Here is a 115,343-nt window from a genome sequence, read left to right on the forward strand (position 1 = left end):
CTTTTTTTCAGCAGTCGTCATTTCAGGCACTACTTCTGCTCCTACCGGCGCTCCTGCTGCATCTGCAATTACCACTTCTTCTTCACTGCGTTTCTTCTTCTTTTTGCTCTTTACCGGTTCCTCTTCCGTAACCGCAATGCCATAGCCACTGGAATCCGTAATGATGTTAGCAGGATGTTCTGTATCGTCAAAGATTTTTTTCCTTTTCTTTTTGGCGCGTACCGGCGCTTCTTCTGTAGCGGTTACCGGCACTTCCACCACTACCGGCGCAGCAGCTTCTGTAGTGGCTGCAACAGCCGTGGGCGCTTTATCATCCTGGAATTCTATAAAGTCGGGATCTCCTTCTTTTGCTTTATGTTTCTTTGATTTCTTTTTTACCGGCTCTTCGGCAGGAGCAGCGGCCTTCTCTGCTTCATCGGCAGCGGCCTCACTGGCGGCGGTTTTACCTTCTTCTGCCAGTACACTGCTCAAAATAGCCTGTTCTTCTTCTGTTAAAGGTTCTCTTTCTCCTTTATTGCGTTTCTTCCGGGGTTTCTTCACCTCTGCTCCGGCAGCCACCGGCGTTACTTCCGCAGGAGCTGCTTCTTTTTTCACTTCCGGCTCAGGCTCCGGCTCATTCCTGTCGTCGCCGCCTACCACTACTTTATCCAGCGCAGAAGCAAAAGGATTGCCTGATTTGGCGGGAGCCACCGGCTTAGCAGGGCCGGTTACAATTGCTTTATCGGCAAAAGTAGTTTCCAGGTCTTTCTGCAGGTTGGTCATCATTTCCTTTTTGGCGGTATCCAGTTCCGGCACAATAGAGTCTGCTGCCGGAGGCGCTGCTGCCAGGGCAGTTTCGCCTGCATCTGACCTGAGTTCCCGGAAGGTTTGCAGGTTATATAAAGAATAACCGGCTTCGCCGGACTGTTTCAGCAGAAAGCCCTGATCACCTTTTGTTATTCTAAGGTTAAACTGTGCTTCTTTGGATTCTTTGTTTGCAAAACCCACTGTAATGGGCGCCGTACCTGTTTCCAACCGGGGGATAATAATATAGCCCCTTTCAGTGGAACTCAGCACTTTGCCGTTATGTTTTACATAAAACGGCTGTCCCTTCTCGCTCTGAATATACACGTAGTGGAGTTGTTCCTGCGCCCACAAACGGCCGCATAGTAACAGACATGCCCATACGAATATTAGTGTCCTGTATTTAAGATGCATACTATAAATTGGTATAAAACTGTCCTTGTGCAAATATTATTCCAGCACGATCAGCACTTCGCCTTTTTCCACTGCGGTGCGCTCTGTTACCTTGATTTCTTTTACGATAGCATCTGACCCGGCCTTGAATACGTTCTCCATTTTCATGGCTTCCAGTATCAGTACCGGGTCGCCTTTTTTGATGGCCTGTCCGGGGGTTACCAGTACTTTCAGCACCAGTCCGGGCATCGGCGCCTTGATGTCATTCACCTTTTTGGTCATCACATCTTTGATCCCCATTGACGCCAGCAGCTGGTCGATCGGCTCTTCTATCACCACTTCAAACTGCTGCTGATCTATCTGTAACACCACGGTTTTAGTATCTTTCTCTATCCTCAACACCTGCGCCTGGTAGCTGCGGCCATCCATTATAACGCTGTAGTCGCCGGTAGGCAGCTTCACTGCCGACCAATCCACTTCCTGGTTATCGCAGGTAAGCTTTGTATCGTTATTAACGGCAAATTTAGATTTACCATTCACTATTGCTTTGATCATAATGCTGTTTTATTGGCCTGTAAGCTCAACAAAAATAGCATTTTTAACCACTTACCTCATATTTGGCCCATTTGTTTAAATTTGACTCTTTTTAATTGGCGCAAGCCGATACATTTGTTTAAAACAGTCTTTTACATGAATCTACATCTGAAGCAATCCCTGATGGGGATGCTGATCGGAGGAATAGCCGGACTGGGGATGAGCACTTCCCTGATGGCCCAATCTGACAAAGCTGCCCAGGAAGACCCCGCACTAAAGATCTACCGCGCATCCGCCACCAAAGTGAACGACCTGGTACACACTAAGCTGGACGTACGTTTCGACTACGCCAAGCGGTATCTCTACGGCAAAGCCTGGATAACCCTCAGGCCGCATTTTTATGCCACCGACTCCCTCACCCTGGATGCGAAAGGCATGGACATTAAAGAAGTGGCAGTAGTAAAAGCAGGTAAAAGCACGCCGCTGAAATACAGCTACGACGATCTGCAATTGCATATCGCTTTGAATAAAAGCTACAAACCCACTGAGTCATATATCATCTATATCAGTTATACTGCAAAACCCGATGAACTCAAAGTAAAGGGAAGCGCCGCTATTTCTGAAGCCAAAGGACTTTATTTTATCAATCCCGATGGCAAAGATCCTAAAAAGCCCACCCAGATATGGACACAGGGCGAAACGGAAGCCTCTTCTGCCTGGTTTCCCACTATCGATAAAACCAACCAGAAATGCACCGAGGAAATCAGCATGACCGTGGAAAAGAAATATGTAACCCTTTCCAACGGTAAGCTGGTAAGCCAGAAAAACAATGCCGACGGCACCCGTACAGATACCTGGAAGATGGATCTCCCCCACTCTCCTTACCTGTTTATGATGGCCGTAGGCGAGTATGCCATTGTAAAAGATACCTGGCGCGGCAAAGAAGTAAATTACTACGTAGAAAAGCCTTTTGAGAAATATGCCAAAAACATTTTTGGCAACACACCCGAAATGCTCACCTTCTATTCCAAAATACTGGGATATGATTATCCCTGGGTGAAGTATTCCCAGATCACCGGCCGCGACTACGTTTCCGGCGCTATGGAAAATACCACCGCCACCCTTCACGGGGAGTTTATACAGAAAACAGACCGGGAACTGCTCGACAACAACAATTTCAATGAAAGCGTAATTGCGCATGAACTGTTCCACCACTGGTTCGGCGACCTGGCCACTGCGGAGTCCTGGAGCAATCTTACCGTAAATGAATCCTTTGCAGACTACAGCGAATACCTGTGGCTGGAGCATAAATATGGTAAGGATGCTGCTGATGAACACAGCCTGGAAGCGGCACAGTCGTACATGTCGATGGTGCAATACGCCGGCGATAAAGACCTGGTGCGCTTCCATTATCACGACAAAGAAGATATGTTTGACCAGATCACCTATCAGAAAGGTGGCCGTATCCTGCATATGCTCCGCAATGCTATTGGAGATTCTGCCTTCTTCAAATCCCTGAACCTTTACCTGAAAACAAATGCCTTTAAAGCTACAGAAGCTCACCAGCTGCGTTTGGCGGTAGAAGAAGTAACCGGCAGGGATATGAACTGGTTCTTCAATGAGTGGTATTTTGGTAAGGGCTTCCCCCAGCTGGACATCAGCTATAAGTATAACGATGCCGCCAACACGGTGACCGTTATTTTACAGCAGATCCAGAAAGATAGTAAAGTATGGCACATCCCGATGGCCATTGATGTATATGCAGGCGGCAAAGCAAACAGGCATAACATCTTCATGGAAAACAGGGTAGATTCCTTTACCTTCTCTTATACGACTAAACCTGACCTGGTAAATGTAGATGCGGATAAGATAGTTTTAGCCAAGATAGATGATCACCGGGCGTTTAGCACTTATGCCTATCAATACGCCCATGCGCCTAATTACATGGACCGCCATATTGCAATAGATGAAGCAGCAGATGCACAGGCCACCAATCCGGAAGCGGTGAAACTGTTGGTGCTGGCTTTGAAAGATAAATACCACGGCTTGAGAACCTATACCATCGGAAAGCTGAACCTGGGCAATGAAGCTGTAAAAACTGCTGCGCTGCCCGTTTTGATGGATCTTGCCAAACAAGACCCCAGCTCCCTGGTACGTGCTGCTGCGTTGCAGCAACTGGGTGAATTGAAAGATCCGCAGTATGCCGCTTTATTTGAAGCAGCAACAAAAGATAAATCCTATGCTGTAGAAGCCGCCGGCCTGGAAGGCTTAGCCACCCTGGATTTAGACAAAGCATATAACATTGCCAAACAACTGGAAAGTGACACCAAAGGTAAACTGGTGAATGCTATTGCCGGTGTATATGCCCGGAAAGGCAATGCTTCCGATGTTACTTTTGTGGCAACGAAGTTTGACGAAACCTCCGGTCAGGACAAGCTGAATGCGGCTTTCGATTACCTGGGTTTCTTATCAAAGATCAATAATACCCCTGCTGTGATCAAAGGTGTGGACCAGGTAAAAGCCATGACCGCACAATTTAACAACTCACAGGTAAGCACTTACATCAGCAACTGGATGCAGGAAATCAGCAAAAGCAAATCGCAGGAAGCTACGGCCGTTACCGGCGCCAACCGCGACGAGCTGCTGAAACAGGCAGACTATATGCTTAAAGCATCAGAGGAGATCAGGAAGAGTATTAAATAGCGCGTAGGTTGTCTTTCTCAGGATTAAACTGATTAGACTGATTACCTTGATTTTACTTTTTGGATTTTACAAATGATTTTAACTGATTAGGGGAGATATAAGCGAATACCGCTTATATCTCCCCTAATCAGTTAAAATCAAAAGTGATCAAATCCCTAAATCAGTTTAATCAGTTTAATCCTGAGAAAGACAACCTACGCGACAATCTCCACCAGGGCATTGATCTTAGGGTCCCACCGCCAGGGAGTATTGGCGAGTTTTACGCCACCTAGCCAGCGATGTTCGAGTGATACATAGTCGAGATAATTTTCTTCTTCTTCCAGTATTTCCCTTCCCAGGCTGGTAATTTTCAACATCTGGTCGTGTTCTTCAATTACGCCGGCATTAGCCATGCGATGGATAAGGATATCGAGCTGGAAGTTGGTGAAGCCGTATATTTCCAGTTCATTCCAGAAAAGCATGTAGAGGTCGTACCAGCGGTAACTGCCGAGTACCAGGCGAAGCAGGAAATAGTTTTCGATGGCGCTCAGGCCGGTATTAACATCGGGGAAACGTTTCAGGTGCGCGTTGATGGCTGCGGGCAGGTATTTCAGATTGCCGGCAGAGAGTTTACTGACTGTTTCCAGCACTTGTGGGGTACTCAGGCACCAGGCGTCCCATACATCAACGGCCCAGGTGATATCGTTTGGATGAAGCAGTGTACGTTGTTCAAAGATTTGCGGGAAGTCTTCCGCAGTGGGGTGATGGTGCAGATCGACCAGGCTGATGGGAGGAAGGGTAGTGACCCGGCTACTGAGGTAATAAAGGATGAAGAGCATATTAACCTGGCAGAACAGGTCATATTCAAACCACAACACAATTTCGTCTGTACCGGAGCCGGAGAGAGCTAATTTCTCCAGCTCCTGTACTACATTGGTATAGTAAGTTTGTTTATCGATTCCGTAGTGGAATTCGAGGTGTTTGGCGCGGCTTTCAAAGAATTCAGTGAGGTCTTTTGTATATTTTACTTTGCCTTCGCACATCATTTCCCGGCATACCACTATTTCTCCCGGCACCTTGCTTTCCCGGAACAAGGCAAGGGTAGCATCTCCATTTAACACATGCAAATATGACATAAAATAGTTTTCCTGCTTTACCAGCTGCCACTTGCGCCACCGCCGCCGCCTGAGCCTCCTCCGAAGCCGCCGAAGCCTCCTCCACCACCGGACCATCCACCGCCGCCGCTGCCGCTGCCAAAGCCTCCCATGCCGCCTATTACCGGCCATATCCATCCACCGCGTCTGTTGTAGGTGGTTCCGCCGCCTCTGCCGCCGCCACCGCCACGACCAATGATGGAAACGATAATCACGATGACCATGATGATCAGGAATATGACTCCCGGGCTGATGCCGGGTTTGCTTTGCCGCGGATCTGCGCGGTATTCGCCGGCAGCTGCTTTCTCAATGGCTTCTACGGCGCCATCCAGGCCCTGATAGTAGTGTCCTTCACGGAAAGCTGGCTTTATGATTTGTGAAATGATCTGGTTGGCGACCGCGTCGGGTACTACGCCTTCCATGCCATAGCCCGTTTCAATCCTGATCTTCCTGTCTTCCACTGAAACAAGAATAAGGATACCATTGTTCTTGCCTTTGGTACCTATTCCCCAATCGCGCAATATTTTTAATGATACCTGACTGATATCGTAGTCGCCGATGGACTTGAGTGTAACAATTGCTATCTGCGTGGAGGTGCTGTCGAAGTAGGCCACTACTTTTTGTTCGAGGGCATCATCTTCTGTTTTCAGCAATACGCCTGCAAAGTCATTAACTAAAGTGGGAGGATTAGGCCGGGGCGGTATATTCTGTGCATTTGCCAGCAAACCCGCCATCATTAATAATCCCGGTAAAAACCAGCGTAGTATCCTCATTGTATCAAAGCTAAAATCGTTTAAAAAGAGTGGCTTTTATTTGCCGAAGACGATATCGTCGGGCAGTTCATTAGCATCATTACCGGCTTCGTGCGGGAAAAAAGCGCGGAGTGAGGCGCCTATTTCCGCTATACATGCTTCAATGCCATCGATAATACGATTGTTCTGAAAGTAGTCGATTAATAATCCTGCTTCTTTCACCCAGAATTCATCACCTACTTTCTCATGTATGCCCTGGTCGCCCAGGATGGCAAACTGCCGGTCTTTAATGGCCACATATACCAATACGCCGTTGCGCAATTTTGTTTTTCCCATATCGAGTGATACGAAAGCTTCTTTCGCTCTATCCATAGGGTCCACGTAGCTGCAATGGCTTTCTACAAACAACCTGATTTCTCCGGAAGTAAGCCGTTCTGCTACCCGGATAGCCTGCACGAGTCTTTCTTTCTCCGTTTCTGAAAAAATCTCTTTTCGTTTAAAAGGGAAAATGCGCATGCTGTATATAATTTTTTTGATTTCCGGTCCGGGATGCTAGTATTACGCCAGCACCCCGGAGGCGGCCTATCTTTTAAAGGTTGTTTTAGAATTTAACCTGTGGAGCATTTTCGGAACCCGCGGCTGCTTCGAAATAACCTTTTTGTTTAAAGCCAGTGATACTGGCTACAATGTTGTTTGGGAAAGTACGAACGGAGCTGTTGTAAGCATTTACGGCTTCGTTGAAGTCGTTACGGGCTACGTTAATCCTGTTTTCCGTTCCTTCCAGTTGTGCCTGGAGGTTCTGGAAGTTAGCATTTGCTTTCAGGTCGGGGTAGGCTTCCGATACGGCGAGTAAGCGGCCCAGTGCCTGGCTTAACTGACCTTGTGCAGCCTGGTATTGCTGAATTTTTTCAGGGCTGAGATCATTCACATCAACTTTGATCTGGGTAGCGCTGGCGCGTGCCTGGATCACTTTTTCGAGGGTTTCAGTTTCGAAATTAGCGGCGCCTTTCACTGTGGCCACCAGGTTAGGGATCAGATCAGCACGGCGTTGATAGCTACTTTGTACCACTCCCCATTTATTTTTCACGTTTTCTTCTTTAGTCACGAGGCTGTTGTATTTACCACAACCTAACATGACCAGCAATGCGAGTACTACGATAACAATAATTCCTGTTTTCATCTGAATTTAAATTTAAGTTTTAAGTGCCGGCAAATGTGCAAAAGGTATTCCCGATTTTACACTTGCCGGTGTAAGTAGTTTTTTCACCGGTGAACGCTATAAAAAAAGCGGTTAACGCGCGCTTTTCATAACTACACGAAAATATGGAAACTCCCCCACTAAATCGCTATTGGATAAGGAAACCGCTATTTTTTAAAAAAGTTCATTCATCCTTGAAATATTCATCATAAAACAGTATGTTTATATGTACCTTTGTTGCGTGTAAAACGTTGACCGTTTTACTATATGATTTAAGATGAATGGGGCAGAATGGACACAAAATCGATATCGAAAGTTTCATTGTTTCTAACTCATTTATTATCAATAACTTGGAACTAAGTCTGCTTAAATGAGTGCACAACACATCCATATACTCTATATTGATGATGAGATACACAATCTGAATGCTTTCAAAGCTTCATTCAGGAGGTTGTACAACGTAGTTACAGCCACTTCTGCAGAAGAAGCAGAAAAGCTGCTGGCAGAACAGGAATTTCACATCATTATCTCGGACCAGCGGATGCCCAAAACAACCGGGATAGAGTTTTTTGAATCAATACTGGAAAAGTACCCCGAGCCTATACGTATGCTGCTGACCGGCTATGCTGATATCAACGCGGTAGTAGATGCTATTAACAAAGGACAGGTCTATAAATATTTCTCCAAACCCTGGAATGAAGAGGAGTTGAAACACAATATCGAGAAGGCATATGAAGTGTATGCCCTCCGCAAAGAGAACAAAGAGTTAACCGCCAAATTGCTTGATGTAAACCAGAAACTGGAGTTCCTGGTAAGACAGAAACTAATTTCCTGATCATTATTGGAGGCAGTGAAAATAAGGAGGAGTTCCTGTGAAGTGGGGACGGGCCTACTTATGCCTTACTGTTGCGTTGCACGCAAGGTGGACTTGATCAGGATAACATATGCTCATTCCCGTTGGTGTAACAGCACTGTGTGAGGTGTACACAAAGTAACATTATACTTCTTCCCGCGCGCGTCTTTGTAATGCGGCACCTTCTTTACATCCGGTATTACGGTTACCCGTTGTTTTATAACTGCCGGCGCCACCACTGCGAGTATATCTGCCGCTACCAACCGGCGGTTTGCCGTTGCCAGCGAATCATTGAAACTTCTTACCTGTACTATTACCAGCAACATTCCTTTTCCCGGCAGCGCCACATCCAGCTCAATATCACTGAAGCGTGTATCCATACCGATCATAACAGTAGCAGTACGACTACCTGTTATACGCCGTTCCAGGAAACTAACGCGGACAGCAATGGCCTTCACCTCCAGGTGAGTAGCTGTGCCCTCCGGCCGCAATGTTTGCGCGGGTATGGTTACTACTCCGGCAGGTGACATCACCGGCTGCTGACAGAAGAAATTCTCCACGCCGGCGTGCCTGTTGAACCGGAAGCCCTTTAACATTTGCAACTGACCTTTCCCTGCGGAGATCAACGTTTTGTTCAGACGGTTCACCAATGAGCCATCGCGGGAGATATCCAGGTGGGGCACAACAGCCTGCCTGACCAGTTTTCCTTTCCTGCTGGCGATACCGAAATCCCGCGATGCATGCCGGGTAGCGGCGGTTTGCCGCACTGTTTCGGGCATGGTACGGACAAAATATTGCCCGTTCCTCCGGTAACCGATCAGGTTACCCAGCTTGCCCGTAAAGCTGATTATTCCTGTTTGTTTTGCCATAAGCGTTAACTTTTTTACTGAAAATAAGATAAAACCACGGGAGGGTTTCCGGGCCGGATTTAGAGATTGGCAAAAGGGAGAGTATCGTGTATTGGATATTATTCAAACGGGAATGGATTACCGCTCCGCTTTCTCCAAGGCGTCATGAACTACCATTCGAAACTATCTAAATCTGTAAATGTTGATTTTCCTTTAACTTGCACCACATTGTGAACTTAATTTCCTAGAATCATGCAAGTTTGGAAAGATTACCAGGCAGAGAACAAAGATCGTTTCCTGGATGAATTACTGGCGCTGTTACGCATTCCTTCTGTGAGTGCGGATTCCCGTCACAATAAAGATACCCGGCAATGTGCAGAGGCGGTAAAAGTACGTTTGGAAGAAGCCGGCGCAGATAAAGTAGAAGTGTGTCAGACTGCTGGTCACCCGATCGTTTATGGCGAAAAGATCATAGATCCATCCTTACCCACCGTACTGGTATACGGTCACTATGATGTACAGCCTGCAGATCCGCTGGAGCTGTGGCATAGCGGTCCGTTTGAACCGGTGATCAAAGATGGTAATATATATGCCCGTGGCAGTGCAGACGACAAAGGCCAGTTTTACATGCATGTAAAGGCTTTTGAAACCATGAACAAAACCAACACCATTCCCTGCAATATCAAATTTATGATTGAAGGGGAAGAAGAAGTGGGTTCTGCTAACCTCGGCATCTTCCTGAAAGAAAACAAGGAGCGCCTGAAAGCAGATGTGGTGCTGATTTCAGATACCTCCATGATCAGCCTGGAAAACCCATCCATTGATACCGGCCTGCGTGGACTGGCTTATATGGAAGTGGAAGTAACCGGCCCTAACCGCGACCTGCACAGCGGTGTGTATGGTGGCGCCGTGGCTAACCCGGCTACTATTCTGGCCAAAATGATTGCTTCCCTGCATGATGAAAATAATCACATCACCATTCCCGGCTTCTACGATAAAGTACAGGAACTGAGCACAGAAGAAAGAGCTGCCCTGAACGCCGCTCCTTTTGATGAAGAAGAATACAAAAAAGACCTGGGTGTAGATGATGTTTGGGGAGAGAAAGGATTTACCACTATCGAAAGAACCGGTATCCGGCCAACACTGGAAGTAAACGGTATCTGGGGTGGTTATACCGGCGAAGGTTCCAAAACCGTATTGCCATCAAAAGCATTTGCCAAGATTTCCATGCGCCTTGTTCCTAACCAGGACTGGCACGAAATATCGGACCTGTTCACCAAACATATTGAAGCCATTGCGCCAAAGAGTGTGAAGGTGAAAGTAACCAAGCATCATGGCGGCAGCCCGTATGTTACGCCAATCGACTCAGTGGCATTTAAGGCAGCGCACAAAGCCATCAACGCTACTTTTGGCAAAGATCCTATCCCGGTGCGCGGAGGTGGTAGTATTCCTATCGTAGCACTGTTTGAAAAGGAACTGGGGCTGAAAACAGTACTGATGGGCTTTGGACTGGACAGCGACAATCTCCACTCTCCCAACGAGAAGTATGGTTTAGCCAATTATTACAAAGGCATTGAAACCATTCCTTATTTCCACAAATTTTTTGCGGAAATGAGTAAATAGCCAAACCGGCGGCAGCCACGGTTGCCGCCGGCTTAAAGTTTTGAATATGAGTAATACCGAAAAAGTACGCGTTGATAAATATCTCTGGTCCATCAGGGTGTTTAAAACCCGCAGCCAGGCTGCAGATGCCTGCGACGGCGGTAAAGTAAAGATGAACGGCTCCTCTGTAAAAGCCGCTAAACCCGTGAATCCAGGGGATAAATTTGAGATCAGGAGCGAAGCCCGTAAATGGGTGATTGAAGTGGTAAGCGTGATCTCCAACCGGGTTCCGTATAGTGAAGCTATTAAACATTATATAGATACTACCCCTGATGAGGATAAACTGGCGCCAGCCTTTGTTGCGTCTGTATTCCAGACTGGTAAGCGTCAGAGTAAGATTGGCCGGCCAACGAAGAAGGATCGGCGGAGTATTGAAGGGTTTATGGAAGGGGATGAGGAGGAGTGATGTATTTAATGCAGCATATCTTTAAAAGGTTCCTCTTTGTACTTCAGAGGAGCCTTTTGTTTTTTCATAGCCGGTCTTTCAGCTCCTGCTGTACTTCCCAGGCAAGGTCTTTTATTTTTTCCATTTCGGCGATGCTGAAAACCGCTGCATGATGGCGTGTTTCGCGCGCCTTTTTGTAAAAGGTGCTTTCACTCCATCCGCATTCTTCACAAACTTTTTCGCGGAATTTAACTGCGTTACCGGCAAAGCCTTCGAGGAGAGAACGGAGGGGATTGGTTTGTACAGTTTTTGTTGGTTGCATGATATGTATGGTTTTGGTTAACAAAGTTTGGAATTACAACAAGTAATTAAGACTTTTTAGCTTGTCAAGCTAATTCAAAGATAATGCTTTTTATATTATTGTGTGCTTATTCGCACACATATTTTCTATTCATTTTGTTCATATTCGACTTGAATATGGATATCAATAAGCAAGAGGAACTAAAACAGTTTGGCAATAAATTACGCCAATTGCGGGAGCAAAAGGGATGGAGTTTGCGCCAGATGGCAACAAATTGCAGTATTGATTTTTCCAATCTGGGGCAAATGGAAAAGGGTAGAGTGGATGTGAGATTTTCTACTATTATTGAATTAGCTAAGGTATTAGAAGTTACCCCGTGTGATTTATTTGATTGTTAGATCAACATCTTTGCCCTCTGTATAAGTTTCATGTATATCGTAAACTTTATTTAAAGATGGTTAAATTTCATGTATATCGTAAACAGATCAATTTCTAGCTTCTAACTTATCAATATCATCCAAATCTTTATGGCGACCTGCGGCTTTCTTTGCCTGTATAAGATTATTTAAATGCAGGTACTTTATCTCCAAATCACCGTCAATAAATATTTGAACTAAAGCAGCAGCTTCCTTAAAATCCACTCCTTTCAACTTCGTCAGGATATCTATTCCTACAGGAGAGCGTCCAAATGAGAATACATCTGCCTTCTCTACATCTAAAAATTTGCTTTCAGTCATATCAAAGATTGGTAGCCCGAATTCAGCAAACGCCCTGGTCAATTTTAAATAATTTTCTTTGGTCCGGTTTACCCAAATATCCATATCACCTGTTACTCTTCTATAACCATGAAGAATAACTGCATAGCCCCCTACCAGAATATATTCAACCTGATTATTATTTAAAGCCCTGATGAAATCCCTAAAATCGTCATTGAATATAGATCCCATTATTATTTTTGTTTTCTACATGAAAAAACAGTCTTATCCATCCGCGGTGGGTTGCTCAGATCAAACCCATAGGCTTTTGAAATGAGATACCACGATTGGCGAACCCGTTCTGCCAATGAAAGGCTTAAATCAACATTATCAGCATCTGCCTCTGCAAATGTCTTGATTTTGAAGGCTGTTCTGTCAAATCTGTATGGTTCCATAAATATGTGAATTTACTAATAACAAAGATACTTATCCCACCACAACTGACATTCTCCCTTTTTTCTACAATTTCTCACTTTTGCGTAGTAATTTTGCATCCTCATTCTTAAACTAAGGATTTTCAATGCCTAAACAAAGCGACGTACTTACTGCCGATTTCCTGGTGAAAGTAGCAGAAGAATTTGGTACCCCGGTATATATATACCATGCAGAAAAGATTAAAACCCAGTATGAAAAGCTGCAGAAGGCATTTCATAAGTCTGACACCCGCTTTTTCTACGCCTGTAAGGCATTGACCAACATCAATATCCTTAAGTACATCAATTCTATTGGTTGCGGACTGGACACGGTGTCGATCCAGGAAGTGCAGCTGGGCCTGAAGGCTGGCTTTGATCCTAAGAATATCATCTTTACTCCCAACTGTGTGGACCTGCAGGAAATTATTGCAGCGAAAGACCTGGGCGTAATCATTAATATAGACAACCTCTCCATCCTGGAGCAGTTTGGTAATAAGTTCGGTGGCAGCTACCCGATCTGTATCCGTTTGAACCCGCATATTATGGCGGGCGGAAACTTCAAGATCTCTACCGGGCATATCGACAGCAAGTTTGGTATCTCCATTCACCAGATGCGGCATATCGAACGTATTATCAATTCTACTAAACTGAAAGTAACCGGCCTGCACATGCATACAGGCTCTGAAATCAAGGATGTAGACGTGTTCCTACGTGGCGTGGAAGTAATGTTTGAAATGGTACAGCACTTCCCTGACCTGGAATCTATTGACCTGGGCAGCGGCTTTAAGGTAGCTTACCAGCAGGGAGATCCTGAAACGGATATTGACCTGCTTGGCAAAAAACTGAGCGAAGCGTTCAATAACTTTGCTAAATCATACGTACGTCCGCTGCAGCTGTGGTTTGAACCAGGAAAGTTCCTGGTAAGCCAGAGCGGTTACTTTGTAGTGAAGGCCAATGTGATCAAGCAAACTACTGCCAACGTATTTGTAGGTGTGAATTCCGGCTTCAATCACCTGATCCGGCCCATGTTTTATGAGGCGTTCCACCTGATCCGCAACATTTCCAACCCGAAGGGTACCGAAAGGATCTATACCGTAGTAGGTAATATCTGCGAAACAGACACCTTTGGCTGGGACCGTAAGATCAATGAGGTAAGGGAAGGCGATTACCTGGTGTTTTATAACGCCGGCGCTTATGGCTTTGAAATGTCATCCAACTTTAACTCCCGCCTGAAACCGGCGGAAGTACTGGTAAGAGACGGCAAGCCGCACCTGATCCGTAAACGTGATACATTGGACGATTTGCTTAAAAACCAGATCGAATTGCAATAAATCTTCCGGATTTCCGTGGATTCAGGTATTTGATTATCAGGTGCATAGCACTTATGACAAATACCTGAATCCCGGAATTCAAAATTGATACAATATTTCCCCTACCTTTGCGTCTACAATAGTACCCTCCTCTGTTATTCCTGCAATGTTTTACTGTAAATTGTAATAAGAATTTATTACTGGCACTAAAAGGACAGCCTTTGGTTATAATTGTACCATAATATGAAAGTTTTAACTGCACACCCCGGTATATTTAACGATGATAAAGTAATTGACTCTAATATATCATTCGTACCCTTCCTCAATTATCTGAAGGAAAAGGTAACACATGAAGGAGAATCCCGTTCGTCTTTCTATAAACTGATCATTGATAAATTTGAAAGTAACCCGGAGATACTCAAACCCATTCCCGGCACTGCTGATCTCAGTGCCTATAAGGAATACCTGGATCTGCTGATAGCCGCTATTTTCCCGGTGACCACGGATTCCAGCAAAGACATCTATGGGATAGGCGTTCCGTTTAAGTTCTCCATCTTCCATTATTCTGATCTCTTTAAACAGCTATTTGCAGAAAACGGTTCCGAGCTTTCGGCCGTTCCTGATGGCATTTCCATTGCACAGGTAAAAAAAGACAAGATCACCTGGCTGTATAAACTGATCCTGGAAAAGGTATTCCACTTTCCCATGAACTATAAGAACGATATCATCCATACGCTGGAAACGCCCGATGGTGGTAAACGTTATGTGAAAGTAAATATAGATCCCAGGTTTGTGGATGTAAAAGTAAACGGTGAACTGCCGCACCTGAGCTATGATATGTTCTGCTCCAAGCAGATTACACCGGATGCCCTGCAACAGCTGTTACCTACCAGTATGTTTTCACTGGAAGGCTTTGTTATCTGGACAGTGAAAGATGTGACCCAATCGGAAACGCTCAATAATATTAAGAGCCTGGTGATGAACATGCGCACCAGCAACGAAGTGGAGAGCTACCGGACCCTGGAAAAAATGATCCCGGTTATTTTGGGTATCCCCGATGTAACCGCCCACCTGGTGCCGTTTCCAAAAGTAAACGGCAAAAATGTAATGGAAGAACAATTTTCCAATACCGATCCGATCCTGGGAGTGGGCAACAAAAAACAACAGCAACACTTTTTCCAGCTGCTGCTGGAGCATGCGCAGCAAAACCCGGCGCCGCTAATAGTTCCTGATGTAAATGAAACGTCTATTGCGCCGCATGCGTTCCTGAAATATCTGCCGATCAAGAATATCCGGAGTTTCGTGATATTCCCGATCACGCATAAAAAGGAAATACTGGGTGTGCTGGAACTGGCCTCTTCCACACCCAACCGGTTGTCGTCTGACCCGCTGTGGAAGCTGCAAAACACTTATCCCCTGCTGGTGCTGATGCTGAACCGCAGTATGAACATTCTCGAAAGCCGGCTGAATGAAGTGATCAAAGACCAGTTTACTGCCTTACAGCCTTCCGTAGAATGGAAATTTGTGGACGCCGCCTGGAATTACCTGCTGACGCCCGAAGAAGAAAGAAAAGATATTGAAAGCATCAGCTTTGATGAAGTATACCCGCTTTATGGCGCGGTGGATATCCGCAACTCGTCTGTACAGCAAGGCACTGCTATCCGGGAAGATCTGCAGGAACAGCTGGAACTGATCCGCGATACCCTCGAAACCATCGGCAAAACTATTCACCTGCCTTTACTGGAAGAACTGCAGTTTAAAACAAATGACCTGCTGGGCAACCTCAGTAACAGCCTGCAGGCGGGCGAAGACCTGAAGGTGAATGAGTTCATGGACCAGGAAATACAGCCTGTACTGGAACATCTCTGTGAAGACAATGAAGAACTGAAACCATTACTGGCCAGCTATTTTGCGAAGATGGACAAAACAGAAGGGCATGTTTATCATCACCGCAGAGAGTACGAAGAAAGCTTATCCAACATCAACATGGCCATCAGCCAGTACCTGGAGAAAGAACGCCAGTACATCCAGCATTCTTTCCCCTGCTACTTTGAAAAGTACCGTACCGATGGCGTGGAGTATACCATTTATATTGGCCAGTCGATTGCCCAGGAAAAGAAATTTGACCAGTTGTACCTGCGCAACCTGCGCCTGTGGCAGCTTTCCTCTATGGCGCATATCGCAAGGCTTACGCATAAACTGGGACCTAAATTAAAGGTGCCACTGCAAACCACCCAGATGATCCTCATGCACAGCGCTCCTATCACCATCAGCTTCCGCAGCGACGAACGCCGGTTTGATGTGGAAGGCGCTTACAATGTGCGTTATGAGATCATCAAAAAACGTATTGATAAAGTACATGTAAAAGATACCGGCGAACGGTTAACGCAACCCGGTACCATTGCAATGGTATACTCTTATGTGAGAGAAATGGAGGAACTGAAAAAGTATATCACTTTCCTGCAAAGCAAAAAAATACTGCTGCCGGAAATTGAAATGCTGGACCTGGAAGAGCTACAGGGCGTGAGCGGATTGAAAGCGCTCCGTGTGAAAGTAAATATGGAAGCTATCGTATAAAAAAAGGGAAGGCCATCCGCCTTCCCTTTTTTATTTAGAATTTAAACCCGAAGGTTACGTAAGGTATTGTTTCTTCTTTGGAATGCCCTACCACTGCGGTGATGATCAGGGCGTTGATCGGCGCAATATAAACGCCGCCACCGTATCCGTCGTGCCATACATGGGAGGTTTCATTTTCTCTCCATATGCGGCCTACATCATTAAAGGCGATGAGTCCTACGCCGGCAGGCAGGATATATGTTTTCAGATCAAATAATTTCACGCGTATTTCCGTATTGTTATATACCCTGGCGTCGCCGGCAAAGCGGTAGTTGCGGTAACCGCGCAGGTTTTGAACGCCGCCTACTGTAAGTGCCTGGAAGTATTCGTAGTTCCCCCATAATTTTCCACCACCAAAACGGCTAACGATAACAAAATTAGCCGGGATGCGGAAACTCATGTATAAGCTCAGATCCGATTGCAGCGAAGTAGTGTTATGACTGTTATCGTTTACTCCGAAACTACCGGCGTAGGTGGTTGTCCACAGGATACCGCGGGTAGGAATGATCTTGCTGTTGCGGGTATCGATAGTGGCCACTATTTTACCACCGGCATATGCTTTATTGGCATAGATACCGGCAGAATCGAGTCCATTGTCTTTGAAATCGGTGATAAAGCGGTTATGGTTTTCATCCTTATCAAAGGCGTAGTTATTGAAGGCAGGACCGTACGCAATGGTCATATGATTTCCTATGCTGGTACGCAGCAATGCTTCTGCAGTATAGAAGTTATACCGTGCGCGATAGTAGGAAATAGTTTTATTATCAGACTTATCGAATATAGTTTCATTTCCATATCCGAAGAAGTTGATGGTATTGTTGGGCGCTTTTGCGCTGGCAAACAGCAGCAGGTCTGTTTTCCCGATAACGTCGGTATATTCTCCTTCATAGCGGAAGTTCCAGGCGCGGGTGGCCAGTGCATGCGTAGCGGTGAACAGGTGTTTGGTGGAGAACGGCTCCCGGCGCCATGCGTGGCGGGTAACGGACAAGCCTAAACCGAGCAGTACACCATCGTCACGATTGTAGCCTCCTGCCACTAATGGCATTGCTTTTTCATACCGGAAGGCGCTGCGGTTATATTTGATATTCGCCGGATCATTGGACAGGCGGCGTTGTTCATTGCCGGTGAGGGCGAAAGTATCTTTGCCGGTTCTCTGATCGTATATGCGTACCCGTTTGCCAGCCCGTGCAGTGGTGCTGTCGATATAGGAATCGGCATCCTTGCCGCCCACGAGGCGTATGCGTATGGGTGTTGCGTTATCTCCTTTTATTACAAAGCGATCGTTGCCACCCATGCCATATACGTTTACTTCTTTGGTTACGGAAGGATCGAAGGTGCGGGAGTAGATATTTTGCTGAACGGCTCCTTTCTTGCTGATCTTGAATATATCGAGGGCTACTTTGCCACCGGGTTGTTTTTCTACCGAGATGAGTTCATTCTTTTCGGTGGCCGGCACATCCACGCCTTTAGCGAGGAAGCGGTAATATTTCAGCATGTTCTTTTCCAGGATGTTGCGGCGGGCAGATAATTTTTCGATCATCATAGGGCCTACCAGCGACCGGATAGTATCAGGAAAAGCATTTACGGCAGCAGTGATCACGCTGTCGGTCATCTTCTTTAAAAGCTTATCTGTTTGTTTCTTCCAATCCACTTCATCCATTTCATTGAGGAAAGAGCGATCGAAGTAGCGGGTACTGAAGTTGAAGCCGTTGATATCCGGGATATCTTTCCGGAAGCCTTGTATGGCCGGCATAAGCCAGGGGCGGGCCGCCATGCGGGGAATAAATCCTCCGTTCAGGAAAAACGCCTGGTCGCGGTCGCGGGGCACCGGGTAATAGTATTCTTCTCCTTTATGTTTTTCTTTATACCAGCGCCACTGGTCATCATGGCGATCGAAGTCCATGATGTACATATCGAAGATACGGGCGCGGAGTACGGATTTCTGGTCGATATGTTCATCATTATCGCCGAGCACTTTTGCCAGCACCTTTGGCGTGTTGTATGTTTTATCATTGCTGCCGGTAGCGGGTTCTCTTTCTTCAAAGAGGAATACTTCGTTCCCGTAGTCGTTTGCATAGATGCCGAGCGAGCTATCGGCAGGCAGGTATACAAATGTGGGGTTGGTATGCGGTACGCCGGCGGCTTCGGCCAACACGCTTACCGCCAGCGGGGCGTAAGGGTTAGCTGCGGAGATCTGGTCCTGTACTACTTCGCGGGCAATGGTTTCGCGGAGCAGTTCAGGAATAGCTGCCAGCGGGAATTTTTTCAGGGAGCGCATGGCCCATTCGGTGCCGGTGCTGTCTTCCAGGCGGAGTGAGTGTGTTTGTTTTCCACCGCCTCGTTGCAGGATCTTCAGTCCGCCTTTGGCAGTTTTGAGGTCCAGTACCGGGAAGTTGAGCGGGGTGGCCCATACCTGCCGGTAATTTTCTCCCAGCAACTTTTTATGAAAATTGGAGACATGTACATATTGTGTATCGGCAGCTATCTTGATAAATGGCGGCAGTGATGCCGGCGGTGTGTAGGCGAGCGACTGTTGCGGAATGTCCTGCAGGCGGAACAGGTTATTGCTGAAAACGGGTTGTGTGCCGTTATCTGCAATATAATACTGTACGCGTACGGTACTGTCGGACATTAATTCGATGGTGCTGAAACCGTTATCTGTGCTGGCGAACAGCGATTTCGGCCCTTTCTTTACGCGATTGTTTTTTGCGCCGCTGCCACTTACAACATAGGCGTTCTGCTGATCTTTTATGAGCTGGAGGGTATGATCGTGACCAGACACAAATACTACGGGGCCATGAGGTTTCAGGGCAGCTTCCACTCCTTTGATCATTTGCTGATACTTCGGATTGGGAATATCTTCCGGGGTACCAAAAACGCCGCGGGCAATGGGATAGATAGAGCCTATCACCGGCAAAGGCACATACAGTGCGGGGCGCAGGTCTGTTAACGGGAAAATATGTTGCTTGATGGTATAATATCCTCCGTGGATGCCGTAGCTGCGGAAGGGATGATGGGTAGCAAAAATGATCAGCTTGTTGCGGTTGTTGGCTACTATTTCCGACAGGCTGGTAAGGATTTCGTCGTTGTCTTTACAATCGCAGGAGGATTCTATTCCCGGCTTCTGATAAGGGAACACCCACCATTCACTATCCATGATGATAAGGGTAATATTATCAGAGATCTTTACTTCTATGGGGCCGGGGCAACCTTCTTTTGGTTCAAACTGAACGTTATCGAGATGTTGGGAATCCACATACCGTTGCTGGTTGCGGATAATATCCCATCCATCGGGTTTGCTTTTGTCCCAGTCGTGGTTACCGGGAATGATATACCCCTGAGCTTTGGTGCCGCGTACCAGGTTAATCTGGTAGTCGATGATTTCTTTGGCCACCTGGAATTTGTTGCTGGAGGAATCGGGTAACCCGTGTGGATATACGTTATCGCCCAGGAAGAGGATAGTATTCCGGCTATCCTGGAGATCGAAGGTATTGCGTACAGCATCCACTACGGAGTTTTTGCCGTTATCGTGCAGTTCTCCGGCGTCGCCGATAAGGATCACACGTTTCACTACCTGCGGCGACTGGGCATAGGCGGCAGTACAGGTAACAATTAGTAAGGCAATATAGATGATGGCTGATCTGATCATTTGGACTTGTAGGTAAATTTAAGAATATTGGCAGTCCCGTCGTATCCGCCTTCATTGGAAATATACATATCGCCGTTGGGAGCGAATGCCAGTCCTTCCGGCTGAAGGAACAGGCGGTGTTTCAGGTTGTAAGCTTCCTGTACGTGGCCCTGCAGGTCGGCGATCACGAGCAATCCATTCACCGAGGCGATGATGTACAACCGCTTTTCGATGGGATGAATAGCTGCTGCGGAAGGTTTGAAGAACCGCATATCAGAACCGGCCAGGCGGGCAATTTCCTGGTTGTTGAACTTGTAGAGGGCGGTGGTATCAAATGTTCTGGAAGCCAGATCAAAGCGGTAGGCACTGGTAACGCCGAGGCGTTTATCATCTTCACAGTTCTTACAGATCATCACAATACTGTTACGGGAGGGATCGTAATAAGTGGCTTCAAATTCCTTCTTTCCCGTTTTGGGCATTTTGTGATGATCGCTGTAAACGCTGTCGGAGAACAGGCCGTGGACTTCAAACAGGGAGCCATTGCTTTTCAACACAAACCAGCCGCTATCTGTGTGACAGATATCTTCATAATCCCCATTTTTTGCAAATTTAAAATGCGGGTAAGGTTCTTTTGCCAATACATCCAGTTGGTAGATGTGGCCTTCCTCATCGTTAATGGCCAAAATCCTGTGTTCATCAGGAAACAATTCTATGCCTGAAATTTCCTGCATAGATTCCCTGACCCGGTAGCGTACCGGCTCTTTTAAATCGTAACCACGTGGGGAAGCGTATACTTTTTGTTCCCTGTCGCTCAGATTACATGACAGCAAGAAAAGGAGAAATATTAACCCGATCCGGACATCCATAGTGTAACTTTATAGCATAAATTTAACTCAAAAATGCAGTAACTTAGGTTCAATTTGCGATTTGTAATACGCGAAGTAACGAACATACCGTTATTAGTACAATAAAATGTACAAAGTATACAACGTATTTCGCAGTTCCTTATCTTAATTTTCGTCTTCCTTATGCAAAAGAATGCTATTATAGATGCAGCCCGGGACTATGTTATAGCCCAGTATCAGCAACACCCGCGCCCTAACCTGGTTTATCATAATCTCGTACATACACAACAGGTAGTACAGGCCGCCGGACAAATTGCGGCCCATTACCGCCTTCAGGACGACGAATTAGCAGCAGTATACGTAGCTGCCTGGTTTCATGATGCCGGATACCTGTTGGGCGAAGGCAGTGCCCATGAAGAAAATGGCGCCAGAGAGGCCCTGCAGTTCTTACAGCAACAACAGGCGCCGGAAAATATTCAGTTAATGGTGCAGGGCGCTATCCTGGCCACCAAAATGCCACAGTCGCCCCACAACCTGGTGGAACAGATTGTTTGTGACGCCGATCTTTCGCACCTGGGATCCAAAGAGTTCCCCGACCGGAACAAGCTGCTCCGGCATGAAATGGAGCTTACTTACCAGAAGGATATTCCTGCTATCAAATGGCTGAATACAAATATCACGTTTTTAACGGACCATCACTACTGGACCGACTACGCGCAAACCCTGTTTAAACAACAGAAAGAAGAGAACCTGGAAAAGCTGAAAAAGAAGTTGGAGAAAAAAACAAAAGAAGCGGCTGAAGATAATCTCATCCCTATCACCTCCACTCCCGGCACAGATGCTTCCGGCGCCCCGCCGGCAACCTTCACCGAAAAAAAGAAAAAAGACAAGGATAAAGAGAAGGCAGGTAAATCCGAACGTGGTGTGGAAACCATGTTCAGAACCACTTCCACCAATCATATCAGGCTGAGTTCTATGGCCGACAGCAAAGCGCATATTATGATTTCGGTGAATTCCATTATCATCTCCGTGATATTGAGCGTACTGGTAAGGCGACTGGAAGATTATCCCAATATGGTGATCCCTTCTATCATTTTCCTTTTCACGGCCGTACTCACTGTGATCTTCTCAGTGCTGGCCACCCGCCCGAATGTCACCAGCGGTACCTTCACCAAAGCGGATATTGAAAAGAAAGACGCCAATCTGCTGTTCTTTGGTAACTTTTATAAGATGCACCTGGAAGAATACCAGTGGGGGATCAAGCAGATGATGGATGATTCCGAATTCCTGTATAGCAGCATGACAAGAGACATTTATTACCTGGGCGTAGTGCTGGGTCATAAATACAAACTGCTGCGTATTTCCTATAATATTTTCATGTTTGGTCTTATCATTTCTGTATTCGCTTTCCTGATTGCAGCAATTTTCTTCCCGGCAAAAGCATAATGATTCATGGGCGTTCCTTTATATAACCGCGATCTCAGCTGGTTATCCTTTAATTACCGGGTGTTGTTAATGGCGGCAGACCAACAGGTACCACTATACGAAAGGATTAAATTTCTTTCCATTTTCTCTTCTAACCTCGATGAGTTTTTCCGGGTGAGAATGCCAGCCATACTTACCATTAACCGGGTGCTGGAAAATGATCCGGCAGCCGGGGAAAATGAATCCATCAGCAGTGATACGTTGCAACAGGTACTACAGGAAATAAACCGGCAGCAACAGGAATACGGGCAGATCTTCACCGGCAGCGTATTGCCTGGTCTGCGGAAACAAGGCGTACAATTGTATTACAACCAGCCACTGCAACCCGCCCATCTTGCCTTTACAAAATATTATTTCCTTACTACTGTACTGGCTTATCTGCAACCGGTATGGCTTAACGGGAAACACAAAAAATTATTTCTTGAAAACAACCAGCTGTACCTGGCGGTAACGCTGATTCCTGAAAACGATACCAGCATTCAGGAATTTGTGATTGTGAATATCCCTGCCGACCTGCCGCGTTTTCAGCAGCTGCCGTCGCTGGAGGGCATTCATTACATTGCTTTTCTCGACGATATTATCCGTGCGCATCTCTCTTATCTTTTCCCCGGCTATACAGTGGAAAGCTGCCATAGTGTGAAGCTTACCCGTAATGCGGAAATGGATATGGACGAAATGAAAGGCGATATCCTGGAAGAAGTAGAAACGTTGATCCGTAAACGTGAGTTGGGCGTGCCCACCCGTTTCCTGTATGATGCCGCCATTTCCCGGTCACTGCTCCATTTCCTCGCCATCCAGTTTGATGTACAGGACGATGAACAGGTAATGGGCGGACGCTATCATAACCTGAAAGACCTGGCTACCCTGCCCGCACCGGCAGGGTTATTACACGTAGATTATCCCAAAGTAATACCGGCCGAAAATAAGGCCATTGCGGCTACCGACCGGTTACTGGACCTGGTATTACAGCAGGATCTGCTGGTGCATCTCCCCTATCAGCGCTATGATTATATCCTCCGCTTTTTTAACGAAGCCGCCGCTGATCCGGATGTTGCTGAAATATATGTAACGCTGTACCGCATTGCTTCCGGTTCACAGATAGCACAGGCACTGATCAGCGCTGCCAAGAACGGGAAAAAGGTGACGGTGTTTGTAGAGCTGAAAGCCCGCTTTGACGAAGCCAATAATATCCGCTGGGCCAAGAAAATGAAGGATGCCGGCGTGAAACTTATTTATAGTATTCCGGGTATGAAGGTGCATGCCAAAACAGCACTGGTAAAGCGTAACCGCGGCTACCAGTGGGATTATTGCGGCCTCATTGCTACCGGTAATTTCAATGAAAGCACTGCCCGTTTTTACACCGATCATGTTTTGTTTACCGGGCATAAGGATATTACCCGGGAGATGGAACTGCTGTTCCTGTACCTTCAAAGCAGGGAACAACCAGTGGGTTACCAGTTTTTACAGTTCCGGCATTTGCTGGTAGCGCAGTTTAACATGACGGAACGTTTTACCGGCTTGATAGACCGGGAAATTGTTCACGTAAAAGAAGGAAAGCCCGGCAGGATCATCATCAAAATAAATAACCTGCAGGAAAGGGGGATGATCAATAAACTGTATGAAGCCAGCCAGGCAGGCGTACAGGTAGACCTGATTGTGCGCAGCATCAATTGCCTGGCGCCGGATATCCCGGAAAGTAAAAACATCCGTATTATACGGATTGTAGACCGGTACCTGGAACATGCGCGTGTATTCATCTTCCATAATAATAACCAGGAAGAAGTATATATGGGTTCGGCAGACTGGATGAATCGTAACCTCCATCGCAGGATAGAGGTATGTGTGCCGGTATATGATCCGGCGCTGCAGCAACAGCTGAAAGATATTGTCCGGTTACAGCTGCAGGACCCTGCCAAAGCCCAGCTGGCCATCCAGCAGTATGTGCAAAATATAGTGTAAATTAGAGATCCCGATTAATTGTTTTTTTATGAAGAAGTTTGTTTGGACGTTGTTGTTGAGTATGGCTTTTGCAATTCCTGCCACGCAGGCGCAAACACATGACCTGGAACACATTTACAATCCTGCTGCCGATGCAAAGGCGGATATAGCAGCTGCAGAGCAAAAAGCAGCGAAGGAGCAGAAACATGTGTTGCTTCAAATTGGCGGTAACTGGTGTATCTGGTGTAAGCGGCTGTATAAATTTATAGAAGATGATGCCGAACTGAAAGCGGCATTGAATGATAATTATGTAGTGTATCATCTTAACTACAGCAAAGAAAACAAAAACCTGCCTGTTCTGAAAGAGCTGGGTTATCCGCAGCGTTTTGGTTTCCCGGTGCTGGTAATACTGGATGCGAAAGGTAACCGGCTGCATACGCAGAATTCCGGTTTGCTGGAATCGGCAGATTCCTATGATAAAAAGAAAGTGCAGGAGTTCCTGAAACAATGGTCACCCGCTGCATTGCAGCCTTCCCATTATATCAACGAATAACATCGTCATGGATAACGGCATTACCACTTTCGATACGGATGCTGTGCAATCTTTTCAGAAGTTTGCACAGCATCCGTTTAAGTTTTCGGCCTACCTGTTCTGGAAGCTTCCGGCAGCGTGGCTTTCAGGAGTGCGGTTAAAGTCGCTGGAAGCCGATACCTGTGTAACCACTGTTCCTTTCCGCTGGTTGTCGCAAAACCCTTTCCGGTCTACTTACTTTGCCTGTTTAGCGATGGCTGCAGAACTCAGCACCGGTTTACCGGCAATGATGTATGTACGCAGCGCTCCACGGCGTGTATCCATGCTCGTTACCGGCATGGAATCCACTTTTGTAAAAAAAGCCACCGGCCTTACCACGTTTACCTGTTCTGAACTACCGTTGCTGAGAGCCACTATAGAACGGGCGCTAAATGATAACTCCGCGGAAACCGTTACCCTCCGCAGTGAAGGCCGGGATAAAGACGGCATATTAATTGCCTCCTTCGCCATCACCTGGTCGTTTAAATGTAAATCGTAAAATGGTGAACGCCGTTCACTCTAAATATCTGATATGAAAATTGCATTTCATGGCGCTGCGCGCACTGTTACCGGATCAAAACACCTGATCACACTTAAGAATGGCAAAAAGATTTTATTGGATTGTGGCATGTTCCAGGGCATGGGTCATGAAACAGATTCCCTTAACAGGGACTTTGGATTTGACCCGCAGGAAGTAACGTACATGGTGCTGTCGCATGCACATATTGACCATTCCGGCCTTATACCGCGACTCGTGAAACTTGGATACAGAGGCGATATTTTCTGCACGCCTGCTACCCGCGATCTGGCGGAAATACTGTTGCTCGACTCCGCCGAAATACAACGTGATGATGCGAAATACACCAATAAAAGAATGGCGAAAGAAGGGCTTCCTTTTATTGAGCCGTTGTATAGTGTAGACGATGCGAAACTGTCCATCGACCGGTTGAAACCTATGGGGTACAATACATGGACGCCTATTGACAAGGATATACAACTGATGTTCACCGATGCCGGCCATATTGTGGGCGCCGCAGCTGTACACCTGCGTATTACAGAAAATGGTAAAACAGAACAGCTCTCTTTCAGCGGCGATATTGGCCGCTATAATGATGCGATACTGAAATCGCCGGAGGTGTTTCCACAGGCAGATTATATCCTGATAGAATCTACTTACGGCAGCACGTTACATGCAGATGCCGCTCCCGCTGATGATGAGCTGCTGCGGCATATCAAGGAAACCTGTGTGGAAAAAAGAGGGAAGCTGATCATTCCTGCTTTCAGTGTTGGGCGTACACAAGAGTTGTTGTATGCGTTAAACAATGCGCAGTTGAAGGGTAAGCTGCCGAGGGTTGACATTTTTGTGGACAGCCCGCTTTCCACAGAAGCTACTGTTGTTACCAAAGCGCATCCCGAAGTGTTTAACAGGGAGGTAGCTAATATCCTGAAAAAGGACGATGATCCGTTCGACTTCCCCGGTCTTCATTATATCAAAACGGTAGATGAATCCAAAGCGCTGAATTTCCGCCGGGAGCCTTGTGTGATCATCTCAGCATCGGGCATGGCAGAAGCGGGGCGTGTGAAGCATCATATTGCCAATAACATCGACAATGCCCGTAATACCATTCTTATTGTTGGTTATTGCGAGCCGCAGTCGCTGGGTGGTAAGCTGATGCGTGGCGCCAAAGAGGTATCTATTTATGGTACCCGTTTCAAAGTAAATGCGGCGGTTGGCGTGATCCGTTCTATGAGTGCGCATGGCGACTATGAAGATCTGAGCCAGTGGCTGGCTTGCCAGCATCCGAAAGAGGTGAAAAAACTTTTCCTGGTACATGGGGAGTATGATGTGCAACAAATCTTCAGGGCATGGCTGATTAAAAAAGGCTTCCTGGATATTGAAATACCGGAGCGGCATTATGAAACCGGCCTCGCATAAAAATATTCAGCCAATGGGAAAGCGGATCGTTTTCCCATTGGCTATTCTTCCACAAACGGGAACCACAGGTTCACCCTTGTTCCCAGTGCTTTCCCTTCTTCATCTGCCAGGTCTTCGATATCAAAACTGGCATCCACATTAAAGCGGCTGTTATACAGTGAGAGGCGGTCGCGCGTAATTTGGAGTCCGCGGGATTGATGACGGGGTTTGCTCAGGCGCTTCATTGCTGCAGATTTTTCTCTTCCGATACCGTTATCTTCTATGGTACATAAAATGCGGTCATCCACCTTTTTGAAGGTGATGGTTACTTTACCTTTTCCTTTATCGTGCAGTAAACCGTGCCAGATGGCGTTTTCCACAAATGGCTGGATGATCATGGTGGGCACGTCCACCATGTTGGCGTCGAGTGCAGGATCGACAATGATCTCGTATTCAAATTCGTCGCTGAAGCGGAGTTTTTCCAGTTCCATGTAGTTTTCCAGTACGCTGATTTCCTGGGCTACCGTAGTGTTATTGAGTTGTGAATTATCGAGTACGTTGCGGATCAGTTTTGCAAAGCGGCTCAGGTAGGCCAGGGCCTGTTCTGTTTCGCTTTTCATCATGAAGGTTTGGATAGAATTCAGTGCATTAAAAATAAAGTGCGGGTTCATTTGGGCGCGCAGCGCTTTCATTTCCAGTTGGGCAATTTGTTGTTGGATGGCTTCCCGTTGTTTTGCTTCTTTTTTTATACCTGCAATGCGCAACCTGTAATAGAGATAAACCAATGAAACGGCCAGCAGCAGGCACAATAGCCGGAACCAGGAGGTTTGCCAGAAGGCCGGTTTAATCAAGATCTGCAGTGTGCTGATATGCTCCGAGAAGGTACCGGCGGTATTTACGGCACGCACGCGGAACGTATAGTTGCCGGGAGGCAGGTTAGTATATTTTGCTACCAGGATATTATCTGTAAGCACCCAGTTTTCGTCTACTCCTTCCAGCTGATAGTAGTAGCGGATCTTTTCTTCGTGGTATTGCAGGCTTTTGAACTCTATGCTGATAAAGTTTTGTTTATAGCTGAGGGTAACCGGTAGACTGTCTTGCAGGGCGGCATGGATCAGCACAATACTATCGAGTGCTTTCAGGGTTACGATGGTAACATCCGGCGGCGGTGGTGCTACGCGCAGGCTGGCGGGATCAAAAGCCACGATATGATCCGATGCGCCTACGAGGAGATCGCCGTCATTCAGTTTCACGATGCGGCGTCTTACCTTGCGGGTGTTATCGATGATATCGTCGCCCTGGATGAATGTTTCCAGCCGGTCGGCCACCACGTGGTAGCGATAGAATCCGTATTGGGTGGTGAACCATATTTTGCCGGGGCCATCTTCTTCCATGCTCAGTATCCATTGATCGAACAGATTAGTGTTGATGAGGAGCGGCTTATAGGTATGCCGCAGTGTGTTATAAATCCAAAGGCCATGATCGGTGCCGGCCAGTAATGTGGTATCGTTAAAACGGCGCAGGCTTGTGATATTGTTGTATTTCTTTGCATCCAGTTCAAAGGTTTGGCGGTGTGTGATGCGGCGTGAGCGGGTGTTGAACTGTATGAGACCTGCGCTGCTGGAGCCGAGCCACAGGAGGGAGTCGCCTTCCGGAACGATATTCATTACAGAAACGGGGCGTTTTAAAGAATCTACTATTTCATGATAATGTTGAAAAGTATTTTGCTGCGGGTTCCAGCTGGCAAGTCCGCGTTTGTATAGTCCGATCCAAACGGTGGTGTCGTGTTGTGGTTTCAGGTTGAGTATTGTTTGTTCGTAAAGTACCGGGGAAGTGAGATGTTTTGTGAATTTCCCGGTAGCGGGATTAAACAGGGAGAGGAATGCGTTTTCCTGTCCGACGAGGATGGTGCCGTCTTTCAGTTCGGCAAAGGTCCATACCAGTCCGCGTTCTTCCGGCAGGGTGTATGCGGGTTCCCCGTCGTTGTGCACATAGTTGCGGATCAGCTCCAGGTTGGCGTTTAAGCGGCTGAAGCCTTTACCCCAGTATCCTACGTATACATCCCCGTTGGAAGCCTGAAAAATGCCTGTTACTTCTGTTGCAGGCAGGTGTTGGGTGGTATTGGGGAAAGTGGTTCTGTTATCGAGGATACGGAATGTTTTGTTGTGGAGGCTGAGGATATTTACTCCCAGATCGGTGCCTATCCACAGGTGGCCTTCGCGGTCGCTGAGAAAGCAATTGGCTTCGTAGGTGTAGTGAAATCCTTTGGGGGCTGAATTGCTGGCGATGATGTTCAGATCAAAGCGTTTCAGTTCGCGGTTATAGCGGAGTATGCCGCCTTTTTCGGTGGCAATCCAGAGGTTATTATCGCTGTCGGTTACCAGGTCGAAGATGGCATCATAATCTTCATTATCCTTTTTACCACCGGGCGCCTCGAAGGTATAGTGTGTGAGTTGACGGGAGGTGGGATCGTAGTTATATAAGAGTCCGTGCCTGCCGGCGAGCCATACCTGGTGATAGGGATCGGTGAATATTTTCTTGAAGGTATTATCGATATTGAGTACCGGCAGTTGCTGCGGGTTGTTGGTGGAGCTGTATAAATTTTTCCGTTGGCGGTCCAGGATGTACAGGCCGTGTTTTCCGCTGATCCACAGGTTGCCGCTTTCATCTTCCATGATGGCGTCCATCATCTGGATGCGGTCTGCTTCGGGGATGATGGCAGCTTTCTGGAAATTAAGCGCTTTTTCATTGAAGCGTAGTAGTCCGTCGTGGGTGGTGGCCCATATTACGCCATCGTGATCTTCGAGGATCTGGCTGCATTGCAGTCCTTCCGGGCGAACGTCCCTGTCGGCTACCAGCATGGCTTTTACCTTGTCTGTAACGGGGTCGTATACACGAATATTATCGGGTGTTCCCATCCAGATGCGGCCTTTTTTATCTTCGCAGAGGCAGATATCATCATAATAGATGGAGCCGGGCACCCGGTCGAAACTGGCTACAGTTACAAGGTTGCTACCATCATAGCGTTGCAGTGCGGTGCTGGCAATCCATATAAACCCTTTCCGGTCTTGCATAATGGCGGATACGTGGTTGCTGGCGAGGCCGTTGCTGATATCGAGGTGGGTGAAGTTGTAGCTGGCGGGTTCCCGTTTCTGGGCATTGGCGGCGGTGAGGGACAATAGCATCCATAGCAGGTAAAAACTATACCTGACTATTTTTTGCCATTGTTGGGCGTGCGCCTTTATATGACCGTTAATCATTTCAGTTTCAGGGAAAGGAGTGCTGTTGGAATAAATGTACAAAATGTTGTTGTGAATTTGTTGCAGGAGGCTATCCTATAGCAAAACTTTCACCGCGGCAAGAGAATAAAATGGCTGAAATAAAAAAGGACCTCTTTGCAGAAGTCCTTTTTCTAGTACCACGTACGGGATTCGAACCCGTGATTCCTCCGTGAAAGGGAGGCGTCTTAACCCCTTGACCAACGCGGCATTTTTCGTTTGGGATTGCAAAGATAGGAAAATGTTTTACAAACCAAAACTTTTTTCCCGATTCTTTATCAAAGGTAAGAAGATTATGAAGAATAACACGGTAATCAGGCGGCACTTATTGCTTCAATCCTGCAATTAAATTTATCGTTAATGCTACCACAAACGTGTTCAGCAAAAAGGAAAGTAAGCCATGTGCCAGCGCTGTGCGGCGGATCAATCTGCCGGTGATATCCACATCTGATACCTGGAAGGTCATACCGATCACGAAGGCAAAATAGGCGAAGTCGATATAGTCCGGCTTTTTTTCTTTAGGAAACTCCAGCCCTTCCGCCTGTTTCGTATTGTCGTCTTCTGCATCGTCGTAATACAGATGGGCATAATGAAAAGTGAGGGTGGTATGTACCATTGTCCAGGAAGCCAGCATACCGGAAACGGCTACCGGGAGATACAGGATCTTTGAAAGACCCGTTAGCTCTTTTGATAACATCATTAACAACACCAGCACCAGGCTCGCCACAGATGCGAGCAGCACGGTTAAAGTAACATAGGTGCTGCTACCGTCGTCGATCCTAGCCCATGTACGGATCTCCTCTATGGTACGGTTAAAAAAAACGATCCAGCCGGTGGAGATATAGGAAATGGCAAAGATGTTCCATAAGAGGGCAGACAATACCAGCGGATGTACTTCTATCTTCAGTAATAAAAAAATAATAAACACCACAAAGGTGAACCCTAAACTCACCAGCACCCGTTGTAGCGGATGCATGCTTACCAGCAATGAAGCAACTTTCTTTTTTCTCATACCCGGAGACTTATTACTTAAAGATAGCTAAAGGAAGGTTAAAAATAAGAACATCTCACCTGTCGCAGAGAAGTCCGTTTTGCATTATCCATTCTCTTAAAATAATATCCAACAGATATTTCGTGTGTGCCGTTGTTGTAGGTGCGGTATTTATTTAAAGCATAATCAAAGGCATATCCTATTCTTAATTCCGGCAGCACAAATACTTCCGTCATTGCTATTACCGCCCCCGGTTTAGCAAGGCCCTGCTGCAAAGCCGGCTTGTTATACAGCTCCACTGCTGTACGATATCCGCCACCCAGCCAAACCAGTTCCTTCAGTAATACAAACATATTCAGATCAAGACTGGTAGGTCCTGCCCTGTCGTCTTTCAACAGGAAAGATGGTTTCAGGAATACGTCGTCATTCATCCTGAGCAGCGCACCGCCGGTGAAATAAAAGTGTGGTTTGGGCGCCGGGATAAAATGACCCAATGGTTTATTTTTTGCCTGGTACTGCGCCGTAAGATTATCTGCCGAAAAACCAACAAACCAGTTTTCCGTACTGTAATATGTACCCGCCCGGATATCGAATAACAGCATGTGTTGTATGGCTCCGCCAGGATTTGGTTCGTTGGGATTGGTAAACTCCAGCTCATGGGGATTGAGCCCTTGTTGCACGATACCTGCGCCAATACCAAATGCCAGCCGGCCGGTTTCACCTCCCAGTGGAATACGGTATGCATAATTGCCATATGCCGCTAACTGGCTCTGGGCGCCTATTTTGTCGTGCGACACCTGCAGGGCAAGCCCTACACGCTCGTTATTTAAACTACCATCAATTGCCAGCGACATGGTTTCCGGCGCACCTGGAACCCCCACCCACTGATTCCTGTAAAACGCATGCGCATTCAGTTCCTGCCGGTATCCCGCATAAGCCGGATTTATATAGATGCCATTAAAGATATACTGGCTGAACTGCGCATCCTGTTGCGCCTGCACCTGCTGCCAGCTGCAAAACATGCTTACCAGGAAAACAAAATATCTCTTCATACACATAGTAAATGTTTATGGCTTCAGTAAACTGATATATCCTTTAAATTCCTGCCAGTGGCCGTTTTCATCCTTCACCCGCAGCAAGTAGAAATAAGTGCCTGCGTTTAATGCTTTCCCGTTCCAGTTTTGTGTATATCCTTTTTGTTCAAATACATGATTGCCCCAGCGGTTGAGGATAGTGAGTTCATTTTCCGGATATCTTTCCAGACCGCCGATGATAAACACTTCGTTCACGCCATCGCCGTTGGGGGTAATAGCGTTGGGGATATGCAATGCCAATACTTTCAGCTGATGCGTACTGGAGTTATTCTGCAATACGTTATCATTTTCAGTGGCAACAACAGTGGCCGTATTGTTGACCAGTCCGGGTTCCAGGACCTTTACCTTAATGGATAAAGAAGCGGTCATGCCTTTTTGCAGGTCATTCATTTTCCACAGTACAGTATGATCGTTTGCTTCATAGGTCGCTGAACCTATTGTGGGCACTGATAGCAGGTCCATTGCCAGGTAACGGGGCAGTTTATCTGTTACCACTATGCCGGTAGCATTTGCCGGGCCGTTATTCACCACTGTTAAGTAGTAGTTGAAAGTGCTGCTCACGCGGATGTTTCCCTTATCGGCAGTTTTGGTGATCTGCAGATCTGCATCCGGTCCTCTGCCGGTTATTTCGGCGATAATAACTGCTTCTGACGGTTCCGACATACAGTCGTTACCGTTATATGCCTCTACGGTATACCTGCCCGGTGTAGCGGTAATATATTCCGCCAGTGTTGCGCCGGTAATGGACACACCATCGCGGTACCACTGGTAGTATTGCGCGTTGGTAGCAGTAGCGGTAAGCTTTACCTGCTGACCGGGCATGATATACCTGACCGGTGGCGACTGTGCCAATGCGGAAGTCATCCACCAGCCGAGGATTAAAAAGATAACAGTTATTTTTTTACCCATACAGATTACTGGATAGTAATAACCGGTTGACCTGGTTTAGGCGTAACAGTGATCACAGCTGGCTGGCCGCCGGATTGCGCAGTAGCGGTATAGTCGCCGCATGCTCTCACCGTGTAAACCACTTTTATGCTGTAGTTATATTTTTTCTCGGTACCGGGTGTGGACACTGCCGGTTCCACGATGGTGTAATCGGCACCTGTGCCTACATCTGTTTTAGAAGCGGGCACGCCTACTTCTTCTTTAGACCATACATATTTCAATTCGAAATCGCTTATTGTATAGTCTTTCAGCCCGGTAATTTTGCGGGGCGGAGTGGTAAACGTTACGGTACTTTTAAGATTGATTGCTTTCGGGCCGGTGGGCGCACCATTGGCCGCGCAATAGGTAAGGTTTGGGCTATTCGCCGGATCTACTTCTGCAGCGATGGTTAGGTTTGGCAACACATACACCGTGAAAATTACCGGATCGGCCGGACACTCTGAGGCGCCCGTAGCGGCAGTTACCTGGTAGGTGTGCCAGCCGGGTGTGGCGGATGCTACATTCAGTTTTTCATTGACAGGTACGGCTGTTGCGGGCAGCGGGCCGGGGTTCCCATTTACATCAATCTCCTGCCATACCCAGCTGGTATAGGGTACGGGAGTTCCTGCAGCAGCGGGATCGGTTAAACTGGAGGTAAGTGTAAACGCTGATTGATCTGTACAAAACAAGGTGGTGCCTGTGGAGGTAGAAGTACCTTTTGATGCATCGTTGTTATCCGACAGATCTGCCGGTGTTTTGATAAGTGTAGTTGTTTGTGCGTGGACACCGATGGTACACAGCACTAAAAATATTGCCAACAGGTACTTAACGGCAGGACGGCGTAAAACAGGGATCATTAAAACCGGATGGAAAGACCGGCGCATTCCGGATGCAGCAATTTTCATATGTCAAGGGTTTAATTGAATGGTGAGTAATGGTTTTCCGGGACGGGGATCCACTGTAACGTGAACGGGCACACGATTACTGACAACAGTAGTACATCCGTTCCGTATGGCTTCCACATACCAGGTAAAATTTCCCGGGCTGGTAATTACCGGCGTATAGTCGTTACCGGTAGATAGCAATGTATTGTCCGTGCTGTACCATTTATACACTGCACAGGGGTCTGCATTGGTGATATTGAATTTCAGTTTATCTGCGTCTTTAATACATATTGGGCCGGGGGTGAGATTACCATCGATGGTGAGTGAATACACCGGCGCCGGCGATACTACTTTTACATCATAGATGCGCAGGGAAGAGAGGGCGCCTACGAGGCCGCCTATTTGTATGTCTACCCGGTCGAAGGCCGCAGGGATAGCGGCAGCCAGCACATACTTTTGCCCCGGGCCGCTCAACAGGCGGAGACTCAGCAAGCTGCTGCTGTTGGTGATGGGGCTTCCTGCCGGTGTTGTTCCCTGGTAGGGTTGTATGGTGAAACCAGTGAGAAGGCTGAGGTCGAGCAGCCCTCCGCCGGGGTCCTGTAATACGAGGTATACCGAGTCACCCGCTTTCGCGGGCGTATTAAATACAATAGTTTCAAACACCTGGCTCAGCACCTGCACGCCGGTGTTCAGTTGCGCGTAAGTGGTAAGGGAAGGATCATTGTCGATCGCATTCCATTTATTCACTACGCCGCCGGTAGCGGAAAGCAGATTTACGCCGCCTCCGCGGATGCCTGCCAGTATATCGATGGGTTGATTGCAACTGATGTTACCGGGAGGGTCCTGCATGATCCAGGCATCATAGACGCCCATATTCATTGCCAGTCCGGCTATGCCGGAGAGTTTTATCCATACGCCATCATAGGCTACCGGGTTACCGGCGGCGTCTTTCGGCGTGAAGGTAAGTTCCATATCACCGGCGCCGTTCAGGAGGGATAACAGGTTGCCCACGGATGAGGATACGCCTGCTGCTGTTTCTGTGCCATTGTTGTATATAAAGGGCTGTACAGCAGCTGACGCCCCTGCACCCAGGAGGTTAGTAGGGTAAATAATTTTTACGCTGAGGGGCGTGCCGGCGGCCACTTGTGAATTGAAGCGAAGATATTGAGTGGCGAAGGTGAGTCCCAGCAGCGGGATGGGTGCATTCAGTGTAGAGAAGGTAACGGGATCGGCATCGGCGGCCAGTGTTTCATTGTCCACCCAACCTAAAAGAGAGGCCGTTCTCTGGCCGGAGACGTACTTTCTCACTTTAGGTACAGGGCAACCGGTTTGAGCGTGTATCTGAAGCGGGAAATAGATGATGCATACCAGTGCAGCATACCATATCCGCCCGGGAGATCCAGGTAACAGGGAATTGATAATTGCATTCACGGCACGCAAAGGGATACGCATAAGGATACTTAGTCGCTTAATATATCGGGATATCGGTTCGGTATGGCTAAAGTATTGTAATAATCAATGTTGTAGCGGGTTGCGGGAATGAATGAATAAAATGAATAAATGGTTAAGATGGTTAAAAATGCACAAAATGAACAACACGGGATAAATATCTTACATAAAATAATATATATATTATTATGAATTTATATTAAATATTACCGGGAGAAATGGGGGAAACTGGCATTAAAAACCGGATGAACAGATATTTTGACGTTTCCTGCAACCTTTTTCTACTTCCCGCGTCTGATACATACGATGTACTCAGAACGCCCGCCTATTCTTTCTGATAAGGACATGATAAAAAAGATCATGGAGGGTGACCGTCATGCCGCTACGTTATTGATCCGCGGTACCGAAAAACTGGTGGTGAGTATTGTCTTTAAGATGATTAGTAACTATGCAGACAGAAAGGACTTGATGCAGGATATTTACCTGAAAATCTTCAGGTATCTTCCGAAATTCCGTTTTCAATCCAAACTATCTACCTGGGTGGCGCATATCAGCTACACCACTTGCCTGGATCATTTACAAAAATACAGACCGGAACTGATCGACATTCCAGATGATGATGATGAATGGCTTTTACGCGAAATTGCCTGGCAGCAGATCAACAGGGAGCCGCTGGATGCCAGCCAGCTACTCTCTGTAAAAGAAAGATCGGAGATCCTGGAAAAGCTCAGTGCTACATTGCCACCTGTCTATCGGACACTTATTACTTTATTTCATAAAGAAGAACTCAGCATCGATGAGATCATGAACATTACCCGACTCCCTGCCGGAACAGTCAAAAATTATTTGTTCCGGGCAAGAAAGATACTGAAGGAACGATTGCTTGATTATTATTCAAAAGAACATTTATGAGCAAGATACATTTAAGCGAAGAACAGCTCCAGCGCTATGCGCTTGATGGGTTTGCAGACCCGGTGCCTGTGGAGCATGTGGCAGATTGTATCCATTGCCAAATGCAGATCAGGGCTTATCAAACACTCTACAGCCACATCAGGGAAGCGGAAGCGCCGCTGCCGGATTTCAACACGGAGTTGCTCATTCCTGATCTAATGTCTGCAATTAATGCATCTGATAGAAAGGAGGCCTGGTATTTATTTAGTTTGCTGTTCGGAGCCATTGGCCTGCCCGTTGCCGGACTAATGATGTACTGGAATACAATCAGCTGGATTTTTTCGGGCATAGCTACTATGGGCCTGCTGCTATCCGTCGTATTGACGATGCAACTGATGGAACTATATGGCGCTTACCGGAAAAAGATCAAAGCATTAAATCTTGAATAAAGTTGCAACCTGGTAACTGCATTAAGGTCTAATTATTACAAGTGGACTCATCACCACTCAAAAACAATTTATGCAGATGAAGAAAATAATTTTAGTCAGCTTATTAAGTGCCTGTCCTGCTTCCGTTCGTGCTGATGACGGCGGTTTTATGCTCGCGGATGGCGCCTATATTCCCGATGTGATTATCCGTACGGTCATCGTTATCCTGTTATTTTATGTAGCGACGAGTTTTTTGTTAACGCTGATCCGCATGCTGCTTAATCATCGTCTTAAAAGCAAAATGATCGGCAGGGGGATGGATGCAGCTGAAGCAGAAAAGATGCTGCGGATTGGTGCGGAAAGCAAAGATTATGCAATGAAATGGTTTTTGCTCCTGCTCGGTGCCAGTATTGGCTTTACGGTGATCGGCAACTTCCCGTTCGGATGGCTTTCAGTTGCCACGGTGGCCTTCAGTTTGTCGCTGGGTTTCGCCGGGTATTATTATTATCTGAAAAAAAGAAAAGAAATATTATAAATCCATTATGAAAAAAGATCCGGTATTTGTTCTGTCATTTATGCTTTTGTTGCCCGTTATCCAGGCATGTAACCACAAACCGCCAAAGGCTGCGGTGTTGCAGCCACGGAAAAGCAGCTACGTTTTCTCCCTTTTAACAGAAGTTCCGGCATTGCCGGTTGTCAGCCAGAACGCCTCGGGTACCTGCTGGAGTTTTGCCACAACTTCCTTCCTGGAATCGGAGATCATCCGGTTGAAGGGAGAAAAAATTGACCTTTCGGAAATGTATTTTGTAAGATGTGCGTATTTGCTGAAAGCCCGGAATTTTATCCTGCGGCAAGGCACTGCGCGCTTTACGGAAGGCGGCCTTAATCATGATCCCATTATCAGCTCAACTGAATTCGGGTTATTGCCGCAAACAGCATATACCGGACTGATAAACGGAAATAAGGAGCACAATCATTTCAACATGTTCAAAGACCTGGAAAGCACCGTAAAAAAATATGCCGATCCCGCCAATAAGCTGGGTGCCGGATGGAAAAAAGAGGTGCCGTCCAAACTGGATAGTTTTTTAGGGAAAGTGCCGGATGAATTTCTATATGAAGGAAAGACTTATACTCCTGTGAGCTTCCTTGCGTACACACAGTTAAATCCCGATAATTATCTGACCATTACTTCTTTCACACATGTTCCTTTCTATAAACCCTTCGTATTGAGTATACCGGCAAACTGGGCGAATGAACGGTTTTATAACCTTCCCCTTAATGAATTTATGGAAAACATAGACCATGCAATCGACGCTGGGTTCTCCCTGGCCCTTGACCTGGATGGTACCGAGCCTACATTTACTGCAGGATTAGCTGTATTGCCCGAAAAGCAGGAAGACAATGAGCTTATACTTACTGAAGCCAGGCCGGAGAAAAAAGTTTCCCAGGAAATGCGCCAATCTTCCTTTGAGGATTTCAGTACCACAGACGATCACCTTGTGCATATTACCGGCAAACTGAAAGACCAGTACGGCAACATCTATTATAAAGCAAAAAATTCATGGGGCCCCGAAGCCGGAAACCACGGGTTTATCTACCTGAGCGTTCCTTATATGAAAATGAAAGGGCTCTCGGTGTTGCTGCATAAAGACGGGTTGACGGATTCAACGAGGAGTAAGCTTCTTTAGGGGGTAAGAAAGACTAAAAATAAAAAAAGGTTCTTCAAAACAGAAGAACCCTTTTTTGTACCACGTACGGGAATCGAACCCGTGACTCCTCCGTGAAAGGGAGGCGTCTTAACCCCTTGACCAACGCGGCGCATCATTTTCGGATTGCAAATGTAGGACGTTATTTTAAAATTCCAAAAAATATTTTCATAACCTAAAATTATATTGATTAATAAGGGTATTGATTGTAAATTCGCTCTCGATTTTTTCATACTCAAATCACGATGTAAAATGGGAACTACTCTCAAAATTGGTATTAATGGTTTCGGTCGTATCGGCCGTTTGGTATACCGCCAGATTTACAAAATGCCCGGCATTGATGTGGTAGCTATCAATGACCTCACCAGCCCCAACGTGCTGGCGCATTTGCTGAAATACGATTCAGCACAGGGTAGATTCGATGCAGACGTTAAGCATTCCGAAAGCGCAATCAATGTGAACGGTGAAGATGTGAAGATATATGCACAGAGAGATCCGTCTCAAATTCCCTGGAAAGAGCATAACATCGATGTAGTGATCGAATGTACCGGTTTCTTTGCTGACAGGGATAAAGCTGCCGCTCACATTACTGCCGGCGCTAAACGTGTTGTTATTTCTGCTCCTGCTACAGGTGATCTGAAAACGATCGTTTTCAACGTAAACCACGAAATCCTGGACGGCAGCGAAACAGTTATTTCCTGCGCATCCTGCACTACCAACTGTCTCGCTCCTATGGCGAAAGTTCTGCAGGATACTTACGGTATTGCTACCGGTTTAATGACCACTGTTCACGCTTACACCAACGACCAGAACACCCTGGATGCCCCACATCCAAAAGGTGACCTGCGCCGTGCACGTGCTGCTGCTGCCAACATCGTACCTAACAGTACCGGTGCTGCAAAGGCTATCGGCCTGGTATTACCTGAACTGAAAGGCAAACTGGACGGTAGCGCACAGCGTGTTCCTACCATTACCGGTTCTTTAACTGAGCTGACTACCATCCTCAATAAAAAAGTAACTGTTGACGAAGTAAATGCCGCCATGAAGGCCGCTTCCAACGAATCTTTCGGTTATACTGAAGATGAAATTGTAAGCTCCGACATCATCGGTATTAACTTCGGTTCCCTGTTTGATGCTACACAAACCAAAGTACTCACTGTTGGCGAGCACCAGATGGTTAAAACCGTTTCCTGGTATGATAACGAAATGAGCTATGTATCTCAGCTGGTTCGTACTGTAAAGTACTTCGCCGGTCTGATCAGCAAATAATAAATTATGACAGGTACTCCCGGTGTAAGCCGGGAGTCTTTAAATTCCGCGGAACTACACCATAGCAGCAACTGACCAGATTCATCTGGTTATATACTAGCTTTGCGCTGTTGGTACCGCGGTTTTTTAATTTACCCCTTCTCGTTATCTTAAATTGACACATTATGAGCAAATTTTCTGATTATAACTTCAATGGCCGCAAAGCCTTGATCCGCGTGGATTTCAACGTACCCTTGAATGATAAGTTCGAGATCACGGATGACACCCGTATGCGTGCAGCAGTTCCTACCATCCAGAAAATCCTGAAAGATGGCGGCGCCGTTATCCTGATGTCTCACCTGGGTCGCCCGAAAGATGGTCCTACTGATAAATACTCCTTAAAACACCTGGTATACCACCTCATTTCTTTACTGGGCGACGTAACCGTGAAATTCGCTGAAGACTGCACCGGTCCTGTGGCTGAAAAAGCTGCAGCCGACCTGCAGATGGGCGAAGTACTGCTCCTGGAAAACCTGCGTTTCCACAAGGCAGAAGAAAAAGGCGATGCCGCATTTGCTGAACAGCTCTCTAAACTGGGCGATGTTTATGTAAATGATGCATTTGGTACAGCTCACCGTGCCCATGCTTCCACCGCAGTAATCGCACAATACTTTGCACCTGAAAACCGTATGTTCGGTTTACTGATGGAAGCAGAAGTAAACAGCGCACAAAAAGTACTCAACGATGCAGCATCCCCCTTTACTGCAATACTGGGCGGCGCTAAAGTAAGCGATAAGATCCTCATCATCGAAACCCTGATGGACCGCGCTAACAACCTGATCATCGGTGGTGGTATGGCCTACACTTTCCTGAAAGCCCAGGGCAAGGAAATTGGCAGTTCCCTCTGCGAAAATGATAAACTGGACCTGGCAAATGAACTGGTGGCCAAAGCAAAGGAAAAAGGCGTGCAACTGTTACTGCCGGTTGATTCTATTGCAGCGGATAAATTTGCAGCAGATGCGAATACCCAGGAAGTTTCCAACGACAACATCCCTGCCGGATGGATGGGCCTCGACATAGGACCTAAGTCTGTAGCCCTTTTCAGCAAAACCATTGCTGCCTCCAATACCATTTTATGGAACGGACCAATGGGCGTATTTGAAATGGCGGCTTTCCAGGCTGGTACCAAAGGCGTGGCGGAAGCTATTGTAAGCGCTACCGCCAGAGGAGCCTTCTCCCTGGTAGGCGGCGGCGACTCAGTGGCAGCAGTAAACCAGTTCGGTATTGCAGATAAAGTAAGCTATGTTTCTACCGGTGGTGGCGCATTGCTGGAGTTCTTTGAAGGAAAGGAACTGCCAGGTATTGCCGCTATCAGCTAAGCACCCGGCCGATATATCCCATAAATAAGCTATTACAGCGATAACCGTATGCAGAGATTTAATCTACTGCAACGGCCCACTCTGTAATAGCTTTTTGCTTTTTTATATCTTGCAGTTAACCATTAATATTTCCTGTCATGAATAAACGGTTTCTCTGGTACCCGGTGATTATTGGCATTTTTGCGACGCTGATCTGGGTGATCCTTCAGAAGGGACAATCTTTACCGATGAATCCGCACACCGTTATTCCTCCTGCTCCGGCAGCGGCAGCTACGGCCACCGGCAGTTGGTGGCGTTACCTGGAAAATCTGAAACATCCGCTGGGACTGTTGCTGTTGCAAATCATCCTGATCATGCTGGCCGCACGGGTATTCGGGATAGTCGCCAATAAACTGAGGCAGCCTGCTGTGGTGGGCGAGATTATTGCCGGTGTATTGCTGGGTCCTTCCCTGCTGGGTTGGGTGGCTCCGTCGTTTTCCGGTTTTTTATTTCCTGCAGATTCATTGAAAAACCTCCAGTTCCTTAGCCAGATAGGGCTTGCCTTCTTTATGTTTATTGTAGGGATGGAGCTGGACATCAGTAAAATCAGGAACAAAGCGCACGATGCGGTGATGATCAGTCATGCCAGTATTATTATCCCTTTCTTCCTCGGCGTTTGGCTGGCATATTTCCTCTTTACTCGGTTTGCTCCTGCCAATGTCAGCTTTTTATCTTTTGCGCTGTTTATGGGCATCGCTATGAGCATTACCGCTTTCCCGGTGCTGGCCCGTATTGTACAGGAACGGAAGTTAACCAATACACCGTTGGGCATTATGGCGATTACCTGTGCTGCAGCCGATGACGTTACTGCCTGGTGTATCCTGGCAGTAGTAGTGGCTATTGTGAACGCCGGAGGGATTGTGAGTGCGCTGGCGACCATTCTGCTGGCGATTGTATTTGTAGCGGTAATGTTGCTGGTGGTACGGCCCTGGCTAAACAGATTCATGCAGGCGCAGATGGCGAAAGGCCATCAGAAAGCAGCAGTATCCCTGATATTTTTCATGCTGCTGATATCTGCATGGATAGCGGAAGTGATCGGGATTCATGCCTTGTTTGGTGCGTTCCTGGCGGGCGTGATCATGCCTCATGGCACCAATATCAAACAATTGCTGACAGATAAACTGGAAGATGTGAGCATACTATTGCTGCTCCCTATCTTCTTTGTATATACCGGTTTAAGAACACATATCGGTTTATTGAACCAGGGCGATCTGTGGGTCGTATTCGGAATGATCATGCTGGTGGCCGTGGCGGGAAAATTTGGCGGCAGCACTGTTACTGCGCGCTTAATGGGGCAAAGCTGGCGGCAGTCGGTTTCCATTGGCGCATTAATGAATACCCGCGGATTGATGGAGCTGGTGGTATTGAATATCGGGTTCGACCTGGGGATCTTATCGCCGGAGATATTTGCCATGATGGTGCTGATGGCGCTGTCCACCACTCTTATGACCGGCCCTTTGCTGGACCTGGTAGCTTTCAGTGAAAAACGCAAAGGGCTGCTCACTACCTGATACGGAGCCATTATAAATAAAAAGAGACCACTGATAATCAGCGGTCTCCTTTTTTATTTCATATACCCTTGCGGGTGATTATTTCTTTGTGGTAGTTTTCTTTTTAGCAGTTGTCTTCTTTTTAGCGGTATAATGATGCTTTTTGGAAGAATAATGCTTTTTGCTGCTGGTAGTGGTGGTCGCCTTTTTTGCAGATGTATTCTTTTCTGCCATTCTCACCGGCGGCGGGAATTTGGATTTATCCACTCCTACTGCTTTATCGTCCAGGGTCATCTGAACAGATTCTTTCAGCATTTCATTTTTTTCTGCCATGAACTGCTTCATCTTTTCTTTCGGGATGCGCAGGTCGTAGTTATTTTCGGCGCTGGCCATTGCTTTGGAGAAGCCTGGGTTGAAGCGGTCTAATTGGGCCAGGTTCATGTCCAGTTTCTTTGCAATTGCTTCCAGGCGGTATTTGCCGGTTACATTGATTTCAACGGTACTGAAGATTTCATCTTCTGTTAAAGGGCCTCTTGCAACGGGAGCAGACAGGTTATCTGCTACTGGTACATTTACGGTGATGGTGTTATCTTCACTTACACCGAAGAAGTTATTGAACTTATCGAGGATATAACCGGTAGCGATGAATTTGTAAACGTGGTTACGTGATTCGGCTGGCAGGAAATACTGCATGCCCCAGAAATCGGTACGTCCGCTGGCCTTGATAGCACGTTGAACGCCACCTGCACCGCAGTTGTAAGCGGCAACTACCAGTAACCAGTCGTCGAACTGTGCATACAGCTGATTGAGGAACTGGGCGGCGGCCAGGGTAGATTTATAGAAATCTTTTCTTTCGTCTATTTTCTTACCTACACTTAAACCAAAAATGCGGGCGGTTCCGGCCATAAACTGCCAGGCGCCTACTGCACCTACTCTTGAGCGGGCATTGGTATTAAAGCTGGATTCGATTACTGCGAGGTATTTCATTTCCTCGGGGATACCATTATCACGGAACACCTTTTCAATCATATTGAAATAGGGTTGTCCTTTATCGATCATGATTTGCAGATGCTGACTATACCGGGTGGCATAGTTACTCACGTAACCGGCAACCAGGTTATTGTTGATCTGTTCATACACTTTCGCGCTGCGAATGGTGTTAGGCAGGCTTTGAGCGGCTTTCTTCACTGCCACGGACGTTGGCGATGGTAATAAAGCGGTATCTTTTGGTAAACGTACCTTGTGATTCAGCTTTACTACAGAGGTATCAGGTGAAAATACCGGATACGCCATCTCTTTAGGATTGCTATTGCCCCCCATTGCACTCACACTCATTAAACTTGTTGCTGGCAACAGCAGTAGTAAAAAGATTTTTCTCATACAATTTATTTTAAACAACAGTAACCTGTTCCTTAGCCATCAATTGATGCGCTATATGTAACAAGTTTGCTTCGCTAAACTTCTTTGTGATGATCTGTACACCGTATGGCATCCCGTTTGAATGCCGGTACAAAGGAACGGATATAGCCGGAACCCCTGCCAGATTTGCCAGTACCGTATAAATATCAGCCAGGTACATAGCTATAGGGTCATCAGTTTTCTCCCCTAATTTAAATGCTGTGGATGGCACAGTTGGCATTAAAATGGCGTCGTATTCTTCTAATATATCGTTGAGTTTTTCTGTTACAAGACGCCTAACCTGTTGTGCCTTAGTATAATATGCGTCATAATAGCCTGCACTCAGCACAAAAGTCCCCAGTAATATACGACGTTTTACCTCTTTCCCGAACCCTTCGGATCTACTTTTTTTGTAAAATTCTGTCAGGTCCAGGTTCTTTTCAGGGGTTCTGTGTCCATATTTTACCCCATCAAACCGGGATAAGTTGGAGGAAGCTTCTGCTGTAGTGAGTACATAATACGCCGGAACTACATGGTCGAGGTATTCAAAACTCTTTCCTGATACCGTATGACCTAAAGACTGCAAACTTTCAAAGAAATCAATATAGCCGTTCTTCATTTCTGCGTCCAGTCCATCGTGGTACTGTGCATCTCTTAAATACGCAAATTTGAATGTTTTATTGTTTTCCAGGTCTGCTTTATAATCTGGTACTTCTTTTTGGGAAGCAGTGCTATCAAACTCATCCGGCCCAGCAATCACCTGTAGAACCGACGCCACATCGGCAATATTCTTGCCAAAAATGCCTATTTGATCAAATGAAGAAGCATAAGCGATGAGCCCGTAGCGGGAAATACGTCCATAGGTGGGTTTCAGGCCAACTATGCCGCAGAAGTCGGCCGGTTGCCTGACAGATCCACCGGTATCGCTGCCAAGGCTTACCTGGCACAAATCTGCCTGTACTGCTACGGCAGAGCCCCCGGAGGAGCCGCCTGGTACCCGGGTATTATCCAGTGCATTCAGGGTGGGGCCATAGGCGGAGTTTTCATTGGTAGACCCCATTGCGAATTCGTCGCAGTTGAGATTACCGATGATAATAGCATCTGCTGCCAGCAATCTTTCGACGGCGGTGGCAGAGAACAGGGAAGTGAACCCTTCCAGTATACGGGAAGCGGCGCTTACATTATGGCCTTTATAGCAGATCACATCTTTAATACCTACCACCACGCCTGCAAGTGCGCCCAGCTTTTCCCCGTTTTTGAGGCGGGTATCGAGCTCGCGTGCTTTCTCCAGGGCTTCCTCTTCATATACTTCCAGGAAGGCATTCAAGTGTTCTAACTGAGCTATACGGTCGAGGTAATAACGTACCTTCTCCGTACAGCTTGTGCTGCCGGCGTATAATGCTTTATGGAAAGTGATTATACTGCTGAATTCAGACAAGACTAAACCAGTTAAAATTAAATTAACAGAAAATACTCCTTTAGGGGGAGTTGGCTACAATTTATTATGCTTTGGGCAGTGGAGCATCTTCAGTGCTGGTATGTGGTGCATCTGTAGTAGCCGGTGCTGCAGCCTGAACGGGCTTTTCCCTCATTCCTTCCTCGATTTCCTGGCGCACATTGTTCTTTGCGTCATTAAACTCACGGATACCTTTACCGAGGCCACGCATTAATTCGGGAATTTTTTTACCTCCGAAGAGCAGCAATACTACCACAGCAATCAACAGCAGCTCGGACATCCCAATATCCTGAAGGATCAAAAATGATGAATTTAAAAAAACAGCAGTCATCTTCTCAAATGTTTAAAAGTTCAGTCAGCAAAGATAGCAGATATAATCGGCTTTTTCACCGTTATGAGCTACCCTGCTCTAGTTTTAATACCATTTTAAGCACACGAAAAAAGCGGCACCGGTAATGGTCCCGCTTTTAACAAATTTCCCTGTATTTATACTAAACCCTTTTTTCTTTGATACGGGCTTTCTTACCAGCACGTTCGCGCAGATAATAAAGCTTAGCTCTTCTTACTTTACCTACCTTGTTCAACACGATACCATCGATATGAGGAGAGTAAAGCGGAAACAGTCTTTCCACACCAATGCCATCAGAAATTTTTCTAACAGTGAAAGACATTGTTGATCCCGTACCCTGGATTTTCAACACATCACCTTTAAAGGACTGAATCCTTTCTTTATTACCTTCCACGATTTTATAGTTGACAGTGACGTTGTCGCCTGCTTTAAACTTCGGGTACTGTTTGTTAGCTGTCAGTTGTTCGTGAACAAACGAAATTGCGTTCATCTTTCAAATATTTATGGGAGTGCAAAAGTAAGTCAAGAAATAGCATTTACCAAATTAAAAATCAAGAAATTATCCCTTTCAAATGGCAAAGCGCTCTATATGACCTATGTATCATTAAGTTATAACAGGTCGGGCCTGCGTTGTTTTGTTCTTTCTACCGATTCCTGGTGTCTCCACTCATCGATTTTTTTATGATCTCCACTCAGGAGGATTTCCGGTACTTTCCAGCCACGGAACTCTTCCGGGCGGGTGTATACCGGGGGCGCCAGCAGATTGTCCTGGAAGGAGTCTGTAAGGGCGCTGGTTTCATTATTCAGCACGCCGGGCAGGAGACGTCCGATGGCATCCACCAGCACCGCGGCCCCTAATTCTCCCCCGCTCAGCACGTAATCGCCGATGGAGATCTCTTTGGTGATAAAGTGATCCCGGATACGCTGATCGATGCCTTTATAGTGTCCGCAAAGCATAAGCAGGTTGCCTTTGAGCGATAGCTGATTAGCCATTTTCTGGTTCAGCGTTTCGCCATCGGGTGTGAGGTAAATCACCTCATCGTACTGTACTTTTGCCTGGAGCGACTCAATAGCGTTTACAATGGGCTCCAGCATCATCACCATTCCTGCGCCACCCCCAAACTGGTAGTCGTCTACCTGGCTGTGTTTCAGGTTGGAATACTGCCTGAGCGGATGTACATGTATTTCCAGCAGGCCTTTGGCCTGTGCCCTCTTCATAATAGAGTGAGACAGCGGGCTTTCGAGCAATTCCGGTAATACGGTGATTATATCTATTCGCATGATTGTGTGCCCTTTATAACGGTTGTATCCGGCAGATCAACCGGTGTATAATTCAATCAAACCATCCGGCAGGTTGAGGTGTACCGTCTGGTTCTTCTTGTCTACTTTCACCAGCGACTGCTCATTGACCGGCAGCAGGGCTTCTTTGCCCCTGATGAATACTTTTACGAGTACCTGCATAGGCATCTCAATGACTTCCTCAATAGTGCCCAGCGGGCCGTATTGCTGGTCTTCCACGGCAAATCCCAGTAAAGCGAGGGGCGCAGAGGAAGCGGTTTGTTGTTTGAAGTCTTCTTCCTGCAGGTATACCTGTGCCGGCATCAGTTTGTGTGCGGCTTCCTTGGTATCTATTCCTTCCAGTTTGATGTATACGCTTTCGGTATCCTTTACGGTTACCTGTTGTATAAAGTAGGGAATAAAGCTGTTTTTGCGTTCTTCCAGGAATATAACGGTTACCCCTTTCAGCGCGGATCTTTTGCCCAGGCTGTGTCTTAAAACCAGGTCGCCCTGTAAACCATGCGCTGAAGCAAGTTTACCTATACTGAAATAATTACTCATAATTTTTTGCTGTCGGACTTTAGCGGATCAGGTAACTGATTGCTGGTGAGGCTATTAACAAAAATTAAAAAAGGAAACATTTGCGGTTGCAAATATTTCCTTTTTCAGGTATTGTTAAAACGTTGCCGTTTTATGCTTCGTTACCTTCTTCTGCTGCTGGTGTTTCAGTCGCTGGAGCAGCCGGAGTGTCTTCTACCTTTCTTACGATTGGAGCAGCAATCCTTGCTTTCTTGTGACCGTCACGGCGGGCAGAAACTTTTTGTTCGTGTTCAGCTTGCCATTGTGCAAACTTCTGGTAAGCAGTAGGCTCGTCGAACAGGTTCAAAGTAACACCTCTTAACAGGTGTTTCAAATACAATACACCTTTGAATGACAAGATTCTTCTAACAGTATCGGTAGGTTGAGCACCTTTCTGCAACCAACGCAATGCCTTTTCGGTATCGATGTTGATGGAAGCCGGAACTGTTAAAGGATTGTAAGTACCAATTTTCTGGATGAATTTACCATCTCTTGGTGCGCGGGCGTCGGCTACTACGATAAAATAGAAAGGCCTTTTTTTCGCGCCATGTCTCTGCAGTCTGATTTTTACTGGCATAAATAAGTCGAGTTATTTTTTGCGAGTTAGGAAATATTGTTTAATTAGGGATGCAAATGTAATCAGTAAGTTGGTATTTGCAAAAAATATTTATATCAATCTGATCCGTTTATCTCACCATTCCTTTCAAACCCTTACCACCACCGCCAAATTTATTCATCATTTTCATCATCTGGCGCATCTGTTCAAACTGTTTCATGAACTGGTTAACGTCCTGGATGTTTTTTCCGGCGCCTTTTGCGATGCGTTTGCGGCGGCTTCCGTCGATCATATCCGGGTCGGCACGTTCTGCCTTCGTCATGGAGTTGATCATGGCTTCAATGCCCTTAAAAGCGTCATCGCTGATATCCAGGTCCTTTACTGCCTTCCCGACGCCGGGGATCATGCCCATCAGATCTTTCAGGTTACCCATTTTTTTAATCTGTTGGAGTTGTTCCTTGAAGTCGTCGAAATCGAATTGGTTCTGGCGGATCTTTTTCTCGAGTTTCTTGGCCTGTTCTTCGTTGAACTGTTCCTGGGCGCGTTCCACGAGGGTGGTGATATCACCCATTCCTAGAATACGCTGCGCCATACGTTCGGGGTAGAAAACGTCGAGGGTATCGAGTTTTTCACCCATGCTCACGAACTTGATGGGCTTTTCCACCGTGTATTTGATGGTAAGCGCCGCACCACCGCGGGTATCGCCATCCAGTTTGGTGAGGACTACGCCGGTAAAGTCGAGGCGCTCATTGAACGCTTTGGCAGTGTTCACCGCATCCTGGCCGGTCATGGAATCCACCACGAACAGTATTTCCTGCGGTTTCACCGCTGCTTTTACGGCGGCAACTTCGTTCATCATCGCCTCGTCTACCGCCAAGCGGCCGGCGGTATCGATGATAATAACGTTGAAGTTATTGGCTTTTGCGTGTTTGATGGCGTTTTCAGCGATCTGAACGGCGTTTTTATTTTCCGGTTCGCTGTACACTTCCACGCCTATTTGTTCGCCCAGTACCTTCAGCTGGTCTATCGCAGCGGGGCGGTAGATATCGGCAGCTACCAGTAAGGGTTTCTTGTTTTTCTTTGTTTTGAGGAAGTTACCCAGTTTACCGGAGAAGGTGGTTTTACCCGAACCCTGCAAACCTGCGATCAGTACAACGGTAGGATTGGATTTGAGATCGAATTCGGCTTCAGTGCCGCCCATGAGTTCGGCCAGTTCATCCTTTACGATCTTCACCATGAGCTGACCGGGGGAAATAGATGTTAACACCTTTTCGCCCAATGCTTTATCCTTTACTTTATCTGTAAATTCCTTGGCAATTTTATAGTTCACATCCGCATCCACCAATGCACGACGGATCTCTTTAACGGTAGAGGCGATATTTATTTCTGAAATCCGGCCTTCCCCTTTAAGCTGTTTAAACGCGGAATCGAGTCTCTCTGATAATGATTCAAACATTGTTGGTATTTTAAACGGATTGCAAAAGTATATTTTTTTGGGGATTTTGTCTCGCGGATTTTGTCTTACTCAGGATTACGCTGATTATGCTGATTACCCGGATCTGATCATTTGGGATTAAAAAAGATTAGCGAAGACCGTTGCGGGTATTACCGCAGCCATCTTCGCTAATCTTTAAAAATCTTTACAAAATCAACTATAAACTCAGGTTAATCAGCATAATCAGCGTAATCCTGAGTAAGACAACATCCGCCTATCCGAGGTAGTTGCGCAGCAACTTGCTCCTGGAAGTGGTTCTTAATTTGGTAATGGCTTTGTCTTTGATCTGGCGTACGCGTTCGCGGGTCAGGCCAAATTTTTCGCCGATATCTTCGAGTGACATGGGGTGTTCAACGGCGATGCCGAAGTACAGCATGATCACATCTTTCTGACGATCTGTTAAAGTAGAGAGGGAGCGCTCGATTTCGCGGCGGAGGGAATCATGATGATCCAGTTCCTCGTCTGCGCTAACCGCATTTGGGTTTTCGAGTACATCCAGCAGGGAGTTATCTTCCCCGTCGATAAAAGGCGCGTCCATTGATACGTGACGGGCAGCAACGCCGAGGGTTGCTTCCACTTCTTCCGTATTGATTTCAAGGATGGTAGCCAGTTCATCGGGAGATGGTTCTCTTTCATATTCCTGTTCCAGCTGGGAGTACGCCTTGCTGATCTTGTTGCTCAGGCCCACTTTGTTAAGCGGAAGGCGAACAATCCTGGATTGTTCTGCCAGTGCCTGCAGGATAGACTGACGGATCCACCAAACGGCGTAGGAAATGAATTTAAAACCGCGCGTTTCATCAAAACGTTGAGCAGCTTTAATTAACCCGAGGTTCCCCTCGTTGATCAGGTCACTGAGTGACAGGCCCTGGTTCTGGTACTGTTTCGCAACGGATACCACAAAGCGGAGGTTTGCTTTTGTAAGCTTCTCCAACGCTCTCTGATCGCCCTGCTTGATCCGGATAGCCAGGTTTACCTCTTCTTCCGGCGTAATTAAATCCACTTTCCCAATCTCCTGCAGATACTTCTCCAGGGATTGTGATTCCCTGTTGGTAATGGATTTAGTGATTTTAAGTTGGCGCATTGACATAGAGTCGGAACAGTTACAGGTTAATAAAAAGTTAAGATTTGATGAATGCCTGACAAAAATAACTTTTTTTAGATAGCCACCAAAAAAAATCTATTGTTTTTAAATCATTTCCAAATAAAATCGATTGATCATTAAGGGCTTGCAATTGTCGTGGAAATTCGCCACTATAGAGGCGAAGCAGTCAGCGCTATCACATGTCTGTATTTTATATTTATTATAGATGTAATATATATAGTTTTATTAAGGCGTGTAAAGTTTTTATGTATTCTATAAAAAAAAACCGTAAATTATTTTGACAGAGTAAAATATTTTCTATAATTGCAACTGGATGATATTGATTTACTAATTATTTGAGAGATGTCTAAGAAAGTGCTTTATGAGTTAGAATTTCCGGTAAGGTGCTCACCCGGTATCCTGTATGAATTCTTATCGACCCCTGCTGGTTTACAGGAGTGGTTTGCCGATAGGGTTGATTTCAGGGATAATGTTTTTTCCTTTTCATGGAACGGTACGGCCGAAGAAGCGGAAGTACTGGAACAGGAGGAAGATGAGTACATCCGGCTGCACTGGACGCATGCTCCCAAAGAAGAATATTTTGAGTTCCGTATACAAATTTCTGAAGTAACGAATGAAACTATCCTGGTAGTAAAAGATTTCGCAGAGAAGAAAGAAGTGAAGGACCAAAGTCAGCTATGGGAATACCAGGTGAAAGATCTCTTCCACCGCATCGGCAGCTAAGCCCCTTTATTTTCAAGTATATTGAGTAGCGCAGCATAGGCCTCCACTACATCAGTAATTATTTTGCCCCAATGACCGATCACGAAAGGTTTAGCCACTTTGATAAAATCGTTCCGGCTAATCAGCGTCTTCCACTCATCTAAACTTAAGGTGTCTATGAAACAATAATTTCCGTTTTCGAAATCATGCTCCCAGGGATCTTCCTGAACATACACCTGAAATCCGGCCTCCGCCAGTTTTGTGTAACTGCTTTCAAGAACAGCACCGTAATAGCGCTTTACGTTACCCGCCAGGTGCAGGGTAGCGCTAAAATAATGCCCCCACCAGAACATGGTGCGGAACGCAAATGCTTCCGTTTTACTGAAATAACGCGGGTAGTCCAGCATTACCCAGGGCAGCCCTTTATACTGTTCACCCTTTGAAATTTTACCTCCCTGCAGCAGCCACTCCGGCTTAAAGGGAAAATTACTGTTACGGTCGTACGCCGCCAGTGCTTCCTGCAGCTTTCCCATCAACGCCATTACCTTCTCTATTGCGCTGTTTTTCAGGAGAATAAAATGAGTGCTTTCTATAACAGCCGCTTCTTCCGGCGTTAGTTCAAAACTTTCCATATAAATTTTAACGGTATTTTCAGGTTCTCCTTAACACTCCTTTGTGAATTCGTGCTAACTTTACCGTTTAGGAGTATCCTGACCAGTAGAATACGAAGATCGGGATTCCATCTTTTTAATACCGCATTATCAGTGAAAAAACTCGACAAACTAATTATAAAAACCTTTCTGGGTCCCTTTGTAGCTACCTTCTTTGTTACCTTATTTGTACTGGTAATGCAGTTCCTCTGGAAGTATGTGGACGACCTGGTGGGTAAAGGTCTGGATACGGGTGTGATTATACAGCTCATTGCCTATACCAGCGCCACACTGGTAACCCTGGCCCTTCCCCTTGCGGTGTTGCTCTCTTCCATTATGACCTTTGGTAACCTGGGAGAAAGTTTTGAACTGGTAGCGTTAAAATCTTCAGGCATTTCCCTGTTGCGTTTTATCCGCCCGCTGCTGCTGGTGTGTTCTGTTATCGCTTTCCTGGCCTTTTTGTTTGCCAACTATGTAATCCCGGTGGCCAACCTCCAGGCCAAATCACTGCTTTATGATATTACCAACTCCAAACCTGCCTTTAACATCAAGGCAGGTGTATTCTATAAAGATATTCCGGGCTATACCATTAAAGTAGCCCAAAAGGATAAAGACAACCAGACCATCCACCAGGTAATGATCTTCGATCACCAGAGTGGTGGCGGCGACCGGATCATCCTGGCCGAAAAGGGACAGATGGTACTTACCGCCAACAAACGTTTCCTGTATTTTATCCTGGATAACGGGTGGCGTTATGAAGAGCGGAACAACCGCGGATACACAGTTCCGGGCGACATGATCAGGCTGGGTTTTAAAAAATACAGCAAGGCATTTGACCTGAGCTCATTTGCCTTTAACCGCCTGAACATGGATCTTTTTGCCTCCAACCAGCAAATGCTGAATGTAAGACAGCTGGATGTGGCAATAGATTCCCTGCAGAAAATAGAAAACCAGTACAGCAAAACAGTAAATTCGTATGTTACTGTACGTTATCCTTTCTTCAAATGGAAGGATTCTGCCTGGGCAGCCAGCGCCCCCCCGCTGAAAGCAAAGGAATTTGAAGATATTATACCCGAGAAGAGCCTTCGTACCGTGCTGGAAAGGGCAGAGCAAAATGTTCGTGAAACACAGAGCGCCCTTGAACAGCCTACCCAGGAGTTTGAAGATAAGCATGGCGTAATCCTGATGCACAAAGTTGAATGGCAACGTAAATTTACGCTGGCTGCCGCCTGTATCGTGATGTTCCTGATAGGCGCCCCCCTGGGTTCTATTATCAGAAAAGGAGGATTGGGCACACCGCTGGTGTTTGCTGTGATCTTTTTTGTGATTTTTAATGTATTTTTCATGATAGGCGAAAAGATGGCCAGGAATGGCGTGATGTTCACCTGGTCGGGCATGTGGTTATCCAATATGGTGTTACTCCCCATTGCAGGTTTCCTTATTGTTAAGGCTATGAATGATTCGCAGCTTTTTAACAAAGAGTATTATTTTCGCGTTATTCAACAAATAAAAAAGTTCTTACAAAGATTTAGAAAGAAAGAAGTGCTTAAAGAGATTTAAAGCAAACAACCTACAATTTAAAACCTACAGACTTGAAAACGCTGTTTACACTGTTCAGAAAGAACTCCTGGTTCTTTCTGCCCTTCTTACTATGGCTGGTAGTGGGGGGAGTAATGTTGGCCACTTACAGTCAACGGGACCTGTTTCTCAGTATTAACAGAGAACATTCCGACTGGGGCGATGTTATTGTTACCGGGCTTACCTACCTCGGTGATGGAATTATGTTTGGAATAGTGCTGTTCCTGATGCTGGTAACACAGCGGTTCAGGTTATTCTTTATCGGGCTGGCAGTGCTGCTGCTGGTCACCATCGTAGTACAGATGGCCAAACATTATTATAATGCACCGCGCCCCATCTCCTATTTCGGAGATGAAACCGCCACATTGGTGCACACCGTAAAATGGGTAAATGTGCACAGCAGTTGCAGTTTCCCATCTGGTCATTCCGCAGCCGCCTTTGGCATGTTCAGCTTTCTGACTGTCATTGTGCGCAATAAAAAGCTGGGATTACTGTTATTAATGATGGCACTTTGCGCCGGTTATTCCCGCATTTACCTGGCACAACATTTTTTTGTGGATGTATATGTGGGTAGCATTGTGGGTACCTTAAGTACCGTTATCGTGTATGGACTTTTTAAGTTCCGGGATACCACGTCGTCGCCGGAAGTATGTGCAGAGGCGCTTTTACAGGCCAATGCCACCACATAGCAATGCATAATTACGAACGGTCAGCCAGTGACCGTTCGTAATCCAATTTTTTAAATACTTTCAATGAAATACCTATTGATTGCCCTGGTGGCCGCTTTACTATTTATACCTTTTCTGGGGGCCGTACATTTATTTGACTGGGATGAAATCAACTTTGCAGAAGCAGCCCGGGAAATGATAGTAAGCCACAACTACAGCCAGGTGCAGATCGATTTCCGTCCTTTCTGGGAAAAACCACCTTTGTTTATATGGATGCAGGCAGGCAGTATGCAGCTTTTTGGCATAAATGATTTTGCCGCCCGTTTCCCCAATGCCATCATCGGTATTGCTACATTGATCAGTTTATTTGCCATCGGCAGAAAAACAGTGGATGAAAGATTTGGTTTCTGGTGGGCATTGGTATATGCAGGCTCCTGGTTACCGCATTTTTATTTTAAATCAGGTATTATAGATCCTACGTTTAATTTCTTCATCTTTCTTTCTATCTACTTTGCCTATCGCATCGGGTATAACAGTAAGCCTTTCCGCATGGCTATTCTCAGTGGTTTCTTCCTGGGGCTGGCGGTATTAACCAAAGGACCCGTAGCTATACTGGTGGCTTTGCTGTGCCTGTTGATATACTGGATCTGGAATAAAGGAAAGATCAGTATCCGGTTTTCCCATATCGGCTTAATTGCCCTGTTTGCCTGTGTCACCACGCTGTTGTGGTTTGGGTATGAAATTGTAGCACATGGCTGGTGGTTTGTCAATGAATTTGTGGCTTACCAGATCCGCCTGCTTACTACGGAAGATGCCGGTCATGGCGGTCCTTTCTTTTACCACTGGATTGTGTTGCTGATAGGCTGTTTTCCGGCGAGCACCTTTCTTTTCACCTATTTGCAGAGTAGAAAAAAAACGATCTACTCCACTCCCGCCGCCATTGAGCTAAAGGATTTCAAGGTATGGATGTGGGTATTATTCTGGGTAGTGCTGATCCTCTTCTCTATTGTGAAAACAAAGATTGTACATTATTCTTCGCTGTGCTATTTCCCGCTGTCTTTTCTTGCAGCCTGGCAGGTGTACCTGCTCTCCGAAGGGAAGCAGCGGCTGCGGGGCTGGAATATTGCTCTCATACTTTTTATAGGTATTGTGCTGGGATTAGCGATTGCGGTATTACCACTGGTAGGTGTTTATAAAGACATGCTGATTCCTTACATCGGTGATAAATTTGCCGTTGCCAACCTGCAGGCAGATGTGCCCTGGTCGATAGCGGAAGCCGGGTATGGTGCAGGGTATATAATCCTGGTAATTGTGAGCAGCGTATTACTGATACGCCGTAAGATCAGCAAAGGGTTGTTGTGTTTGTTTATCAGTTCCATCTTGGTGATACAGGTAACGGTGGTACACTTTGTACCCAAGATAGAAGCCTACTCACAGCGTGCTGCCATAGATTATTTCATTTCCCTGCAGGGTAAAGACGTATATGTGAAGGCGTTAGGTTACCACAGTTATGCACAGCACTACTATTCAAGAGAGCTGCCACATTCCAATAAAAATTATTACAATGAAGACTGGCTGCTGAATGGCAGGATAGATAAGCCCGCCTATTTCATTTGCCGTATTACGGACAGTGAGCCGTACCGGCATCATCCTAACCTGGAAGTGATTGGCGAGAAGAACGGGTTTGTGTTCCTGAAGCGGAAGTGATCGCCTTCGGCGATTTTAAATTGTCTTGGAGCAGGATTACGCTGATTATACTGATTAGCTGGATTTTTATTTTTGGATTTTATAAAGGATTAAGGGAGATATAAGCGGATATATTCGCTTTTATCTCCCTTAATCATTATTAATCTAAAAAATCAAAATCCAGCTAATCAGTATAATCAGCGTAATCCTGCTCCAAGACAATTTAAAATCGCCGAAGGCGATTATACCGCGGCATTATACCGTTTCTCTACTTCATCCCAGTTCACAGCGTTCCAGAAAGCATCGATATATTCCGGGCGTTTGTTCTGATGTTTCAGATAGTAGGCATGTTCCCATACGTCGAGTGCCAGGATGGGTGTGCCTTTATCTTTCACGATATTATGCATCAGCGGATTGTCCTGGTTAGGGGTATTGATGATAGCCAGTTTTTTATCCGGGGTAACGATGAGCCATGCCCAACCGGAACCGAAAACAGTTTTTGCGGCATCATTGAATTTTGTCCGGAAAGCTTCCCAGCTACCGAAAGCGCCGGTGATGGCTGATTTCAGCTTATCAGAAGGTGTTTTCTTTGTAGGAGATAATAACGTCCAGAAGAGGGAGTGATTATAATGTCCGCCGCCATTATTGCGAACGGCTTTGTCTTTATCCGTTACCTTGTTCAGGATTTCTTCCAGCGATAGTGTTGCAAAGGCAGTACCGGCGAGGTTATCGTTCAGATTTTTCACATAGGCAGCATGGTGCTTGTCATGGTGAATTTCCATAGTGAGCTTATCGATATGAGGCTCCAGGGCATCATAAGCATAAGGCAACGCAGGAAGAACAAAGGGTGCTTTAGGATCGGCAAAGGCCGGCTGTCCGGATACAGAAGAAGTGGCCAGGCTGCTCAATGGCCCACTCAGGATGGCGGCGCCGGCAAGACTGGTAAGCTTGAGAAATTCTCTCTTATCCATGTTTTATTATTTAAATATATTATTGAGTAATAAAGATCGAGTCAGGCGGGGAAAGCCGCAAATATTAAACCAAATCTCTTTGGTGGGGAGAGATGAAAAGTAATATTAAAACTAAGGTAAAAGTATAAAAACGAGGATTTAATATCAAAATAAAGGGAAACTTTTACTTTGTTTTCATATTAAATTACTATTTTACCATACATTCATATCATGATTGCAATGGTGAATTGTAGTTAATTGTATGATTGCCAGATATATTTATCCCGGGCCTGGCAGGCAAACAAAGAAACCTGTTCATTAACCCGCCAATACGCCAACGTAATAACCGATCACATATATAATTAATATTTTAAGCGAATACTAAGAGCAACAGGAATTGCTTTACACAACGATAATATAGCATAATCCAGTGCAAGCAATCCTGGTCCAACCTCGATAAAGCAGGAAACATGATACAAGAGTACCTCAGGAAACAACAGGTTGAAAACAATGAATATAAGCCTGTTTTTTATGAATTGAAGCGCGCACAAGACCTTCAGTCCTTCGAAACCCTTCTGAAAACCCGTCCGCACCTACGTATTAACGACCATATCGACTCTCAGTTAAAGGAGCTGATGAAAATCAGGAATCCTACTAAACGCTTGACTGCCGCGGAGTACGAGGAAAAAGTACAGGCACATCTTGCCGGAGTTTCTCCGGAAAAATATGGGGTATGGGTATATTATCCCTGGAGTGATCACGTAGTGCACCTGGTAAATGAAGCGGAGTTTATTGAGTTACGTACCAGCAGGAACCAGCATAAAATTACCGCGGAAGAAATTGCGGTATTATCCAAAAAGAAGATCGGCATTGTGGGGTTGTCGGTTGGTCAATCGATCGCATTAACCCTGGTGATGGAGCGTATTTGCGGCGAGTTACGACTGGCGGACTTCGACCGGCTGGAGCTGACCAATATGAACAGGATCCGTTGTGGGGTACATAATATCCAGTTGCCGAAAGTGGTAATAGCCGCCCGTGAAATTGCGGAGCTGGACCCGTTTATCAAGGTGAGCATTTACCAGGATGGCATGACTGAAGCCAACATGGATGACTTCTTTACCGGTGACGGTGTGCTGGATATTTTTGTGGAAGAGTGTGATGGCGTGGATATAAAGATATTAAGCAGAATAAAGGCAAAAGCGCTGAAGATACCGGTTGTTATGGAAATGAACGACAGGGGTATGATAGATATTGAGCGGTTTGATCTTGAGCCGGACAGGCCGCTTATGCACGGTCTTATACCGGAGGTGGATATTGACACCTTAAAGGGTTTGACAGATGCGGAGAAACTCCCTATTTTCAGCCCCATGCTGGCGCTGGACAAGGCATCCTCCAGGATGAAATTTTCCCTGGGTGAGATTGGTAAAACTATTACCACCTGGCCCCAGCTGGCCTCTTCAGTTGTACTGGGAGGAGCACTGGTGGCCGACACATGCCGTCGCATAGCCCTGGATCAGTTAAAGAGTTCAGGCAGGTATTACATAGATTTTGAGCAGTTGATTGTTTAACATACTTATGCCTTGTATAAGCGCTATTCCGCAATGTCATGATTAATGTAAGGGTATTTAGGGCTCCGGATGATCCTGAGGCTTGCATGAGATTTTATACTGGTCACCTCAAGTTGCTGGAAATCTATTTTGGCATTGCCCAGGTAACATCTGGCAGCGCTGACTGGATGCAACATGAAAATACAATAGTGATCATAGTGGAGGACGATACTCGTACCAAAACATATGGTGGGGCACGCGTGCAGATTGCTGACGGCGTGCTGCCACTGCCTATTGAAACGGCAATAGGCAAATACGATCCCAAAATATATTCGTACGTAAAAAAAGGGAGTGCTGAGATCTGTGGAATGTGGAATTCCAAAGAAGTGGCCGGAATGGGAATCGGCAGCCAGGTACTGGCAAGAGTGGGTGTTGTATTGGGCGCACAGCTACCGATAGACACCTATCATGTATTGTGTGCTCCTATCACCACCCGGGTCGGAAAACGCGTAGGTTTTGTTATAGATGAATCACTGGGGAACAAGGGCACGTTCTTTTATCCGAAAGACGACTTCCTGGCTACTGCTATGGTGATCAACGATTGCTACAACCTGCCGCATGCCGACCCAAAGGAGAAATTACTGATTTCAGACCTGCGTGAAAATCCAATGCAGTCTAAAATAGAAGTGGGCCCAAAGGGTTCCTACGAGGTAAACTATAGCCTCCGGATCCCTACACACGCACACTTTACCCCATAAACAATTAATCGGGGCCGGTATTTCTGAAAAAACATATAAATTCAAGCCTGATACTTAATCTATTTTCGTGATGCTGTCCAAGATTGTTGGTTTATGGTCAATCTTTACCCTGTTAGTCCTGTTTCATGTAACGGCACAACCTGTTGTGTTTAAAAACAGTAAATCGCTGCTGCAGATAGGTGGTTATCTTGAGCTGTATACCGACAAGGCAGACACCCTCACTATCGCCTCCGCTCCCATGCAGGCGTTTAAAGCTTCCGGACAGGAGGTACCCAACCTGCAGATCACACCCTACACGCAATGGGCAAGGTTTTCCATCAACAACCAGTCGAATGCCGGGAAGTTATTACTGGAGGTGGAATACCCCATTATTGATGATATCACACTATACGAATTGCTGCCGGACGGCACTATCAGGCAAACGCACCTGGGGGAGTTTACCGCTTACAAAAACCGGGGATATGATCATCAGAACTATCATTTCCCTATACGGATGCTGCCCAATGAAACGCGGCAGTTCTATCTGAAAGTAAAGGCAGGAGAACAGTTACAGCTACCGATTTACCTGGGCACCCCGGAAAGTATCTTTGAAAAGAACAACAAACGCGAGCTGATTTTTGGTATATATGTGGGCGTTATCCTGGCGATGGCCTTTTATAATCTATTCATTTATATATCCACCCGCGACAACAGCTATCTCATTTACGTGAGTTACATTATTTGCGTGGGTCTTACCCAGGTAACGCTGCAGGGCTACTCCTTCCGTTTCCTGTATCCCAACAGTCCGTGGCTGGCCATGCATGCCACGGTACTGGTGCCGGTATTCAATGGTCTTACAGCGCTGGTGTTTATTCAGCAGTTCCTGTCTACCAAAGTGAATTACCCGCTGGGGCATAAGCTGATGAATGCAGTGATTGTATTATACCTTCTTTGCTTTATACCTACTTTCCTGGACATGTATAATTATGCGCAGATACTGGTGCAGCTGGATGCCTTCCTGGCTGCGGTGATGGCCTTTGTTGTTGCCTACCGTATCAGCCTGAAGGGGGTGAACGCCGCGCGTTTTTTCCTGTTGGCATGGTCAATATTCCTGATCAGTATTTTCGTTTTCGTACTGCGCAATTTCAATGTCCTGCCATATAACAACTTCACCTATTACGCGCTGCAGATCGGTTCCGGTGTGGAAGTACTGTTACTGTCGTTTGCACTGGCACATAAGATCAACGTGTTTAAGGCGGAAAAAGAAGCATCGCAGCAAATGGCACTGGCTATTTCTCAGGAAAATGAAAGACTGGTAAGGGAACAAAACATCATACTGGAAAGTAAGGTAAAAGACAGAACAGAAGACCTGCAGGCCACCAACCTGGAACTGAACAATGCGTTAACAAACCTGAAAGACGCACAAACCCGGCTGGTAGAAAAAGAGAAGATGGCATCGCTTGGTCAGCTTACTGCTGGTATTGCGCATGAAATCAATAACCCGATCAACTTCGTTACTTCCAATATCAAACCGCTGAAACTGGATATTGCAGATCTGAGAGAGCTGTTAAACCGCTATGATGAATTGCCCGTGAGTACCGATATCTCAAAATCGCTGGCTGATATTGCCCTGTTCAAGAAAGAAATTGATATTGATTATATCCACGAAGAAATTTCTTCGCTTATCAAGGGTATAGAAGACGGCGCTTCACGCACCGCCGAAATTGTGAAGGGATTACGCACTTTCAGCCGGCTGGATGAAAGCGAGGTAAAATCCATTGACATCCACGAGGGACTAGACTCCACGCTGGTACTGCTTCGTAATGCCATACCACCTTATGTGAACATTATAAAGGATTATGCGGGTTTGCCGAAGATAGAATGTTACGCCGGTAAAATAAACCAGGTATTCATGAACATTTTCAGCAATGCGCTGAACGCTATCAAAAGCAAGAAAGAACATCATAATGAATTCATCTCCATCACTACCAGGCAGGAGAACAATTTCATTGTTATTACCATCAGGGATACCGGTATTGGTATGTCGGAAGCCGTGCGGGAAAAGATCTTTGATCCTTTTTTCACCACCAAAGATGTAGGGGAAGGTACCGGGCTGGGATTATCTATCGTATTCAGTATCATTGAGAAGCATAAAGGGAAGATAGTTGTGAATTCGGCGCCTGGTGAGGGAGCGGAATTTATTATATATTTACCTCTCAGTATCGCAAATCATTTATCGTAATTAACCATAAGGTCTTTTTAATGAAAGAAAACCGCATAAGAATATTATACATAGATGATGAGATTCATAATCTGAATGCGTTTAAAGCAAGCTTTCGCAGGAGTTATGAAATTTACACGGCTACTTCAGCGCAGGAGGGCAAACTGCTGCTGAAGGAGATCATGGTGCATATTATCATCGCCGATCAGAAAATGCCAGTATCTACGGGTGTGGAATTCTTCAATGAAATTAAAGATACCCTGCCCGACCCGATGCGTATTTTGCTGACCGGTTATACCGATGTGGAAGATATTATCGATGCCATTAACAAGGGGCACATCTATTCCTATATCAAGAAGCCCTGGGATGAACATGAGCTGCATAAAACCATTAATAACGCTTACGAAATATACCGTACACGGAAGCAGCTCCGGGAAAAAATAGAGGAGCTGGAGAAAACGAACGATGAATTGAACCGGTTTATTTATTCCACCTCGCATGATCTCCGTTCTCCGCTAATGTCTGTGTTGGGCATTATCAATCTGTCCAGGCTGGATAATTCTGTGGTGGATCCCAATGGTTATATAAACATGGTAGAAACCTGTGTATTAAAACTGGATGATTTTATCCAGAAGATCATTGAGTATTACCGCAATTCCCGGCTGGAGATAGAATATGAGAGAATTGATTTCAACACCCTGCTGAACGACTGCATCACTGCGTTTAAACCGCAGAATACCCAGATCCGTTTTCAAACCAACGTGGAGCAGGCAGTAGATTTCAGGGGAGATACCTTCCGGATCAGTGTTATTTTAAACAATCTTATTTCAAACGCTGTTAAATACCAGAAGCCGGAGGAAACAAATCCAATGGTCAACCTGGCGGTTAAAGTGGAACCACACAAAGCAACTATCTGTATACGTGATAACGGGATCGGAATTTTAAGCGAGCATCTGAACAATATTTTCAAGATGTTCTTCCGGTCCAAAAATAACAATAAACCGGGTAGTGGTATTGGCTTGTATATTGTTAAGGAAGCGCTGAGTAAAATAGGCGGTACTATCAATGTAGAGTCCAAGTACGGAGAGGGCACCCAATTTGAAATTACCATCCCTAACAGAAATGAATTCGATACCTGACCTGCGCGTCATATTGATTGATGACAATGAAATTGATTTGTTGCTGCATGAGAAGTTGATCGGATTTCAACAAATCAGCAGAACGGTGATTTCCTTTGTAAATGCCAATAAGGCACTGGAATTCCTATCTTCCAATATTGCCCTTCCCAAAATTCCGCCTACGGTGATCCTGCTGGACATCCAGATGCCGGAGATGGATGGCTTTGAATTTCTGCAGGCATTTGATTCTTACCCCAGTAAGATTAAGTCGCAATGTCACATCGTAATGGTGTCTTCCTCCCTGGATTATGGGGATATTACCCGTACCAACGCTAATCCTATGGTAATTAAATTGCTCCGGAAACCTTTACTGTTAAAGGATTTAAAGGAAACAGTGGAAGGAATTTTCAAAGATTTCCTATAAAATGTTGGTGTTTACAGGAAAAAATATATTTTTGCATCCCGAAGAAAGCAATAAACGGGGGATTAGCTCATCTGGTAGAGCGCAAGCATGGCATGTTTGAGGTGAACGGTTCGAGCCCGTTATCCTCCACAGAGATTAAGTTTTTTCTTAATGCGTACTTTTTACATAAAAGTGCGCATTTTTTTTGCCTTCTATTTTTTTATTGTCAGAGTACCTATTGAGCATCAAGGCACTCATTACGCAGCCCGTCAAAAGTCTGAATTCAAGAATGATTCATCACGGGTAAACTACCATTTAGATTCTCTTCATAAAGTACAGCACAGAGTAGGCAGTTATGGTACCCGTTCATACTTCGAACCCTTAGTGAACGTTGTCGAACCAGCCTGAATTGCACACCGGCTCTGCATAGAGTTGAACCAAATTTGATGCAGAACGAACCGTGACCATTTGCAACCACAAACACCAGTCAGGATCGCCATCCGACTTTAGTTAGCAAATGGAATACTATACGTTGCTACATTATCTGCATCGGATCAATTTTCTCTCTATGTAAAAATACATAAGGCTTACTGACGAAACAATCACCTGATAGATAATGATAGTTTTATCCCGGAAGAAACTGGCTGAAGAGTACGATTCTTCTGAAGTAAGTTGTAATTTCCAACACCTGCCGCAGTGTAATGCCGCCAATATCGTGCAATATGTTCCTGATATGTTCCTTTACAAAAAGTGATTCTTGAAGTTGGTCAACGTTCGAACGATCATCTACAGTGCGTAAGGGAAGCGTCGATAGATGCTGATGCGGAGAGTCTTTATCATAGACAATTTGTAGTGCCGGCGTTATTACACCGATCGAGAAGTAGCCAAGGCTATATGGGGTGCCAAAAGGAAATAAAAGGCCGGCCAACTCTCGCTTATATTTGGGTTCCAGTTTCTGAAATAGCTGATCCAGATGGCAGATGTACTCTTTCTTCTTATAAATATCCATTGTCCTGGATTCAATGATCCTGGACTTATTCAAAATCGTCTCCTGCAGCACGGAGATCTTATGCTCGCAGCTTTCCTTTAATAGTTTGTATTCCTGAATATCGATCCCGTCTGATAGCAGGTACTGCCTGGCCTTGTCGATTCTTAATTCCAGCTCATCAAGTTGTGATTGTAATTTTAGCTTACGATTAATATCTTCATTGAGTCCGCTGGTAACCTGATGATCGAATATTGCATTGTAGATATTCAAAAAGTAAGGGCCGGGAACAAGTTCGCCTATAAAGGACAGGAATTCTTCATGAATACTGGCGGTGGTGTAACGTACACCACAAATGCTCCGGCAATGGTAGTAATAATAGATTTGATGCCGGCCTTTAGATCCACTACCTGTCAATAATTTATTGCAACGTTTGCAAATGAGTAGGCCGCGCAATGGGAACATGATATCACAAACAGCCTTACGTGTATGTACTCTATTTTTACTAAGTTCCTTTTGTACTTTGCCGAATATTTCTTCGGAAACAATAGCCGTGTGTTGTCCTTGTGTCCATTGTTGCTTGTTGCCTGGTGCCGGAGAGCGAACATTCCCGCAATACACTGGATTACGTAATGCCTCCCGTAGACAACTAATTGTCCTATCGAAACCGCGGGTTATAAGATACCTATACACCGTCGCAGTCGAATGAACACCTTTCGCCAGTTCCTCAAATGCCAGGCGGATTAAGTCTGCGTAAGGCTGCAACGGCTCAATGTATTTAAAACCAAGGGAGTTGATCTTATTTGCATAGCCGATTGGTGCCTTACCCATATACCGGCCTTCTCTTAGTCCACGTTGTAAGCCTTGCCGTATGTTAAGGCTACGACGTGCGTTTTCCACTTCAGGGGCGGCAAGATAAAAGGCCATCATAATCTTGGTTTCCGGAATCGACAAATCCAGCGGCTGTTCGATAGCGCGTACTTCAATTTGTAACAGGGACAACTGATAAATCATGTAGTAAGCGTCGCCCGTATTGCGGCTAAATCGGTCCCATTTAGTAAAGAGCAATAATCTTGGGCCACAGAGCTTTTTTTCGTGGTAGAGGTGAAACAGTTTTTTCCAGGCGGGACGGTCGAAGGTTTTCGCCGAACAATCTTCAAAAACAACTTCCCCCACTTCAATTAAAAGAGAACTGCAATAAGATTTCAGTGCCTGTTCCTGGTAACGTTGGGAGAAACCAAACTTCTTCTGCTCCTCCGTACTGACCCGGATATATAAATCTGCTTGCATGGTAACAGATTGATTTCACAAAGCTATGACAGCATAAAAGCGAGTTGTGTTAATTGGTAAATTAAAATTATGACCTGCAGTAAAGAATTGAAGGAATCAACATTAATGTTGTGGTAACAAGGAGCAGGGTTAAAAGTATCCTTACAAGTAGCCCAACACTCAACGGCACGTGACCTCAGTCCACTGGATCACCATTAATGCCTCCTTAGCAGGTAGAAGCCTGTGACATTCACTAGCAGGCAGATCGAGGGTTAATATAAGATCAAGTTATAAGGCAAATTTACATGTTCTTAAAAAACAACTTATTGATAATGAATTATATAATATATAGAACATTCTCCGGGCGACGTAATCCGAACATCGTAGCGATGGTCACGATGATAGGTTATATAAGCATGATTATGTTACAGATGAACTTCTAACGCGAAAAAATATTTGCTCTTCGTGTTCATTAGGAAAAATGGGAAAGTAAGGTATATAACGTTTTCTGGAGGCGCTGGTAGCTTGCGGCTCCTATGGTGTCTGAAAATCCTTGCGAAGTTTAGGCCGTTAAGCGATTCTGATGATCCTGTGTGCCATAGGTTCGTTGCCAACAAAGATGATTTCAATGTCAAAGGAAGCCAGCTTTCCAACGGCATCTGTCTTTTCCTGTTCACTGGCAAACAGGTCCACGGTCGTTCTGTACACATCCTGCCCAGCATCAATGGCTCCCAGCTGCTCAACGGCGCGACTGATCAGCTCATTGACATCGCAGTTCAGATCCATTACGGCGAGTTCCCTGTTTAATTGACGTAGTGTACCGATCAGTGTATCGAATACCGGCGGCTTCCCGTATAACATTTCTTCGAGCATTACTTTGTAATCATCCTGGAATGCCTTCAGGAGGGGATAGGGAGGTAGAAAATGCAGCTGATGCAGCTTCATGGTAGTATAATCCACCCTTCTGTGTGCAATATAAACACTGCGGTGTTCAATCAGCATGGCATACAGGTCCCTGTCCTCTTTGACCATCTCTGCTATGCCCCGATGAGTCATGGCGCCTAGGTCCGACAGGTGACGGGACTGGCGTTCCACGTTGAGGTCCTGAACCATATCGGTCTGGAATTTTTCGTGCAGCAGGATCATCTTTTCCATAAAGGTCTTCCTGGGTTCTACAGCTGTCACGGTAAAAGGCTCCTCCTGATAACCTGGAAAATTGCCTTCCCTGCCCAGTATGGAAGCAATGACCACCGGTGCGAAGGGTTCCCGCAGTGCCCGCACACCAAATTCAATTTTTACCCGTGGCAGCATGTACTGGCTCGGCTCGTAGAGCGGACGGTAATGAACATAGATGGTTTGTGGGTCTTTATCGCGCATGGTGGGTAGTACTTCTTCCACCTCTATGGTGATCATGTTATCCGGCACGCCCATGGCTTTGAGTTGGGCCAAGAGAGCCTGGAAAATGTTCGTACTGGTGTAGGCGCAGCCGAGGCGTTTGAGATTCTTCACATAACTTTTAGAGGCTGTCTGTTCATACTTTTTGCCGAAGGCCTGGGGATCAAGGGCAATATCGATGTCTTCTGAAAAACGTTCTATCAGCCCCCAGCCTTTGCTCAGGGAAGTCCCTCCCTTAAAAATAAAATGCTCCTGCATAGGCAGCGAGAACAGGGCTTTGAGGATCACTGTTACCCACCAGTCTTTCTCGATGGCGTTCTGGGTCAGACCGGTTTCAATGTTGATCTGGTCGATCAATTGACGACGTATTTCTTCGGGAAATGCTAAGAACTCAATCATTGTGGGCAAGCTCACTAGCCAGGTTAAACAGTAGTCTGGCAATAAACTGTGGCGCAAATTTCGCGGATTCCCGGATAACTAACAAGGGCACCGGTCGCAGGACCTCTTTGAGGCGTTCCAGCACTTTAGGGCTGATCTGGTCCGGGCCGAGTTCCTGCAGGGCCTGAATCACCAGAAAGACGGTTTCATCTTTGGCTGCTAACTTTTTGGGGGTAGTCGGTTTAAATTTGATAGTTGCCCGTCCGATCTTGATGGTACGGGCACTTCCATTTGTCAAAAAGACCACTTTGGTGGGGACCTGAGTGGACAAACCCAGTTTATTTAAAGCGTACTGGCCGGTTGGCCGGATGATGACCTGTTCCTTTCGGGCAATAGTTCTGGCTATTTTTTCCAGCGACGGGCGAACCAGGCCCACTACAGAGTCCATTTTGGGTTTCAGATAGATGCCCTTGCCCAATCGCATCAGTTCCTTATGGGACGTAAGCCTGGACAAAGCCGTATGTACGGCCTCCGGGCTGCCAAATTCCAGGAAGTCGCTGGGAAACACCAGGTCTCCAGGTTCGGTTTGCTCCAAAAGGCGCTCGATTTGACTTTGAACAGAGTTTATCACCGTTATTTTGTAAGGTTTTTTCAAATATTCCTTACAAATTTAGGATTTTCCTCGCCGAGTTGTAAGGTTTTTTCGGATTTTCCTTACAAAACACTCTTCGCATAGCTCTTTAAATAGCCCACGGGAACGTTTTGGGAGCCTGATAATGGGGGATTATGATAAGTACATTGTGGAAAGTGTAAATTGTAAATTATTGCCCTAAAATTGCATATCCCAACCAGTGATGACTTTGGTAGTAGTAAGGTAGTTTAACCTGGGCTCGAAGATTAAACCCAAAGGCAGGAAACAAGCCCATTGCCTGATACTTTATAACATTGTTCATATAATTCTGCATCTGGTTCATACTTCAACCTTATCGAATCCGGAAACCAGTCAATAGCTTTAACCTTCTCAGCAGCTTGTTCTATACGGCCATATTTAAAATAATCACCGGCTACCGTCAAAGCAGGCACAGGTGAATTATATTCAAGATATTTATAAGGAAAATCCGCTGAATGTTGCTTCCACTTTATTATTCCATCTTCAATAAAGATCACCATCACAGGATAATTGCCGTGATTTACGAATCGAAGAAAGCATGCCAGTATTGATACTCCGAAAAAGGCACTCATTTCTTGAATAAAACCAAGGCTTAAACGTTTTCCAACAGTTTTCATTTTGAATAACGAAGCAGGCATCAATAATTCAGCAGCAAAACGGTTGGCTTCTTTTTCATGTGGTCCAGTAGCATACCATTCCGTCAATGTTTTGTGTGTATCAGAGAAAAGGTACGACAGGTGTTTGTGGCATTGGAAGTGCCCGATCTCATGGGCAATCACAAAATTTTTCCTTCCAGGATGTGTAATATTATCGCGGATAGATATAACCCCCGAATTGCCTTTCATCAGTATGCGCCCGTCCGCCCCCTTCATAGGAACTTCTTTTACGATCAACCCAAGTGAGTTAGCTATTTCCTCCACGGAAAAGTCAGATGGCCGAGCCCAACCAATGTCGGTATGGAGGTTACTTGCGGCGTACTCAGGGCTGATCGTCGTGTTTGTCATCAAGCCGGTCTTTTAAAATTTCCATTAGCTGTAGTATTTCCTGATCTTCTAAGATTGCAGCTTCATCTTCTATCGTTAATTCAGTAAACCTATTGAACAAGGGGCGAAGCTGTAATTGTTCGTTAGGTGATAAAAGCTTTTTTATTTCGTCGATGCCTCTTTCTTTTATGATCCTTATCTGTTCTACCGCCTTCTCAAACCTTAATTTATTTGCCTGCGCTCGCAGCCTAGCGCTAAGTTGCTTTATCCGCAGCAAATGTCGATCGATCTGTTCATCTGGAGTTACCCGTAGTTCTTCCAGAACATCGGCGTCTTCTCGATGTAAATTTATCTCCATCATCAACCCGTACAGATTGAGCATTAACTGCTTGGTATTTACGGTATCCATAGTCCTCCTAAAATATTTGATCAGCGATCCTTCTTTTAATTTTTTCCCTAAGTTTATCTAATTGCCGCGGCGTTATATCCAATAATTCGGCTATTTCTGCTCTTTTCTTTCCTTCCTTTAACGCTTCAACAATAAACTGAAGCTGTTCATCTCCCTCAACAGCTTTTTCAATGGCCTGCAGTTGTGCGTCCATCATAATTTCATCGTGGGGAATAAGAAAAGGGGCCGCAACATCATAGAAACCTATTTCCATGTCCATGTATACCACCTGATGTTCGTGCGCCTTCTTTGTTTGAGCTTTTTCAACTTGTTTACTGATCTGGCTGTCAATGATCCTGATCAATTGTTCGGCAAGACCATATTCATTCTTCCATTCCCAGTCTCCTGCTAACAGTTTCTCATACGCCATGCCAAGATAATGATCTACAGGGTCACCACCTAAAACGGGGGCAGAATGTGCGCCCGACCAGGTTTTGGCCTTCAACCGCAACTCTACATGAGTTTTGCACTTCTTGAGCGCCACTTTCCACTCCAGGTTTGTGACCTGGGCAAGCTTTCTTTCGTTTTGGCTGTAGTATTTACCAACTTCCATAATAATAATAACCGGATAATTTTTTTTTACACCATGGTGAATTTTCACTGGCTCCCGGTTATATAATAGTTAGAGAATGTGCCCCATGGGTACTTAGCAATTTAATAATTTTTAATCAATTGATACCAAAGAAAATATGCTCGCTATTCAGCTTCATGTTAGCAAAACATTAAAATAAACAATAATGAGTGAGGGGACAACAAAAAAGTTTAGGATTTTATCAATTGATGGTGGGGGTATAAGGGGACTTATTCCAGCCAAGGTATTAGCAGACCTGGAACAAGAAATACAACGGGAGTCGCCGGATGCAAAGCTGTATGAATATTTTGACCTGATCTGCGGGACTTCAACCGGAGCTATCCTGGCGATTGCCATTGCACTGGGTGTTCCTGCAGCCAACCTGGTGGACTTCTATCATGCTCACGCACGGGTTATCTTTCCCAAATGGTATCTGAAGGTCCTGCCACGGAAAAGCCGTGCGTTATTTAACTCAATCTATAGTAGTAAGGAACTCCGCAAATTGTTGGCAAAAACCTATGCGGGTGCAAACAATGGGGAAATTCCGTTACTTAACGACTGTAAGACAAAGGTTTGTATCCCTACGTTTAATGGGAATGATGGTAAAATAAATGTGCTGAAAACCAAACATCATATTGAATATTCCCGTGATTATAAAATACCAGCTCATGATGCCGCACTATCGAGTGCCTCAGCTCCAATATATTTTCCTCCACACTCCTTTACTTTTTCGAACGAACATGGAAGTGGGGCCAATGTCAACATGATCGACGGGGGAATATTCGCAAACGATCCTGCCCTGATCGGTCTGCTGGAAGCTTCCGATAAGTTGAACCAGGAAATCGAGCAGATATCAATACTGTCACTGGGGACAGGTCGAGGAAGACATATTATAAAAAAACGTTGGCGCCCGAAGGATTTGCTTTACTGGTTACTGCCTAAGCCTCGTTTATTGGACATGATATTAGATAGCCAGGCTCAGATTACAGAACAGTACATAGCCTTTATACAGAGGGTATTTGCTACTAGTGGAAAGGAGTTTGGATACCTGCGTGTTCAACATGATATGGGCGGAGACACCATCGACCTCAATGCTTCCAGCAAAAAAGATCTTTTGCGTCTTGAAGCCATCGGTGGTGAGCTATCCAAAAATAATTTACACAAAATCATAAAATTCATAAAACAATAGATATATGGCAAATTGTGACCACCTGTTTACCAGGTACAACGATGAGATCCGCATTGGAAGCAAAAAGAGCGGCAGGATGATGGATTCAAAAAATGCGCTGCGTAAACGTATCCGCAAGTGGTTTAAAGAAAACCATCCAGACTACGATCCTAAGTTCTTTATCCAGGGTTCTTATAAAATGAAATCGGGGATACGCACCAAGGACGATATATGCGACCTGGATGATGGTATTTACTTTTTCCGTGAGCCAGACGTAACTGGAACTACACTCCAGGAATGGGTGTGGGAAGCAGTAAATGGTTATACAGAAACCGATCCTGAGCACAGAAAAAAATGTGTGCGTTCTATCTTCGCTGGTGACTACGAAATTGATCACCCTGTTTATTATAAGGTTGATGGAATGCCATACCGTATTGCTGTTAAAGATGCCCAATTTGAAAACAGTGATCCGAAGGAAATGGTGGATTGGTTTAATAAGAAAAAAGACAAAGATGGACGCCTCATCGCGCAGGTGATGTATCTCAAAGGATGGTGCGACCATAAGCGTAATAAGATGCCCAGCGGGCTGACAATGACCATCCTCGCGTCTAATGCCAAAAGTAAGATAGTGCTTAACGAGCGCGCAGATATCACCCTACGTGATATTCTTAAGGAAATTAAGAAGGCCCTGGATATTAAGTTTGAGTGTATAGTACCGGCTGTGCCTGGGGATGACCTTTTTGCAGGTTATGACCAAACGCGCAAGAAAAATTACATGGATGCACTAAGCGATTTTATATCGGATGCTGATAAAGCACTGCAGGAGGAGAACGAGCAAACTGCAAGCAAACTCTGGCGTAAACACTTAGGAGATCGATTCCCACTGGGGGAGGATAAGAAACAACATCAATCGCAATCACGCGTAACTCCAGCAATCATTACCGGCGCAGCAACCTCAAATCCATGGGGAAAATGAGTGCCGATCTACTTTTGTTTAACCAGGAGGCTGCACTTTTAACGAAAATGTATCCGGAACTGCAGCCCGTCCTGACGCACGGCAAAACGCCCTATGTGCACGGTCAATTACTTCTCAAAGATGAATTGGGAAGCGTCATTACCAAGTACAGTATTCGCATTGAGCCCGGGCCTGCCTATCCAATGCGGTTCCCGTGGGTATTTGAAATCGGAGGCAGAATCCCAGTTAACATCGATTGGCATGTTTTCGAGGAAAACGGCAATTGCTGTATTGCTTCGGGGCCGGAAGAAGCCTTAATCTGTCGCAAAGGGATAACTTTAATGTCGTTTGTACGCCTTCAGGTAATCCCCTATTTTTTTAACCAACTCCACAGGGAGCGAAAGGGTTTCTTCTTAAATGAGCGGTCTCATGGGAGTTTGGGGCATCTAGAGTTTTTTATGGATACGTTTGGAACGAAAAATCTTTCTACCATCGGAAAGCTATTGAAAGAAGTGCGGTCACGAAAGGAAGCGAAAAGCAATAGTCGATGTATGTGTGGTAGTAAGCGTAAATATCGTAAGTGCCACCGCCGGGCCGTCAGGAAAATTGCTGCATTGACCAACGCAGAGTTGGACCATTATTTGCAAATGGCGAACGAACTTCAACACGCTATCGAATAAGCTTATATGCCAGAGAAAGCTCACTAAAGGGCAGATAAAGTATTTAAACAAATCTGTCAGCTTTACACAGCAGACAATTGGGCGGTTAAAACACTTTGAAGATCAGTTATATTATATACATTATGACCGACTTTCAGAAGTTTGTGTCCCCATCGCTTTAAAAAGCATCATTATCACTTACCTGATTGTTTTGTAAGTCCCTGCCTTCTACTTTTACCGAGCAATATGAGCAGTTCTTCTCGCCGAAACCTAAGTCGCCGTGGGTTTAGCCGGAAATGCGTCTGTGAAGCCTACCTATTAGGTTAAGTTGCTTGTCGCCAACAACAATGAGCTAATCGGGAAAGCTTACCAATATAGCATGCCTGGGGCAATCCCCTTTTCCAATTTTCTTGATCGGCTGCAATGGTCTATCGGAAACCACAGTTACGCTTGACAGGCCAGTAGCCTAAAATACCGGTTGCCCCAGGGTAATCCAGTACAGTCTATGAGGTCGCTCGCTCTTTGAAATACAGAGTTAATCGTTTGCCCTATTGCATGCGGATAAGCGATATACAACAACATTGATCCATCGCTTTTACATAAAATAAGTAGGGCCGAAAGGCAAAAAACACTCCAAAGGAATGCGTAGTTATTTTCCATCTGATTTTAGGTCTAACGTGCTGAAAAACCGTAACAAAGGAATTAGGGGTTCGATTGAATTCGGTTCATCTCCACCCGTAAAGCCTGGCACAATGTGTCGGGCTTTTTTTATGTATGTACCCGGCGATCAGGCAAATGCGTCGCTCAAACTGGTGGCTACGGGCCTGGTTTGTTTCAGGGGCAATACGATGATGAAGGTAGCGCCCTCTCCTTCCCTGCTCCTGGCGGTGATAAGCCCGCCGTGTTTATCAATTACCTTTTTGGCGATAGCCAGCCCGATGCCGGTACCTTCATAGAGGTCGGAAGTGTGGAGACGCTGGAAGATGGTAAATATTTTAGAGAGATATTTTTCATTGAACCCGATTCCGTTGTCGCGGATAACGATGCGGCAGTGGTGACCTCCAGCAAAAGCAGCGCTGTCGGGGTTTAGATCCGTTACAATATCTGCGGTAATATCTATCTGAGGGGGTATGTCTTTCCGCGAAAACTTTAGTGCATTGCTGATGATGTTTTGAAACACCTGGCGTATTTGCCCCGGAACCGCTTCAATCTGAGGCATTTTTTCCACAGTGATAACCGCATCCCGTTCAAGAATCATCAACTCCAGGTCCACCAGGATCTCCTGGATAATTTTATTGAAGTCGGTAACTTCGTTTATGCTTACCCCGGATAAACGGGAATAGTTCAGCAGGTCGTTGATGAGCCTTGCCATGCGTTCTGACGACCCCACAATCCTTTCCATATAGGCAAGAGCGTTAGGGTCCGTATGCAGAAACTTATCTCTTAAAATAGCGCCGAAAAGCTGAATTTTCCGCAAGGGTTCTTTCAGATCATGAGAAGCAACAGATGCAAACTGTTGCAGGTCGTGGTTGCTGGCTTCCAGCGATTTATTAATCTCTCTCAGTTCCTCTGTTCTTTCCCTTACTTTTTGCTCCAGCATTTCATTTACCTGTTGCTGATGTGCAATCAGTGCTTCCTGCGCAAGTTTTCTTACTTCTACTTCTTCTTTGAGCGACTGATGCATTTGCTTCAGCTCCTGTGATTGCTGATAAAGACGGGAGAATGTTTTTACTTTCATGAGGAGGATGTCCGGATCTACCGGCTTGGTGATGTAGTCGATCCCCCCGGAGTCATATCCTTTTACAATAAACCGTTTGTCTTTATTTACGGCAGACAGGAATATAATCGGAATGTCTTTCGCCTTACTGTGTCCGGACAGTGCTTCTGCCACTTCAAAGCCATCCATGCTGGGCATTTGCACATCCAGGATGATAAGGGTATAGCTATGCTTAAGTATTTTCTTCAGCGCTTCCTCACCAGACAGCGCGGTATCCACTTCGAACTGGTATAGTTCAAGGGTTTTCCTGATAGACAGTATATTTTCCGGCTTATCATCTACAATTAAGATCATACGACATACTCGTTATAACAAGAGGGCGACGGGTGGAAAACGCCCAATGTATTCTTCTAAACATTGATTGCTCAATAATCATACCTCTGCCATTCGGTTTATGAAGGCGGCCATTTCCTGTGGCTTCAGTATAATATCAACGGGAGCGTGCAGGATGGCCTGTCTTGGCATATAATCCGCATCTGCAGTGGCCGGGTCCTGCACGGCGGTGGTACCGCCGGCATCGTGTACATCTGTCAGTCCTTCCGTACCATCGCTATTGGCGCCCGAAAGCAGTAAGGCGGTCATCCTGCTGCCATAGGCCAGCGCTGCGGATGTAAAGGTAACATCAATACTCGGGCGGCTGAAATTCACCTTCTCCGAATCATCCAGGGAAAAGGTGTGATCTGTTTCTATCAGTAAATGGTAGTCCGCCGGCGCAAGGTAAATAGTAGCCGGCAACAGCGGTTCTTTTTCTGAAGCTTCTTTGACCGGCAAAGTGGATTTAGCCGACAGCAGGTCCGTTAGTACAGATTCATAGTGGCTTTGGCGGTGCAAAACAATTAAAATGGCTGCAGGAAGCGCCGCAACAAGTCCTGGCAATAAAGTCAGGATAGGATGCAATCCACCGGCGGAACCGCCTATTACAATTAAATATGGTGCCGTGGTCATATCGCCTTTTGTTTTGTTATTACAGTTACAGCTGCACCTTTCGCCAGATCTTCTCCCGGTTTTCCAGTTGTTTGAATTTGCCGGTTACACTGGTGAAGTTAAGTGTTTCCTTACTTCCCAGGGCGAGGAAGCCCAGCTGTTCCAAACTGTCACTGAATAGCGTTAATACCCTGTCCTGTAATTTCTTATTAAAGTAGATCAATACATTGCGGCAGATGATCAACTGGAATTCATTAAATGAGCCGTCTGTTACCAGGTTATGCGGCGAAAAAATGATTTTCTCCCCGAGGTCTTCCCGGAACTTGGCATATTCATAATTGGCGGTGTAATAGGAGGAGAAATCTTCGCGGCCGCCGGCCTCCATATAGTTGCGGGAGTATTGCTGCATTTGTGAAAGCCGGAACATTCCTTTGCGGCCCTTTTCCAATACGCCCGCATTGATATCGGTAGCATAGATCACCGCTTTGTGCAGCAGTTTCGCCTCTTTGAGCAGGATAGCAAATGAATATACTTCCTCTCCTGTGGAACAGCCGGCATGCCATACCCGGATAAACGGATAGGTGGCCAGCACCGGCAATACCTGGGTACGCAATGCCTGGTAGAAAGAAGGGTCCCTGAACATTTCTGTTACATTTACCGTTATTTCTTCCACAAAACGTAACGCGTATGCCGGATCCGAAATAATACGATAGCGGTATTCCGCAAAACTCGGAAAGCGGTCTGCCTGGTACAGATGATTTACCCGCCGGTTAATAGAAGCGGGGGCATATGCTGTAAAATCATAGCCATATCTTTCCAGTATATCATTCAGCAACAGGGATACTTCCTGTTCGCTTATCGGGTTCCTGCTCACGTTTTCCCGGATAAATATTGTTGTAGCTGCAACAGTAACTCATCTACATCAATCGGTTTGGAAATATAGTTATCGGCGCCTGCTTCCAGGCATTTTTCCCGATCGCCTACCATTGCTTTTGCTGTTACTGCAATCAGTGGCAGCCGGGTGTTCCAGGGCATGGCACGGATGGCAGAAATAGTTTCATAACCATCCATATCGGGCATCATTATATCCATCAATACAGCTCCTATTGCATGCTCTGCTGATAGCACCTGTAATGCTTCCGCACCGGTACTCACAGATACGCATGAAATATTCCTGGATCGCAATACTGCCTTTAACGCAAAGATGTTGCGTGCATCATCATCTACAATTAATACCTGTTTGTGTTCCATAAAAATTATTTCATGGCTTTATCGTATAACCATACCCGTAGTAATGATAGCAACTGATCTACATCCACTGGTTTGGAAATATAATCCGAAGCACCCGCCTGCAGGCATTTTTCCCGGTCGCCCATCATGGCTTTTGCAGTCACTGCAATCACCGGCAACCCTTTCAGTTCCGGTAGTTTCCGGATAGCAGCAATAGCATCGTAACCGTCCATTTCAGGCATCATCATATCCATCAGCACGATGTCTACCGGGTGTTCTTTCAGCTGCTGCAGCGCTTCTTTACCATCAATGGCAGACAATACCTTCATCTGGTGTTTCTCCAATGCTTTTGTTAAAGAGAAGATATTGCGCACATCATCATCCGCCACCAACACGGTTTTATCTTTCAACACTTCATTCAATACGCCCATCTTTCCATTCCCTCCCTGTGCTGCCGGCGCATTTTCAGATACCAGGTGCAGGAACAGGGATACTTCGTCCAGCATACGCTGATAGGAATGCGCCGTTTTTACCACGATAGAATCAGCATACTGGCGGATCCTTTGTTCTTCTGCCTTTGATAAACTTTTACCGGTGAAAATGATAATAGGAAGATTTTCAAGTCCCTTTATTTCTTTCACCATTTCCAGCGCTTCATAAGCCTGCTGATCAGGAATTCCCATATCGAGGATCACACAATCCACATCATGCTGTTGCAGCAGGGATACGCCCTCTTCCAGGTTATTGCTGATTTCCGAACTTACCTGGTAGTTACTGAGGAAATAGGCCAGTGCTTTGGCGTGTTTCGCATTTTCTTCCAGGATCAGTACTTTTTTGGTGGACCGCTGCAGCACAAACTCCATTTTCTCAAAGATCAGTTGCATGCTTTCCGGATCTACCGGCTTGCTGATAAAGTCGACAGCGCCTTTCAGGAGGCTTTCTTTTTTTGCTTCCATAGAAGACATGATATGCACGGGTATCGGTCTGGTGGCTGGATCACTTTTCAGTTCTTCCATTACCTGCCAGCCATCTTTTATAGGCAGCTGGATATCCAGCAGGATACCGACAGGCTTGTAGATACGCGCCAGTTCGGCAGCTTCATCGCCGCGTACGGATACAATTCCCTTATATCCCCGTGTATGCGTAAAGTCGAGCAATGCCTTTGCAAAATGCGTATCATCTTCCACGATGAGTATCACGGAGTCGCTGGTTTCAATAAGGCCACGGTCATCGTAAACATCTTCCGGAACGGTAGGTGCCAGGAATCTTTTCTTTTGCCCGTCGTTTGTTCCTTCCACCACCGGTGACGGCAGTACGAAAGGTTGATTCACGGATGCTGCTGGTTTGCGGACCACCGGGATGGTAATAATGAATTCGCTTCCCTCGTTGTTGTTACTGTTCACGGTAATTTGTGCGCCAAGCAGTTTCGCCAGTTCCCGGCTGATAGACAGTCCCAGGCCGGTACCGCCGTATTTCCGCCGGGTAGATCCGTCTGCCTGCTGAAACGCTTCAAAGATCACCTGTTGCTTTTCCGCCGGGATACCGATGCCGGTATCTTTTACTGCAAAGCGGATCGTTTGCGGCACTTCTCCCTCCTGAACTTCCATCCGGACAAATCCCCTCGCAGTAAATTTCAGTGCGTTGGACAACAGGTTTTTGAGGATCTGTTCCAGTCGTACCTGGTCTGTTTCAATGCTGGCGGACACGGCGGCGTCCTGATGTATTTGCAGTTGCAGTCCTTTTTCTTTGGCTATCGGTTCAAACAATGCCTGCATATTGGAACAGATATCGGCGATGGATACCTGGTTAAATTCCAGTTCCATTTTGCCGGATTCGATTTTTGAGAGGTCTAGTATTTCGTCTATCAGCGTCAGCAGCCCTTTACCGGAGCTATTGATCACCTGTGCATATTCAACCTGGTCGCCGTTGAGATTGGCATCGTGATTTTCAGAAAGAAGTCTTGATAACAATAAAATCGAATTCAACGGGGTACGCAGTTCATGCGACATATTGGCCAGGAACTCTGATTTGTAGCGGGTGCTGAGTGCCAGCTCTTCCGCTTTTTTATGTATATCCAGGTTCCGTTCCACGATGATCTGATTTTTCTCTTCGAGGAGACGGCTTCTTTCTTCCAGTTCTGCATTTGACTGCATCAGTTCTTCCTGTTGTACTTTCAGTTCTTCTTCTGATACCTGGAGCTTTTGTGTTTGGGCTTCCAGTTCCACGTTCAGGCTTTCCAGTTCACTATGTTGTGTTTGCAGCTCTTCTGCCTGGGCCTGGGTTTCTTCCAGCAGTTCCTGCAGGCGGGTACGGCTCCGGGTGCTTTGCAGGGCGATGGCGATATTGACGGCGGCCTGTTTGGCGAAGTCGATTACATTCTCTTTAAAAGGGAACAGGGAGCCTATTTCTATCACGCCTTCCGTGATCCCTGCATGGATCAGGGGAATGATGAGCACATGACCGGGTTGTGCGGAGGCTGCGGCGCCGGCAATATGCAGGAAATCGTCTGGTGCTTCGCGGAGGTATAGTGGTTCCTTTTGTAATACGCTTTGGCCGAGCAGGGTTTTTCCTACTTCAATTACCCGGGGCGCCGGATGAGCCGGCGACAGTGCAAATTCAGCGGATAAGCGCAGTTCACCGGAATGCCGGATGTACAATACGCCTGTTTGTGCGCCGGTGTACTGTACCATATCTGTTAATGCGTCTTTACTGAGCGCATCCATGTCCTTTTCACCGAGCAGTGTTTCGCTGATGCGGTTAAGCCCTGTCTGGATCCATATTTTCTGGTTGGCATGATAGCGGAATGTTTTCAGATCTGCGGCCATCTGCACTACTGCGTGGCCGAGTACATCCCCTTCGCTGCGGGGCTTTACATCAATATTAAAATCGCCTTTACCGATACTGTCGGCGGCAGTGGCCAATTCCTGGCTGGTTTGGTCGATAACGGCGAATGATCGCGCCAGGCTGCCGATGGCATCTTTGGCGTGTACTTCGGGTGCTGATCCGGGTACTCCTTTTGCGATATTTACCGCCGCTGCACGCAGCAGTTCCAGGCTGTCGGTGATGCCTTTAATCGTATAGGAAATAAATACGACCACGAGCACTACGATGCCTACCAATATCAGCAGGTAGCGGGTTTTCAGATCATTTTCCTTCTTGGAGATAATTTTTGCATCCCGGCCCACTTTATCCATCACGGAGCGCTGCAATTGTTTCAGCTGATCTACCGCTAAGGAAGAGTTATCCCACCAGGAGTCTGCATTGAACAGGGTATCAATTTTACGGGAGGTGATGGTGCTTTTGATAAAATCATCGGTGATGGTCATTTCATTGGAGGATTCCATTTTTAGATAATCCTTTGAAACGGTGGGAGATGCTTTATCTACCAGCTCTGCGCGCAAAGCGGCATACATGTCGGCATTATTTTCTACGCGGGCAAAATCTTCCGGCCACACTTCTTTTTTCAGCATGAAATAATAAATATCCATGCGGATCATTCCCTGGTAGGCTATCATCTGCGCCAGCAGGTATTGCGCATTCATATCCTGCTGAACGGCTTTTAATACCGGGATATCCGGGGTATTGGTATTGGCCAGGTTGTTCAGGCGGAAAATAAGGTTGGAATAATAGTCGAGCACTTCCCGTTGCGGCATGCTTTTATTATCGATGTCCTTTCTTTTTTTAGGAAGCGTGTTTAGCAGCGAATATTGGAAGAAGCGGCTGTCATTGGCCAGCAGTCGGCCTTTTACGGCATCGATGGCAAGATCGGTTTGGGCGCGTTGTGTGAGCAGGTCATTCAGGCTTCCGGTCAGCATCACATAGTTCACACTGTTCCTGCGTTCCATATGGATTTCATCAGCTACTTTCATGATAGTGGTGGCAGCGGTAATTTTCTGCACCAGGTTATCGATGGCATCTATATCTTCATTCTGCTTATTGAATACCGCTATACCAAAAAATACGAGACATGCCAATGGTATTACAGCAACTAACATCAGCTTCCTTGGAAGAGGGAGCTGCATAAAGTATTTCTTCATTTGCCTGAGCTTGTTTAATTTTTACGGAGGTACTATCCTGTAAACTATGCTACGACTGGTTTTAGCACATTTCATTCCAAACAATACCTCTAAAACGAACTATGTGATAATAAAATAACAACAAAATCTTAGATTTGTCTCTATTCCAAAACGATATGCCCGATAGTTGTAAATATACCTCAGTACTTTTAATTGACGATGATATAGATGACAGAATGATATTTGGTGAAGTATTAAAAGAGCTGGCGCCGGATATTATTTACCATGAAGCTATAAACGGGGAAGACGCACTCTTTAAGCTAAATAACAACCTGGCGCCTGACCTCATCTTCCTTGACCTGAATATGCCCAGAATAGACGGGAAACAGTTCCTTGCAGAAATACAGCAGCAGGATCATTTAAAACATATACCTGTGATTATCTATACCACTTCTTCACATGAATCTGATAAGAAGGAAACCCGGGAGCTGGGAGCCTCTTATTTCCTCACGAAACCTAACAGTCTTCATGAGCTTACACATATACTGGTAAATCTTTTACAGCAAAAATTGTTTTAATAAAAAAGCCTCACAAAGAATTGTGAGGCAGTTTTTCTACCATTGTTACTATTTTTAAACCCTATATATGCGTGAACATATACTTGCATCTCAAAGATGGGTTTTAAATGATGTTCAAGTGTTAACCGGATCTTAACGACTCCTGCATTAAAATTGTTTCATTACTTCCTCCAGCCATCCGGCCGAATGGAAATTCACTTTCACCACAGGTTGAATACCCTTATTATCAATGCCTTGTCCTGCAGCAACCCTCCGGTAGCGGGTAACGGGATAGTCTATTGAAAAATCGGGGGCAGTAAACCGTACCCTGGCTACATTGGAATAATCCAGCGCTCCTGCTGTGGGTGCGCCAATGAGTTTTACTTTCTGGCTTTGTGCCGCTTCCAGTAAAAACTGTTCTGCGGTATTACTGCATTTACCATTAATGAGTATCGCTACTTTGGCAGGAGCCGGCAGCGGAGATGGCAGGATCATGTTTTCATCTGGCCCCATACTCACCAGCCGGCCCTGTAATCCGCTACCCTGTTCGATCGTAGCGCGAATCTGCTCTACGTATTCTTCCGGTAGTTTTCCGGTTTGTTCATCCAGCACATGACGCCATGCGGCAATATTATCGGGGGTGGCATAAAAATCTGCCCCGGTGATTCTCACGGGTTGGGTATACAGTAAAGGCCGCAGGCGTTCAATCAGTTTATCGGCGCCCACGCCGTTGTTGCGTACATCAATTATCAGGTGGGGATTTCTGCGCAGGTATTCGTCGTTGGCATTCATTACAGAATCTGCCAGTGGATAGAAAGCAGCGTCAAAGCTGCCTATGCGCAGGTAGCCGGTGCTGTCGTTTACCTGCCGGAAAAAGAAAGGCGCCGCCGCCATATCGGCGAAGGCGGGTATTTCCGCCGGTGCGTTGCCGGTTTTCTGCAACGATGCCGCAGCCGGTTTCTGCCAACCCAATGCAGAGAGGCCATCGCGCTGCTTCCCGATGGTGAGGGTATCAAAGCTCACTTCCCGCGCTACATAGCTGATCATGTCAAATTTATCCGGACCGGTAGCGGCCAGTTCAAACAACACATCCCCGGGTTTCCAGTCCGGCGAGGCAGATTCCATAATCACGGCAGCGTAAGTACGCAGCCCCCGCAGGTTCTTTACCAGGGCTACTTTATAAAGGGAATCGGCCTGGTAGATACCGGCCACGCCGCTTACCGGCTGTTTTTGCAGCAGATCCAGCTGCTGCGGGGTGAGGGCGATTTTTTCTTTTAAGGGCGTGTAGGCAATGTGCAGGGCGAGGTGCTGGTCTTTGAAGAAGCGCAGGTAGCGGTTTACCAACAGGAGGCAATGAGCAGCGCCTTTGATGGTAGCGGCTTGTAGCCGTAGCTTTGTCAGCATGGCAGTATAGGCCTGCTGCGTAACCGGGGTTACTTTGTCGATAAACCCTACATAATTCTTTTTCAGATACACCTGTACGCTGTCAAATTTCTTCCTGCAATCGCACTCCTGCGCGTTTACAACTGTATTACACAGGAGTAATAACAATACTGCTATTGCTTTCATGGCAAAGGATTTGAATGTTTCTGGCTGATAATAAATGGTCTTTAAATATATATATTCGGGAGGAAACTACCAGAAAATATTTATCATCGTCCACCAATATTAATAAATTACATGTCCTAATAAAGCGCATATGCATTTTGACGAACTGGAAAGGCTGTATAATGAACAGGCATATACTGAAGCAATTACCAAACTGGAAACATACCTGCAGGATAACCCCGGCGAAGCCCGGGGCTGGCAACTACTGGGCTTGTCCCAGCTGGAAAACGCCAAAGCCACTGACAACAGGGACCTGGCCACCGCTATGTACAACGAGGCTTACGAGGCATTCAGCCAGGTACTGATCATTGATCCCGCGCATGTGCAGGCCCGTGTACACCGCGCCTATATGGGCGCCAACATCATGGCCGACAAAGGAGATGAAACGATCGGCGATTGTGATATCCTCATTGCGGGCGGCGATGAAGAACTGACTACCAAAGCATTACTGTACCGTTTCCAGGTATGGGTGCTAAAAAATGAAACCGGGAAAGCACTGGCTGATATGCACCGCAACCTCCAGGTGTATGAATCACTTTACGCAGATGATCTGCCGCAGCTGAATGTTGCACGGTTCCAGTGCTTTACCCGTATCGGCGATGTATACTATCATACGGAAAACAGACCCGCCGCACTGGAATATTATAAACAAGCCTTTGAATGTACGGTGTTTAACAACCGCCTGCTGTCTACCACCTGGTTTGCGCTGGATATGGCGGATTATGACTTTGCCGCCAGCATGCTGCAGATCATGATCACTGCAGGAGAAAATACAAAGGACGATATGCTGCGTTTGCTCCGGCACATCCAGCAGCTGCTGGCGGATGGCGTACGGAATGCTGCGTTGGCAAGGGAATTCTGCAAAGGCACCACCGAATTCTGGCAACAGTTTTTTGGGGATGATGATGATGAAGGCACCCTGGAACAGATTTCCACCGGCAAACGTTTTATTGCGGAGTATCCCGACGAAGCTTATTTCTATCATTATACCGCTACCGCGTTCTTCAACATCGGCAGTTACCAGGAGGCATTGCCGTGGTATGAAAAGTCGCTGGCCATTCAGCCTTATCCATTCAGCATGGTGAGGTGGTATTTCACAAGCTATAAAGTAAACGGGCAATTCCCCGAGAGCTGGCCGGATGTGGAGCATAATATTCCGTACGACTGGTACGCAGCGGGGGTTATCTTCAGTGAAATTATTCAACAGGAAAAAGACAACGGCGTAAAACAGGCATCTACCGCCCTGAAGCGGTTCCTGTATAAAAAAGCATTTGATATTTACCATGCCTACTGGTATGAAAATTCGGACAATTCCTATGCGGGTCACCCGCATCACTTTGCAATGTGCTGCAACAACTATGGTATTGCTTTGTATGAAGGCGGCATCTTTGTGGAAGCAGCGCATGTACATACCGTCGGGTACAATATGTCGCCTTTCTGGGAGCAGCTGGAATCCAGGGCAGATGCGTATCACAGCATGGGTAAGCTGGCCGAGGCTATCGCCGACCGTCATACTATCCTGGAAAATTTCACGGAAGTATTACCACTGATGTACTATGTGTCTATTCATGAACGAATGATCGACGACCTGTGTACATTAGAGAAACATGCCGAAGCATTGGATCTCTATGAAAAAATACTGGGAGAATATAACACCTGGATTGCAAAGGATATGCAGGAACTGGAAGACTACGACCGGGAAACCATTACGTATAACATTGACCGTATTAAAACCGGCCGGGCCTTTATCCGTACCAATAGCGCCGATGATTTGTCAGAACGTATACTGGCACTGGAAGCACACCTGGTGGAAAAGCCCGACGACAGTGATGCCTACTTCAACCTGATGTACCTGTATTTCGATAATGCGCAGTACGAACATTGTATAGGCGCTATCAACAACCGTATTTCCATTGGCGGCATCACTAAACTGCCGGTGATTTCACAAATGAAAATCTATTACTTCCGGGGAAAGGCAGCGTTAAAACTGGGTCGCTATAAAGCGGCGATTACAGACCTGCTGCATACGCTGCAGATTATGTCCAATGGTGATGCGGCAGACAATGCACCCAACTACCGGTTTGGCGTATACGCTTTTCTTGCAGAAGCGTACCTCGGTGAAAAAGAATACGATGAATGCCTCGCATATGCCACACAGTGTTTGAACATTTATGCGAGCAATAACTGGGCGTGGGACACAGAGGCCTCTGCGGTGAGATATACGATGGCACTGGCTTACGAGGCAAAAGAAGATCCGGGCACCTGCAAAAAAATCATTGACCTGATTGTGGCGAATGATCCGGAATTCCGTCCTGCGGCAGAGAAGAAAAATGAACTGAGAGGAGGAGGATTATTTTCTTTTTTCAGGAAGAAGAAATAAATAATTCAGCTGTTTACTTTCTTCATAATATAAAGAAAGTAAACAGCTGAAAAAATTTTTACATGGGCTTGTTAAAGCTCACCATCCAGAGAAAACCATATTTATCGGTTAACATGCCAAAGCGGTGCGCCCAGAAAGTTTCCGCCAGTGGCATGGTTACTTTTCCTCCGGCAGATAACGCATTGAACAATTTTTCTGCTTCTTCGTTTGATTCGGCGCCCACTGCCAGTGAAATGGTGTCACCACTTTTTGGCGCCGGCCCCATCACGGCATCGGAGGCCATGAGTTCAAAAGAAGGTGTTTTCAAAAAGGCATGCATCACAAGGTCTTTCGATGCAGCAGGTACGTTTTCGCTTTCAGGCGCTTCACCCATTGTCATAATAAACAGCTCCCCCCCGAAGATGCCCTTGTAGAAGTTCATGGCTTCGCGGCAGTTGGTTCCAAACGTGAGATAAGGTGTTAATGTGGTGGACATAACAATCTTTTTTTAGGGTAAGAAAATGGAATTCAGGTAGATGATAAAGTTAGGCAAAAACTAACTTATCAGCACCTTATTTCTTACCAGCAGGCAGGCTCCGATAATACCGGCGCTTTCACCGAGCCGAGACATTTTCAGTTTGGAATCATTACTTACCAGGCTGAGGGAATATTTTTTCATAGCGCTTTTTATGGGCAGGCGGATGTGATCCTGTGTAGCGGCCAGTGCGCCGCCGAGTATCACCAGTTCGGGATTGAAGATGTTCATGAGCAGGGCAACGCCGCGGCCCAGGTTCTCTCCTACTTTGGCGATAAGTTCAATGGCCAGCATATCATCGTTGTTAGCGGCATCTATAATATCGTGCAGGTGGATATCTTCCGGGGATTGATGGGTGCGGCTGAGCATAGAGGAAGAACCTGCAGCCAGCTTTTGCCGGAACATGTTTACCAGCGCCCATCCGGAGGCTTCCGTTTCCAGGCATCCTTTTTTCCCGCAGTGGCAGATGATTTCGTTGTCGAACAGCGGGATATGCCCTACTTCGCCGCTGTAGCCGGATTTACCGTAGTACAGTTCTCCGTTGATGAGTACGCCCATACCTATGCCATAGTCGAGGTTGAGGAACAGCACGTTGCGTTCGCCGTTTACCAGGTCGGAACAAAATTCTCCGTAGGCCATTGCCCGTGAGTCGTTTTCCAGGAAAACGCGGATGCCTACTTTGGCGGCAATAACTTTGCTGAGTGGTTCGTCGTCGAAATAGAAGAGGCTGTAGTTATAGCCGGTGGCGTAGTTGATGCGTCCCTGGATATTGATACCAATGCCCAGGATCTTTTCTTTGAGAACGGTGAGGCCATCGATAAAGTTGTTGATCAGGAGGCACAATTGTTCCAGCGAGGCTTTGGTATTGTCCAGTTCATAGGGCAGTCCTTCCACGGTGGTGACCAGGTTTTTGTGGAGATCCGACAGGCCCAGGTTGAGGTGGTCGTGTTTTACATCCACCCCGATGAAGAAGGCCGAATCCGGTACCAGCCCGTACAGGTTGGGTTTACGGCCGCCTGTGGATTCTATTTTGCCATAGTCCATGACCAGACCATCGGTAATGAGGTCATTCACCAGGTTGGTTACTTTGGGTGTGCTGAGGTTCAGCTCTTTGCACAGATCAGCGATAGTGGCATTGCCGGAATTGGCAAAGTAGGCCAGTGCGGCCTTTTTCAGGTTGATATTCTTATAGGCTACACCGGTAGCATTTGCGTTGTTTAATTCTTCAAAAAAGGTTTTAGCCATAGCCATCAGATAGACTTTTACAGTAATTGCTCACCAATTTAACAGCTTAATTCTGATTTTTTTAAAATTAGGGGCAGAAAGACGTGGAATGTTTCCTATATAAATGATTTTGTTAATTCACAGAAAATAATACCTTTGCAATCCTTTTTGAGCTAAAAAAGGGCTCTTGTTATGTATAACCGGATGGGTTTTCCGGGACGATACATGGAGCGTAGGTTCTTTTATTTATTGCGGATGTGATGAAATTGGTAGACATGCCAGACTTAGGATCTGGTGCCGCGAGGCATGGGGGTTCGAGTCCCTTCATCCGCACATATAATATTATGTGGCAATGCGTCAATATGGCAATGTGATAATGCTATGCTCTCCCTCACTTTCATTGTCACTCCTGTCTTATTCAGACACAGTTTCACCTGATTTTATTCAAAAATAGTTTCCTGCCATTCCTACTTGCCGTTGTGACTTCATGGCAGAAAAATAAACAAGGAATCATTATTGCTTCTTAAAGAACACTTTATACAATTCAATTATGGCAACCGTTACGAGAGAAAACATTGGTTTATTGAACGATAAGATCACTGTGAAAGTGAACCAGGAAGACTACCTTCCTAATTTTGACAAAGCAGTAAAGCAATTCAGCAAAAATGCGAACATACCAGGCTTCCGTAAAGGAATGGTACCTGCAGGTATGGTTAAGAAGATGCACGGTCAGGCTATCTTTGGCGACGAAATTCTGAAAACTGTTGAGAGAGAATTAATGGGTTATGTGCAGACAGAGAAACTGGAAATCTTCGGTCAGCCATTGTCCCTGGATAAGCAGGCAAAAGACCTGGATTTCAACAAACCTGCTGATTATGCCTTCGAATTTGAAGTGGGTCTGAAACCCAGCTTCAGCGTTACTCCCCTGGAAGATAACAAAACCACCCTTACAAAATATAAAGTAACCGTTACCGATGAAATGGTAAACGATGAAGTACAGCGTTTACAGCTGAAAGGTGGAAAAACAACAGAACCTGAAACAATTACTTCAGAAGATAACGTGATTAACGTTAAATTCGAAGAGTCTGACAAGAAAGGTAATGTAGCAGAAGGCGGTATCGTAAAAGAAAACGCCTTACTGGTAAAATACTTTGCACCAGCTATCCAGGCTGAGCTGCAGGGTAAGAAGAATGAAGACAGCATTGTATTCCAACTGGCTACTTCCTTTGATGAGCAGCGTTTGGGCTGGATCCTGAAAGATCTGGGCTTTGAAGCAGGCGACAAGGAAGCGGCAAAGAAATATTTCAAACTGACCATCACCAAAGTTGGTTTGATTGAGAAGAGAGAACTGAATGAAGATTTCTTCAAAGAAGTTTATCCGGGAGAAGAAATCACTACTGAAGAAGCTTTCCGCGCTAAATTGAAAGAAGAGATCGGCAAATATTGGGATTCTGAAAGCCGTAACCACCTTCACAACGACCTGTTTGAAGTACTGGTACACGAAACGCCGATTGAATTGCCAAAGGATTTCCTCAAACGCTGGCTGCAGGTAGGCGGTGAAAAGCCAAAAACTGCGGAAGAAGCGGAAACAGAATTCCCTGGTTTTGACCATCAATTACGTTGGACACTCATCAGCGATAAACTGGTTAAAGAAAATAAACTGGAAGTTTCTTTCGAAGATCTGAAGGAAAATGCCAAACAAAAAGTATTAGGCTACTATGGCGGCGCCGCTGCTGATGGAGCAGAATGGTTAGACAGCTACCTGGATCGCCTGTTACAGGATGAGAAATTTGTAGACCAGACTTACCGTGAAATGATCACTGCCAAGTTATTTGACTGGGCTGAGGCTAAGGTGAACGTGAAAGAAGAGGAAATCAAAGCAGAAGATTTTGTTAATTTACCTCATAAACATCACCATCATGAACATTAATAATGAATTCAGAAAATATGCCATCCAGCATCGGGGAATCAGCAGCCTGGTAGTAGACAGTTACACCAAAAGCCACCAGATTAACAGTCTGACTCCTTATATCCTTGAAGAACGCCAGATGAATATGACCCAGATGGACGTTTTCTCCAGGTTGATGGCTGATCGTATTATTTTCCTGGGAGATCCCGTGAACGACTACGTAGCAAACGTAATTACTGCGCAGCTCTTGTTCCTCGAGTCTTCCGACCGTAACCGTGATATACAGATGTACATCAATAGCCCCGGTGGAAGCGTTTACGCCGGCCTGGGTATTTATGATACTATGCAGATCATTTCTCCCGATGTAGCTACTATCTGTACCGGTATGGCGGCCTCTTTCGGCGCTGTATTGCTGGTAGCAGGTACAAAAGGAAAACGTACCGCACTGAAACATGCACGTGTAATGATTCACCAGCCTCATGGCGGTGCAGAAGGCCAGACTTCAGATATCGAAATCACTGCGCGTGAGTTCGTGAAACTGAAAAAGGAACTCAACGAAATCATTGCCGGCCACTGCGGACAACCGGTTAAAAAAGTGGAAAAAGATTCTGACCGTGACTACTGGATGACTGCGGATGAAGCAAAAGAATACGGCATCATTGATGACGTACTTCAGAAGAATCCAAAGAAAAACCTGGAAACACCTCAGTAAAAGCTTAAAGCTCAAGGCATAAATAAGCTATTGTAGCGAAGATTACAGCGATACATATTAAAAAACGCTACTATCTTCACTACAATAGCTTTTATTTTGTGAGATGATAAGCTTTACCGTATTAAGACTTACGCTTTCGGCTATTTAGTGTAAATTTGTAACCCTGCAATACCAATGCAGGCAATGATAGTTTCGTAGAAAAATAATCTATTCCGAAATGAAAGAATCTAAAATCCGATGCTCCTTTTGCAGCCGCTCTAAAGAAGAAGTGCAGATACTGATTGCAGGCGCTGAAGGACACATCTGTGAAAACTGTGTAGCCAACGCACAGGAGATAATTGACCAGGAGTTATTCACCCCCGGCAAGAAAGCAGCTGCAGCCGCAGCGCCCAACTTTGCACCCAAAGTGTCTAAACCAATTGACATGAAGAAATTCCTGGACGAATACGTGATCGGTCAGGATGATGCGAAGAAAATACTGGCAGTAGCTGTATACAACCACTATAAAAGACTCAACCAGCAAATTGGTGATGACGAGGTAGAGATTGAAAAATCCAACATCATCATGGTGGGTGAAACCGGTACGGGTAAAACCCTGCTGGCCAAATCCATTGCCAAACAACTGAACGTCCCCTTCGCTATCGTGGATGCTACCGTATTTACAGAAGCAGGCTATGTGGGCGAAGACGTGGAAAGTATCCTCAGCCGCCTGTTACAGGTTTGTAACTACGATGTGGAAGCTGCTGAACGCGGCATTGTTTATATCGACGAAATCGATAAAATTGCCCGTAAAAATGATAACCCTTCCATCACCCGTGATGTAAGCGGTGAAGGCGTTCAACAGGGTCTCCTGAAATTACTGGAAGGCACCGAAGTACTGGTACCTCCACAGGGCGGCCGTAAACATCCTGAACAAAAACTGATCAAGCTGAATACGCAAAATATCCTCTTCATCTGCGGTGGCGCATTTGATGGAGTGGAAAGAATTATCAGCAGAAGAGTTCAGACCCACTCTATCGGTTTTACCGTTAACAAGGAAAAAGAAGAAGAAAACAGGAAACAGATCCTGCGTTATATCAACTCACAGGACCTGAAATCCTTTGGTCTGATTCCCGAATTACTGGGCCGTTTACCAGTGGTTACCTATCTCAACTCGCTCGACAGAGATACCCTGAAATTGATCCTTACCGAGCCTAAAAACGCGCTGGTAAAGCAATACAAGAAACTTTTCAAGGTTGAAAATATCGATTTACAGATAGAAGAAGAAGCAATAGACTATATCGTAGACAAAGCAATGGAATACAAACTGGGTGCGCGTGGATTACGCTCCATCTGTGAGGTAGTGCTGAGTGATGCAATGTATGAACTGCCGTCTGCCAACGAAACACACTTTCATCTTACCAGGGAATATGCACAGGCAAAACTGGAGCAGTCTACCCTCATTAAACTGAAAGTGGCATAACTGTTCCGGTGATCCGTTAACAGCAACACTATCTCTAACCATAAAACGCTATTTATGCAGGAACTCATTCAGCAATTACAGGAAAAAGCCGGACTTACAGCCGAACAGGCTGCACAGTCCATTGATGTAATCAAAGAATATGTGAAGGGCAAATTACCTCCTTTTATTGCAGGTACAGTGGATAACTGGTTTGCAGGCATGTCAGATAAAGCTGAAGGAAAAAAGGCCGGTCTGATGGATCAGGCAGGTGATTTTCTGGATAACGTGAAAGATAAAGCAGAGGATTGGGCAGAAGAAGCAAAGGATAAAGTGTCCGACTTCTTCAACAAGGATAAAAAGTAGTTTTAAATACAGTGAAGAAGGGCTTTTCGGAAAATATATCTCCGGAAAGCCCTTCTTCTTTTTTTAGAGGCTTCTGAGATAAAGATACAAAGCGGTTAATTCTTCATCCGTGTACTGGGCAGTCATGTTCCACGGCATATCTTTTACCTGCAACTGTTTTCCTTCCGGCGTTTTACCGGTACGCAGCGTAGTAATAAAGTCGTTCTGGCTCCATTTTCCCAGATGTCCGGTGGAGGTGATATTGGCTACCGGCACAGCGCCCGGAACCGGGTTATCCCCACCGGTCAATGCAGGCTTGTGACAACCGGTACAGGATACCGCCAGGTATTGGCCGTATTCTTTTGTAGCCGCTTTTGCTACCTGGTTGGGTTGATCCCGGTGATGATCAATTTTCTCTACGGGAAACAGCGGTATTTTGCCCATTACAGACAGGATTTTCCCCATCGGCCCCATCTCTATGGGAATAGAAGGCGCATCTATTTTGGGCTGTGCCCTGCAAAACGCAATTATAGCCGCAATATCGTGATCATCCATCCGGGTGAACTCCTCTGAAGGCATAAGCAATAACGGCTTATTTGCGGTATTTAAACCGTGCCGCAATGCCTTTAGCCAGTCGGTGTTGCCATAACTTTCCGGCAACCCTCCTGTTCCATAGGTGATATTGCTGCCGGCAATGCGGCCAATGGCCGGATCATCCACCACCATCTTCCCGCGCAGATCTGCACCGTGGCATTCGCCGCAACCCTTTATTTCATAAAGGTGCCGGCCCTCCGCAATAGTGGCTGAATCGCTGGGGATGGGGATGTCTCTTACGGTAACTGTATATTTTTTGCTGGCATGCTGACGGAAGAGAAAATTAAAAATGCCGTATACCGTCAATACAATCAATACCAGGCCCAGCACAATACGTGTGGCCCATTTTAGAATTCTGGAGAACATAACAATAAGGAATAATTTCAGCTGTAAAAGTAATAGGGATAAATATTACAGGTATCAGTAGAACTACTGAATTAAAGAAGAATCATAACGTGGATTACAGGCTTCACATTTTTACTAAGCATCTTTATACGGGATAAACCAGTTCAGACCCGGTATAGAAAAGCACCCGTATTACAGGGTGCTTTTCATTGCGTAAAAGTGTTTCAAATCTTTCTTGATTTTGTGTGTTAAGGTTGATAAACGGTAAAGAGTGATGAATTAACCCAAATTTAACGTTCCTTTTGCAATATTCAATAACACTAAAGGGGTAATATTAAATTATTTTGAAAAAATGATGAGCGGCTTATAAATGCTCTTTTCATAAATTATAAAAATCCTGCTATCTCAATAGAATCAGTATCAATTGCAAAATCGTTATTCTATCTCAGTGCTTCGCGGGCAATTACGATCTTTTGGATCTCGGAAGTTCCTTCCCCGATAGTGCATAATTTTGCATCACGATAAAATTTTTCGACCGGAAAGTCCTTTGTATAGCCATAACCTCCAAAAATCTGTACGGCATCGTTGGCTACCCTCACCGCTACTTCCGACGCATAATATTTAGCCATCGCTGCCTGCTGGGTCATTTTTACCTTGCGGTTTTTCATGTCTGCCGCCTGCATGGTGAGTAATTCCGCGGCTGCTATTTCAGTAGCCATATCTGCCAGCTTAAAGGAAACGCCCTGGAAGTTGGAAATGGGCTGGTCGAACTGGTGCCGTTCTTTTGAGTATTTCAGTGCGGCGTCCATAGCGCCTTTGGCAATACCGAGCGATAATGCAGCAATGGAAATCCTGCCTCCGTCCAATACTTTCATAGACTGGATAAAGCCATCGCCTTCTGCGCCAAGCATATTTTCCGCGGGAATGCGGCAATTGTCGAATATCATTTCTGCGGTTTCAGAGGCCCGCATACCAAGTTTATTTTCCTTCTTGCCTCCGCTGAAGCCGGGAGTGCCCTTTTCCACGAGGAAGGCGCTCATACCATGACTGTCGCGCACATCCCCGGTACGGGCTATTACTACCGCCACATCACAGCTTTTGCCGTGGGTGATCCAGCATTTGGCGCCGTTCAGGACCCAGTCGTTGCCGTCTTTCTTAGCCACGCATTTCATATTCATGGCATCGGAACCGGTGTTGGGTTCTGTTAATCCCCAGGCGCCGATCCATTCGCCGGTGGCCAGTTTGGGCAGGTAACGCTGCTTTTGCGCTTCATTGGCGAACTGCATCGTATGACCGGTACACAATGAGTTATGGGCCGCCACGCTTAATCCGATTGCCCCGCAAATGCGTGAAATTTCACTCACTACGGTTACATATTCCAGGTATCCCAACCCGCTGCCACCGTACTCCTGGGGTACCAGTACACCCATCAGTCCCAGCTCTCCGAGTTGTTTGAATATATGTACCGGAAACTCCTGTTGCTCATCCCATTCCATCACGTGAGGCTGAATATGTGTTTTTCCAAAATCCCGGATCATTTGTGCAATCTGTTGTTGCATTTCCGTAGGCGCAAAGTTCATAAACGTGTGGCTTTAATATTTGATCTCAATGTAATGTTCAATTTTACGATAAATAATCTCATCCACCAACGGCAGGCTGCGGAGCTCGGATACTGCCCTGAAACCCGCGTGGCTACTGCGATACTGTACAATAAGACGGGCCAGTTTATAGCGTATGTATGGGTGAGCTGCCAAAGATTTTTCATCTGTGAGGTTGAGGTCTAGTTTTTTTAGAGAACTGCTACCGATCTGCAAGAACGGTTGAATTTTTTGAAATGTGGAGTCAGGTAAGCCATAACATTCCGCCACCTGTTCCACCGCATAAAAACCTCCCAGCCGGTCGCGGAAGGCAATAATCCGTCGCGCGAAGCCTGCTCCGATGCCGGGCAGCGACTGCCAGGCCACACTGTCTGCCGTATTAATATCGATGGGCGCAGCCGGGGGTTTCTTACGATAATGGGTAAATGAAGCATCGTCGCGGACATAAACAGCTGCGCTATCCCGATAATAGTGCCCTTTGCTTTTACTTCTCCCATGCAGCACATTACTGTCCCCATGATAATACGATCCCCTCCTCCAACCACCGCTATAGTCTTTATTTCCAGGTCCATTGCGCGGTCCATATCTCCCGGAAAACCTGTTGCCGCCTTTATCTGCAATGCGCACATAAGGTATTAACCGCGCGCACAGCACGGGAGGCAAACCATATATCTTTCCCAGATCAGCCGGTACCCGGAAATGCCCACCCCTAGCCAGGTATTTACCAATGGTGACAGCTGTGCGTTCGCTTACACCCAACTGCTGCCAGCCCGTTACCGGTAAAGTATTGGGATCAAAATAAAATAGGGTGGCGCTCCCCGGATCTGTGCCGGTATGCACATAACGCCCTCCTGTTAAAGCCGGTTCTTTTTTAGCGGCGGCCAGCCCGGCCTCAAAGGCGGCTACCGCCGCTTTCAGGTTATCACTACCGGTAACGGGCCTACGCTGAAAATAAAAGATCATGTCGGGCAAGTAGCTGGTGAGTATCATGAGTAACGCCAGCGTTAATATACCGTGTCGTTCTTTCCGGGAAAACCGCAGATATTCGCGGGCAAATGATTTCCACATGGGTCAACAACAATTTTGACCCTAAGCTAAGTTTATCTGTGCGGTGTTCTGTTAACAGAAATAAAACACTCCTTAAATTTCGAGAGAGAGGCCGTCGTAGGCCAGGTGGGTACCCGGAGGCAGTTCCGCGGATACCGTTTCATGCAATCCGAGCTGGTGGCTGATATGTGTGAGGTATACTTCCGGCACATCCAGTTCCTTTCCCAGCGCAATGGCTTCTTCCAGGGTAAAATGAGAGATATGTTTTTCGCGGCGCAGGGCGTTCAGTACCAGGATCTTTGAACCACGGATCTTCTCCTTTTCCTCCGGCGCAATATAGTTGGCGTCGGTGATGTAGGTGAAATCGTGGATGCGGAAGCCCAGTACGGGCATTTGATGATGCATAACATGTACCGGCGTAATGGTTAGCCCGTTTACATCGAAAGGATCATCAGCGATAGTTTTCAGATTTATTTCCGGGATGCCGGGGTATTTGAAATCAGAAAAGGCGTAGGCAAACTCACGTTTGATCACACTTTGCGAAAATTCGGTGGCATATATATTAATAGCGCTTTTCTGAAAATAGTTAAAGGCGCGGATATCGTCCATGCCGGCAATATGATCTTTATGGGAGTGGGTGATGAGTACAGCTTCCAGGTGCCCCACCTTTTCGCGCAGCATCTGATAACGGAAATCCGGTGTGGTATCCACTACGATATTGCCGGCGGGCGCCGAAATCATAATACTGCTGCGTAAGCGTTTATCTTTTTTATCGGCCGAGGAGCAAACTTCGCAACCACAAGCTATAACCGGAACTCCCTGCGATGTGCCTGTACCTAAGAATGTAACTTTCATCCCAACATCATTTGTCTGTTTTTGCCTATTCTGCTGCGTGTTCTTCCGGGGCCCCGCCTTCTTCTTCCCCCGCTTCCGGGATCGGTTTGCTGGCCTGTATCTGTTTATACAGCTTATGCGACTCCGCCGTCAGCGCTTCCTCGTCCAGCGGCAGGGTCGTTAAAATATCGATCAGCGTATTGATACGCCCTTCGAGGTTCAGGAATTTATTGATCACTACCACCTTCTTATGTTCCAGGATGCAGTAACCGGACAGGAAACTACCTTTTTCGAAGCGCAGCACATATTTGGCCTCATCGAAGATCTTTTCTAGCTTAGTCAGGTTATTAGGTGTGATTTTGATATTCATGTCGCAAAAATAGCAAAAAGCTGTTGTTACTTTGTTACCATCCTGGCAAAAGGTACAATCATTTCTTCCAGGGAAATACCGCCGTGCTGGAAGGTATTCCGGTAATAATTTACAAAATAGTTATAGTTGTTGGGATAACAGAGATACCCGTCTCCTTTTGCAAAGATGTAGGAAGAGTTGACGTTTGGCTTTGGCAGCCCGGCATCACGGGGATCACGGAAGGCCAGTACTTCTTTCGGGTCATAGTTCAGATTGCGGCCGTGTTTATAGCGCAGGTTGGTGGTAGTTTGTTTATCGCCGATCACTTTCACAGGCGTTTTCACCCTTACGCTGCCATGATCGGTGGCGATGATCAGGTTTATTTTTTTATCGCTGATACGTTTCAGGGCCTGGTGCAGCGGACTGTGTTCAAACCAGCTGGCGGTGATAGAGCGGTAAGAGGCTTCATCGCCGGCCAGTTCCTTCAGTACTTCCATTTCCGTGCGGGCATGGCTGAGCATATCCACGAAGTTATATACGATCACGCTCAGCGGATAGTCCAGCATATTGTGGATATTATTGAGCATGGTTTGGGCGTCAGCATGATTGGTCACCTTTGTGTAGGAGAACCGGGGATCCATCTTCATCTGCTTCAGCTGGGCAGCAAAAAAGTGCTCTTCATACAGGTTTTTCCCGCCTTCTTCATCATCGTTCTTCCATTCCTGGGGAAACCGGTGTTCGATATCTATGGGCAGCATGCCGGCAAAAATGGCATTACGGCTGTATTGTGTGCTGGTAGGTAATATACTGTAGAAAGATTCTTCCTCCACAAGCCGGAACGATTCCTGGAAAATGGGCTGGATCGCCTTCCACTGGTCGTACCGCAGGTTGTCGATAAGCAGGAATACATTAGGGACGTTGGGGTCCAGGTTAGGCACTACCTTATCACGGAACAGGGTGTGCGACATCACCGGGGCTTCTTTTGTTTTTGGATGAAGCCAGTCGCTGTAATTACGGCTGATGAACTTGGAAAACTCGTTATTGGCCTCGGTTTTCTGGGCATTAAACACTTCCAGCATTTCCGGGCTGTTGGTTTTGGTCATTTCCATTTCCCAATACACCAGTTTCTTGTAGATGTCCATCCACTCGTTGAAGTCGGGGTTGGAACTAAGGGCCATAAACAGGCTGCGGAATTCCTACTGGTAGGCGGTGGTGGTTTTTTCGGCCACCAGTCTTTTGTTATCAATTATTTTTTTGAGAGATAATAATACCTGGTTTGGATTTACCGGTTTGATGAGATAGTCGGTGATCTGGGACCCGATAGCGTCGTCCATAACGTTTTCCGCTTCGTTTTTGGTGATCATGACCACGGGTATCTGCTGATCAATTTCCTTGATCTTACCGAGGGTTTCCAGGCCGGTGATGCCGGGCATGGATTCGTCCAGTAACACTACATCTACCACCTGTTCTTTCAAAAATTCGAGTGCGTCATATCCGTTGGTAAGGGCCGAAACTTTGTAGCCTTTGCTTTCCAGGAAGATAATCTGCGATTTCAGGGACTCTATTTCATCATCTACCCATAGTATATTTATCTGACTCATAATAAGATTTAAGGTGCCGGTAAAAAAAGGAAATTACCCCTAATTTTTTGCAAATATCATTCCCCGTCTATCATTTGCCGGTAATTATATGTTAAAAAGGGCGGAACACGGTAAAATGGTAGCAGGAAAAAGTGAACAGGCTGATAAAGTTATTTACCTTCGCATCCATAACATTAATTACCTGTAACCTACCAATTGTTTTGAACTGTCATAGGGGTATCGTGGATGCAGCGCGTCATTATAAGTAAAAAAATTACATATAATTAATTTCGGGTGTAGTTTTGCATACAGGCACCAGGGATTCAGACGTGGACGCCTCCGTCTGAAATCGTATAATTAAATGCAATGACCGAACGCAAGCGAAAAATTGTTAATGATCCGGTGTATGGCTTTATTACCATAGATCACCCGTTGATTCTTAACCTCATTTCACATCCATATTACCAGCGGCTTCGCCGCATACACCAGATGGCGCTGGCGCACCTGGTGTATCCTGGTGCTATGCATACGCGGTTTCACCATAGCATGGGTGCTTATCACCTTATCAGTATGGCCCTGCAGGAGCTTCGCAGCAAGGGGGCAGACATTACCCCGGAAGAGGAAGTGGCTGCAAAGATGGCCATTTTACTGCATGACATAGGGCATGGGCCTTATTCCCATGCATTAGAGAACGGCATTATTGAGGGAGTATCTCACGAAGAGATTTCCCAGTGGCTGATGGAGGCATTGAACAGGGAGATGAACGGCGCCCTGTCGCTTACGCTGGATATTTTTAACGGACGTTATCATAAGAAATTCCTGCATCAGCTGGTGTCGAGCCAGCTGGATGTGGACAGAATGGACTACCTGAACCGCGACAGCTTCTTTACAGGAGTGGCGGAGGGCACTATCGGGTACGACCGCATCATCAAAATGCTGATTGTACATAAGGGAGAGCTGATGGTGGAGGAAAAGGGAATTTATTCTATTGAAAAGTTTATCATAGCCCGGCGGCTGATGTACTGGCAGGTATACCTGCATAAAACGGTACTCAGTGCCGAAAACATGCTGGTAAAAATCCTGACCAGGGCGAAATTGCTGGCACAGGAGGGAAAGGAGCTGTTCTCCTCCCCCGCCCTGGCATATTTCCTGTATAATACCGTTACAAAAAACAATTTTGAGTGCGGGCCCGAATGCCTGGAGTTATTTTGCCAACTGGACGACTATGATATAATGGGAGCTATTAAAGTTTGGACCACGCACGAGGACAAGGTTTTGTCGCTTTTGTGCAAATGGCTGATAGACAGGAACTTATTCAAAGTTGTGTTAAGCAATCAGGCGTTCGACGGAAGTGCAGCACTATTATTGAAGGAACAGGTGAAGCAAAAATGGGGGATTGAAGGTGCTGACCTGGATTACTTTGTTTTTTCCGGGGCAGCCTCGCTGAGGGCGTATAACGTTAACGACGAGAAGATTAATATCCTATTTAAGGATGGAACTGTAAAAGACATTTCCTCCATCGACAATGCACTGATTAGCCATACACTGGCGATACCGGTAAAAAAATTCTACATTTGTCATCCAAAAATTCAGGCTAACAACGTTTTATAAGGAATAAAATGTTAAATAAATAAGTTCATACTATCCGGTGTAGCCTGGAAAACATTACAATTTTAAACTATGCAGTTTAGCGCATTACAATTAGCTACCATGTTAGATGGTAAGCTGGAGGGAAATCCGGACGTAAAGGTGAGCAACATCGCCAAGATTGAGGAAGCTGGCGAGGGTATGCTCAGTTTCATTGCCAATCCTAAATATGAAGAATTCATATATACTACCAATGCCTCCATTCTGATTGTGAATGAGAGCCTGGTGATTGAGCGTCCGATCAAATCGACCCTGATCCGGGTAAAAGATGCCTATAGCAGCTTTGCGTTGTTATTGGAGCAGTACAGGTACCTGACCGGCAATAAGTCTGGTATTCAGCAACCTTCTTACATTCCTGCATCTGTGAAGATGGGGGAAAACGTGTTTGTGGGTGCTTTTGCGTACCTGGGTGAAAACGTGGTGCTCGGCAACAACGTGAAAATATACCCCGGCGTATACCTGGGTGATAATGTGATCGTTAATAACGATTCTATCCTGTATCCGGGCGTAAAAGTATACGATAACTGTATTGTGGGCAGCCGCGTAATGCTGCATGCCGGTTGTGTGATCGGCGGCGATGGCTTTGGCTTTGCCCCCCAGCCGGATGGCTCCTATAAAAAGGTACCCCAGATTGGCAACGTGGTGATCCATGACGACGTGGAAATTGGCGCCAATACTACTATCGACCGGGCTACAATGGGTAGTACGGTAATCCGCAAGGGCGTGAAACTAGATAACCTGATCCAGGTGGCACATAACGTAGACATCGGCATCAACACGGTGATTGCGGCGCAAACCGGGGTTTCCGGCAGTACCAAAATCGGCCAGAACTGCGTAATTGGCGGCCAGGTTGGGATGGTAGGTCATATCCACATTGCCGACAACACCAAAATTAATGCGCAGAGCGGCTTATCCAAGTCGATAACCGTGCCCAACACCTCTCTGACAGGCTCTCCGGCGTATGATTATAAAAGTTCGCTGAAAAGTCAGGCAATTTTTAGAAATTTGCCGGACCTTGAAAAGCGCGTAAAAGAGCTGGAAGAGATGGTTAAACAACTGCTGCAAGAACGAGCGGGTGTATAAATGATTACTGGTTAAATAGTTACATATTAGTTAGCTTATTATGGAAAATCAACAGTTGCAATACCAGCATACCCTGAAAGGAGAGATCACCTTGTCGGGTATTGGTTTGCATACAGGCGCCTATGTTAATATGACCCTTAAACCGGCAACGCCGGGTCATGGGATTAAATTTCAACGTATAGACCTGCCGGGACACCCCATCGTGAAAGCAGATGTGGATTATGTGGTAGAAACAACCCGCAGCACTACGCTCGAACACAACGGCGCCAGGGTGAGTACCGTAGAACACATTATGGCTGCTTTGGCAGGAACCGGTGTGGACAACGTGCTGGTGGAACTGGATGGTGGAGAAATTCCTATCATGGACGGAAGCGCCTATGCTTTTATTGAAGCAATAGAAAAAATTGGTCTGCAGAACCAGGATGCCAAAAAAGTATACTATACTATTGATACCAACATCAGCTACTATGATGAGAAGAAAAAGGTAGAAATGGTGGCGATGCCGGCACTGGACTACCGCATTACCTGTCTGATCGACTTTAACTCACCGGTATTGGGTACCCAGCACGCCAAAATGAAGGGTATCGAAGAGTTCAAAACAGAAATTGCACCCTGCCGTACCTTCTGCTTCCTGCATGAACTGGAATACCAGCTGTCGCTTAACCTGATCAAAGGCGGTGATATCAACAACGCGATTGTGGTGGTAGATAAGCCCGTAACGGAAGATGAACTGACCCGTTTAGCCAAGGTATTTAACCGGGAAACCATTTCTGTACAGAAAGAAGGTATCCTGAACAATATAGAATTACGTTTCCCGAACGAACCGGCACGTCACAAACTGCTGGATGTGGTAGGTGATCTGGCCCTGATCGGTTGCCCGATCAATGCGCATATCATTGCCAACCGTCCCGGACATGCATCGAACGTGGAGTTTGCCCGTGCGATCAAAGCATACATCAAAAAGAACAAACATAATAAAGACGTACCAGTTTACGATCCCAATCAGCCACCTGTATTTGATACGCCACGTATTGAAAGAACATTGCCGCATCGTTACCCGATGCTCCTGGTAGATAAGATCATTGAACTGGGAGAAGAGAAAGTAGTAGGTATCAAGAACGTTACCTTCAATGAACATTTCTTTCAGGGTCACTTCCCTTCAAACCCTGTAATGCCGGGCGTTCTGCAACTGGAAGCGCTGGCGCAGGTAGGCGGTATCCTTGCATTGAACCGTGTACCTGATCCTGAAAACTATGATACCTATTTCCTCAAGATAGATAATTGTAAATTCAAACAGAAAGTAGTTCCGGGCGACACCATGATCCTGAAAATGGAGTTGCTGAGTCCTATCAGAAGAGGGCTTGTGGAAATGCGGGGGACAGTATTCATCGGCAACAAAGTAGCTACTGAGGCCGATATGATAGCACAAATTATAAAAACAAGAGAAGGCAAATAATAGCAATGATCCACCCGCTTACATACATACATCCGGACGCCAAAGTTGCGCCTAATGTAAAAATTGATCCATTCACCGTTATACATAAAAACGTAGAAATCGGTGATGGTACCTGGATAGGTTCCAACGTAACTATTATGGAAGGAGCCCGCATCGGCAAAAACTGCCGTATTTTTCCGGGCGCTGTTATTTCTGCCATCCCCCAGGATTTGAAATTTGCGGGCGAAGAAACTACCGTTGAAATCGGCGACAACACCACTATCCGTGAATATGTGACGATCAACCGCGGTACCAAAGACAAATGGAAAACCAAAATCGGGAATAACTGCCTGATCATGGCATACAGCCACATTGCACACGATTGCGAAGTAGGCAACTACTGCGTTTTTTCAAATAATACTACCCTCGCCGGTCATATTACCGTAGGCGACCACGTAGTACTGGCTGGAATGGTAGCCATTCAACAATTCTGTAAAGTAGGCGATCACGCATTTGTAACCGGTGGTTCTATGGTGCGTAAAGATGTGCCTCCTTTCGTAAAAGCAGCACGCGAACCACTTTCTTATGTGGGCGTAAATTCCGTTGGACTGAAGAGAAGAGGCTTTTCCCTGGAAAAGATCAACTCTATCCTGGACATTTACCGTGTCATCTTTGTAAAAGGTTATAAATTATCAAAAGCCGTGAACATCATCGAAGCAGAATTTCCTGCTACCGATGAAAGAGATGAAATCCTGTCGTTCATCCGTGAATCAGGACGTGGTATCATGAGAGGCTATACTTCCAGAACCAATGACGATATCTCTTAACCAGACAGGTAAGCGTTTTAACTACGACTGGATCTTCCGTCGGGTAACCCTCACCTTTAGTGAAGGACAACGTTATGCCATACTGGGTCCCAATGGTTCCGGGAAATCCACTTTATTACAGGTAATCAGCGGCGCCATTCAACACAATGAAGGTGCCGTTACCTATAGCACGCCGGAAAAACCCATCGCTCCCGATGTGTTTTTCCAGTATTGCGCCATCGCTGCTCCTTACCTGGAACTCATCGAAGAGTTTACCCTCACAGAAATCATCCAGTTCCATCAACAGTTCAAAAGCTTCCTGCCGGGGATCACACCCGCCATTGCCATGCAGCTGGTAGGACTGGAAAAAGCCGCCAACAAACAACTCCGCAACTTTTCTTCCGGGATGAAACAGCGTATCAAGCTGGCCCTCGCCATCCTGTCTGATGTTCCCGTTCTCCTGCTGGATGAACCCTGCACCAACCTTGATGCAGCCGGTATCGCCGTATACCAGCAGCTCATCAATGACTATGGCGGTAACCGCCTTATTATTGTAAGCTCCAACGATGAACAGGAATACTTCATGTGCCGTGAGCATATCCATATCATGGATTATAAATAAGATAAAATCAACGGGAATATTATCTTCGTGAAAAGCTAAAAGCTATATGAAGACTGCCAGTAAGAAAGTGATTAATGGCTGGGCAATGTACGATTGGGCCAATTCCGTGTACAACCTCGTTATCACTACTACTTTTTTCCCTATCTATTTTTTAGCGGTTACAGGTGAACATGTTTCCTTTCTGGGGATGAACTTTGTAAACTCCGCACTGTACAACTATTCTATGGCAGCCGCCTACCTGCTGGTAGCCTTTGCCTCTCCTATCCTGTCGTCTATTGCGGATACGAGGGGTAATAAAAAGAATTTCCTGCGCTTCTTTACCATAGTGGGTTCGCTCTCCTGCTGCGCACTTTACTTTTTTGACGGGGATCATCTCCTGCTGGGCGTGACCTGCTTTATACTTTCTACTATCGGGTATTGCGGCGGACTGGTATTTTACAATTCCTACCTGCCTGAAATTGCGGCGCCGGAAGACAGGGACCGTATCAGTGCCCGTGGTTTCAGTATGGGTTATGTAGGCAGCGTGATTTTACAACTGTTAGGTTTTGGCCTGGTGGTGCTGGGCCCCAAACTGGGCATGGGTAAAAGTCAGCCGGTGCAGCTTACCTTCCTGCTGGTAGGGATCTGGTGGTTTGGCTTTGCACAGATCACGTTTGCCCGCCTTCCCAAAAGCATCGCTACCGCCACCAAACATACCGGCAACGCGTTTACAGAAGGGTTTACAGAATTGCGGAAAGTATATGCCCAGGTAAAACAACTGCCTGTACTAAAGAGATTCCTGCGGGGATTTTTCTTTTACAGTATGGGTGTACAAACCGTGATGATGGCGGCTACCATTTTTGGTGGGAAAGTATTAAAGCTCCCTGATGAAATGCTGATTGTTACCGTGGTGATTATCCAGATTGTAGCTGTTGCCGGCGCCTGGAGCATGGCCAGGCTTTCTACCCGGTTTGGTAATCTACGTGTATTGATTGCCGTTGTAATATTCTGGATAGGCATCTGCATTGCCGGGTACAAAATGCAAACGGCTATGCATTTTTATTTACTGGCCACTGCGGTGGGATTGGTAATGGGCGGCATCCAATCTCTCAGCCGTTCTACCTATGCCAAGCTGATGCCCGAAACAGAGGATACGACCTCCTTCTTCAGTTATTATGATGTGACCGAAAAACTGTCCATTGTAATTGGGATGTTTTCGTTTGCCTATATAGATGATCTTACCGAAGACATGCGGAATTCTGTGCTGGCGCTGGTGGTGTTTTTTGTGATCGGGCTGATATGGATCATTTCTGCCCTGCGCAAACAAAAGCAGCTGGCGTAAGAGTGGTTGTGCAGAATTCGGTATCTTTCAAAACAGAACTACCCGATAAAATTCAAGGATAATGAAATTATACACCATTGAAACAGGATTCTTTAAACTGGACGGCGGCGCTATGTTTGGCGTAGTGCCCAAAACCATCTGGAATAAACTGAATCCCGCAGATGAAAACAATTTATGCAGCTGGGCCATGCGTTGCCTGCTGATTGAAGACGGCAACCGCCTTATCCTGGTAGACAATGGCATTGGCGATAAACAGGATGCGAAATTCTTTAGTCACTATTACCTGCATGGAGATGCTACCCTGGATAAATCACTGGCAGCACACGGTTTCCACCGGGACGATATCACCGATATGTTCCTCACCCACCTGCACTTTGATCATTGTGGTGGCAGCATTATCCGCCAGGGCGACCAACTGGCGCCCGCCTTTAAAAATGCTACCTACTGGAGCAATGAAGATCACTGGAAATGGGCCACACAACCCAACGACCGGGAGAAGGCATCTTTTCTGAAAGAAAATATCCTGCCTATCCGGGAAAGCGGTCAGCTGAAATATATTAATCACCTGGAAGGCGTAAACTTTACAGATAATATTTCCATCCGGTTTGCCAACGGGCATACCGATGCCATGATGCTGCCACAGATCAGCTATAAGGGTAAAACCATTTTATACATGGCCGACCTGCTGCCTTCCACCGGTCATATACCGCTGCCCTATATAATGGCGTACGATATGTTTCCGCTGAAAACATTGCAGGAAAAGAAAAGCTTTTTACAGGAAGCAGTGGACAAAGAATACATTCTTTATTTCGAGCACGACCCGGTAAATGAATGTTGTGTACTGCAACAAACCGAAAAAGGCATCCGGGCGGGTGAAACTTTTTCACTCAGCAGTATTTAAATCACTGTCAGTCTGTCACTATTATCGCTGCTGCATTATATTTGATAGATACCCTGCATGGCTATACACATAACAACAGATAATAAATTGAAAAAACTGATCGTTGTGGGCGACCGCGTGCTGATAAAGCCAGCTACTCCCCACGAGCGCACCAACAGTGGACTATACCTGCCTCCCGGGGTTCAGGAAAAGGAAAAGGTTCAACGTGGCTATGTTATTAAAACGGGGCCGGGGTATGCTATACCTGTACCAGTCGACAGTGACGATGCCTGGAAGCCGGAAGAAGAGAAAGTAAAATATATTCCGTTACAGGTGAAAGAAGGCGACCTGGCTATTTTCCTGCTCAGTGGTTCTACTGCAGTAGTGTACGAAGAAGAAACCTATTATATCGTACCACAGGCCGCTATCCTGATGCTGGAAAGAGAAGAAGATCTGTAGGTCATCTTCTGTTATCTTATAAATAAAAAAATCTGCTAACAAATAGCAGATTTTTTTTTGTCTATCATGTATGAAAAAGCAATCTATTCTTTGTATTCCAGTATGTCGCCCGGCTGACATTCCAGTACCCTGCAGATTTCTTCCAGTGTGGAAAACCGGATGGCTTTTGCTTTACCACTTTTTAGTATACTGAGATTTGCCATCGTAATACCCACCTGTACACTCAGCTCCGTCAGCGACATCTTCCTTTTTGCCAGCATCACGTCCAGATTGACGATTATCCCCATTGCATATTGTTATTTAGATCATTAAATGGTCAACGCCTGTTCTTCCTTCAGGCTTACTGCCCTTTCAAAAACGATGGCCAGCGCCAGGATCACCATAAAGGCCATCAGCAATTCCCAGGTGGCGCCCAGTACGCTCAGCAGCCGGAAATAAAGCCGGTTGTTATACACCTTTATGCTATCACCCGATATCCAGGCAAAAACAATTTTGGTGAGCAGCAGTCCCGATAACACAAGCAGGATACCTTTTACCGCACTGAGATTTTTCCGGGAGATAATATCTTCACTCCCCGCGCCGATTAATAGCCGGAAAAGATACCAGGTCATTACCAGGTACAGTAAACCCAGTATAGTATTTTGAAGAACGGCCGCTTTTAAACCCGGCGTATCAGGATTGAAACGTGATTGAAAAAAAGCAACACCATTAAAGATCGTGATGTAAACACTGATCAATACAGAAATGAGCAGCACGATTTTCAACGGGAGAAGATACTTACTGATTTTCATATTACACCCTGTTTAATACACCAAAGGTATTTTGATTTTATCGAAAAGCAAAATAAATTTATCGTTTATCAATAATTAATGATCGATAAACAGTACATAACCGCCGGTAATAATTTGAAGCTCAACCGCTTGTTGCTTTTTATTATCTTCATAAAAAAAATTACGTCATGGCCAATCAGGATGCATTTCTGGAATATATCAAAAGCGGCTATACTTTTAAAGGCGAGCATTTCAAGCTGGGTTGTGCCATGCTGAACGGTGAAGTAGTAACCGGGGCGGATGTTTTTCTGCCGCTCAAAACGCTTAACCGGCATGGTTTGATCGCCGGCGCCACCGGTACCGGTAAAACCAAAACCCTGCAGGTGATCGCCGAAGGACTCAGCGATGCCAGCGTACCGGTATTATTGATGGACATTAAAGGGGACCTTAGTGGCATTGCTGCTGCGGGCAGCGACAACCCAAAGATTGCAGAACGTTACCAGAAAATAGGCGGCAGCTGGAGTTCCGCAGCCTATCCATCGGAACTGTTATCCCTCAGCCAGGAAAAGGGCGTGCGCCTGCGGGCTACCGTCAGCGAGTTTGGTCCCATCCTCCTGTCGAAAATCCTGGAACTGAATGATACACAGGCCGGCCTCGTAGCCATGCTCTTCAAGTATTGCGACGATAACAAACTGCCCTTACTGGATCTGAAAGACTTTAAAAAAGTATTGCAGTTTGCCGGTGATGAAGGCAAAGCGGAGCTGGAAAAAGATTATGGAAAGATCTCCACCACCTCTACCGGCACCATACTGCGTAAAGTAATTGAACTGGAACAACAGGGCGCTGCGCTGTTTTTTGGAGAGAAATCTTTTGAAGTAGATGACCTGATGCGGATCAGCGACGATGGCCGCGGTATCATATCCATACTGCGTGTAAACGATATACAGGATCGTCCGAAACTGTTTTCCACCTTCATGCTCAGCCTGCTGGCAGAATTATACGCCACGCTTCCGGAGGAAGGCGACCTGGATAAACCAAAGCTGGTAATGTTCATTGATGAGGCGCATCTTATTTTTAATGAGGCCAGCGACGCTTTGCTGAAACAGATAGATACCATCATAAAACTGATCCGTTCAAAAGGCGTAGGCATTTTCTTCTGTACCCAAAACCCGATGGATGTACCCCCTTCCGTGCTGGGACAGCTGGGTCTTAAAGTACAGCACGCCCTGCGTGCCTTTACTGCCAACGACCGTAAAACAATCAAGCAAACTGCGGAGAATTACCCGTTATCAGATTTCTATAAAACAGATGAGCTGCTTACCCAGATAGGTATTGGCGAAGCGCTCGTTACCTGCTTAAATGAAAAAGGTGTTCCTACCCCGCTTGCCGCTACCATGCTGGTATCGCCACGGTCACGTATGGATGTATTAACACCGGCGGAAATTGACGGACTGGTAAACAATTCCAAGCTGGTGAAGAAATACGGCGAGGAAATTGACAGCGAGAGCGCCTATGAAATCCTCACGGCCAAGCTGCAGGAAGCTGCCGAAAAAACTGCCGCTACTGAGGCTGTACCCAAATCTTCCGGGAAACAAAAACAGGAAAAGGGCGTTCTTGAGCAGGTGATGGATAGCTCTGTAGCCCGGCAGGTAGGCCGTACCGCCGCCAACATCATTACCCGCAGCTTACTGGGCGCGCTGGGTTTGGGTGGAAAAAGCAGTAAAAGTAAAAGCTGGTTTTAATTATGCAACGATAGCAATACGCTGTCAGTTTACATCAATATATCAAAAGTATGAGTAGAATTATTAAAACGGGCGTATGCTCGTACGGCATGTCTGGACAGATATTTCATGCCCCGTTCCTGCACGTAAACCCGGGATTTGAATTTACAGCGGTAGTAGAAAGAAGTAAAAACCTGGCGCAGCAACGCTACCCTGACGTTAAAGTATACACGAGCGTGGAAGATATGCTGGCAGACAAAGACCTGGAACTGATCGTAGTAAACACACCCAACTACACACACTTCGATTTTGTGAAAGCGGCACTGGAAGCAGGAAAGAATGTAATTGTGGAAAAGCCTTTCACTGTACACGCTAAAGAAGGTGAAACACTTGCAGTCCTGGCTGCTGAGAAAGGTTTACTACTCAGCGTTTACCACAACCGGCGTTACGACAGCGACTATAAAATTGTAAAAGAAGTGCTTCAGTCCGGCCAGCTGGGCGATGTACTGGAAGCAGAAATACATTACGACCGTTTCAAGGAAGAGCTGAGTTATAAAAAACACAAAGAGCTGGGAGGCCCCGGTACCGGTGCCTTGTACGACCTGGGTTCCCACCTGATTGACCAGGCCATTACCCTGTTTGGCATGCCAAAACGCGTATGGGCCGACATCCGTGTGATCCGCCGTGATTCTGTTGTAGATGACTATTTTGAACTGGTGCTTTACTATGATCACCTGCGGGCGCGTGTAAAATGCAACTACCTGGTGCGTGAAGCCCTGCCTGCTTACCAGCTGCATGGCCGCATTGGCTCCTTCATCAAAACAAAATCCGATATACAGGAAGCGCAGCTGCAAAGAGGTCTTTTTCCCAACAGCCCCGACTGGGGAGCAGAACAGCCACATGAATGGGGTTTACTGCACACAGAGATTGATGGTAAAGTAGTAAAGAAATATGTTCCCGGTACTAACGGCAACTACATGGATTACTACCAGGGTATCTACGAAGCATTGGTAAATAAAGCTGCTAACCCGGTACCGGCGCAGGATGCCATTAAAGTGATCAAGGTGATTGAAGCTGCTTTTGAAAGCAGTAAAGAAGGTAAAGTGGTTGATCTTTAACGCGGAGGTTGTCTTACTCAGAATTACGCTGATTTTATTGATTTTAGGGATTTGATCACTTTTGATTTTAAATGATTAGGGGAGATATAAGCGGGTATATTCGCTTATATCTCCCCTAATCATTTAAAATCCTTATAAAATCCCAAAAGTAAAATCAGGCAAATCAGTATAATCAGCGTAATCCTGAGTAAGACAAAATACGTTTTCAGCGCGTGCAGGAAAGCCTTCCGGCCTCATCCCGCGCAACGATGCCTTCCTCATTCAGGAACTGCAGCACTTCCATCAGGTCGCTTCTTTTTACATCGGGCAGTTTGCTTTGCAGCATATTGAACAGCAGCGGTTCTTCTTTCAGCATGGTAATAACGTAGTCGGATATACGCTTAAACCCTGCCGCATCCATTGGCTGTGATTTCTTTTTCAAACAAATATCGCATACACCGCATGGTGTGGAGTCTTTCTCCCCGAAATAGGCCACCAGTTGCTGCGTACGGCATATATCACGGTTACGCACATACGCAAACATGGCGGCGAGCCTGTCGGCATAAACCTTTTTACGCACTTCCACCCTGGCCATATTGATGCGCAGGTTTTGCGCGGACACCCGCTCCTGCAGGAAGCATAGCTGGGGTTCATCGCGGCGTGGCTGATAGCGCAGGATACCGTATTGGTGCAGCTGGTGCAGCTGTGCAGCAATGTCATCATCTTCCATCAGCATGATGCGGCCTATCTGCCGTTCATAAATTGGTACGGCGTTATCGAAGATCCCTTCGTAGGTACGCAGTAATGTTTTGATAATTTCTTCCAATGCCGGGTACGCGTTTTCAAACTCGTACAGGGATTCTTTATTGGTAACAAATTCCGCCCGGGAAGGGAGGAATACGCTTTCGCTGAGCTGTAGCACGCCTTCCTGTTCCAGCAGGCGTACGGCGCTATAGGCAATGGTGAGGTTCAACTGAAAGGTGCGGGCAAAATCGTTGATATCAAAATCGAAATACATGCCTTCCGCGCTGCCCACCGGCACCTGGAGGTAGTTAACGATGCCCTGGTATACTTCACGGATCTGCTCCAGTGTTGGGAACTGCAACGCAATTCGTTCGTGCATATCCGTTAGTTCCTCCTCATTATAGAGCAACACGGCATATGCTTTTTGCTCGTCCCTGCCGGCGCGGCCAGCCTCCTGGTAGTAGGCTTCCAGGCCGTCGGGCATATCGTAGTGTACTACTATGCGTACATCCGGTTTATCGATCCCCATGCCAAAGGCATTGGTACAAACCATGATGCGTGTTTCATTATTGATCCAGGCTTCCTGCCGGGCGGCCCTTTCCGCCTGTGGTAAACCGGCATGGTAATAACTGGCGGGGATACCCTGTAATTCCAGCAGGGAAGCAATTTCTTTGGTACGTTTACGGTTACGGCAATAAACGATGCCGCAGCCGGGTACGCGGTCCAGTATATGTTTTACCTTATCAATTTTAGTGGATTCTTCCAGTACGCTGTAAGAAAGGTTGGAGCGGGCAAAGCTTTTGGTAAAAACTTTGGCATCCTTCATCAGCAGTTTTTCACAGATATCCGTTTGTACCCGTGGCGTGGCCGAAGCCGTGAGCGCCAGTACTGACGCTTCCGGAAAGAAGCTGCGGATATCTGCGATCTGCAGGTATGCAGGGCGGAAATCGTATCCCCACTGGGAGATACAATGCGCCTCATCAACAGCCAGCAGGTTTACCGGGAGGCCATCACAATAGGTTTGAAAAAGTTTGCTTTGTAATCTTTCGGGAGATACATATAAAAACTTGCATCCACCGCGGCGGGCGGCTTCCAGGACTCTTTCCACTTCCTGGTAGTGCATACCGGAATAGATAGCATAAGCGGTGATCCCTCTTTTTTTGAGGTTAGCCACCTGGTCTTTCATCAATGCAATGAGCGGGGTAATCACCAGGCATAGCCCTGGCTTCATCATGGCCGGTACCTGGAAACAAATGGACTTGCCGCCACCTGTGGGCAGCAGGGCCAGTGTATCCTGTCCTTCCAGTACAGCATTCACGATATCTTCCTGTAACGGGCGAAACTGTTCGTATCCCCAGTATTGCTGTAATATGGCTACGGGCGTACTCAAATAGAAATTTAATGGTTACTGCGAAGATACGCGATTAGAGCGGATGTTGTCTTACTCAGGATTACGCTGATTTAACTGATTATATTTTTTTAAATGATTTTGGGAGATATAAGCGGGTATATTCACCTATATCTCCCTAAATCATTTAAAATCCAAAAAGTCAAATCCCTAAATCAATAAAATCAGCGTAATCCTGAGTAAGACAAAATACGCTTAGATCACATTTTTATACCGCAACCGGATGGAATTCACTGCCAGCACTACATCGGAGAGGCCCATCACACCGGCGCCCACAATGGGATTCAGGAACCCGAGGGCGGCTACCGGTATCGCCACTACGTTATAAATAAATGCCCAGAAAAGGTTTTGTTTGATGGTGAGATAGGTATGTTTTCCCAGTCCCAGCGCCAGCGGCAACGAGCCGAGGTTGTTATTGAGCAATACAACGTTGGCGCTTTGCATAGCCACCTGGGTGGCGTCGCTGAGGGAGATCCCGATGGTAGCTTTAGCCAATGCAGGCGCATCATTGATACCATCTCCCACCATAGCGGTAGGTGCGGTTTTCATAAGGGCGTCTATCTTCTGTAGTTTTTGTTCGGGCGATTGTTCCGCATATACTTCAGTAATACCCAGTTTGGCGGCCAGTTCCCGGCACTTGCGGATAGTGTCGCCACTCAGTAAAATGGATTTGATACCGGATTGCTGCAGTTGTATAATCACCTGGGCGGCTTCGGGCCGTATCTCATCTGTAAAATCAATCCAGCCAGCCAGCAGCCCGTTCTTTAAGAGATACAGGTTATGGCTGTCATCTTCCGTAACACCATCTGCCATACGGTAAGAACCTAACTGCCACTGGTTGCCTGCTTTATCGCTGGCGCGCATACCAAGACCTTTATGTTCGCGTACCTGCTGCAGCGGCACTTCTCCGGCAGATTTCCAGAGTGTGGCAATAGAGCGGGCAATAGGATGGGAAGAATATTTTTCGAGACTGTAAACTACCTGTTTAAAATCTTCTTCCGGCATATCAAAAAAGCGGTATTCGCCCAGTTGTAATTTCCCGGTAGTGAGGGTACCTGTCTTATCAAATACTACCTGCCGGATATCTTTAAACATTTCCAGCGTATGACCTCCTTTGATCAGGATACTGTTGCGCGCGGCGCGGCCCAGTCCTACCATCACAGCGGCCGGTGTGGCCAGTCCCATTGCACAGGGGCAGGAAATAACCAATACGGCTACACTACGCATCATGGCAGTGGCCAATGTGGTATGGCCGATAAAATACCATCCGAGGAAGGTAACCAGGGCAATGCCGAGTACCAGTGGCACAAATATGGCGCTGATACGGTCGGCCAGTTTCTGCATGGGTGGCTTATCGGACTGCGCCTGTTTTACCAGTTCTATGATGTAGGACAGCACGGTATCTTTACCGGTGGCAGTGATATATACTTTGATGCTGCCGTCTTCCAGTATGGTACCGCCGATTACTTTGTCCTTTTCTTTTTTGCTGACAGGGGCGCTTTCGCCGGTGATCATGGATTCGTTGGCATGGCCGCTGCCCCAGTAGATGGTACCGTCCATTGGTATTTTATCACCGGTGTTTACCAGTACACAGTCGCCGGTGCGCAGGGTGCGGTTGTCCACTTCGTGAATGTGTTCGTGACCGTGGTCCGTGTTAATGAGCCTGGCAGTGGTGATTTGTAAATGGGCCAGTTCTGCGATAGCGGAAGTAGTTTGTTTTACGGACCTTTCCTCCAGCATATTTCCCAGGAATACCAGGGTGATAATAGCTGCCGTGGTTTCGTAGAACATATAATCCGGGTTGCCGTATACTACGGTTCCTACAAAACTGTATACAAAGGCTGCGGAGGCGCCCAGCGATACCAGCACGTCCATATTGGCCATGCGGTTGATGATAGAGCGTACCGCGCTGCGACCGAAATGCCACATTCCCACGAGGTATACCGGCAGGGTAAGCCAGAACTGTACCCAGGGATGGTGTAACCAGGCCCAGCTAACCCACATATGCAGCAGCAGCGGCAGCGTAAATATGAGACAAAAAATAAATTTGAATGTAAGGGTGGTATATATTTTCTTCTCTGCGGGTTTATCTTCCGGCATTACCACACGATATCCCATCTGGGTAATACCGTTGAGTACTTCCGTTGAGTTGGCGCCTTCCGGTGCGGTGAAACTCACTTCTTCTGTGGCAAAGCTGACGTTAACGTCCTGCATTCCTTTTTTCTCCAGGTATTTGGAAACGCCGAGTGCACAACTGGTGCAATGCATTCCTTCCACCTTGCAATTAATGGCTGTCATCTGACATCTTTCCTCCTTCATACAAAGTTAGCAGCGGATGAAATATACAGGTAAAATATTAATGCAACGAAGCGGCAGAAGTACCATAACAGTACCCGGAAACAGGCCGGACAAGGGCTTTACCCGGTTTTTGACGCACTGCTGCAACTTTTGCAAAATCTGGTGACAATCGCTTTTGCTTTCCGCTTTCTCCTTATTTTTGGGGATGCAATGGACATTTACGCTGGATCAACTGCCGGAAACCGCCCGGGAGTTTTGGGATTATTTCGCCGATAAACAGGTTTTCACCCTTGAAGGCCCGATGGGGGCAGGAAAAACCACCCTGGTAAAGGCTTTGTGCGCCGCCAAAGGAGTACAGGACGCTACTGCCAGCCCCACGTTTTCGATTATTAATGAATATGCTTACACCAACGCACAGGGGGCGCCCCGCCGCATTTTCCACCTGGACCTGTACCGGCTCCGGGATGAAGACGACGCCATCAGCGCCGGCGTGGAAGACACCCTTTACCAGGACGCCATTTGTTTTGTGGAGTGGCCGGAAATAGTAGCGCATATGCTGCCGCCGGGTACCATTCACCTCCAGCTGGAGGTACAGCCGGATCAAAAAAGGGTCCTGCGCGAAACCGCTTCATCTCTCAAATGATGTATCTTTGAATACTTCGATTTAAAAAAACTGAACACGCATATGGAGCAGAGGCAAAAACCTGTAGTAAGTGCTGGGTTTACCTATTCACCACTGGAAGAAACGTTGGATATTCCGCAGAAAAATTCCCGTTTGTTTATAGGTATCCCGAAAGAAACATCTTTCCAGGAAAACCGGATTGCCCTTACGCCCGATGCAGTCAGCATTCTAGCGGCACACGGACATCATATAGTAGTAGAACATAAAGCCGGCGACGGGTCGCATTATTATGATACCGACTATTCAGAAGCCGGGGCGGAAATTGTATACGACAAAAAGGAAGTCTTTAAAGCAGAGATCATTGTAAAATCCGCACCGCTGAACGATGAGGAGATAGAGCTGCTGCACCCGCACCAGATCGTTATTTCTCCCATCCACCTGGCTGCCCTGAAGGCGCCACAGGTAGAAAAAATGATGGATAAGCGTATCACACTGTTATCTTTTGAAAACCTGAAAGATGATGCGGGCACCTACCCTATTGTAAGAGCCATGAGCGAAATTGCGGGCGGCGCCTGTATGCTGATTGCCGGGCAATACCTGAGCAATGATAACAAAGGGAAAGGGATTCTCCTGGGAGGAATTACCGGCATTCCGCCTACGAAAGTAGTGA

Annotated in this window: 103 protein-coding genes and 4 tRNA genes (2 of these 107 cut by a window edge); 51 read left to right on the forward strand and 56 right to left on the reverse strand. The window is 46.2% G+C overall.

Features of this window, described 5'->3' with window-relative positions; all coding sequences use genetic code 11:
- Positions 1–1,197, reverse strand: partial view of a proline and serine-rich protein 1 family protein gene (locus tag ACMXI2_RS24900; protein ID WP_483778668.1) — the 5' portion only. 321 nt of this gene lie to the left of the window's left edge; only the first 1,197 of its 1,518 coding nucleotides appear in the window; its start codon is at positions 1,195–1,197; its stop codon lies beyond the left edge, outside the window.
- Between the two features lie 36 nt (positions 1,198–1,233).
- Entirely contained in the window at positions 1,234–1,731 is a 498-nt protein-coding gene (locus ACMXI2_RS24905) for a biotin/lipoyl-containing protein (protein WP_483778669.1), read from the reverse strand.
- Between the two features lie 135 nt (positions 1,732–1,866).
- Here ACMXI2_RS24905 and ACMXI2_RS24910 point away from each other — a divergent pair, with 135 nt between their 5' ends.
- Positions 1,867–4,413 (forward strand): M1 family aminopeptidase, encoded by a 2,547-nt coding sequence (locus tag ACMXI2_RS24910; RefSeq protein ID WP_483778670.1) that lies wholly within the window; start codon positions 1,867–1,869, stop codon positions 4,411–4,413.
- A gap of 194 nt (positions 4,414–4,607) precedes the next feature.
- Here ACMXI2_RS24910 and ACMXI2_RS24915 read toward each other — a convergent pair whose 3' ends face one another.
- The 4 genes from ACMXI2_RS24915 to ACMXI2_RS24930 all read right to left on the reverse strand — a co-directional run bounded on the left by ACMXI2_RS24915 (position 4,608) and on the right by ACMXI2_RS24930 (position 7,478).
- On the reverse strand, positions 4,608–5,528 hold the full coding sequence (locus ACMXI2_RS24915) for a hypothetical protein (RefSeq protein ID WP_483778671.1): 921 nt from the start codon (positions 5,526–5,528) through the stop codon (positions 4,608–4,610).
- Between the two features lie 17 nt (positions 5,529–5,545).
- A complete protein-coding gene (locus ACMXI2_RS24920) occupies positions 5,546–6,319 on the reverse strand; it encodes a TPM domain-containing protein (RefSeq protein WP_483778672.1) in 774 nt (257 codons plus the stop codon).
- Positions 6,320–6,355: 36 nt separating this feature from the next.
- A complete protein-coding gene (locus ACMXI2_RS24925; protein WP_483778673.1) occupies positions 6,356–6,814 on the reverse strand; it encodes a TPM domain-containing protein in 459 nt (152 codons plus the stop codon).
- Positions 6,815–6,899: 85 nt separating this feature from the next.
- The gene (locus tag ACMXI2_RS24930; protein WP_483778674.1) at positions 6,900–7,478 is read right to left on the reverse strand and encodes a LemA family protein; all 579 of its coding nucleotides are present in this window, start codon (positions 7,476–7,478) and stop codon (positions 6,900–6,902) included.
- Between the two features lie 388 nt (positions 7,479–7,866).
- On the opposite strand from ACMXI2_RS24930, the gene ACMXI2_RS24935 reads away from it, so the two are divergent.
- Positions 7,867–8,331, forward strand: a complete 465-nt coding sequence (locus ACMXI2_RS24935) for a response regulator (RefSeq protein ID WP_079473632.1) — start codon at positions 7,867–7,869, stop codon at positions 8,329–8,331.
- 113 nt (positions 8,332–8,444) lie between these two features.
- Here ACMXI2_RS24935 and ACMXI2_RS24940 read toward each other — a convergent pair whose 3' ends face one another.
- Positions 8,445–9,218: a hypothetical protein gene (locus tag ACMXI2_RS24940; RefSeq protein WP_483778675.1), complete on the reverse strand. Its 774-nt coding sequence runs from the start codon at positions 9,216–9,218 to the stop codon at positions 8,445–8,447.
- 231 nt (positions 9,219–9,449) lie between these two features.
- On the opposite strand from ACMXI2_RS24940, the gene ACMXI2_RS24945 reads away from it, so the two are divergent.
- Together ACMXI2_RS24945 and ACMXI2_RS24950 are read left to right on the forward strand one after the other, a co-directional pair.
- Positions 9,450–10,820 (forward strand): dipeptidase, encoded by a 1,371-nt coding sequence (locus tag ACMXI2_RS24945; RefSeq protein ID WP_483778676.1) that lies wholly within the window; start codon positions 9,450–9,452, stop codon positions 10,818–10,820.
- Positions 10,821–10,866: 46 nt separating this feature from the next.
- Positions 10,867–11,265 (forward strand): RNA-binding S4 domain-containing protein, encoded by a 399-nt coding sequence (locus tag ACMXI2_RS24950; protein WP_429041997.1) that lies wholly within the window; start codon positions 10,867–10,869, stop codon positions 11,263–11,265.
- 64 nt (positions 11,266–11,329) lie between these two features.
- Here the strand turns inward: ACMXI2_RS24950 and ACMXI2_RS24955 are convergent, their stop codons facing one another.
- On the reverse strand, positions 11,330–11,566 hold the full coding sequence (locus tag ACMXI2_RS24955) for a hypothetical protein (RefSeq protein WP_483778677.1): 237 nt from the start codon (positions 11,564–11,566) through the stop codon (positions 11,330–11,332).
- Positions 11,567–11,721: 155 nt separating this feature from the next.
- Here ACMXI2_RS24955 and ACMXI2_RS24960 point away from each other — a divergent pair, with 155 nt between their 5' ends.
- On the forward strand, positions 11,722–11,943 hold the full coding sequence (locus ACMXI2_RS24960; RefSeq protein WP_336389068.1) for a helix-turn-helix domain-containing protein: 222 nt from the start codon (positions 11,722–11,724) through the stop codon (positions 11,941–11,943).
- Positions 11,944–12,030: 87 nt separating this feature from the next.
- Here the strand turns inward: ACMXI2_RS24960 and ACMXI2_RS24965 are convergent, their stop codons facing one another.
- Both ACMXI2_RS24965 and ACMXI2_RS24970 read right to left on the reverse strand, forming a co-directional pair.
- On the reverse strand, positions 12,031–12,492 hold the full coding sequence (locus ACMXI2_RS24965) for a hypothetical protein (protein WP_336389067.1): 462 nt from the start codon (positions 12,490–12,492) through the stop codon (positions 12,031–12,033).
- A 2-nt stretch (positions 12,493–12,494) separates the two neighbouring features.
- Positions 12,495–12,695: a hypothetical protein gene (locus ACMXI2_RS24970; RefSeq protein WP_336389066.1), complete on the reverse strand. Its 201-nt coding sequence runs from the start codon at positions 12,693–12,695 to the stop codon at positions 12,495–12,497.
- A gap of 125 nt (positions 12,696–12,820) precedes the next feature.
- Here ACMXI2_RS24970 and lysA point away from each other — a divergent pair, with 125 nt between their 5' ends.
- Together lysA and ACMXI2_RS24980 are read left to right on the forward strand one after the other, a co-directional pair.
- Positions 12,821–14,044, forward strand: coding sequence for a diaminopimelate decarboxylase (gene lysA / locus ACMXI2_RS24975; RefSeq protein WP_483778678.1), 1,224 nt, complete (start codon positions 12,821–12,823; stop codon positions 14,042–14,044).
- 222 nt (positions 14,045–14,266) lie between these two features.
- Positions 14,267–16,600 carry a GAF domain-containing protein gene (locus ACMXI2_RS24980; RefSeq protein WP_483778679.1) on the forward strand — a complete coding sequence of 778 codons (2,334 nt, stop codon included), beginning with the start codon at positions 14,267–14,269 and terminating at the stop codon, positions 16,598–16,600.
- A gap of 34 nt (positions 16,601–16,634) precedes the next feature.
- On the opposite strand, the gene ACMXI2_RS24985 is transcribed toward ACMXI2_RS24980, so the two are convergent.
- Complete coding sequence (locus ACMXI2_RS24985) at positions 16,635–20,288, reverse strand: BamA/TamA family outer membrane protein (RefSeq protein WP_483778680.1); 3,654 nt, start codon at positions 20,286–20,288, stop codon at positions 16,635–16,637.
- Positions 20,285–21,097 carry a hypothetical protein gene (locus ACMXI2_RS24990; protein WP_483778681.1) on the reverse strand — a complete coding sequence of 271 codons (813 nt, stop codon included), beginning with the start codon at positions 21,095–21,097 and terminating at the stop codon, positions 20,285–20,287. The genes ACMXI2_RS24985 and ACMXI2_RS24990 overlap by 4 nt, the downstream gene beginning before the upstream one ends.
- A gap of 198 nt (positions 21,098–21,295) precedes the next feature.
- On the opposite strand from ACMXI2_RS24990, the gene ACMXI2_RS24995 reads away from it, so the two are divergent.
- The 5 genes from ACMXI2_RS24995 to ACMXI2_RS25015 are packed head-to-tail and all read left to right on the forward strand — an operon-like array spanning position 21,296 to position 27,042.
- The gene (locus ACMXI2_RS24995; protein ID WP_483778682.1) at positions 21,296–22,558 is read left to right on the forward strand and encodes a Pycsar system effector family protein; all 1,263 of its coding nucleotides are present in this window, start codon (positions 21,296–21,298) and stop codon (positions 22,556–22,558) included.
- Positions 22,559–22,564: 6 nt separating this feature from the next.
- The gene (gene ppk1, locus ACMXI2_RS25000; RefSeq protein WP_483778683.1) at positions 22,565–24,556 is read left to right on the forward strand and encodes a polyphosphate kinase 1; all 1,992 of its coding nucleotides are present in this window, start codon (positions 22,565–22,567) and stop codon (positions 24,554–24,556) included.
- Between the two features lie 28 nt (positions 24,557–24,584).
- Positions 24,585–25,088: a thioredoxin family protein gene (locus ACMXI2_RS25005; RefSeq protein WP_079473617.1), complete on the forward strand. Its 504-nt coding sequence runs from the start codon at positions 24,585–24,587 to the stop codon at positions 25,086–25,088.
- A gap of 7 nt (positions 25,089–25,095) precedes the next feature.
- Positions 25,096–25,605, forward strand: coding sequence for a DUF4442 domain-containing protein (locus tag ACMXI2_RS25010; RefSeq protein WP_483778684.1), 510 nt, complete (start codon positions 25,096–25,098; stop codon positions 25,603–25,605).
- Between the two features lie 33 nt (positions 25,606–25,638).
- The gene (locus ACMXI2_RS25015; RefSeq protein WP_483778685.1) at positions 25,639–27,042 is read left to right on the forward strand and encodes an MBL fold metallo-hydrolase RNA specificity domain-containing protein; all 1,404 of its coding nucleotides are present in this window, start codon (positions 25,639–25,641) and stop codon (positions 27,040–27,042) included.
- Between the two features lie 41 nt (positions 27,043–27,083).
- Here the strand turns inward: ACMXI2_RS25015 and ACMXI2_RS25020 are convergent, their stop codons facing one another.
- From ACMXI2_RS25020 to ACMXI2_RS25050, 7 genes are all read right to left on the reverse strand, one after another.
- Positions 27,084–30,323: a ligand-binding sensor domain-containing protein gene (locus ACMXI2_RS25020; RefSeq protein ID WP_483778686.1), complete on the reverse strand. Its 3,240-nt coding sequence runs from the start codon at positions 30,321–30,323 to the stop codon at positions 27,084–27,086.
- Between the two features lie 114 nt (positions 30,324–30,437).
- Positions 30,438–30,509, reverse strand: a tRNA-Glu gene (locus ACMXI2_RS25025).
- A gap of 115 nt (positions 30,510–30,624) precedes the next feature.
- Positions 30,625–31,311, reverse strand: a complete 687-nt coding sequence (locus ACMXI2_RS25030) for a DUF1345 domain-containing protein (RefSeq protein WP_483778687.1) — start codon at positions 31,309–31,311, stop codon at positions 30,625–30,627.
- A 38-nt stretch (positions 31,312–31,349) separates the two neighbouring features.
- Positions 31,350–32,342 (reverse strand): PorP/SprF family type IX secretion system membrane protein, encoded by a 993-nt coding sequence (locus tag ACMXI2_RS25035; protein ID WP_483778688.1) that lies wholly within the window; start codon positions 32,340–32,342, stop codon positions 31,350–31,352.
- A 15-nt stretch (positions 32,343–32,357) separates the two neighbouring features.
- Positions 32,358–33,293: a T9SS type B sorting domain-containing protein gene (locus tag ACMXI2_RS25040; protein ID WP_483778689.1), complete on the reverse strand. Its 936-nt coding sequence runs from the start codon at positions 33,291–33,293 to the stop codon at positions 32,358–32,360.
- A gap of 5 nt (positions 33,294–33,298) precedes the next feature.
- Positions 33,299–34,216, reverse strand: a complete 918-nt coding sequence (locus ACMXI2_RS25045; protein ID WP_483778690.1) for a hypothetical protein — start codon at positions 34,214–34,216, stop codon at positions 33,299–33,301.
- Between the two features lie 3 nt (positions 34,217–34,219).
- Entirely contained in the window at positions 34,220–35,647 is a 1,428-nt protein-coding gene (locus ACMXI2_RS25050; protein WP_483778691.1) for an immunoglobulin domain-containing protein, read from the reverse strand.
- A gap of 342 nt (positions 35,648–35,989) precedes the next feature.
- On the opposite strand from ACMXI2_RS25050, the gene ACMXI2_RS25055 reads away from it, so the two are divergent.
- From ACMXI2_RS25055 to ACMXI2_RS25070, 4 genes are all read left to right on the forward strand, one after another.
- Positions 35,990–36,556, forward strand: coding sequence for an RNA polymerase sigma factor (locus ACMXI2_RS25055; RefSeq protein ID WP_483778692.1), 567 nt, complete (start codon positions 35,990–35,992; stop codon positions 36,554–36,556).
- On the forward strand, positions 36,553–36,984 hold the full coding sequence (locus tag ACMXI2_RS25060) for a hypothetical protein (RefSeq protein WP_483778693.1): 432 nt from the start codon (positions 36,553–36,555) through the stop codon (positions 36,982–36,984). The genes ACMXI2_RS25055 and ACMXI2_RS25060 overlap by 4 nt, the downstream gene beginning before the upstream one ends.
- Positions 36,985–37,060: 76 nt before the next feature.
- Positions 37,061–37,498, forward strand: coding sequence for a hypothetical protein (locus ACMXI2_RS25065; RefSeq protein ID WP_483778694.1), 438 nt, complete (start codon positions 37,061–37,063; stop codon positions 37,496–37,498).
- Positions 37,499–37,505: 7 nt separating this feature from the next.
- Positions 37,506–38,651, forward strand: a complete 1,146-nt coding sequence (locus ACMXI2_RS25070; protein WP_483778695.1) for a C1 family peptidase — start codon at positions 37,506–37,508, stop codon at positions 38,649–38,651.
- A gap of 58 nt (positions 38,652–38,709) precedes the next feature.
- On the opposite strand, the gene ACMXI2_RS25075 is transcribed toward ACMXI2_RS25070, so the two are convergent.
- A tRNA-Glu gene (locus ACMXI2_RS25075) sits at positions 38,710–38,781 on the reverse strand.
- A 140-nt stretch (positions 38,782–38,921) separates the two neighbouring features.
- Between ACMXI2_RS25075 and gap the strand changes: the two genes are divergently transcribed.
- From gap to ACMXI2_RS25090, 3 genes are all read left to right on the forward strand, one after another.
- Positions 38,922–39,938, forward strand: a complete 1,017-nt coding sequence (gap, locus tag ACMXI2_RS25080; protein ID WP_483778696.1) for a type I glyceraldehyde-3-phosphate dehydrogenase — start codon at positions 38,922–38,924, stop codon at positions 39,936–39,938.
- A 164-nt stretch (positions 39,939–40,102) separates the two neighbouring features.
- Complete coding sequence (locus ACMXI2_RS25085) at positions 40,103–41,296, forward strand: phosphoglycerate kinase (RefSeq protein WP_483778697.1); 1,194 nt, start codon at positions 40,103–40,105, stop codon at positions 41,294–41,296.
- A gap of 137 nt (positions 41,297–41,433) precedes the next feature.
- Positions 41,434–42,846, forward strand: coding sequence for a cation:proton antiporter domain-containing protein (locus tag ACMXI2_RS25090; RefSeq protein WP_483778698.1), 1,413 nt, complete (start codon positions 41,434–41,436; stop codon positions 42,844–42,846).
- 78 nt (positions 42,847–42,924) lie between these two features.
- Here the strand turns inward: ACMXI2_RS25090 and ACMXI2_RS25095 are convergent, their stop codons facing one another.
- The 9 genes from ACMXI2_RS25095 to ACMXI2_RS25135 all read right to left on the reverse strand — a co-directional run bounded on the left by ACMXI2_RS25095 (position 42,925) and on the right by ACMXI2_RS25135 (position 51,017).
- Positions 42,925–44,205 carry a lytic transglycosylase domain-containing protein gene (locus ACMXI2_RS25095; protein WP_483778699.1) on the reverse strand — a complete coding sequence of 427 codons (1,281 nt, stop codon included), beginning with the start codon at positions 44,203–44,205 and terminating at the stop codon, positions 42,925–42,927.
- A 10-nt stretch (positions 44,206–44,215) separates the two neighbouring features.
- Positions 44,216–45,661 carry an Asp-tRNA(Asn)/Glu-tRNA(Gln) amidotransferase subunit GatA gene (gatA, locus tag ACMXI2_RS25100; RefSeq protein WP_483778700.1) on the reverse strand — a complete coding sequence of 482 codons (1,446 nt, stop codon included), beginning with the start codon at positions 45,659–45,661 and terminating at the stop codon, positions 44,216–44,218.
- 64 nt (positions 45,662–45,725) lie between these two features.
- Complete coding sequence (locus tag ACMXI2_RS25105) at positions 45,726–45,980, reverse strand: Sec-independent protein translocase subunit TatA/TatB (RefSeq protein ID WP_420986830.1); 255 nt, start codon at positions 45,978–45,980, stop codon at positions 45,726–45,728.
- Between the two features lie 190 nt (positions 45,981–46,170).
- Positions 46,171–46,518, reverse strand: coding sequence for a 50S ribosomal protein L19 (rplS, locus tag ACMXI2_RS25110; protein WP_079473603.1), 348 nt, complete (start codon positions 46,516–46,518; stop codon positions 46,171–46,173).
- A gap of 119 nt (positions 46,519–46,637) precedes the next feature.
- A complete protein-coding gene (trmD, locus tag ACMXI2_RS25115; RefSeq protein ID WP_079473602.1) occupies positions 46,638–47,309 on the reverse strand; it encodes a tRNA (guanosine(37)-N1)-methyltransferase TrmD in 672 nt (223 codons plus the stop codon).
- A gap of 36 nt (positions 47,310–47,345) precedes the next feature.
- Entirely contained in the window at positions 47,346–47,867 is a 522-nt protein-coding gene (rimM, locus tag ACMXI2_RS25120; RefSeq protein ID WP_483778701.1) for a ribosome maturation factor RimM, read from the reverse strand.
- A 130-nt stretch (positions 47,868–47,997) separates the two neighbouring features.
- Entirely contained in the window at positions 47,998–48,462 is a 465-nt protein-coding gene (gene rpsP / locus ACMXI2_RS25125; protein ID WP_079473600.1) for a 30S ribosomal protein S16, read from the reverse strand.
- A 109-nt stretch (positions 48,463–48,571) separates the two neighbouring features.
- A complete protein-coding gene (ffh, locus tag ACMXI2_RS25130) occupies positions 48,572–49,897 on the reverse strand; it encodes a signal recognition particle protein (RefSeq protein ID WP_079473599.1) in 1,326 nt (441 codons plus the stop codon).
- A 253-nt stretch (positions 49,898–50,150) separates the two neighbouring features.
- Positions 50,151–51,017 (reverse strand): sigma-70 family RNA polymerase sigma factor, encoded by an 867-nt coding sequence (locus tag ACMXI2_RS25135; protein ID WP_079473598.1) that lies wholly within the window; start codon positions 51,015–51,017, stop codon positions 50,151–50,153.
- A 363-nt stretch (positions 51,018–51,380) separates the two neighbouring features.
- On the opposite strand from ACMXI2_RS25135, the gene ACMXI2_RS25140 reads away from it, so the two are divergent.
- Positions 51,381–51,761 carry an START-like domain-containing protein gene (locus ACMXI2_RS25140; RefSeq protein ID WP_079473597.1) on the forward strand — a complete coding sequence of 127 codons (381 nt, stop codon included), beginning with the start codon at positions 51,381–51,383 and terminating at the stop codon, positions 51,759–51,761.
- Here the strand turns inward: ACMXI2_RS25140 and ACMXI2_RS25145 are convergent.
- Positions 51,758–52,372 (reverse strand): hypothetical protein, encoded by a 615-nt coding sequence (locus ACMXI2_RS25145; protein ID WP_483778702.1) that lies wholly within the window; start codon positions 52,370–52,372, stop codon positions 51,758–51,760. The two genes, ACMXI2_RS25140 and ACMXI2_RS25145, sit on opposite strands and share 4 nt — an antisense overlap.
- Positions 52,373–52,504: 132 nt before the next feature.
- Here ACMXI2_RS25145 and ACMXI2_RS25150 point away from each other — a divergent pair, with 132 nt between their 5' ends.
- The 3 genes from ACMXI2_RS25150 (at position 52,505) to ACMXI2_RS25160 (ending at position 56,343) form a co-directional block, all read left to right on the forward strand.
- Positions 52,505–53,950, forward strand: a complete 1,446-nt coding sequence (locus ACMXI2_RS25150; RefSeq protein ID WP_370913342.1) for an LptF/LptG family permease — start codon at positions 52,505–52,507, stop codon at positions 53,948–53,950.
- Positions 53,951–53,982: 32 nt separating this feature from the next.
- Positions 53,983–54,657 (forward strand): phosphatase PAP2 family protein, encoded by a 675-nt coding sequence (locus tag ACMXI2_RS25155; protein ID WP_483778703.1) that lies wholly within the window; start codon positions 53,983–53,985, stop codon positions 54,655–54,657.
- A gap of 63 nt (positions 54,658–54,720) precedes the next feature.
- The gene (locus ACMXI2_RS25160; protein WP_483778704.1) at positions 54,721–56,343 is read left to right on the forward strand and encodes an ArnT family glycosyltransferase; all 1,623 of its coding nucleotides are present in this window, start codon (positions 54,721–54,723) and stop codon (positions 56,341–56,343) included.
- Positions 56,344–56,564: 221 nt separating this feature from the next.
- Here ACMXI2_RS25160 and ACMXI2_RS25165 read toward each other — a convergent pair whose 3' ends face one another.
- Positions 56,565–57,293, reverse strand: coding sequence for a superoxide dismutase (locus ACMXI2_RS25165; RefSeq protein ID WP_483778705.1), 729 nt, complete (start codon positions 57,291–57,293; stop codon positions 56,565–56,567).
- Between the two features lie 449 nt (positions 57,294–57,742).
- Here ACMXI2_RS25165 and ACMXI2_RS25170 point away from each other — a divergent pair, with 449 nt between their 5' ends.
- From ACMXI2_RS25170 to ACMXI2_RS25195, 6 genes are all read left to right on the forward strand, one after another.
- Positions 57,743–58,840, forward strand: a complete 1,098-nt coding sequence (locus ACMXI2_RS25170; protein ID WP_483778706.1) for an Rv1355c family protein — start codon at positions 57,743–57,745, stop codon at positions 58,838–58,840.
- Between the two features lie 86 nt (positions 58,841–58,926).
- Positions 58,927–59,577 (forward strand): hypothetical protein, encoded by a 651-nt coding sequence (locus ACMXI2_RS25175; RefSeq protein ID WP_483778707.1) that lies wholly within the window; start codon positions 58,927–58,929, stop codon positions 59,575–59,577.
- Positions 59,578–59,647: 70 nt separating this feature from the next.
- Entirely contained in the window at positions 59,648–61,798 is a 2,151-nt protein-coding gene (locus ACMXI2_RS25180; RefSeq protein WP_483778708.1) for a sensor histidine kinase, read from the forward strand.
- A 20-nt stretch (positions 61,799–61,818) separates the two neighbouring features.
- Positions 61,819–62,916: a sensor histidine kinase gene (locus ACMXI2_RS25185; RefSeq protein WP_079473588.1), complete on the forward strand. Its 1,098-nt coding sequence runs from the start codon at positions 61,819–61,821 to the stop codon at positions 62,914–62,916.
- Entirely contained in the window at positions 62,900–63,319 is a 420-nt protein-coding gene (locus ACMXI2_RS25190) for a response regulator (RefSeq protein ID WP_159454505.1), read from the forward strand. The genes ACMXI2_RS25185 and ACMXI2_RS25190 overlap by 17 nt, the downstream gene beginning before the upstream one ends.
- A gap of 56 nt (positions 63,320–63,375) precedes the next feature.
- Positions 63,376–63,448 (forward strand) — tRNA-Ala (locus ACMXI2_RS25195).
- Between the two features lie 475 nt (positions 63,449–63,923).
- On the opposite strand, the gene ACMXI2_RS25200 is transcribed toward ACMXI2_RS25195, so the two are convergent.
- The 6 genes from ACMXI2_RS25200 to ACMXI2_RS25225 all read right to left on the reverse strand — a co-directional run bounded on the left by ACMXI2_RS25200 (position 63,924) and on the right by ACMXI2_RS25225 (position 70,027).
- Entirely contained in the window at positions 63,924–65,573 is a 1,650-nt protein-coding gene (locus ACMXI2_RS25200) for a recombinase family protein (protein WP_483778709.1), read from the reverse strand.
- A 549-nt stretch (positions 65,574–66,122) separates the two neighbouring features.
- Positions 66,123–67,346 (reverse strand): nucleotidyl transferase AbiEii/AbiGii toxin family protein, encoded by a 1,224-nt coding sequence (locus ACMXI2_RS25205; protein WP_483778710.1) that lies wholly within the window; start codon positions 67,344–67,346, stop codon positions 66,123–66,125.
- Positions 67,339–67,980 carry a DUF6088 family protein gene (locus tag ACMXI2_RS25210; protein WP_483778711.1) on the reverse strand — a complete coding sequence of 214 codons (642 nt, stop codon included), beginning with the start codon at positions 67,978–67,980 and terminating at the stop codon, positions 67,339–67,341. The genes ACMXI2_RS25205 and ACMXI2_RS25210 overlap by 8 nt, the downstream gene beginning before the upstream one ends.
- Positions 67,981–68,222: 242 nt before the next feature.
- Positions 68,223–68,999 carry an ImmA/IrrE family metallo-endopeptidase gene (locus ACMXI2_RS25215; protein ID WP_483778712.1) on the reverse strand — a complete coding sequence of 259 codons (777 nt, stop codon included), beginning with the start codon at positions 68,997–68,999 and terminating at the stop codon, positions 68,223–68,225.
- Positions 68,974–69,387, reverse strand: coding sequence for a hypothetical protein (locus ACMXI2_RS25220; RefSeq protein WP_483778713.1), 414 nt, complete (start codon positions 69,385–69,387; stop codon positions 68,974–68,976). The genes ACMXI2_RS25215 and ACMXI2_RS25220 overlap by 26 nt, the downstream gene beginning before the upstream one ends.
- A gap of 7 nt (positions 69,388–69,394) precedes the next feature.
- On the reverse strand, positions 69,395–70,027 hold the full coding sequence (locus ACMXI2_RS25225) for a sigma-70 RNA polymerase sigma factor region 4 domain-containing protein (protein WP_483778714.1): 633 nt from the start codon (positions 70,025–70,027) through the stop codon (positions 69,395–69,397).
- Between the two features lie 136 nt (positions 70,028–70,163).
- Between ACMXI2_RS25225 and ACMXI2_RS25230 the strand changes: the two genes are divergently transcribed.
- From ACMXI2_RS25230 to ACMXI2_RS25240, 3 genes are read left to right on the forward strand one after another with little or no spacing between them, the layout of a single operon-like run.
- Positions 70,164–71,186, forward strand: a complete 1,023-nt coding sequence (locus ACMXI2_RS25230) for a CBASS cGAMP-activated phospholipase (protein ID WP_483778715.1) — start codon at positions 70,164–70,166, stop codon at positions 71,184–71,186.
- Between the two features lie 4 nt (positions 71,187–71,190).
- Positions 71,191–72,141 (forward strand): cyclic GMP-AMP synthase DncV-like nucleotidyltransferase, encoded by a 951-nt coding sequence (locus ACMXI2_RS25235; protein WP_483778716.1) that lies wholly within the window; start codon positions 71,191–71,193, stop codon positions 72,139–72,141.
- Entirely contained in the window at positions 72,138–72,800 is a 663-nt protein-coding gene (locus ACMXI2_RS25240) for an SEC-C domain-containing protein (protein WP_483778717.1), read from the forward strand. The genes ACMXI2_RS25235 and ACMXI2_RS25240 overlap by 4 nt, the downstream gene beginning before the upstream one ends.
- Before the next feature lie 766 nt (positions 72,801–73,566).
- Here the strand turns inward: ACMXI2_RS25240 and ACMXI2_RS25245 are convergent.
- The 5 genes from ACMXI2_RS25245 to ACMXI2_RS25265 all read right to left on the reverse strand — a co-directional run bounded on the left by ACMXI2_RS25245 (position 73,567) and on the right by ACMXI2_RS25265 (position 80,747).
- Positions 73,567–74,850, reverse strand: a complete 1,284-nt coding sequence (locus ACMXI2_RS25245) for a hybrid sensor histidine kinase/response regulator (RefSeq protein WP_483778718.1) — start codon at positions 74,848–74,850, stop codon at positions 73,567–73,569.
- 78 nt (positions 74,851–74,928) lie between these two features.
- Positions 74,929–75,501: a chemotaxis protein CheB gene (locus tag ACMXI2_RS25250; RefSeq protein ID WP_483778719.1), complete on the reverse strand. Its 573-nt coding sequence runs from the start codon at positions 75,499–75,501 to the stop codon at positions 74,929–74,931.
- Positions 75,502–75,526: 25 nt separating this feature from the next.
- Positions 75,527–76,354, reverse strand: a complete 828-nt coding sequence (locus ACMXI2_RS25255; protein WP_483778720.1) for a CheR family methyltransferase — start codon at positions 76,352–76,354, stop codon at positions 75,527–75,529.
- Positions 76,351–76,731 (reverse strand): response regulator, encoded by a 381-nt coding sequence (locus ACMXI2_RS25260; RefSeq protein ID WP_483778721.1) that lies wholly within the window; start codon positions 76,729–76,731, stop codon positions 76,351–76,353. Before ACMXI2_RS25260 ends, ACMXI2_RS25255 begins: the two co-directional genes overlap by 4 nt.
- A gap of 5 nt (positions 76,732–76,736) precedes the next feature.
- Positions 76,737–80,747 (reverse strand): response regulator, encoded by a 4,011-nt coding sequence (locus ACMXI2_RS25265; protein WP_483778722.1) that lies wholly within the window; start codon positions 80,745–80,747, stop codon positions 76,737–76,739.
- 134 nt (positions 80,748–80,881) lie between these two features.
- Between ACMXI2_RS25265 and ACMXI2_RS25270 the strand changes: the two genes are divergently transcribed.
- On the forward strand, positions 80,882–81,304 hold the full coding sequence (locus ACMXI2_RS25270) for a response regulator (protein WP_483778723.1): 423 nt from the start codon (positions 80,882–80,884) through the stop codon (positions 81,302–81,304).
- Positions 81,305–81,451: 147 nt separating this feature from the next.
- On the opposite strand, the gene ACMXI2_RS25275 is transcribed toward ACMXI2_RS25270, so the two are convergent.
- The gene (locus ACMXI2_RS25275) at positions 81,452–82,852 is read right to left on the reverse strand and encodes a S41 family peptidase (RefSeq protein WP_483778724.1); all 1,401 of its coding nucleotides are present in this window, start codon (positions 82,850–82,852) and stop codon (positions 81,452–81,454) included.
- Positions 82,853–82,982: 130 nt separating this feature from the next.
- Between ACMXI2_RS25275 and ACMXI2_RS25280 the strand changes: the two genes are divergently transcribed.
- Positions 82,983–85,271, forward strand: coding sequence for a tetratricopeptide repeat protein (locus tag ACMXI2_RS25280; RefSeq protein WP_483778725.1), 2,289 nt, complete (start codon positions 82,983–82,985; stop codon positions 85,269–85,271).
- A gap of 58 nt (positions 85,272–85,329) precedes the next feature.
- Here the strand turns inward: ACMXI2_RS25280 and ACMXI2_RS25285 are convergent, their stop codons facing one another.
- Positions 85,330–85,746 carry a VOC family protein gene (locus ACMXI2_RS25285; RefSeq protein WP_483778726.1) on the reverse strand — a complete coding sequence of 139 codons (417 nt, stop codon included), beginning with the start codon at positions 85,744–85,746 and terminating at the stop codon, positions 85,330–85,332.
- A 60-nt stretch (positions 85,747–85,806) separates the two neighbouring features.
- The gene (locus tag ACMXI2_RS25290) at positions 85,807–87,036 is read right to left on the reverse strand and encodes an ROK family transcriptional regulator (RefSeq protein ID WP_483778727.1); all 1,230 of its coding nucleotides are present in this window, start codon (positions 87,034–87,036) and stop codon (positions 85,807–85,809) included.
- Positions 87,037–87,260: 224 nt separating this feature from the next.
- Here ACMXI2_RS25290 and ACMXI2_RS25295 point away from each other — a divergent pair.
- The 5 genes from ACMXI2_RS25295 to ACMXI2_RS25315 all read left to right on the forward strand — a co-directional run bounded on the left by ACMXI2_RS25295 (position 87,261) and on the right by ACMXI2_RS25315 (position 91,434).
- Positions 87,261–87,342 (forward strand) — tRNA-Leu (locus tag ACMXI2_RS25295).
- Positions 87,343–87,559: 217 nt separating this feature from the next.
- Positions 87,560–88,939 (forward strand): trigger factor, encoded by a 1,380-nt coding sequence (tig, locus tag ACMXI2_RS25300; protein WP_483778728.1) that lies wholly within the window; start codon positions 87,560–87,562, stop codon positions 88,937–88,939.
- Positions 88,929–89,630, forward strand: coding sequence for an ATP-dependent Clp endopeptidase proteolytic subunit ClpP (gene clpP / locus ACMXI2_RS25305; protein WP_079473577.1), 702 nt, complete (start codon positions 88,929–88,931; stop codon positions 89,628–89,630). Before tig ends, clpP begins: the two co-directional genes overlap by 11 nt.
- A 217-nt stretch (positions 89,631–89,847) precedes the next feature.
- Positions 89,848–91,092, forward strand: coding sequence for an ATP-dependent Clp protease ATP-binding subunit ClpX (clpX, locus tag ACMXI2_RS25310; RefSeq protein ID WP_483778729.1), 1,245 nt, complete (start codon positions 89,848–89,850; stop codon positions 91,090–91,092).
- Between the two features lie 54 nt (positions 91,093–91,146).
- Positions 91,147–91,434 (forward strand): hypothetical protein, encoded by a 288-nt coding sequence (locus ACMXI2_RS25315; protein ID WP_079473575.1) that lies wholly within the window; start codon positions 91,147–91,149, stop codon positions 91,432–91,434.
- Between the two features lie 63 nt (positions 91,435–91,497).
- On the opposite strand, the gene ACMXI2_RS25320 is transcribed toward ACMXI2_RS25315, so the two are convergent.
- The 7 genes from ACMXI2_RS25320 to ACMXI2_RS25350 form a co-directional block, all read right to left on the reverse strand.
- Positions 91,498–92,373: a c-type cytochrome gene (locus ACMXI2_RS25320; protein WP_483778730.1), complete on the reverse strand. Its 876-nt coding sequence runs from the start codon at positions 92,371–92,373 to the stop codon at positions 91,498–91,500.
- 419 nt (positions 92,374–92,792) lie between these two features.
- The gene (locus ACMXI2_RS25325; protein WP_483778731.1) at positions 92,793–93,932 is read right to left on the reverse strand and encodes an acyl-CoA dehydrogenase family protein; all 1,140 of its coding nucleotides are present in this window, start codon (positions 93,930–93,932) and stop codon (positions 92,793–92,795) included.
- A gap of 12 nt (positions 93,933–93,944) precedes the next feature.
- Positions 93,945–95,018, reverse strand: a complete 1,074-nt coding sequence (locus tag ACMXI2_RS25330; RefSeq protein ID WP_483778732.1) for a ComEA family DNA-binding protein — start codon at positions 95,016–95,018, stop codon at positions 93,945–93,947.
- Between the two features lie 72 nt (positions 95,019–95,090).
- Entirely contained in the window at positions 95,091–95,852 is a 762-nt protein-coding gene (locus tag ACMXI2_RS25335; protein WP_483778733.1) for an MBL fold metallo-hydrolase, read from the reverse strand.
- A gap of 25 nt (positions 95,853–95,877) precedes the next feature.
- Positions 95,878–96,201: a hypothetical protein gene (locus tag ACMXI2_RS25340; RefSeq protein WP_079473570.1), complete on the reverse strand. Its 324-nt coding sequence runs from the start codon at positions 96,199–96,201 to the stop codon at positions 95,878–95,880.
- Positions 96,202–96,227: 26 nt separating this feature from the next.
- Complete coding sequence (gene porX / locus ACMXI2_RS25345; RefSeq protein ID WP_483782414.1) at positions 96,228–97,364, reverse strand: T9SS response regulator signal transducer PorX; 1,137 nt, start codon at positions 97,362–97,364, stop codon at positions 96,228–96,230.
- Positions 97,365–97,376: 12 nt separating this feature from the next.
- Positions 97,377–97,781 (reverse strand): response regulator, encoded by a 405-nt coding sequence (locus tag ACMXI2_RS25350; RefSeq protein ID WP_483778734.1) that lies wholly within the window; start codon positions 97,779–97,781, stop codon positions 97,377–97,379.
- Between the two features lie 345 nt (positions 97,782–98,126).
- Here ACMXI2_RS25350 and ACMXI2_RS25355 point away from each other — a divergent pair, with 345 nt between their 5' ends.
- From ACMXI2_RS25355 to ACMXI2_RS25390, 8 genes are all read left to right on the forward strand, one after another.
- Positions 98,127–99,371: an HD domain-containing protein gene (locus ACMXI2_RS25355; protein ID WP_483778735.1), complete on the forward strand. Its 1,245-nt coding sequence runs from the start codon at positions 98,127–98,129 to the stop codon at positions 99,369–99,371.
- Positions 99,372–99,440: 69 nt separating this feature from the next.
- On the forward strand, positions 99,441–100,490 hold the full coding sequence (gene lpxD / locus ACMXI2_RS25360; protein ID WP_079473567.1) for a UDP-3-O-(3-hydroxymyristoyl)glucosamine N-acyltransferase: 1,050 nt from the start codon (positions 99,441–99,443) through the stop codon (positions 100,488–100,490).
- Positions 100,491–100,530: 40 nt separating this feature from the next.
- Complete coding sequence (locus tag ACMXI2_RS25365; protein WP_483778736.1) at positions 100,531–101,946, forward strand: bifunctional UDP-3-O-[3-hydroxymyristoyl] N-acetylglucosamine deacetylase/3-hydroxyacyl-ACP dehydratase; 1,416 nt, start codon at positions 100,531–100,533, stop codon at positions 101,944–101,946.
- Between the two features lie 5 nt (positions 101,947–101,951).
- Complete coding sequence (lpxA, locus tag ACMXI2_RS25370) at positions 101,952–102,752, forward strand: acyl-ACP--UDP-N-acetylglucosamine O-acyltransferase (RefSeq protein WP_079473565.1); 801 nt, start codon at positions 101,952–101,954, stop codon at positions 102,750–102,752.
- The gene (locus ACMXI2_RS25375; RefSeq protein ID WP_483778737.1) at positions 102,736–103,353 is read left to right on the forward strand and encodes an ABC transporter ATP-binding protein; all 618 of its coding nucleotides are present in this window, start codon (positions 102,736–102,738) and stop codon (positions 103,351–103,353) included. The genes lpxA and ACMXI2_RS25375 overlap by 17 nt, the downstream gene beginning before the upstream one ends.
- 46 nt (positions 103,354–103,399) lie before the next feature.
- On the forward strand, positions 103,400–104,674 hold the full coding sequence (locus ACMXI2_RS25380; protein ID WP_483778738.1) for an MFS transporter: 1,275 nt from the start codon (positions 103,400–103,402) through the stop codon (positions 104,672–104,674).
- 61 nt (positions 104,675–104,735) lie between these two features.
- Positions 104,736–105,575, forward strand: a complete 840-nt coding sequence (locus ACMXI2_RS25385; RefSeq protein WP_483778739.1) for an MBL fold metallo-hydrolase — start codon at positions 104,736–104,738, stop codon at positions 105,573–105,575.
- 57 nt (positions 105,576–105,632) lie between these two features.
- Entirely contained in the window at positions 105,633–106,013 is a 381-nt protein-coding gene (locus ACMXI2_RS25390) for a co-chaperone GroES (RefSeq protein WP_483778740.1), read from the forward strand.
- Positions 106,014–106,096: 83 nt separating this feature from the next.
- On the opposite strand, the gene ACMXI2_RS25395 is transcribed toward ACMXI2_RS25390, so the two are convergent.
- Together ACMXI2_RS25395 and ACMXI2_RS25400 are read right to left on the reverse strand one after the other, a co-directional pair.
- A complete protein-coding gene (locus tag ACMXI2_RS25395; protein ID WP_079473561.1) occupies positions 106,097–106,300 on the reverse strand; it encodes a helix-turn-helix domain-containing protein in 204 nt (67 codons plus the stop codon).
- A gap of 21 nt (positions 106,301–106,321) precedes the next feature.
- The gene (locus ACMXI2_RS25400; protein WP_483778741.1) at positions 106,322–106,804 is read right to left on the reverse strand and encodes a DUF2975 domain-containing protein; all 483 of its coding nucleotides are present in this window, start codon (positions 106,802–106,804) and stop codon (positions 106,322–106,324) included.
- A 167-nt stretch (positions 106,805–106,971) separates the two neighbouring features.
- Here ACMXI2_RS25400 and ACMXI2_RS25405 point away from each other — a divergent pair, with 167 nt between their 5' ends.
- Entirely contained in the window at positions 106,972–108,525 is a 1,554-nt protein-coding gene (locus ACMXI2_RS25405; RefSeq protein WP_483778742.1) for a helicase HerA-like domain-containing protein, read from the forward strand.
- Between the two features lie 50 nt (positions 108,526–108,575).
- Positions 108,576–109,622 (forward strand): Gfo/Idh/MocA family oxidoreductase, encoded by a 1,047-nt coding sequence (locus ACMXI2_RS25410; RefSeq protein ID WP_483778743.1) that lies wholly within the window; start codon positions 108,576–108,578, stop codon positions 109,620–109,622.
- Positions 109,623–109,827: 205 nt separating this feature from the next.
- Here ACMXI2_RS25410 and ACMXI2_RS25415 read toward each other — a convergent pair whose 3' ends face one another.
- On the reverse strand, positions 109,828–111,735 hold the full coding sequence (locus ACMXI2_RS25415) for a RecQ family ATP-dependent DNA helicase (RefSeq protein WP_483778744.1): 1,908 nt from the start codon (positions 111,733–111,735) through the stop codon (positions 109,828–109,830).
- Between the two features lie 213 nt (positions 111,736–111,948).
- Entirely contained in the window at positions 111,949–114,051 is a 2,103-nt protein-coding gene (locus ACMXI2_RS25420; RefSeq protein ID WP_483778745.1) for a heavy metal translocating P-type ATPase, read from the reverse strand.
- Positions 114,052–114,256: 205 nt separating this feature from the next.
- On the opposite strand from ACMXI2_RS25420, the gene tsaE reads away from it, so the two are divergent.
- A complete protein-coding gene (tsaE, locus tag ACMXI2_RS25425; RefSeq protein ID WP_483778746.1) occupies positions 114,257–114,694 on the forward strand; it encodes a tRNA (adenosine(37)-N6)-threonylcarbamoyltransferase complex ATPase subunit type 1 TsaE in 438 nt (145 codons plus the stop codon).
- 42 nt (positions 114,695–114,736) lie between these two features.
- A protein-coding gene (locus tag ACMXI2_RS25430) for an alanine dehydrogenase (protein ID WP_079473555.1) crosses the window boundary here: on the forward strand, positions 114,737–115,343 show its beginning. It continues 611 nt past the right edge of the window; the window shows 607 of its 1,218 coding nt (coding positions 1–607); it begins with the start codon at positions 114,737–114,739; the stop codon falls past the right edge of the window.

This window comes from Chitinophaga sp. G7 BAM 1005, assembly GCF_057126945.1.

Bases quoted from the DNA above. Each gene is read 5' to 3' on its own strand.
- ACMXI2_RS25145 (WP_483778702.1), bottom strand. From the start codon at position 52,372: ATGGAAAGTTTTGAACTAACGCCGGAAGAAGCGGCTGTTATAGAAAGC.
- ACMXI2_RS25335 (WP_483778733.1), bottom strand. From the start codon at position 95,852: ATGAAAGTTACATTCTTAGGTACAGGCACATCGCAGGGAGTTCCGGTT.
- rimM (WP_483778701.1), bottom strand. From the start codon at position 47,867: ATGAGTAATTATTTCAGTATAGGTAAACTTGCTTCAGCGCATGGTTTA.
- ACMXI2_RS25240 (WP_483778717.1), top strand. From the start codon at position 72,138: ATGAGTGCCGATCTACTTTTGTTTAACCAGGAGGCTGCACTTTTAACG.
- ACMXI2_RS24970 (WP_336389066.1), bottom strand. From the start codon at position 12,695: ATGGAACCATACAGATTTGACAGAACAGCCTTCAAAATCAAGACATTT.
- ACMXI2_RS25390 (WP_483778740.1), top strand. From the start codon at position 105,633: ATGGCTATACACATAACAACAGATAATAAATTGAAAAAACTGATCGTT.
- ACMXI2_RS25065 (WP_483778694.1), top strand. From the start codon at position 37,061: ATGAAGAAAATAATTTTAGTCAGCTTATTAAGTGCCTGTCCTGCTTCC.
- ACMXI2_RS25290 (WP_483778727.1), bottom strand. From the start codon at position 87,036: ATGGCTATGGCTAAAACCTTTTTTGAAGAATTAAACAACGCAAATGCT.
- ACMXI2_RS25005 (WP_079473617.1), top strand. From the start codon at position 24,585: ATGAAGAAGTTTGTTTGGACGTTGTTGTTGAGTATGGCTTTTGCAATT.
- ACMXI2_RS25380 (WP_483778738.1), top strand. From the start codon at position 103,400: ATGAAGACTGCCAGTAAGAAAGTGATTAATGGCTGGGCAATGTACGAT.
- ACMXI2_RS25340 (WP_079473570.1), bottom strand. From the start codon at position 96,201: ATGAATATCAAAATCACACCTAATAACCTGACTAAGCTAGAAAAGATC.
- ACMXI2_RS25245 (WP_483778718.1), bottom strand. From the start codon at position 74,850: ATGATCTTAATTGTAGATGATAAGCCGGAAAATATACTGTCTATCAGG.
- clpP (WP_079473577.1), top strand. From the start codon at position 88,929: ATGAACATTAATAATGAATTCAGAAAATATGCCATCCAGCATCGGGGA.
- ACMXI2_RS25135 (WP_079473598.1), bottom strand. From the start codon at position 51,017: ATGCGCCAACTTAAAATCACTAAATCCATTACCAACAGGGAATCACAA.
- lpxD (WP_079473567.1), top strand. From the start codon at position 99,441: ATGCAGTTTAGCGCATTACAATTAGCTACCATGTTAGATGGTAAGCTG.
- ACMXI2_RS25325 (WP_483778731.1), bottom strand. From the start codon at position 93,932: ATGAACTTTGCGCCTACGGAAATGCAACAACAGATTGCACAAATGATC.
- ACMXI2_RS25400 (WP_483778741.1), bottom strand. From the start codon at position 106,804: ATGAAAATCAGTAAGTATCTTCTCCCGTTGAAAATCGTGCTGCTCATT.
- ACMXI2_RS25190 (WP_159454505.1), top strand. From the start codon at position 62,900: ATGAATTCGATACCTGACCTGCGCGTCATATTGATTGATGACAATGAA.
- ACMXI2_RS25045 (WP_483778690.1), bottom strand. From the start codon at position 34,216: ATGAAAATTGCTGCATCCGGAATGCGCCGGTCTTTCCATCCGGTTTTA.
- ACMXI2_RS24915 (WP_483778671.1), bottom strand. From the start codon at position 5,528: ATGTCATATTTGCATGTGTTAAATGGAGATGCTACCCTTGCCTTGTTC.
- ACMXI2_RS25280 (WP_483778725.1), top strand. From the start codon at position 82,983: ATGCATTTTGACGAACTGGAAAGGCTGTATAATGAACAGGCATATACT.
- ACMXI2_RS25265 (WP_483778722.1), bottom strand. From the start codon at position 80,747: ATGAAGAAATACTTTATGCAGCTCCCTCTTCCAAGGAAGCTGATGTTA.
- ACMXI2_RS25260 (WP_483778721.1), bottom strand. From the start codon at position 76,731: ATGGAACACAAACAGGTATTAATTGTAGATGATGATGCACGCAACATC.
- ACMXI2_RS25060 (WP_483778693.1), top strand. From the start codon at position 36,553: ATGAGCAAGATACATTTAAGCGAAGAACAGCTCCAGCGCTATGCGCTT.
- ACMXI2_RS25320 (WP_483778730.1), bottom strand. From the start codon at position 92,373: ATGTTCTCCAGAATTCTAAAATGGGCCACACGTATTGTGCTGGGCCTG.
- ACMXI2_RS24930 (WP_483778674.1), bottom strand. From the start codon at position 7,478: ATGAAAACAGGAATTATTGTTATCGTAGTACTCGCATTGCTGGTCATG.
- ACMXI2_RS25250 (WP_483778719.1), bottom strand. From the start codon at position 75,501: ATGACCACGGCACCATATTTAATTGTAATAGGCGGTTCCGCCGGTGGA.
- ACMXI2_RS25375 (WP_483778737.1), top strand. From the start codon at position 102,736: ATGACGATATCTCTTAACCAGACAGGTAAGCGTTTTAACTACGACTGG.
- ACMXI2_RS25175 (WP_483778707.1), top strand. From the start codon at position 58,927: ATGAGATTTTATACTGGTCACCTCAAGTTGCTGGAAATCTATTTTGGC.
- ACMXI2_RS25395 (WP_079473561.1), bottom strand. From the start codon at position 106,300: ATGGGGATAATCGTCAATCTGGACGTGATGCTGGCAAAAAGGAAGATG.
- ACMXI2_RS25185 (WP_079473588.1), top strand. From the start codon at position 61,819: ATGAAAGAAAACCGCATAAGAATATTATACATAGATGATGAGATTCAT.
- rplS (WP_079473603.1), bottom strand. From the start codon at position 46,518: ATGAACGCAATTTCGTTTGTTCACGAACAACTGACAGCTAACAAACAG.
- ACMXI2_RS25350 (WP_483778734.1), bottom strand. From the start codon at position 97,781: ATGAGTCAGATAAATATACTATGGGTAGATGATGAAATAGAGTCCCTG.
- ACMXI2_RS25420 (WP_483778745.1), bottom strand. From the start codon at position 114,051: ATGACAGCCATTAATTGCAAGGTGGAAGGAATGCATTGCACCAGTTGT.
- ACMXI2_RS25160 (WP_483778704.1), top strand. From the start codon at position 54,721: ATGAAATACCTATTGATTGCCCTGGTGGCCGCTTTACTATTTATACCT.
- gap (WP_483778696.1), top strand. From the start codon at position 38,922: ATGGGAACTACTCTCAAAATTGGTATTAATGGTTTCGGTCGTATCGGC.
- ACMXI2_RS24935 (WP_079473632.1), top strand. From the start codon at position 7,867: ATGAGTGCACAACACATCCATATACTCTATATTGATGATGAGATACAC.
- ACMXI2_RS25285 (WP_483778726.1), bottom strand. From the start codon at position 85,746: ATGTCCACCACATTAACACCTTATCTCACGTTTGGAACCAACTGCCGC.
- ACMXI2_RS25215 (WP_483778712.1), bottom strand. From the start codon at position 68,999: ATGACAAACACGACGATCAGCCCTGAGTACGCCGCAAGTAACCTCCAT.
- ACMXI2_RS25405 (WP_483778742.1), top strand. From the start codon at position 106,972: ATGGCCAATCAGGATGCATTTCTGGAATATATCAAAAGCGGCTATACT.
- ACMXI2_RS25035 (WP_483778688.1), bottom strand. From the start codon at position 32,342: ATGAAGAGATATTTTGTTTTCCTGGTAAGCATGTTTTGCAGCTGGCAG.
- tig (WP_483778728.1), top strand. From the start codon at position 87,560: ATGGCAACCGTTACGAGAGAAAACATTGGTTTATTGAACGATAAGATC.
- ACMXI2_RS25095 (WP_483778699.1), bottom strand. From the start codon at position 44,205: ATGAGAAAAATCTTTTTACTACTGCTGTTGCCAGCAACAAGTTTAATG.
- ACMXI2_RS24905 (WP_483778669.1), bottom strand. From the start codon at position 1,731: ATGATCAAAGCAATAGTGAATGGTAAATCTAAATTTGCCGTTAATAAC.
- ACMXI2_RS25275 (WP_483778724.1), bottom strand. From the start codon at position 82,852: ATGAAAGCAATAGCAGTATTGTTATTACTCCTGTGTAATACAGTTGTA.
- ACMXI2_RS25355 (WP_483778735.1), top strand. From the start codon at position 98,127: ATGACCGAACGCAAGCGAAAAATTGTTAATGATCCGGTGTATGGCTTT.
- ACMXI2_RS25365 (WP_483778736.1), top strand. From the start codon at position 100,531: ATGGAAAATCAACAGTTGCAATACCAGCATACCCTGAAAGGAGAGATC.
- ACMXI2_RS25070 (WP_483778695.1), top strand. From the start codon at position 37,506: ATGAAAAAAGATCCGGTATTTGTTCTGTCATTTATGCTTTTGTTGCCC.
- ACMXI2_RS24945 (WP_483778676.1), top strand. From the start codon at position 9,450: ATGCAAGTTTGGAAAGATTACCAGGCAGAGAACAAAGATCGTTTCCTG.
- ACMXI2_RS25165 (WP_483778705.1), bottom strand. From the start codon at position 57,293: ATGGATAAGAGAGAATTTCTCAAGCTTACCAGTCTTGCCGGCGCCGCC.
- ACMXI2_RS24955 (WP_483778677.1), bottom strand. From the start codon at position 11,566: ATGCAACCAACAAAAACTGTACAAACCAATCCCCTCCGTTCTCTCCTC.
- ACMXI2_RS24925 (WP_483778673.1), bottom strand. From the start codon at position 6,814: ATGCGCATTTTCCCTTTTAAACGAAAAGAGATTTTTTCAGAAACGGAG.
- lpxA (WP_079473565.1), top strand. From the start codon at position 101,952: ATGATCCACCCGCTTACATACATACATCCGGACGCCAAAGTTGCGCCT.
- ACMXI2_RS25410 (WP_483778743.1), top strand. From the start codon at position 108,576: ATGAGTAGAATTATTAAAACGGGCGTATGCTCGTACGGCATGTCTGGA.
- ACMXI2_RS24985 (WP_483778680.1), bottom strand. From the start codon at position 20,288: ATGATCAGATCAGCCATCATCTATATTGCCTTACTAATTGTTACCTGT.
- ACMXI2_RS25385 (WP_483778739.1), top strand. From the start codon at position 104,736: ATGAAATTATACACCATTGAAACAGGATTCTTTAAACTGGACGGCGGC.
- ACMXI2_RS25050 (WP_483778691.1), bottom strand. From the start codon at position 35,647: ATGCGTATCCCTTTGCGTGCCGTGAATGCAATTATCAATTCCCTGTTA.
- ACMXI2_RS25205 (WP_483778710.1), bottom strand. From the start codon at position 67,346: ATGATTGAGTTCTTAGCATTTCCCGAAGAAATACGTCGTCAATTGATC.
- ppk1 (WP_483778683.1), top strand. From the start codon at position 22,565: ATGGGCGTTCCTTTATATAACCGCGATCTCAGCTGGTTATCCTTTAAT.
- ACMXI2_RS24995 (WP_483778682.1), top strand. From the start codon at position 21,296: ATGCAAAAGAATGCTATTATAGATGCAGCCCGGGACTATGTTATAGCC.
- ACMXI2_RS25235 (WP_483778716.1), top strand. From the start codon at position 71,191: ATGGCAAATTGTGACCACCTGTTTACCAGGTACAACGATGAGATCCGC.
- ACMXI2_RS25315 (WP_079473575.1), top strand. From the start codon at position 91,147: ATGCAGGAACTCATTCAGCAATTACAGGAAAAAGCCGGACTTACAGCC.
- ACMXI2_RS25220 (WP_483778713.1), bottom strand. From the start codon at position 69,387: ATGGATACCGTAAATACCAAGCAGTTAATGCTCAATCTGTACGGGTTG.
- rpsP (WP_079473600.1), bottom strand. From the start codon at position 48,462: ATGCCAGTAAAAATCAGACTGCAGAGACATGGCGCGAAAAAAAGGCCT.
- ACMXI2_RS25170 (WP_483778706.1), top strand. From the start codon at position 57,743: ATGATACAAGAGTACCTCAGGAAACAACAGGTTGAAAACAATGAATAT.
- ACMXI2_RS24910 (WP_483778670.1), top strand. From the start codon at position 1,867: ATGAATCTACATCTGAAGCAATCCCTGATGGGGATGCTGATCGGAGGA.
- ffh (WP_079473599.1), bottom strand. From the start codon at position 49,897: ATGTTTGAATCATTATCAGAGAGACTCGATTCCGCGTTTAAACAGCTT.
- tsaE (WP_483778746.1), top strand. From the start codon at position 114,257: ATGCAATGGACATTTACGCTGGATCAACTGCCGGAAACCGCCCGGGAG.
- ACMXI2_RS25010 (WP_483778684.1), top strand. From the start codon at position 25,096: ATGGATAACGGCATTACCACTTTCGATACGGATGCTGTGCAATCTTTT.
- ACMXI2_RS25055 (WP_483778692.1), top strand. From the start codon at position 35,990: ATGATAAAAAAGATCATGGAGGGTGACCGTCATGCCGCTACGTTATTG.
- ACMXI2_RS24960 (WP_336389068.1), top strand. From the start codon at position 11,722: ATGGATATCAATAAGCAAGAGGAACTAAAACAGTTTGGCAATAAATTA.
- trmD (WP_079473602.1), bottom strand. From the start codon at position 47,309: ATGCGAATAGATATAATCACCGTATTACCGGAATTGCTCGAAAGCCCG.
- ACMXI2_RS25040 (WP_483778689.1), bottom strand. From the start codon at position 33,293: ATGGGTAAAAAAATAACTGTTATCTTTTTAATCCTCGGCTGGTGGATG.
- ACMXI2_RS25030 (WP_483778687.1), bottom strand. From the start codon at position 31,311: ATGAGAAAAAAGAAAGTTGCTTCATTGCTGGTAAGCATGCATCCGCTA.
- clpX (WP_483778729.1), top strand. From the start codon at position 89,848: ATGAAAGAATCTAAAATCCGATGCTCCTTTTGCAGCCGCTCTAAAGAA.
- ACMXI2_RS25230 (WP_483778715.1), top strand. From the start codon at position 70,164: ATGAGTGAGGGGACAACAAAAAAGTTTAGGATTTTATCAATTGATGGT.
- ACMXI2_RS25200 (WP_483778709.1), bottom strand. From the start codon at position 65,573: ATGCAAGCAGATTTATATATCCGGGTCAGTACGGAGGAGCAGAAGAAG.
- ACMXI2_RS25140 (WP_079473597.1), top strand. From the start codon at position 51,381: ATGTCTAAGAAAGTGCTTTATGAGTTAGAATTTCCGGTAAGGTGCTCA.
- ACMXI2_RS25085 (WP_483778697.1), top strand. From the start codon at position 40,103: ATGAGCAAATTTTCTGATTATAACTTCAATGGCCGCAAAGCCTTGATC.
- lysA (WP_483778678.1), top strand. From the start codon at position 12,821: ATGCCTAAACAAAGCGACGTACTTACTGCCGATTTCCTGGTGAAAGTA.
- ACMXI2_RS24980 (WP_483778679.1), top strand. From the start codon at position 14,267: ATGAAAGTTTTAACTGCACACCCCGGTATATTTAACGATGATAAAGTA.
- ACMXI2_RS25330 (WP_483778732.1), bottom strand. From the start codon at position 95,018: ATGTGGAAATCATTTGCCCGCGAATATCTGCGGTTTTCCCGGAAAGAA.
- ACMXI2_RS24940 (WP_483778675.1), bottom strand. From the start codon at position 9,218: ATGGCAAAACAAACAGGAATAATCAGCTTTACGGGCAAGCTGGGTAAC.
- ACMXI2_RS25015 (WP_483778685.1), top strand. From the start codon at position 25,639: ATGAAAATTGCATTTCATGGCGCTGCGCGCACTGTTACCGGATCAAAA.
- ACMXI2_RS25180 (WP_483778708.1), top strand. From the start codon at position 59,648: ATGCTGTCCAAGATTGTTGGTTTATGGTCAATCTTTACCCTGTTAGTC.
- ACMXI2_RS24950 (WP_429041997.1), top strand. From the start codon at position 10,867: ATGAGTAATACCGAAAAAGTACGCGTTGATAAATATCTCTGGTCCATC.
- ACMXI2_RS24965 (WP_336389067.1), bottom strand. From the start codon at position 12,492: ATGGGATCTATATTCAATGACGATTTTAGGGATTTCATCAGGGCTTTA.
- ACMXI2_RS24920 (WP_483778672.1), bottom strand. From the start codon at position 6,319: ATGAGGATACTACGCTGGTTTTTACCGGGATTATTAATGATGGCGGGT.
- ACMXI2_RS25090 (WP_483778698.1), top strand. From the start codon at position 41,434: ATGAATAAACGGTTTCTCTGGTACCCGGTGATTATTGGCATTTTTGCG.